Source organism: Rudanella lutea DSM 19387 (assembly GCF_000383955.1).
GTDB lineage: Bacteria > Bacteroidota > Bacteroidia > Cytophagales > Spirosomataceae > Rudanella > Rudanella lutea.
Genome location: NZ_KB913013.1, coordinates 1370138 through 1485480, shown reverse-complemented (window position 1 = coordinate 1485480; position 115343 = coordinate 1370138). Strand labels below are relative to the sequence as shown.

General features: G+C 55.2%; 80 protein-coding genes (2 of these 80 running past the window's edge). 45 read left to right on the top strand and 35 right to left on the bottom strand.

Annotated features, from left to right (window positions below; genetic code table 11):
* From RUDLU_RS0106270 to RUDLU_RS27020, 13 genes are all read right to left on the bottom strand, one after another.
* Positions 1 to 741, bottom strand: partial view of a ThuA domain-containing protein gene (locus RUDLU_RS0106270; RefSeq protein ID WP_019987502.1) — the 5' portion only. 135 nt of this gene lie to the left of the window's left edge; 741 of the gene's 876 nt are visible here — the first part of the coding sequence; its start codon is at positions 739 to 741; its stop codon lies beyond the left edge, outside the window.
* A gap of 37 nt (positions 742 to 778) precedes the next feature.
* Positions 779 to 1726, bottom strand: coding sequence for a sugar ABC transporter substrate-binding protein (locus RUDLU_RS0106265; protein WP_019987501.1), 948 nt, complete (start codon positions 1724 to 1726; stop codon positions 779 to 781).
* An 8-nt stretch (positions 1727 to 1734) separates the two neighbouring features.
* A complete protein-coding gene (locus tag RUDLU_RS0106260; RefSeq protein ID WP_019987500.1) occupies positions 1735 to 2721 on the bottom strand; it encodes an ABC transporter permease in 987 nt (328 codons plus the stop codon).
* A 9-nt stretch (positions 2722 to 2730) separates the two neighbouring features.
* Positions 2731 to 4227 (bottom strand): sugar ABC transporter ATP-binding protein, encoded by a 1497-nt coding sequence (locus RUDLU_RS0106255; protein ID WP_019987499.1) that lies wholly within the window; start codon positions 4225 to 4227, stop codon positions 2731 to 2733.
* 417 nt (positions 4228 to 4644) lie between these two features.
* Positions 4645 to 5808, bottom strand: coding sequence for a Gfo/Idh/MocA family protein (locus RUDLU_RS0106250; protein WP_019987498.1), 1164 nt, complete (start codon positions 5806 to 5808; stop codon positions 4645 to 4647).
* Positions 5809 to 5957: 149 nt separating this feature from the next.
* A complete protein-coding gene (locus RUDLU_RS0106245; RefSeq protein ID WP_019987497.1) occupies positions 5958 to 6983 on the bottom strand; it encodes a sugar phosphate isomerase/epimerase family protein in 1026 nt (341 codons plus the stop codon).
* A gap of 116 nt (positions 6984 to 7099) precedes the next feature.
* The gene (locus RUDLU_RS0106240; RefSeq protein WP_019987496.1) at positions 7100 to 8323 is read right to left on the bottom strand and encodes a class I mannose-6-phosphate isomerase; all 1224 of its coding nucleotides are present in this window, start codon (positions 8321 to 8323) and stop codon (positions 7100 to 7102) included.
* A 55-nt stretch (positions 8324 to 8378) separates the two neighbouring features.
* On the bottom strand, positions 8379 to 9440 hold the full coding sequence (locus tag RUDLU_RS0106235) for an aldose 1-epimerase family protein (protein WP_019987495.1): 1062 nt from the start codon (positions 9438 to 9440) through the stop codon (positions 8379 to 8381).
* Entirely contained in the window at positions 9437 to 10210 is a 774-nt protein-coding gene (locus RUDLU_RS0106230; RefSeq protein ID WP_019987494.1) for a 3-keto-disaccharide hydrolase, read from the bottom strand. The genes RUDLU_RS0106235 and RUDLU_RS0106230 overlap by 4 nt, the downstream gene beginning before the upstream one ends.
* Before the next feature lie 85 nt (positions 10211 to 10295).
* The gene (locus tag RUDLU_RS0106225) at positions 10296 to 13007 is read right to left on the bottom strand and encodes a c-type cytochrome (RefSeq protein ID WP_019987493.1); all 2712 of its coding nucleotides are present in this window, start codon (positions 13005 to 13007) and stop codon (positions 10296 to 10298) included.
* Positions 13008 to 13242: 235 nt separating this feature from the next.
* Complete coding sequence (locus RUDLU_RS0106220; RefSeq protein ID WP_019987492.1) at positions 13243 to 14760, bottom strand: RagB/SusD family nutrient uptake outer membrane protein; 1518 nt, start codon at positions 14758 to 14760, stop codon at positions 13243 to 13245.
* A 14-nt stretch (positions 14761 to 14774) separates the two neighbouring features.
* Positions 14775 to 17963, bottom strand: a complete 3189-nt coding sequence (locus RUDLU_RS0106215; RefSeq protein ID WP_027302817.1) for a SusC/RagA family TonB-linked outer membrane protein — start codon at positions 17961 to 17963, stop codon at positions 14775 to 14777.
* A 229-nt stretch (positions 17964 to 18192) separates the two neighbouring features.
* Positions 18193 to 18579, bottom strand: a complete 387-nt coding sequence (locus RUDLU_RS27020) for a hypothetical protein (protein WP_019987490.1) — start codon at positions 18577 to 18579, stop codon at positions 18193 to 18195.
* Positions 18580 to 18865: 286 nt separating this feature from the next.
* Here RUDLU_RS27020 and RUDLU_RS0106205 point away from each other — a divergent pair, with 286 nt between their 5' ends.
* The 3 genes from RUDLU_RS0106205 to hemN all read left to right on the top strand — a co-directional run bounded on the left by RUDLU_RS0106205 (position 18866) and on the right by hemN (position 21300).
* Positions 18866 to 19285, top strand: coding sequence for a hypothetical protein (locus RUDLU_RS0106205; RefSeq protein ID WP_044129366.1), 420 nt, complete (start codon positions 18866 to 18868; stop codon positions 19283 to 19285).
* Positions 19286 to 19364: 79 nt separating this feature from the next.
* The gene (locus RUDLU_RS0106200) at positions 19365 to 19772 is read left to right on the top strand and encodes a group III truncated hemoglobin (RefSeq protein WP_019987488.1); all 408 of its coding nucleotides are present in this window, start codon (positions 19365 to 19367) and stop codon (positions 19770 to 19772) included.
* 151 nt (positions 19773 to 19923) lie between these two features.
* A complete protein-coding gene (hemN, locus tag RUDLU_RS0106195; protein WP_019987487.1) occupies positions 19924 to 21300 on the top strand; it encodes an oxygen-independent coproporphyrinogen III oxidase in 1377 nt (458 codons plus the stop codon).
* Between the two features lie 14 nt (positions 21301 to 21314).
* On the opposite strand, the gene RUDLU_RS29190 is transcribed toward hemN, so the two are convergent.
* The gene (locus RUDLU_RS29190; RefSeq protein WP_044129365.1) at positions 21315 to 21689 is read right to left on the bottom strand and encodes a sugar 3,4-ketoisomerase; all 375 of its coding nucleotides are present in this window, start codon (positions 21687 to 21689) and stop codon (positions 21315 to 21317) included.
* A 389-nt stretch (positions 21690 to 22078) separates the two neighbouring features.
* Here RUDLU_RS29190 and RUDLU_RS0106185 point away from each other — a divergent pair, with 389 nt between their 5' ends.
* The gene (locus tag RUDLU_RS0106185; protein WP_019987485.1) at positions 22079 to 23275 is read left to right on the top strand and encodes a cysteine desulfurase family protein; all 1197 of its coding nucleotides are present in this window, start codon (positions 22079 to 22081) and stop codon (positions 23273 to 23275) included.
* 82 nt (positions 23276 to 23357) lie between these two features.
* On the opposite strand, the gene RUDLU_RS0106180 is transcribed toward RUDLU_RS0106185, so the two are convergent.
* A complete protein-coding gene (locus tag RUDLU_RS0106180) occupies positions 23358 to 23957 on the bottom strand; it encodes an NADPH-dependent FMN reductase (protein ID WP_027302816.1) in 600 nt (199 codons plus the stop codon).
* Positions 23958 to 24111: 154 nt separating this feature from the next.
* Between RUDLU_RS0106180 and RUDLU_RS0106175 the strand changes: the two genes are divergently transcribed.
* A complete protein-coding gene (locus RUDLU_RS0106175) occupies positions 24112 to 24414 on the top strand; it encodes a hypothetical protein (RefSeq protein ID WP_019987483.1) in 303 nt (100 codons plus the stop codon).
* Positions 24415 to 24499: 85 nt separating this feature from the next.
* Here the strand turns inward: RUDLU_RS0106175 and RUDLU_RS0106170 are convergent, their stop codons facing one another.
* On the bottom strand, positions 24500 to 25627 hold the full coding sequence (locus RUDLU_RS0106170) for a trans-sulfuration enzyme family protein (protein WP_019987482.1): 1128 nt from the start codon (positions 25625 to 25627) through the stop codon (positions 24500 to 24502).
* Positions 25628 to 25896: 269 nt separating this feature from the next.
* Here RUDLU_RS0106170 and RUDLU_RS0106165 point away from each other — a divergent pair, with 269 nt between their 5' ends.
* The 4 genes from RUDLU_RS0106165 to RUDLU_RS29185 all read left to right on the top strand — a co-directional run bounded on the left by RUDLU_RS0106165 (position 25897) and on the right by RUDLU_RS29185 (position 29523).
* Positions 25897 to 26736, top strand: coding sequence for a crotonase/enoyl-CoA hydratase family protein (locus RUDLU_RS0106165; protein WP_027302815.1), 840 nt, complete (start codon positions 25897 to 25899; stop codon positions 26734 to 26736).
* A gap of 46 nt (positions 26737 to 26782) precedes the next feature.
* Positions 26783 to 27775, top strand: a complete 993-nt coding sequence (locus tag RUDLU_RS27010; RefSeq protein ID WP_019987480.1) for a S41 family peptidase — start codon at positions 26783 to 26785, stop codon at positions 27773 to 27775.
* 55 nt (positions 27776 to 27830) lie between these two features.
* Complete coding sequence (locus RUDLU_RS0106155; RefSeq protein ID WP_169578026.1) at positions 27831 to 28721, top strand: SDR family oxidoreductase; 891 nt, start codon at positions 27831 to 27833, stop codon at positions 28719 to 28721.
* Positions 28722 to 28771: 50 nt separating this feature from the next.
* A protein-coding gene (locus RUDLU_RS29185) for an IS5 family transposase (RefSeq protein ID WP_152127412.1) occupies positions 28772 to 29523 on the top strand; the annotation gives its coding sequence in 2 pieces (ribosomal slippage) (positions 28772 to 29108 and positions 29108 to 29523; 753 coding nt in all).
* A 112-nt stretch (positions 29524 to 29635) separates the two neighbouring features.
* On the opposite strand, the gene RUDLU_RS0106140 is transcribed toward RUDLU_RS29185, so the two are convergent.
* Complete coding sequence (locus tag RUDLU_RS0106140) at positions 29636 to 30220, bottom strand: DUF4126 domain-containing protein (RefSeq protein WP_027302813.1); 585 nt, start codon at positions 30218 to 30220, stop codon at positions 29636 to 29638.
* A gap of 182 nt (positions 30221 to 30402) precedes the next feature.
* Between RUDLU_RS0106140 and RUDLU_RS0106135 the strand changes: the two genes are divergently transcribed.
* The 9 genes from RUDLU_RS0106135 (at position 30403) to RUDLU_RS0106095 (ending at position 54130) form a co-directional block, all read left to right on the top strand.
* Positions 30403 to 30978, top strand: coding sequence for a GNAT family N-acetyltransferase (locus tag RUDLU_RS0106135; RefSeq protein WP_019987477.1), 576 nt, complete (start codon positions 30403 to 30405; stop codon positions 30976 to 30978).
* Positions 30979 to 31093: 115 nt separating this feature from the next.
* Positions 31094 to 31840, top strand: coding sequence for a (d)CMP kinase (gene cmk, locus RUDLU_RS0106130; protein ID WP_044129993.1), 747 nt, complete (start codon positions 31094 to 31096; stop codon positions 31838 to 31840).
* On the top strand, positions 31837 to 32904 hold the full coding sequence (locus RUDLU_RS0106125) for an NAD(P)/FAD-dependent oxidoreductase (RefSeq protein ID WP_019987475.1): 1068 nt from the start codon (positions 31837 to 31839) through the stop codon (positions 32902 to 32904). Before cmk ends, RUDLU_RS0106125 begins: the two co-directional genes overlap by 4 nt.
* Positions 32905 to 33031: 127 nt before the next feature.
* Entirely contained in the window at positions 33032 to 36295 is a 3264-nt protein-coding gene (locus tag RUDLU_RS0106120; protein WP_019987474.1) for a hypothetical protein, read from the top strand.
* Between the two features lie 597 nt (positions 36296 to 36892).
* The gene (locus RUDLU_RS0106115; RefSeq protein ID WP_425414106.1) at positions 36893 to 48265 is read left to right on the top strand and encodes an SdrD B-like domain-containing protein; all 11373 of its coding nucleotides are present in this window, start codon (positions 36893 to 36895) and stop codon (positions 48263 to 48265) included.
* Between the two features lie 5 nt (positions 48266 to 48270).
* Positions 48271 to 49248, top strand: coding sequence for a PorP/SprF family type IX secretion system membrane protein (locus tag RUDLU_RS0106110; protein WP_019987471.1), 978 nt, complete (start codon positions 48271 to 48273; stop codon positions 49246 to 49248).
* A gap of 194 nt (positions 49249 to 49442) precedes the next feature.
* A complete protein-coding gene (locus RUDLU_RS0106105; protein ID WP_019987470.1) occupies positions 49443 to 51872 on the top strand; it encodes a carboxypeptidase regulatory-like domain-containing protein in 2430 nt (809 codons plus the stop codon).
* A 174-nt stretch (positions 51873 to 52046) separates the two neighbouring features.
* Positions 52047 to 52970 carry a PorP/SprF family type IX secretion system membrane protein gene (locus tag RUDLU_RS0106100; protein WP_019987469.1) on the top strand — a complete coding sequence of 308 codons (924 nt, stop codon included), beginning with the start codon at positions 52047 to 52049 and terminating at the stop codon, positions 52968 to 52970.
* Between the two features lie 95 nt (positions 52971 to 53065).
* Positions 53066 to 54130: an AAA family ATPase gene (locus tag RUDLU_RS0106095; RefSeq protein ID WP_019987468.1), complete on the top strand. Its 1065-nt coding sequence runs from the start codon at positions 53066 to 53068 to the stop codon at positions 54128 to 54130.
* Between the two features lie 113 nt (positions 54131 to 54243).
* Here RUDLU_RS0106095 and RUDLU_RS0106090 read toward each other — a convergent pair whose 3' ends face one another.
* From RUDLU_RS0106090 to RUDLU_RS0106065, 6 genes are all read right to left on the bottom strand, one after another.
* Positions 54244 to 55695, bottom strand: a complete 1452-nt coding sequence (locus RUDLU_RS0106090) for an MFS transporter (protein ID WP_019987467.1) — start codon at positions 55693 to 55695, stop codon at positions 54244 to 54246.
* Between the two features lie 88 nt (positions 55696 to 55783).
* Positions 55784 to 56572 carry a hypothetical protein gene (locus tag RUDLU_RS0106085; RefSeq protein WP_019987466.1) on the bottom strand — a complete coding sequence of 263 codons (789 nt, stop codon included), beginning with the start codon at positions 56570 to 56572 and terminating at the stop codon, positions 55784 to 55786.
* Between the two features lie 161 nt (positions 56573 to 56733).
* Positions 56734 to 57804 (bottom strand): M42 family metallopeptidase, encoded by a 1071-nt coding sequence (locus RUDLU_RS0106080; protein WP_019987465.1) that lies wholly within the window; start codon positions 57802 to 57804, stop codon positions 56734 to 56736.
* Positions 57805 to 57931: 127 nt separating this feature from the next.
* Complete coding sequence (locus tag RUDLU_RS0106075; RefSeq protein WP_019987464.1) at positions 57932 to 59035, bottom strand: aldose epimerase family protein; 1104 nt, start codon at positions 59033 to 59035, stop codon at positions 57932 to 57934.
* A gap of 251 nt (positions 59036 to 59286) precedes the next feature.
* A complete protein-coding gene (locus RUDLU_RS0106070; protein ID WP_019987463.1) occupies positions 59287 to 60105 on the bottom strand; it encodes a universal stress protein in 819 nt (272 codons plus the stop codon).
* Between the two features lie 172 nt (positions 60106 to 60277).
* Positions 60278 to 60610 (bottom strand): hypothetical protein, encoded by a 333-nt coding sequence (locus RUDLU_RS0106065; RefSeq protein ID WP_027302808.1) that lies wholly within the window; start codon positions 60608 to 60610, stop codon positions 60278 to 60280.
* A gap of 217 nt (positions 60611 to 60827) precedes the next feature.
* Between RUDLU_RS0106065 and RUDLU_RS0106060 the strand changes: the two genes are divergently transcribed.
* The 6 genes from RUDLU_RS0106060 to RUDLU_RS0106035 all read left to right on the top strand — a co-directional run bounded on the left by RUDLU_RS0106060 (position 60828) and on the right by RUDLU_RS0106035 (position 68209).
* Positions 60828 to 62225, top strand: coding sequence for a glycoside hydrolase family 140 protein (locus tag RUDLU_RS0106060; RefSeq protein ID WP_027302807.1), 1398 nt, complete (start codon positions 60828 to 60830; stop codon positions 62223 to 62225).
* A 197-nt stretch (positions 62226 to 62422) separates the two neighbouring features.
* Complete coding sequence (locus tag RUDLU_RS0106055; RefSeq protein ID WP_019987460.1) at positions 62423 to 63130, top strand: orotidine 5'-phosphate decarboxylase / HUMPS family protein; 708 nt, start codon at positions 62423 to 62425, stop codon at positions 63128 to 63130.
* Between the two features lie 12 nt (positions 63131 to 63142).
* Positions 63143 to 64168: a zinc-binding dehydrogenase gene (locus RUDLU_RS0106050; RefSeq protein ID WP_019987459.1), complete on the top strand. Its 1026-nt coding sequence runs from the start codon at positions 63143 to 63145 to the stop codon at positions 64166 to 64168.
* A gap of 198 nt (positions 64169 to 64366) precedes the next feature.
* Positions 64367 to 65143 (top strand): SDR family NAD(P)-dependent oxidoreductase, encoded by a 777-nt coding sequence (locus RUDLU_RS0106045; protein ID WP_019987458.1) that lies wholly within the window; start codon positions 64367 to 64369, stop codon positions 65141 to 65143.
* Between the two features lie 98 nt (positions 65144 to 65241).
* Positions 65242 to 66129, top strand: coding sequence for a sugar phosphate isomerase/epimerase family protein (locus tag RUDLU_RS0106040; protein ID WP_027302806.1), 888 nt, complete (start codon positions 65242 to 65244; stop codon positions 66127 to 66129).
* A gap of 49 nt (positions 66130 to 66178) precedes the next feature.
* Positions 66179 to 68209 carry a beta-L-arabinofuranosidase domain-containing protein gene (locus RUDLU_RS0106035; RefSeq protein WP_019987456.1) on the top strand — a complete coding sequence of 677 codons (2031 nt, stop codon included), beginning with the start codon at positions 66179 to 66181 and terminating at the stop codon, positions 68207 to 68209.
* 3 nt (positions 68210 to 68212) lie between these two features.
* On the opposite strand, the gene RUDLU_RS0106030 is transcribed toward RUDLU_RS0106035, so the two are convergent.
* From RUDLU_RS0106030 to RUDLU_RS27005, 3 genes are all read right to left on the bottom strand, one after another.
* Positions 68213 to 70114 carry an STN and carboxypeptidase regulatory-like domain-containing protein gene (locus RUDLU_RS0106030; protein ID WP_019987455.1) on the bottom strand — a complete coding sequence of 634 codons (1902 nt, stop codon included), beginning with the start codon at positions 70112 to 70114 and terminating at the stop codon, positions 68213 to 68215.
* Positions 70115 to 70185: 71 nt separating this feature from the next.
* Positions 70186 to 71220 (bottom strand): FecR domain-containing protein, encoded by a 1035-nt coding sequence (locus tag RUDLU_RS0106025; protein WP_019987454.1) that lies wholly within the window; start codon positions 71218 to 71220, stop codon positions 70186 to 70188.
* A gap of 12 nt (positions 71221 to 71232) precedes the next feature.
* A complete protein-coding gene (locus RUDLU_RS27005) occupies positions 71233 to 71853 on the bottom strand; it encodes an RNA polymerase sigma-70 factor (RefSeq protein WP_019987453.1) in 621 nt (206 codons plus the stop codon).
* Positions 71854 to 72044: 191 nt separating this feature from the next.
* Here RUDLU_RS27005 and RUDLU_RS0106015 point away from each other — a divergent pair, with 191 nt between their 5' ends.
* The 8 genes from RUDLU_RS0106015 to RUDLU_RS0105970 all read left to right on the top strand — a co-directional run bounded on the left by RUDLU_RS0106015 (position 72045) and on the right by RUDLU_RS0105970 (position 86563).
* Positions 72045 to 73904 carry an outer membrane protein assembly factor BamB family protein gene (locus RUDLU_RS0106015; RefSeq protein ID WP_019987452.1) on the top strand — a complete coding sequence of 620 codons (1860 nt, stop codon included), beginning with the start codon at positions 72045 to 72047 and terminating at the stop codon, positions 73902 to 73904.
* Between the two features lie 149 nt (positions 73905 to 74053).
* The gene (locus RUDLU_RS0106010; protein WP_245581630.1) at positions 74054 to 77023 is read left to right on the top strand and encodes a M16 family metallopeptidase; all 2970 of its coding nucleotides are present in this window, start codon (positions 74054 to 74056) and stop codon (positions 77021 to 77023) included.
* A 737-nt stretch (positions 77024 to 77760) separates the two neighbouring features.
* A complete protein-coding gene (locus RUDLU_RS0106005) occupies positions 77761 to 80130 on the top strand; it encodes a hypothetical protein (protein ID WP_157580102.1) in 2370 nt (789 codons plus the stop codon).
* Positions 80127 to 80759 (top strand): hypothetical protein, encoded by a 633-nt coding sequence (locus RUDLU_RS0106000; RefSeq protein WP_019987449.1) that lies wholly within the window; start codon positions 80127 to 80129, stop codon positions 80757 to 80759. The genes RUDLU_RS0106005 and RUDLU_RS0106000 overlap by 4 nt, the downstream gene beginning before the upstream one ends.
* A 1024-nt stretch (positions 80760 to 81783) precedes the next feature.
* Positions 81784 to 82143 (top strand): endonuclease domain-containing protein, encoded by a 360-nt coding sequence (locus tag RUDLU_RS0105985; RefSeq protein WP_019987446.1) that lies wholly within the window; start codon positions 81784 to 81786, stop codon positions 82141 to 82143.
* A 383-nt stretch (positions 82144 to 82526) separates the two neighbouring features.
* On the top strand, positions 82527 to 83552 hold the full coding sequence (locus RUDLU_RS0105980) for a glycoside hydrolase family 43 protein (RefSeq protein ID WP_019987445.1): 1026 nt from the start codon (positions 82527 to 82529) through the stop codon (positions 83550 to 83552).
* 99 nt (positions 83553 to 83651) lie between these two features.
* Complete coding sequence (locus tag RUDLU_RS0105975) at positions 83652 to 85250, top strand: serine hydrolase domain-containing protein (protein WP_019987444.1); 1599 nt, start codon at positions 83652 to 83654, stop codon at positions 85248 to 85250.
* A gap of 203 nt (positions 85251 to 85453) precedes the next feature.
* The gene (locus tag RUDLU_RS0105970; protein WP_245581629.1) at positions 85454 to 86563 is read left to right on the top strand and encodes an aldose epimerase family protein; all 1110 of its coding nucleotides are present in this window, start codon (positions 85454 to 85456) and stop codon (positions 86561 to 86563) included.
* A 283-nt stretch (positions 86564 to 86846) separates the two neighbouring features.
* Here the strand turns inward: RUDLU_RS0105970 and mgtE are convergent, their stop codons facing one another.
* From mgtE to RUDLU_RS0105955, 3 genes are all read right to left on the bottom strand, one after another.
* Positions 86847 to 88199, bottom strand: coding sequence for a magnesium transporter (gene mgtE / locus RUDLU_RS0105965; protein WP_019987442.1), 1353 nt, complete (start codon positions 88197 to 88199; stop codon positions 86847 to 86849).
* Between the two features lie 71 nt (positions 88200 to 88270).
* A complete protein-coding gene (rsmA, locus tag RUDLU_RS0105960) occupies positions 88271 to 89083 on the bottom strand; it encodes a 16S rRNA (adenine(1518)-N(6)/adenine(1519)-N(6))-dimethyltransferase RsmA (RefSeq protein WP_019987441.1) in 813 nt (270 codons plus the stop codon).
* A gap of 87 nt (positions 89084 to 89170) precedes the next feature.
* Positions 89171 to 89659, bottom strand: coding sequence for a hypothetical protein (locus RUDLU_RS0105955; protein WP_019987440.1), 489 nt, complete (start codon positions 89657 to 89659; stop codon positions 89171 to 89173).
* Between the two features lie 273 nt (positions 89660 to 89932).
* Between RUDLU_RS0105955 and RUDLU_RS0105950 the strand changes: the two genes are divergently transcribed.
* A complete protein-coding gene (locus RUDLU_RS0105950) occupies positions 89933 to 92440 on the top strand; it encodes a DUF11 domain-containing protein (RefSeq protein ID WP_169578025.1) in 2508 nt (835 codons plus the stop codon).
* A 17-nt stretch (positions 92441 to 92457) separates the two neighbouring features.
* On the opposite strand, the gene RUDLU_RS0105945 is transcribed toward RUDLU_RS0105950, so the two are convergent.
* The 3 genes from RUDLU_RS0105945 to RUDLU_RS0105935 form a co-directional block, all read right to left on the bottom strand.
* Positions 92458 to 92838, bottom strand: a complete 381-nt coding sequence (locus RUDLU_RS0105945) for a hypothetical protein (RefSeq protein ID WP_044129363.1) — start codon at positions 92836 to 92838, stop codon at positions 92458 to 92460.
* Between the two features lie 83 nt (positions 92839 to 92921).
* Complete coding sequence (locus RUDLU_RS0105940) at positions 92922 to 95138, bottom strand: putative Ig domain-containing protein (protein WP_019987437.1); 2217 nt, start codon at positions 95136 to 95138, stop codon at positions 92922 to 92924.
* 472 nt (positions 95139 to 95610) lie between these two features.
* Positions 95611 to 96549 carry a hypothetical protein gene (locus RUDLU_RS0105935; RefSeq protein ID WP_157580101.1) on the bottom strand — a complete coding sequence of 313 codons (939 nt, stop codon included), beginning with the start codon at positions 96547 to 96549 and terminating at the stop codon, positions 95611 to 95613.
* A 4019-nt stretch (positions 96550 to 100568) separates the two neighbouring features.
* On the opposite strand from RUDLU_RS0105935, the gene RUDLU_RS0105925 reads away from it, so the two are divergent.
* The 7 genes from RUDLU_RS0105925 (at position 100569) to glmM (ending at position 109599) form a co-directional block, all read left to right on the top strand.
* Complete coding sequence (locus tag RUDLU_RS0105925; RefSeq protein ID WP_083940525.1) at positions 100569 to 102560, top strand: sensor histidine kinase; 1992 nt, start codon at positions 100569 to 100571, stop codon at positions 102558 to 102560.
* 59 nt (positions 102561 to 102619) lie between these two features.
* A complete protein-coding gene (locus RUDLU_RS0105920; RefSeq protein ID WP_157580100.1) occupies positions 102620 to 103390 on the top strand; it encodes a LytR/AlgR family response regulator transcription factor in 771 nt (256 codons plus the stop codon).
* Positions 103391 to 103667: 277 nt separating this feature from the next.
* Positions 103668 to 104411, top strand: a complete 744-nt coding sequence (locus tag RUDLU_RS0105915; protein WP_044129987.1) for a proteasome-type protease — start codon at positions 103668 to 103670, stop codon at positions 104409 to 104411.
* A 51-nt stretch (positions 104412 to 104462) separates the two neighbouring features.
* Positions 104463 to 105332 carry a transglutaminase family protein gene (locus tag RUDLU_RS0105910; RefSeq protein ID WP_044129986.1) on the top strand — a complete coding sequence of 290 codons (870 nt, stop codon included), beginning with the start codon at positions 104463 to 104465 and terminating at the stop codon, positions 105330 to 105332.
* Between the two features lie 234 nt (positions 105333 to 105566).
* On the top strand, positions 105567 to 107261 hold the full coding sequence (locus tag RUDLU_RS0105905; RefSeq protein WP_083940524.1) for a sensor histidine kinase: 1695 nt from the start codon (positions 105567 to 105569) through the stop codon (positions 107259 to 107261).
* A 19-nt stretch (positions 107262 to 107280) separates the two neighbouring features.
* Positions 107281 to 108057 carry a response regulator transcription factor gene (locus RUDLU_RS0105900; protein WP_083940523.1) on the top strand — a complete coding sequence of 259 codons (777 nt, stop codon included), beginning with the start codon at positions 107281 to 107283 and terminating at the stop codon, positions 108055 to 108057.
* Between the two features lie 117 nt (positions 108058 to 108174).
* Positions 108175 to 109599: a phosphoglucosamine mutase gene (glmM, locus tag RUDLU_RS0105895; RefSeq protein ID WP_027302801.1), complete on the top strand. Its 1425-nt coding sequence runs from the start codon at positions 108175 to 108177 to the stop codon at positions 109597 to 109599.
* 52 nt (positions 109600 to 109651) lie between these two features.
* On the opposite strand, the gene RUDLU_RS0105890 is transcribed toward glmM, so the two are convergent.
* The 3 genes from RUDLU_RS0105890 to RUDLU_RS0105875 all read right to left on the bottom strand — a co-directional run bounded on the left by RUDLU_RS0105890 (position 109652) and on the right by RUDLU_RS0105875 (position 112137).
* Entirely contained in the window at positions 109652 to 110140 is a 489-nt protein-coding gene (locus RUDLU_RS0105890; protein WP_083940522.1) for a DUF1648 domain-containing protein, read from the bottom strand.
* Between the two features lies 1 nt (position 110141).
* Positions 110142 to 110447 (bottom strand): DUF3784 domain-containing protein, encoded by a 306-nt coding sequence (locus tag RUDLU_RS0105885; protein WP_019987427.1) that lies wholly within the window; start codon positions 110445 to 110447, stop codon positions 110142 to 110144.
* A 121-nt stretch (positions 110448 to 110568) separates the two neighbouring features.
* Positions 110569 to 112137: an acyl-CoA carboxylase subunit beta gene (locus tag RUDLU_RS0105875; protein ID WP_019987425.1), complete on the bottom strand. Its 1569-nt coding sequence runs from the start codon at positions 112135 to 112137 to the stop codon at positions 110569 to 110571.
* A 157-nt stretch (positions 112138 to 112294) separates the two neighbouring features.
* Between RUDLU_RS0105875 and RUDLU_RS0105870 the strand changes: the two genes are divergently transcribed.
* The 5 genes from RUDLU_RS0105870 to RUDLU_RS0105850 form a co-directional block, all read left to right on the top strand.
* The gene (locus RUDLU_RS0105870) at positions 112295 to 112843 is read left to right on the top strand and encodes an LVIVD repeat-containing protein (RefSeq protein WP_027302800.1); all 549 of its coding nucleotides are present in this window, start codon (positions 112295 to 112297) and stop codon (positions 112841 to 112843) included.
* A 16-nt stretch (positions 112844 to 112859) separates the two neighbouring features.
* The gene (locus tag RUDLU_RS0105865; RefSeq protein WP_027302799.1) at positions 112860 to 113633 is read left to right on the top strand and encodes an LVIVD repeat-containing protein; all 774 of its coding nucleotides are present in this window, start codon (positions 112860 to 112862) and stop codon (positions 113631 to 113633) included.
* Complete coding sequence (locus RUDLU_RS0105860; protein WP_019987424.1) at positions 113630 to 114424, top strand: hypothetical protein; 795 nt, start codon at positions 113630 to 113632, stop codon at positions 114422 to 114424. Before RUDLU_RS0105865 ends, RUDLU_RS0105860 begins: the two co-directional genes overlap by 4 nt.
* Before the next feature lie 13 nt (positions 114425 to 114437).
* Positions 114438 to 115079, top strand: coding sequence for a hypothetical protein (locus RUDLU_RS0105855; protein WP_019987423.1), 642 nt, complete (start codon positions 114438 to 114440; stop codon positions 115077 to 115079).
* A gap of 93 nt (positions 115080 to 115172) precedes the next feature.
* A protein-coding gene (locus RUDLU_RS0105850; RefSeq protein WP_019987422.1) for a CAP domain-containing protein crosses the window boundary here: on the top strand, positions 115173 to 115343 show its start. 438 nt of this gene lie beyond the right edge of the window; the window shows 171 of its 609 coding nt (coding positions 1–171); it begins with the start codon at positions 115173 to 115175; its stop codon lies beyond the right edge, outside the window.

Sequence of the window (115343 nt, the reverse complement as noted above, 5' to 3'; positions counted from 1 at the left end):
GGGATGCCCTAAGGTGGTCAGAAATGCCCGGCCGCCCCATTGGTTTTTCCAGGTCCAAGCCACGGGGTTGTCAATGGCTTCTTTGTCGGGGTTCACGGCTTTGCCCATCAGCAGCAGGGTCGCGTCTTTGGGCGGGAAATCGGGCCGAACCCGGTACAGCCACGAGGCCGCGTGGAAAGCTGGTGCTACACCCGTCAGAATCGGGTTTTTGGCCGCTTCTGGTATCACCGATACATCGGTTGTGCTTTTGTGGCCGTAGTGCGTGTGTTTGGCCGCACCGCCCCAGCCCGGAGGGCTTCCAAACGCAAACTCACCGAAGGCGTTCCAGGGTCGGCGGTCGTCGCCTTCGGGGTAGTTGAACGCGTGCGTGGTAGTACGAAAACCGATCACCGGCTTACCCGACTTCAGATACTTGTCGATATGGGCCAGCTGCTCTTTGGGAAGTAGCCGCCAGCGCAGGTAAAACACGGCCACATCGGCATCGGCCAGGGCTTCGAGCCCCGGAATATCCTTCTCGGCGTTGTAGTCGGGGTAGGCGGTGAGTACCTTGGTTCGCATACCGTACTTCTTCTCCAGTTCGGCCGCAATGATTGGCAGCGTCAGTTCACTGCTGTATTCATGGTCGCCGGTAACGAAAACGATGTATGGCTTGGCCGCCGAAGCCTCAGGCCTGGCCCCGGCTTCGAGTGAACTCAGACCCAGCGCTCCCGCCAAAGTCTGTAAGAAGGTGTTACGATTCATTGTGGAAAAGGGGGGAGAAGCAGTTAGAGGTGTCTGGTTATTTTTTAACGAACTGGGCCATGTTTGCTTTCGTGACCAGCTGAAACGGAATCAGGGTCTCTTTGTCAAACGGTTGCTTTTTGGCGGCTTTGATGGCCGTTTCAACGGCTTTTGCCCCCTGTTGCTCGGCGTTTTGGAACACTGTCGCGTCGAGGTTTCCTTTCTGCATGGCTTGCAGAGCGTCGGGAATGGCGTCGATGCTAACTACCAGGATTTTGTCTTTCAAACCGGCATCTACCAGGGCTTTCACGGCTCCCAGGCCCATTTCGTCGTTATGGGCAAATACCGCGTTGATCTGATTTCCGTAGGCCTGAATCCAGTTTTCCATCAGGGCCATACCCTTGGCGCGGTCCCATTCGGCCGTCTGGTTGGCGAGCATCTTCATGTTCGGGTATTTTTTGAGGACTTCCATAGCCCCCTGCGCCCGCTTCAGTTGTCCGGCCTGCCCCATGTAGCCTTCAAGCATCACAACATTGCCCTTACCGCCGAGTTTATCGGCCAGAAACTGCATGGCAATGCGGCCAGCTTCTACATCGTCGGAACCCACAAAAGCGGTAGGCTTTACACCGGTTTCGGAGTTAACGTTGATAATGGGAATATTGGCGGCCAACGCTTTGGTAACGGCGGGCGAACAGGCCTCGACTTCGGCCGGGTTCAGAATAATGGCATCGACATTCTGCGCGATAAAGCTCTCAATCTGCTCCACCTGCTTGATGGCCGACCGCTCGGCATCGACCGAAATGAGCTCGATACCGGTTTCCTCGGCCTTCTTGGTCATCTCGTCGTGTACATTGACCACAAACTCATGCTGCATACTGAGCATACTGGCCCCGATAACGAGTTTCTTGCCGTCGGCACTGTCGGTTTTGCTATCCGACGCTGATTGGCTGCAACCAACGGCCAGTAAAGTAAGGGCTACGAGTAGGGGTTTAAACGCGTGTTTCATAATGGGGGTTAGTTCGTTTTCTGGTTCATGCTGTCGAGAATAACAGCACCAATGATAATGACGCCCATCACTACCTGCTGGTAGTACGACGAGACGTTGAGCAGGTCGAGCCCATTGCTGATAACGCCAATGAGCAGAGCCCCAATAAGTGTGCCCGTCATGGTGCCGGTACCGCCCGATGTACTTGTGCCGCCAATGATGGCCGCAGCAATGGCGTCGAGCTCGAAGCCGGCCCCGGCATTGGGTTGGCCCGTTGAGATGCGTGAGGTGAGGAGTACGCCCGCCAGAGCCGCCAGGCCCCCGCTAAGGATGTAAACCTGCATTTTTACCTGACCCACCCGGATACCCGATGCCCGTGCGGCCTGTTCGTTGCCGCCTACGGCATACATGTACCGGCCCGAAACGGTCTTGCGCAACACAATGGTGCAGATGATAAAGGCAATGATCAGAACGATAATCAGGTTGGGTACGCCCAGAATCTTGCCCCCGCCCAGAAAACTAAACGTATCGGACAGGTTGGAGATGGGCCGGCCTTTGCTCAGAATCAGGGCCAGGCCACGCAGGATGGTCATGGTGCCGAGCGTGACAATAAACGGCGGTACCTTGCTGCGGGTGATTACAAACCCGTTGAGTGCCCCAAACGCGACGCCCGTTGCCAGCGCGAGGGCCAACGGTACAATAACCGGGTACGTATCAGGATGGGCAAACGAGGCTGCAACCACACCCGCTACGGCCACAATAGAGCCAATAGAGAGGTCGATGCCGCCGGTGATAATGACAAACGTGACCCCAAAGGCCAGCAGGGCGTTGATTGACACCTGCATGACAATGATCATCAGGTTCTGCACCGTCAGAAACTTGGGACTGATAACTGACAAGCCAAGGCATATCAGGACAAAAGCCACTAAAATGCCGTATTGCCCGAGTTTGCGAATCTGCGTTTGGTAGGTGGTTTGACCGACCGGTTTGGTAGGGGTGTCGATGACGTTGTTCATGAAAAACCGTTACAATTGGCTAAGGGGCGACTCGGTCTGCATGGCGTAATGCATGATGGTTTCCTGAGTAGCTTCTTCCCCTAAAAGCACGGCAGTCTGTTTTCCTTTAGCTAATACCACAATTCGATTACTTAAACCTAAAAGTTCGGGGAGTTCGGAAGAGATAAGCAGGATGGCTATACCTCTGGCGGTCAGTTCATTGATGAGCTTGTAAATTTCGGCTTTGGCGCCCACATCAATTCCGCGCGTAGGCTCGTCCAGAATGATCAGACTCGGGGCCGATTGCAACACTTTACCGATTACAACCTTCTGCTGATTACCCCCGCTGAGGTAAACAACCCGTTGGTTCAGGCCCGCCGTTTTGATGTTCAGGTCTTTGACCAACTGGGTGGCCGCTGCGGTTTCGGCCCCTTCGGCCACGAGGCCCCGGCGGGCAAACTGCTGGAGGCTGGCGAGGGTCAGGTTGTGCTTCACCGACATGCCCGGTACAAAGCCCGACGCTTTACGGTCTTCGCCCACGAAGCCCATACCGAGCGCGATAGCCTCCTGCGGAGAGCGTATCGTTACGGGTTGGCCGTTGAACGAAACCGTACCCCGCGCGTACGGGTCAAGGCCAAAAATGGCCCGCGCCACTTCGGTACGACCGGCCCCCATGAGGCCCGCCAAACCGAGCACTTCGCCCGCCCGCACACTAAACGTAATGTCCGAAAATTTACCCGGTTGGGTGAGTCCTTCTACCCGGAGCACCTCCTGGCCCAGTTGGGCGTGCGAAGGGGGGAACAAATCGCCCAGTTCGCGGCCCACCATCATCGCAATCAGGCTTTGACCCGTAAACTCCGACGCGGGGCGGGTAGCAATAAACTGCCCGTCGCGCAGCACCGTAATGGTATCAGCCAGGGTAAAGATCTCCTCCATCTTGTGCGAGATGTAGATGATTGCGACGCCCTGCTGCTGCAAATCCCGGATAATGGTAAACAGGGTGGCTACCTCTTTGTCGGACAGGGCCGAGGTGGGCTCGTCCATGATAATGACCCGCGCCTTGTTGGAGAGCGCCTTGGCAATGTCGACGAGTTGGCGTTCGGCAACGCTCAGGTACTTCATGCACACATCGGGGCGGAGGTCAACGCCCAATTGCGCAAGTAACTGCGAGGCCTGTTCGTTCAGCTTCCGCTCGTCGATAAGCCCCCACCGGCGGGGTTCACGGCCCAGAAAAATGTTTTGGGCCACCGTCAGTTCGGGTACGGTGAGCAGTTCCTGATGAATCATCGAAATACCCCGTTCGAGCATTTCGTTGACGTTGCTGTGGTGCAGCGGTTTTCCATCGAAAATAATCTCGCCGGCATCGGGCTGTAACAGGCCAATCAGGATTTTCATGAACGTCGACTTACCGGCACCGTTTTCGCCCATGAGGGCATGTACCTCGCCTGCCTGCACGGCAAGTTGTACGTTATTCAGAGCCTTGACGCCCGCAAATGATTTGGAAAGATTAGTGACGGAAAGAATCATACAAAAAAGAATACGAATTCTACAAATAGAAGCACGAATCGGACGAATGCAACGGATTGGTCTGGATTTCTTTCAAAAATTTAGCCAACCGGGCTGTTCCGGCCCCTCAAATAGCTGTAGGACAGGCTTGTAGAGATGGTGTCTCCTGCAAACCTGTCCTACGCTGTTTAAACTGTGTTTTCGCTCAGATTAAATGAATGAATAATGTGCAATGGACAATGGATAATTGGGCTACCTGCTGACAGTCAGCTCTTTCATTGTACATTTTACCTTGTTCATTTTACATTTAATTCTGCTTCCTCAGTACTGGACATTAGATGTTGGACATTAGACGTTAGACCTCCATATCTAAAGGTAGTAAGTCTAATGTCCAGTGTCTGAAGTCCGAATGTCCAGTGCTGAATTCTGCTTCATTACTTACATCGTAAACGTCTGAACGCCGGTGTCTTTCCAGCTCCGTGTGTTGGCCGAGTCGATCACGGCTTCACAGACCTTCTGGGTCTCCAGTGCGTCGCGGAAATTGGGTGAGCAAGGCTCGCCCGTTTCGAGGCTCTTGAGGAAATCGGCCACCTGATGGATAAAGCTGTGTTCGTAGCCAATGCCGAGGCCGGGCACCCACCACTTGTCCATGTAGGGTTGGTCACCGTCGGTCACGTGAATCGAACGCCAGCCCCGCACAATCGACTCATCGGAGTGGTCGAAGTACTCCAGGCGGTTCAGGTCGTGCAAATCCCAGCGGATCGACGCGTGTTCGCCGTTGATTTCAAAGGTGTATAAGGCTTTGTGGCCCCGGGCGTAGCGCGTCGACTCGAACAAACCGAGCGAGCCATTGGCAAAGTGGCAGTGGAAAATACAAGCATCGTCGATACCAACGGGCTGCACCTTGCCGGTGAGCTGATGCATCCGCTCTTTCACGAAGGTTTCGGTCACGGCCGACACGTCGCTGATGGCCCCGTTGAGCCACATAGCCGTGTCGATGCAGTGCGCCAGCAAGTCGCCCGTTACACCCGAACCGGCCGCATCGACGTCCATACGCCAGGTGCCGGTACCGCCCTGTGGTACATCGGCACTGATGGTCCAGTCTTGCAGGAAGTTGGCCCGGTAATGGAAGATTTTGCCCAACTTACCCGAATCCACAATTTGTTTGGCGAGCATTACGGCCGGAATCCGGCGGTAGTTGTACCAAACGGTAGTTTGAACCCCGGCTTTCTCGGCGGCATCTACCATTTGCTGAGCCTCGGCTACGTTGCGGGCGAGGGGTTTTTCGCACAGAATCATTTTGCCCGCTTCGGCTGCGGCAATGGCGATCTCAGCGTGCGAATCGTTGGGCGTACAAATGTCGACGGCATCGATATCATCGCGGGCGATGAGGGCGCGCCAGTCGGTCTCCACTGACTCGTACCCCCACTGATCGGCAAAGGCTTGTACTTTCTCGCGGTTGCGCGAACAAACGGCTTTCAGTACCGGATTGTAGGCGAGCTGCGGGAAGAAATTGGGTACTCGGCGGTAACCGTTTGAGTGGGTACGACCCATAAATCCGGTACCAATCAATCCAATTCGAAGGTCTTTTTTGGCAGACATTGATGGTTTATGTGTTTGTAGAGACGCAACGTGGGTGGCGTCTCAGGGCTGGCATTTTACATGTTTTGACGTGGTCTCAGGACCCGCACGCTGTTGCTTGCGTTCGGGAGACGCGGGCTTGTGCTCAGGAGCCGCAAGGTGTTGCGGCTCTACTCTTGCCAGCCGTGTTTTTCACGGACTTTGATCATGGTGGCCAGAATATCGTTCCAGGTCTGCTGGTTGTTCATTACGTCGTTGGGGAACATACAGCCGTCCCAGCAGATATGCCGCATTTTCTTGGTCAGGTTTCCGTTTTCGTCGCGCAGCCAGAACCCGGCATCATTGGCTACATCGAGTTTGCCGTTGGGGTCGAGGGCCTGGCAGTGACGCCCGGTTTTGTCGTGTGAGCCCGACCCGAATACGGTACCGTCGTTCTGGGCCACGTGGAAGTCGATGGTCCAGGGGCGGAGGGCGTCGGTCAGGGTCTTGAGCGCATCGGTCAGCACCTGCCGATCCTGCCAGTCGTAGCCTTCGGGCAGAATCCGGTCCTGCTCCCGGTTGTAGCCCATCGTGTACAGCAAGGTGTGCGACATGTCGGCCTGGAAACCCATATTGGGCCGATCGACCTGCTGAAGCGTGTCGAGCATGGCACGCCAGCTGTGCATACCTGCCCAGCAAATTTCGCCCTCGGCGGCAATCTGCTCACCGTATTCGGCGGCAATGTCGCAGGCGGCCCGGAAGGTCTCGGCAATCAGTTTGGTGTTGCCCACCGGGTCGGCATCCCACTGCTGGGGCGAACTGGCCGAGTCGACCCGGATTACTCCGCTGGGGCGCATGCCCATACCGCGCAGCACTTTACCGAAGTGGCAGGCTTTGCGTACCATGTCGAGGAAGTGAGCGCGGTCGGCATCGCTACCCAGCACGGGGCCACCCCAGATAGGGGCTACCAGCGAGCCAACAACCAGATTGTGGGAGGCAATTTTATCGCCCAGCCGCTTGATATCGTCGTCGGAGCTTTCGATGTCGACATGCGGCCCGATCAGGCCCAGATCAACCCCGTCGAATTTAACCCCGTCGACCTCAGCGGCTGCGGTCATCTGGAGCATGGTATCGAATGGAATGATGGGCTCAGAATCGGGGCCTTTACCGACGAGTCCGGGCCAGGTGGCGTTGTGAAGTTTGGGGTAGTTATTCATGGTTTTGATTTAGAGTTTACAGTTTACGGTTTTCAGTTTACAGTTGATGCCGACTGGCTCTCGCGCGTTATGCTGACTAGCCTGAGCACTGAAAACTGTAAACAGAAAGCTGGAAACTACAAGGTTAAGTCTGGGTTTTCGGGTCCGAAGTGCTTGAGCATCACGAGCGGATCGGTCGATGAGTAGTTGGTGATCGTGACGCCTTCCTGAGCAGCTTGTTCGCTCACAAAAAACTCGTCATTGGTCAACTGACCGTACCGGATCAGGGCGGGTGTCTCCACATTCCAGACACCCATTTTGCCGTGTCCCTGCATCATAATCAGACCATAGGCGGCACTATCGCGGATGGTTACGGTTTGGCCGGGGAGCACAGTCAGTTCTTTGGCGCTAAACGCGTCTGATTTGTAGCAAACCCACACCTCGCGGTATCCTTCGGCAGCCATCTCGGCTTCGTCGCGCACGGGCACCGGCACCATGTAGCGGTTTGCCATCATATTGGGGTCGGTGTTCAGCTCCCAGTCGATTGCATCCATCAGCAGATCGTAATCGCCGATGCGGTCCTGAGGGGTACCATTCCAGAGCAATTCTTCCGGCACAATAGCCTCGTTGACCAGCGACTGGTACATGGCGAAAATGTCCGATGCTTTCTGGGGCTCGTAGGTACACATGCTACCGGGGGCGTGGAGCAAACCCGGCGGCACATCCCAGCCGGTGCCCGGCTCAAGCCGGTAGGCCATCGAGTAATTGGTGATCTTGTTGTCGCCCTTGGTAAAATTCATCAGGCACTCTTTGATCTGCTCTTTGCTGGTGCCGGGCGCAATGCCGATGAACGTGTACGGAAAGTCGCCCCCGTGGTTGTTTAGCTGGGGCGGGAAATAGTAGGCCTCGGGCTTCCCCAACTGGCCCGTAAGTGCCGCCTGCTCATCGTTGTGGTGCACATGGTGGGGCAGGGGACCCATATTGTCGAAAAACTTCGAGTACATCGGCCACGACTGGTATCCGTTCCAGAGCCGGTCGCCAATGAGGGCGCCCTTAAGTTCATCAACGGCGTCTTTCAGCAGAAACTGCACCTCCTGAGTGCCATCGTTGAAAACGACCTTGCTCAGGCCTTCGTGTTCGCCGGTGAGGGGGCCATTTTTGGCTGGTGTGGTGGATGATAACCACCGTTCGTCGATACCGCCCCGGTTGCCACCGAGTACGTAATAATCGTCGGGGTGAAGTTTGATGCGTCGGCCGGGCACGCAAAATGACCGGGGTACCCAGGTGGGGGCCAGGCGTAAAATGCCTTTGCCTTGTTCGAGGGCTTTTTCGGCCAGGCTGTGCGCTGTTGCAGTTTGCATAAAGGTTGTATGGTTAGTCAATCAAAAAAACAGGTTTTTGGGGTAAGACGGACGTTTACCCGTTCAAAGCGAGCCAGGGCTCAATTGCTACTTGATCGGTCAGGATTTCGATTTTTAAACGGTAGTTTTTTTGCGCGCCGGGCTCCAAAAAGATGAGTGTACCCTCCTCGCGGGCCTGCGCCTGTCCAATGGGCGGGTGGGTGCCGGGTTCGAGGCCCGTTACGTATTCTCCTTTGCCCCAGTGTTGCCAGTTGGTGAGCCAGGGCAGTTGTTCCTTCTCAAACTGAACGGCTACCGCCAGCCCCAGCCGGGGGTTATACAGCCCCGTTGTACACTGCCCTTCGGCGTTGGGCGTGGGGTTGATAAAGGCGGCTCCTTCGCCCGTACCGCTATGGGTGTCGAGCGGAGGGGGGCAGGTTTGATAGTCGTTGTCGGGATTGAAAAGGGCGCGGCTCATATCGTCGGGGCGCGCCTGCCAGTTGCCTTTGGCCAGAATCCGGGTGCCTTCGTCGACGAGCGGCCAGCCGAAATTAAGGTGGTACAACAGCATGTGCGGGGCGGGTGTATTGCCCCGGTTAATGACCGTATCCTCCAGATAAATTACGGCCTTGCCCAACTCGCCCGACACGGTGCGCTTCAGTTCGAGAGTAGGCCCAAATACCTGCGACTCGCGCATGCGTCCGCTTATGCTCCAGCCCATATGACCCAGCACAGGGTCGGGTTGTACAACGGATTCGAGTTCGGCGGGGAGGTTGCTGATTCGGCCGTGCAGGCCCCGTTGGCCGTGGGCGTCTTCGTTCGGGCCACCCACGTTGGATAACCCGCAGGTGGTCAGTAGCCCGCCAGGGAAGGTACGGAGCCAGTCGATGCCGTGGTTGATGGCCGGTTCGGGGGTGGTAATACCCCCATGACTCAGCCAGGCCAGGCTATGCTCGTTGTAGAACGCTTCCACGATGTCCATCGACCGGTCGAGCACCATTTTAAAACGGAGGCCCGTGCCCGTATTGATCCAGGCAATGCGCGAGCCCCGGCCGGGGCCATTATCGAGAATGGAGGTTTCGATGCCCCCCAGCTGGGCGGGGTGCGAGATCTTGTCGGTCCAGAGAGGGCGGGTCACAGTTTTTTCAGCATCAGGTTACGGTACTGTACTTTCATCGGTGGGCCCACGTGCACCTGTATGCCCAGCAGCCCTTTGGCTTTGCCATTGACGGTATCTTCGTCGACAACCTCACTCATCAGAATGTCGTTGACGTAGTGCCGCAGCGTATTACCCTTAGCCACAATTCGGATGGTGTTCCACTCGCCCGGTTTGACAAAGTTTTTGAGCGAGTCCGACGTACCAAACGAGCCGGTTACGGTGCGGCCGGTCCAGGCATTGCGGGCCACCTTACTGCGAATAGCCTCGGGCGATGCATCGCCGGCAAACGAGTTGATCGTCGCTTTTTCGCCCCGGTAGGCCAGGGTGGTGCGTCGACGTTCTTCGTAATTCTGGCCGGTCCACATCCGGCGGCCGTCGATGTCGGCCTGATAGCCACGTAGCGCAAACGGTACGTCTGTCAGGCGCTCGCTACGGTAGTTGATACCGGAGTTGCCCGACTCGGTGATGTTGAATTCGCCTTTAAACTCAAAATCGCCCGGCTCACCCCCTTTCCAGATAATGAAGTTGTTGGTTTTGAGGAGTTTGTCGGGTGTTATTTCGCCCACCAGAATGCCGTCTTCTACCCGCCAGTAGTTGGGGTCGGCATCCCAGCCGTCGAGGTTTTTGCCGTTGAAGATGGAGGTAAAGCCTTTTTCTTTTTTTGCCTTCTGAGCCAGGCTGGGCAGAGCCAGCGGGCCCGAAAGGCACAGGGCCAACAGCAGGCAGGGTAAGGTGTTGCGTCGGAGCATGATCAGGATGATGCAGGTTGTTAGGGATTTAAAAAGGCGTACCGATCAAGGGGTTAGCTTAATCGGTACGCTGTAAATGAAGAAATTATTTGCCGCCGTTGCCGGGGCTGGCCGCTTTAAACAACGCGTGGTCCGACTTGCCGCCCGCTTTTAGGTAAGCCATCAGGTCGCGTAGTTCGTCGGGGTTGAGGCTGTTGATCAGGCCGGGCAACATGATTGACTCCGTCGAATACTTCTTGTTGACTACGTCTTTCTTCGGAATTTTTCGCAGTTGGTCGGCGGCAAACGGGTTCTGCGAAACCGAGTAGTTGGCCTTGTCTTCACTCACCAACCGACCCACGACCGACTGCCCGTTTTTGAGCGTAAAAATGGTGGCCGCGTACTGGTCCGAAATGGCCTTGTTGGGCATCATGATGGCTTCGAGCATGTCTTTGTTCGAGAACCGGGTGCCGAGCTGAGTCAGGTCGGGGCCAATATCACCGCCTTCGCCCTGCATACTGTGGCAACGGGCGCACAACACGGCCGCGTAGATTTTCTTGCCCCGGTCAAAATCGCGGTTGGTCATGGCCGTGTCGATAGCGGCCAGGGCGGCATCCAGTTCCCACCGGCGGCCGGGCCCTTTGGGGGTGTAGCTCAGGGCCAGGTCATTGCCTGAGCTGGTGAGCAGGTCGGCACCCGACATTTTGTTGTATTTCTCAAACTGCTCTTTGGGCACGTGGGCGAGGGCCAGCTTGCGGGCTTTGTCGATAAAGCCGACGTAGCTGCGACCGCCCTGGAAATTAAACGCATTTTTGAACCACTGGAAGTACGTATCGCGCAGGGCGGGTGTCCAGCCAGTTTTGGCGCTGCTGAGCATGGTTGCGTAGTAGGTTTGCTGGGCGGGCGGGAATTTCTCCAGCATCCGGGCAATGTCGAGACCGTATTGCGGGTTGCGCATGATCAGGTCGCTGGAAGCCGTCACGGTTTCGCCACCCACAGCATTTTTACCGCCCTCGTCTTTCAGGGCCATCAGCTTCATGGTTTTTTCAACCACGCCCGGTGCTTCGAGCGATACGAGCAAGCGAGAATACGAGCGGTTGAGATCGACAGTTTTGGCCGGGTAAAGCGGGTTGAGCAGGGCAATTACGCGGTCGCGGTCGGGGCCTTCGGGCAAGCCAAACCGAGTGCTGACCAGTTCGAGCGCGCGTAGCACGTTTAGCTGACCTTCTTCGTTCAGGCTTCCCAACTTTACGCCCGTCAGAGCCTTGATCATCTGGCTTTTGAGCGACTTGTCGCCGTGGTGCGACAACGCAAACATAGCCTGGCTCAACCGCAGCGGGTCGGTTTCGGCCAGAGCACGGGCCTGCCACTGCGCTACGGGCTGATGCTCAACGGCGATCCGGGCGGCATGACGCACAAACCGGTCGGGATGGTTCAGGTGCGGCCATGCGGCATCTACTGCTGCGGGGTTCGGGCCGGTATGGTACTGCTCCAGTTGGGTGCGCAGTTTGTGCTCTGGGGTAACGGTTGCTACCGTCGAATTGGGTGCCGTCGATTCGCTACCCGTGTACGTAACGCGGTACAGATCCGACTCTAGCCGCCGGCCACCCGTCAGGAAGTACAAAGCGCCGTCGGGGCCAATCATTCCATCGGTAAGGGGCAAGGGTGAGCCCGATATGAACTCTTCGGCGGTTGCGCTGTACGAAGCGCCTTTGGGTTGCATATGCACGGCGTACATAATGCCGAAGCTCCAGTCGAAGGCATACATCGCTTTCTGGTATTTCTGCGGGAACCGAGCGCCCCGGCCGGCAAATACGCCCGTGGGCGAGCCCTGACCCATGTTGAGCGTAGCGGGCAGGCAGTCCATGTACGCGGGCGACCAGTTGGATGCAGCCGTACGCCAGCCAAACTCGGCACCGCTCGTTACATGGCAAATACGGGTAGGCTTGTACCAGGGCAAACCAAAGTCCCACTCCATGTCGGAGTCGTACCCGAAAATGTCGCCCGCATCGTTAAACGCAAAGTCGAAGGTGTTACGGAAGCCAGCGCCCATCAACTCCCAACGTCCGCCGTCGGGGCTCACTTTGGCGAGCCAGCCGCCCGGTGCCATACGGTCGGCCGCGTGGCCGCGTGGGTCTTTGATGGCCGGGAAGAGGTTGTCTTCCTGCCAAACGCGCGGCAACCGGTAGGCGTCGAGCTCAGGTACGTCGGTGAAGTTACCGCACATCACGTAGATCGACTGCTTGTCGGGGGCCAGCACAATGCTGTGGGGGCCGTGTTCGCCCTCACCTTTGAGCTGCTTGAGCAGCGTTACCTTATCGAATTTATCGTCGTTGTTAGTGTCCTGTAGCCGGTACAGGCCACTCGTTTTTTCAAATTCTTTGTTGCCCCGGTGGTTCACCATCACGTAGAGGCTGTTGAACGCGTACAGCAGGCCCTGGGCGTATCCCATACCTACCTTGTTTTTGGTGGTATCGCCGGGCTGAATGGTTACCGGAACGTCGAGTTTTTCGACTTTAGGTGTACCGCCCGCGCCGATGGGCGGCATTTCGAGCCGATACAAAAAGCCGTACTGATCGGAGGTGATCATGCGGCCCTTGTCGTCAAATGTCATCGAAACCCACGACCCCTGCTTGTTGTCGGATGGGCTATACAGGTGCTCGGCCTTGAAGCCGGGCAAGAGTTTCAGTTTATCGGTCTTCGACGGGTCCTGAGGTTTACCCGTATTGGCCTGTTGCATCGTGATCCAGGAGACCCCGGTAAACGCGATGGCTGCCAAAGCAAAGCCGAGTTTGGCCACGTTGATGGTTGAAAACATAATATTGTCCGTAGGGATGTTTACGAGATAGTCTGAATAGAATCCAATTGTATTGCCTGTATAATGCTAAGAGGCACACGGGCGGCTGGTTCTACTGTCTGCTAAAAGGGCCGGGAAGAGTAGCCAGCGCCCCAGGCACTGACCACCAACCCGTTTATCGATCGCATAGTGGGTAAAAAGAGACGAAAAGGTTCCGGCTGACCTCGCCCTTGAAGTCAGCCGGAGCAGGATAGGACTAAAAATGCGGGGTCAGGTCAGACTCTACAGCCGGTAGCGGGTAGTAGACATCGAGGTTCGTGAAAGCGTTGGGTGGTGGCACAGCCCCGGCCGGGAAGTAATACGCCTGTGGGTTGGCTTTGATCCGGTTGCCGTACGGTACAATGATCTCATTGACCCGGCCCGTCCGGACTATATCGAACCAACGTTTGTTTTCAAAGGCCAATTCGACGCGCCGTTCGCGGAAGATGGCTTCGCGCAGGGCCGTTTGGGTGGTTGCCGTGGTAGCGGCCAGCCCTGCCCGCGTCCGAATCTGGTTCAACAGCGGCACAGCCTCGCCGGTTTTACCTTGCTCGTTAAGGGCTTCGGCCAGGAGCAGCAGCACCTCCGCATAGCGGTACACCGGCCAGTTTTGGCCTGTGTTGTTGTGCTGGGCATGAGGCCGGGCGTACTTTTTGATGTACGGATACCGCTTGTTGTCGCGCAGACTCTGGCTGAGGGTCACGTAGCCAATTGACACATCAAGCCGCTTGTCGCCGGGTTCGTAAGCAGCAATCATGTCGGGCGTCGGAATGTTGTTGTTCTCGCCCGATAGCGGCTGTGGGTTCGAGGTTCCGGTGATAGGTGCGAGTTCGGCGGCCGTAATGGGTGTGGGTACAAACCGGTAGATATGGTTGCCGTTGAAACCGGCGGCCCCTTCCAGGTACTGCACCTCAAACACCGATTCTGCGTTGTTTTTATTCGCACTCGTAAACGAGAACGCATCGTTGTAGTCGGGCATGAGCCGGTACGTATCGTTGGTTACCACATCGCGCAGTTGCGCTTCGGCCTCGGCCCATTTCTTCTGAATCATGTACACATCGGCCAGCAGGGTTTTGGCGGCACCCGAGGTGGCGCGTCCGGCTTCCTGAGCGGCTTTCTTGGGCAACAGTTTGGCGGCTTCGGTGGCATCCTTAATAACCTGTGCGTACCCCTCATCAATCGAGACCAGCGGAGATGCAGCGTCTTCGCGGCCGGTTACTGGGGTTAGGTGCATAGGCACCTTTCCAAAGTGGCGTACCAGCTGGAAGTAGGCAAACGCCCGCAGAAAGTGCGCCTGCCCTTTTACGTTATTTTTTACATCGGCGTTGGCAAAGGTTACATTATCGATCCGTGTCAGGATTTCGTTGGTTCGGGCAATAATCTGAAAATTTAACCGATAAAGCTGGAGGACCGGGTTATTGGGCGTAACGCCATTGGACTTGGGTATGGCAAAGTCAGCCACGTTCTGGGTGTTATCCACGGCACCAAACAAGACGTTTCGAGCGTAGTAGGTATTGTCGGAGTGCATCTCACCCAGAATCCACGCCCACTCATTATACATGGGACGTAGCGGTACGTAGGCTCCATTGACGGCCTGCTGAAAGTCGGCGTCTTTGGTAAAGAACGTAGCCGAGCTGAGGGCTGTTTCGGGCACAACCGTCAGGAAGTCTTTTTCGCAACCGGTGAGCGCGAGTGTCAGCGACAGTAAGCCGGTGGTTATATACTTGATTTTCATGGAGAGGTCAGTGTTTAGAAGTTCAGGTTTACGCCGAGGGTGTAGGTGCGCGGAACGGGGTAGTTGGAGAGGTCAACACCGGGGCTCAGGTTGCCACCATCGCCCTGCCCATCGCCCTGAGCACTGGTCTCGGGGTTTGGCCCGCCCCGGTATTTCGTAAACACATACGCCTGTTGTACAGAGGCATACACCCGTGCCGACTTGAAGAATTTCCGAACGGCCCCGATGTCGTAACCAAGCGTGATGTTGCGGATGGTGAAGTACGAGGCATCGGCCACGAAATGGCTGCTCGGCCAGTCGCGCTCAATCCCGGTGAAGTTACCCCCGCCGTTGGTCACGCCAAACATACCCGCACCGGGCGTAATCACGCGGCCGTCGGGGCCTACCCGGAACCGGTCTTTCACGCCTTCAACCATGTTGAAAACACCGTCGAGGTTGGCCGTGCTATACAGGTGGCGTACCCACAACTGATTGCCGTACGAACCCGACCCAACAATGGACAGATCCCAGTTACCGTAGTTCAGGTTATTGGTGATACCGTAGATAAATTTGGGGAATGGGTTGCCAATAATGGCCCGGTCGTCGCGGTCGCCACCAAACGTAATCACACCATCGCCGTTTACATCCTTGAGCTTAATGGTTCCTACTGCCGAGCGGCCCGGAATTGTGGGCAAGTTTTTCACCTCGTCGGCATTCATATAAAAGCCCTGCTTCACTAAGCCGTAGAACTGCCCAAATGGCTGCCCTACCTGTGTGATGTGGAACGAGCCGTACACGCGGTCGATGCCCGGTGCCAGTGCCACTACTTTGTTGCGGTTAAAGGAGATGTTGGCATTCGTGCTCCAGCGTAACTTGCCAGTGGTGTTGCGGCTGTTTACGGCAAACTCATGGCCCCAGAACTTAATCTCACCGATGTTGTCGTTGAAGTTACTGAAACCGGCCTCCTGCGGAATCTGCACGGCATAAAGCAGGTTGGTAGTCCGCTTATTAAAGTAGTCGTACGTGAACTGAATCCGGTCGTTGAGTAGACCCAAGTCCAGCCCTACATCGAGCTGATTGGTAGTCTCCCAGCCCAGATTGGGGTTGGCCAGCGAGGTTACCACGGCACCCGTGGCTACGGTGCTGCCAAATACCGCGTTCACGGTATTGTTGACCAGTGCGTACTGCGTGTAGTTACCAATGTTGTTGTTACCAATGACGCCGTAGCTGGCCCGCAGTTTGGCAAACGAAATGGTAGGCAGCTTCTGCATGAACTCCTCGTCAGATACAACCCAGCCTGCCGACACCGACGGGAAGGTACCCCAGCGGTTGTTGGCTCCGAACCGGCTCGATCCATCAGTACGAATGGCGGCTGTAAACAGGTATTTGCCTTTGTAGTTGTAGGTCAGTCGAGAGAGGTACGAGGTCAGTGCCCACTCGTTTACCCCGTTTTGCGTACCACCCCGGTTAATGTTGAGGGCTGCCTGGATAGTCGGGAGCCGGTCGTCGGCATAGGTGTCGGCCTGAATCCGCGAGAATTCCTGCCGGAAATGCTGGTTTGTGAAACCGGCCAGAATCTCAAAATTGTGGTTGCCAAACGAGCGTACGTACGTGGCCAGATTTTCGTTCAGCCACGATATATCCTCGCGGGCCTGCCGGATCGACACGGCCAGCGTGGGTATAGGTACGTTGATGGCGCTCGTAGCGGTCGACGGGTTGAAGAAGAAGAACTTCGAGTTCAGGTATTCAACGTTGATGGTCGACTTGAGTGTCAGGCCTTTTATGGGCTGATACTGAATGTAGGCGTTGGAGAGCAGGTTGGTGTTACGCGTCTCGTTGGTCAGTTCTTCGGCGGCACGCACCCAGTTGGGGTAGTTAAAAATGTTGCCGGTGCTGCCGGGGAAGTTGTTGAACAGGGTCAGGTTACCATTCTGATCGCGGATAGGCATCACCGGCCAGGTATGCAGGGCGTTGAAGAGGATACCCGTACCCCGGTCGCCATCGGTGCGGGGGGTGTTGTCGAATACATACGAAGGCGCTACGTTGAAACCAACTCCTACCTTGTCGGAGATGTTGTAGTTGGAGTTCAGGCGCAGCGAAAACCGCTTGTACTCGTTGTTGAGCACCACACCCTGCTGGTTGAAATAGCCGGCCACAACCGAGGTGTTCGACTTGTCGCGGTTCGAGTTGATGCTCAGATTGTAGCTCTGTACCGGAGCCGTGCGGAGTACCGCACCGTACCAGTCGTTGTTTTTGTTGGCCCAATCGGCTGGATTGGCAAACTCTGCGGGTACAGCCTGGCCCTGGTCCTGATAGTATTCTTTCTTGAACTGGGCAAACTGCTGGGCATCGAGCATCTTGACGCGGCCGCGCTCAGGCACCTGCTGGATACCGGCAAACGTGTTGAAGCTTACGTTGGTTTGGCCGCTTTTGCCCCGCTTGGTCGTAATCAGGACCACACCGTTGGCTGCCCGCGATCCGTAGAGTGAGGTCGACGCGGCATCTTTCAACACCGAGATGTCCTCAATCTCATCAGGGTTGAGCTGGGCAATGTTCCCCGTAATCGGGAATCCATCGACTACATACAGCGGGTCGCTACCGGCCGATACCGAAAGCTGCCCCCTGATTCGGATGTTGATACCCGCGCCCGGCCGCCCGGTGGTTTGGTTGATCTGTACACCGGCCAGTCGACCTTGCAGTTTTTGCCCGATCTGCGACACGGGCAGGTCTTTGATCTCGGCTGCGCTGAGCGTTTGTACAGCTCCGGTTACCTCTTTCTTCAGCTGGCTACCGTAACCCACTACCACCACTTCATTGAGGGTTTCGTCGGTTGGTACCAATTTCACGGTGAGGTTAGTCTGACTACCAACTGTCACCTCCTGACGGGCATAACCCACGAAACTGAAAACCAACGTGGCATTTGCATTGGGTACAGAGAGCCGGAAGCTACCGTTGCCGTCGGTGTTGGTACCCTGGGTAGAGCCTTTTACCACGACACTCACGCCGGGTAAACCATTGCCTTGCTCATCGGTCACCTTGCCCGAAACCACCACATCGGCTACCTGTAGGCGGGGGCTTTTGTCGGGTTTTGTGGTGCGGAAGGCCAGAACTGGACCGCTTGCAGAAGAACTCTGCTTGGATCGGGAGACGGGGGCCTCCTGAGCAAAACTGCTGATGCATCCGGCCGTCAGGCAGAATGCAAGCATACGATAACGCTGTTTCATAAATTGCAGGGTAAGAATTTGGTATCGGATAAAGTTGGCCCGGTTAAAGACAACTCCTTACCCAAATATTACTATCACGGCTCCGCTCACTTTCCCCTACCTACCTAACCGACTTTCATCTACTTACCTATCGCTACATGGCATTGCTCTGGCTATCAGCTTGCTACTGATACGAAAAAAGCCACTCCGTCGGGCAGGGTGGCTTTTAAGATCAATTTAATCCTACTTGTTATTGAATGGCGATCGTTCGGGTGGTGTGTGGAGTGCCAATCTCAATTTGCCGGATCAACCGGCCGTCGTTACCGTTAAATTCCAGCGTATAGGTGCCGTTGGGCAGCTCGCTAAGGTCCAATTGCCAGGCGGCTTTCAGGGACTTCTTACGGGTCGATGTGTTGTACAAAACACGCCGATCTTCGTCGAGCAACCGAAGCGATACAATGCCCGGTTCGTTTTTTTGGAGCGAGACCCGAACAAGGCTCCGACGGTTAACATAAGCGCTGGCGTCAAACGACAATGATTGGTTGGTTTTGATGGGCTCAGTAGCCGGGGCAGGTGTGTGGCTGATGGCGGCTCCGAGCAGCTGGGTTATCGTGGCGAGTTGAAGGAAGGTGAACATGGTTGTGTGTTGTTAAAAAAGTTGTTTACTGTTCATCTCTCTTTTTACAATTGGTATGCCAATCTGGATAATTCGCTGACTATCAGGGATAAGTTCGCTGGGGAGCGGCTTTGGGACGTACGCAAACGGACAGCGGATTGTTCGATAACGAACAGTGTGTGCGGATGAGGGCACCGAGCGGACAGCAAATACCTGACGAAGATCAGCTTACGGACTGACGTTGGTCAGGTACGTGCCAACAAGGAGGATGCAATTTGCGTGTTACAAACTCTATTTTCTGCTACGTATGACTACCAACCGACTGATGACCTTTTCTGATAGTACCCATCCTGTGCTGACCTGCCGCAGCCAGCATCAGCAGTGGGCCAGCTCGTTGCACCAGAGCGAGGAGGAAATTGACCAGCTGTTGTCGTTGCTGACTGATCTGCCCGCCCAGATTAGTTTTCTCGATTTGCAGCAACAAACGGTACAGTATGCCGCGGCTCTGAGTCGGCTTAAGAATCACATTCACCAGTTGCAGGTCGACGTGGTGTGTGCCGGGGCGGGGTGCAGTGCGCAAACAACAGATGCCAAATGCCCCGATGTCCGGTTTACCCCGCAGCCTGCCGAGGTGCCTTTGTTTCCGAGCCTTTCGGCCGAGGTGAACCGTATGAAAGAGCGGTGCCAGGCATTTCTCGGAAAACTGGTTGGCCTGAACCTGATATAGGGTTATAAACGTTTATTTTCTGTACAACGGCGTCTGTTCCGATAAGTGACCGGGCGTCAGTTGGTTCATCTCTTACACAATGCTTTCTTCACCGTTACGCGATATCGCCACCGAAGCCGACGTTACCTATTTCTTGGAGCGATTTTATGAGCGCGTTCGGAAGAACCCCGATCTGGGGCATATTTTCGACGGGGTGGCTCAGGTCAACTGGCCTGAGCACATGCCCCGGATTACCGCTTTCTGGACAAGCATTCTGCTTGGTACCGACAATTATCGGGGCAACCCCATGCGGCCCCATTTTGAGCTGGCGCTTAAAACACCGTTTACCCCGGCCCACTTCGATCAGTGGCTGGCTCTTTTTGGTCAAACTATGCACGAGTGTTTTGCCGGCGAATGTGCCGATCAGGCCATGATTCGGGCGCAGTCGATTGCGCTGGTCATGCAGAGCCGACTCTACAGCATGGGGCTGTTAAAGACAGAGGATTGATCCGAAAAACTGAATAGTTTTTAGTTCATTGTTCATTGTTCATTGTTCATTGTTCATTGTTCATTGTTATTCCTTCCCTGACCAAAGTCAGCAACGCGACTAACCCAACTCAGCGGCTCTGTAGCCAAATAGGGGCAGTTTTGCGTTTACTATGACACCCGTCTCTCTCATTCAGAAATACAACGTAGCTGGTCCTCGGTACACGAGTTATCCGGCCGTGCCCCACTGGAATACCGACGCTTTCACCCGCGACGCCTTTGCTCAACGGCTGCTCACGGCCTTTACCGAAACCAACGCGTCGGCTGGCATTAGTTTGTATATTCACCTGCCGTACTGCGAAAGCCTGTGCACGTTTTGCGGGTGTCATAAGCGCATCACCAAAAACCACGGCGTAGAGCAACCGTACATCAACGCCGTGTTGGCCGAGTGGAATCTGTATTGCAATTTGCTCGAGCAAACAGGCCAACGGCCCCGCATTGCCGAACTGCACCTGGGAGGGGGCACGCCAAGCTTTTTTGCTCCTTCTGAACTGAACCGCCTGATGGAAGGCCTGTTTCGTCGGGCCGACTCTACCCAATCGCCCGACTACGGCTGGGAGGGGCACCCCAACAACACCACTGCGGAGCACCTGCAAACATTGTATGACTGGGGTTTTCGGCGCGTCAGCTTTGGAGTACAGGACTACGACCCGGTAGTGCAACAGGCTATTCACCGGCATCAGCCCTTTGCGCACGTAGAACAGGTCACGCGTTGGGCCCGCACCATTGGCTACACGTCAATTAGTCATGATCTGGTGTTTGGCCTGCCGTTTCAGCAAATCAGCTCGATAGAGAACACCATCCGCCAAACCCTCTCGTTACAGCCCGACCGGCTTTCGTTTTACTCGTATGCGCATGTGCCCTGGGTAAAAGGAACCGGGCAGCGTGGGTTCCGCGACGAAGACCTGCCCTCGGCCGATCAGAAGCGTAAGCTCTACGAAACAGGCCGCGATTTGCTGGGGGCCGCGGGCTACTCTGAAATTGGTATCGACCATTTTGCCCGGCCGCACGATGGCCTGTTTCGGGCCATGGATAATGGCACCCTGCACCGCAACTTTATGGGCTACACCACGCAGCAAACCCGGGTGTTGCTAGGATTGGGAGCTTCGGCTATCAGCGACGTAGGCATGGCGTTTGGGCAGAACGAAAAAAACGTAGATGCGTACCTGGGCCTGATGGCTGCGGGTGAGCTACCGGTGGTGAAAGGGCATGTACTGTCGCGGCAGGATGGGCGCGTGCGGGGGCATATTCTGAACCTGATGTGTCGGTTTCAAACAAGCTGGATGGCCGATGAGTGGGCTCCGGATGAGTGGGAAGCGATGCGGCCCCGGCTGCAAGAAATGGCCGAGGATGGGCTCATTGAGTTTACCGAAACGTCGGTTCGGATTTGTGAGGAGGGACGCCCGTTTATTCGGAATGTATGTATGGTATTGGACCGGTATCTGCCAACAACACCTACGTCGGTCCGGGTTTTTTCATCGACCGTGTAAACACGGTTGGCTTACTAGGGGTTAGGCTGCGCCAAAACCGGCTCCCGGTAGGGGGCTTCAATGTAATCTTCTTCCAGATACGGGTAATCGCACGTTACAACCAGAATGGCATCGGGGGTAAAGTCGTACATCAGTCGCCAGTCATCGGGCGAGAGGAGCAGGTATTTGGTTGAATCGTCGAGGGTAAAATACTGATCATGGCTCGGCGTCTGGACGTACACCCGGACCGAGCCGCGCACACAATTCATCAGCATCATACTGTGCCGATGCCGATGTTGCCCACGTTGTTTATCCGGTTGAGAGCCATAAATAAAAAAGCAGCGTTTAGGGGGAGCGTTCAGTAAGGAAATAGGTTCTTCATCAGTCAAAGAGTGTATTAACTGGGCCATAAAGTGGGACACACATCCTGCTGTCGGTTTGTGTGCAGCAGGTGGAGATTAATTATAAAAAAGTACGTCGCAAGTTTTACGATAAGTCAAGCGATGGCAAGATATTACTCTTTTCGTCATCCTACAACCCCAAACACGGTAGCTCGATGACTTGCGTACCAACCGGGCACGCAGGTTGAGGGGTAACTATTGCCGTTTTGGCTGTCCAAGCCGCTGATTAACAGGGAGAGCCGGGGCGGTGTGGCCTCTGGTTTAGTGTACGTATTTAAATTTGTAACTGGTTATTACTCTAACCAAACGGTAAATAAATCAGTTCGTCAATACTTCCCTTTTGCGAACAGGATAGCTACCACTCCCGTTTACGGCAGAAAAGCCGTATTTTTGTCGGCATGATCCCGTCAACAAGCGATTCTGTTTACTTAGATAATGCCGCCACCACCCGGCTCGATCCTGAAGTGCTGGAGGCTATGTTACCTCTGATGACCGAGCAATTCGGGAATCCATCGTCTATCCATAGTCATGGTCGTAAGGTGCGTTCGGCTATCGAAAAGGCCCGCAAAACGGTAGCCTCGTTGCTCAATACCTCCCCGGCGGAGATTTTCTTCACCTCAGGCGGTACCGAGGCCGACAATACGGCTATCATGGGTAGCCTCGAAACGTACGGGATCACCCACGCCATCACCTCGCCTTTAGAACATCACGCGGTGCTACACACCCTCGAGCACGCAGCTAAGGAGGGCCTGATTACTCTTGATCTGGTACAAGTAGGCCCCGACGGCACGCTGGACCTGAACCACCTCGAAGTGTTGTTGAGTAAGGGGCGTGCCGAGTTTCCGAATGGCTCGCTGGTATCGCTCATGCACGGCAATAACGAAATTGCCAATCTGCTGCCGCTTGAGCAGGTGGGGGCTATGTGCCGGGAATATGGCGCTGTATTTCACTCGGATACGGTACAGACCATGGGCCATTATCGGCACGATCTGCAAACGTTACCCGTTGATTTTATCGTGGGGGCGGCTCATAAATTCCACGGACCTAAGGGGGTAGGATTTTTGTACGCCAACGGCGAAACCCGGGCCAACCGGGGGCCTATTCATCCCTTCATTCACGGGGGGGCTCAGGAACGGAATCAGCGGGGCGGTACCGAAAACGTGTATGGCATTATCGGGTTGGCGAAGGCACTTGAAATTGCCTACCGCGACATGGACGCCCATCGGCAGCATATTCAGGGGCTGAAAAAGCGAATGATTGAACGGCTGCGCGAGCGTTTCGACGATGTGCGGTTCAACGGGGCTTCGGCCGATTGTGAGAATAGCCTGTACACCGTGCTCAACGTGAGCCTGCCGCAGTCCGACATGAGCGATATGCTTTTGTTCAACCTGGATATTGCCAAAATATCGGCTTCGGGGGGCTCGGCCTGTTCGAGTGGTTCCAACATCGGATCGCACGTATTGGCAGCTCTGCCCGGCCTTGACCCCAATCGGGGTTATGTTCGGTTTTCGTTTGGCAAATACAACACCACCGAAGAGATCGATTATGCAGTGGATACCCTGGTGGGGCTCTACAACAAAGAGCTTTCCCTATAAGGTATTCGACTCTTGTAAAAGGCCTATAAAAAGCCCCGGAACGCCAATTCCGGGGCTTTTCTTGTATTGGGCGTGGACTTGACTACTTAGCCTCTACCAGGTTGGCAGCAGCCCAGCGTTGTGCCACGCTTACCGAATAGTCGACAAAGGCACGGGTCGTTTTTTCGTAGACCTCATGGCCTTTGAAATGGCCCCCCTCGTCGAGGTTGAGGGCTGTCTCGTGCGACTCATAAATCTTGGGTGATACCACCGAAAAGCTGTTGGTGAAGCTAATAATCTTGTTCAGTACCATACCGGCGTTGAGAGCCGGCTGACGACCACCCCGCCCCGACGAAACCCCCGCTACGGCAAACACTTTATTGTTGAACAAATGCTTGAAAGCCGGGCCTCCCAACTGGTGAATAGCATTGTCGAACTGGGGGGTAGTTGTCCAGTTGTACTCAGGAATGGCGAAAAAAACCAGATCGGCTGCTTCCCAGGCAGTAATCAGCTCGTGCTGAAAAGAAGTTAGCCCATTGGGTTGTAACGAACCGGTGCCGACAAATGGAATGTCGTACTGGGCAAAATCAACAAGACGAATATCGTCGTGACCTGATTCGGTCAGGATATTTTTCAGGTACTGCGCGAACCGCAGAGAGTTGCTGCCCTCACGCGGAGAACTGGCAACAATGGCTATTGTCATAGAGTACATTACGAAGCGATACAGCCCTAAAACGGTCTGTAGCATCATTTGGTTTCTGATTTTATTTGCGGAGTTTGTGCAATCGAATACCCGTGCGCATCTATTTGGACACAGTCTTTCCGGGCCGTCGTATTGCTAACTTACTCCCTGTACAATGCAAACACGCTACGTTCAAATTGGCTTTTGCCTGTTAGTAGGCTTTTCGGTCGGGGCTCAGGTACCTAATGATCGGGTAAGTCGGCGCGACTCGGTATCCGCCCAGTCCCGCATACCCACCCGAAAGCCGCAAAATGAGTTTTATCGGCGTCCGGGCGATCCGGCCAATATTGCCCGGGCCACGCTCGACAATATGCCTGTACGCGGGTACGACAAGTCGGCCGTGCCGATGCCCACTCATGACGGAGACCCGTATCTTTCGGAGGAACTGATAGTGCCCCGTCGGAAGAAAAAAGAATAAACCTTACAAACGGAGGCACTTAAGTGAATAAACAATGAGCCATGCATAATGAGCCATTATGCATGGCTCATACGCAACCGGCTTCTTATATCTTTTTGAGGGCCTGATCCAGATCGGCAATCAAATCCTCTACATGTTCGAGCCCTACCGACACGCGCAGCAGGTTATCGGGTGCGTTGGTATGAATACCCTCCACTGTAGCCCGGTGCTCAATCAGGCTCTCCGTACCACCCAGGCTGGTGGCCCGGATAAACAGCTTTACATGGCTACAAACGCGCAGGGCCTCGGCCGTACCGCCTTTTACACCGAAGGAGAGCATAGCGCCGGGTCCGTTCATTTGCTGCTTCACCAGGGCCCGCTGCGGATGACTGTCGAGGCCCGGATAGTACACCTTTTCTACGGAGGGATGCCCGTCCAGGAATTCGGCCAACGCCTGTGCTGAGGCTTGTTGGGCCCGCACACGCACGCCGAGGGTTTTGATTCCCCGCAGCAGTAGCCAGCAATCAAACGGCGACGGAACAGCCCCGCCTAACTGTTGGATCTGACGCACCCGCAGGGCCAGTTCGTGGTTGGGGTCTTTAAAAACGAGCGCACCTCCCAGCACATCCGAATGCCCGCCGAGGTACTTGGTTGTTGAGTGCATCACCACATCGCAGTTGAGATCGAGGGGGCGCTGAAGCACCGGCGTGGCCCAGGTGTTGTCGCATACCACAATAGCCCCGGCTTCATGCGCCATCTGCGAAATCAACAGCAGATCGGTCATAGTCAGCAGGGGGTTCGAGGGGGTTTCGGTCCAGATCACCCGCGTATTTTCGTGAATAGCGGCCTGCACAGCGTCCAGATCGCTCATTTCAACGCGGGTGTAGGTGAGGCCCCAGGGGTGAAACACCTGTTCGAGCAGCAGCGGGGTACTGAAATAGGCCTGGCGGGGTACAATGACGTGGTCGCCGGGGCGTAATGCCTGAAAGAGTGTCATAGTAGCCGCCTGCCCCGACCCAAAGGCCATGCCCACGGCTCCGCCTTCGAGCTGCGCCAAGGCTTTCTCAAACGCATCGCGGTTGGGGTTGCTGGCCCGCGAGTACATATGCCCCCCTACGGGTTCGTACGTCTCGGCATTGCGCTCAAACTTGGTCGATAAATGAATGGGCGGAATAATAGCCCCAGTGGGGTCCGACTGATGGGCGGCCTGAATGGCGAGCGTATCGAAATGCATAGGATTAATGCGGGTTGTCTGGTTAGTAAACCCGCAGCCGGACCCGGTAGTTTCCGGGTTGCAGTTTTCCACGTATGCGGAGTGTACCGGCATTGGCGGGCTCCGTAAGCGACACGGTATGCCCTACCTGAATTTCGACAAGGTCACAGGCAAGAGGAATTTGGCCCTGGCTCCCCCAGCTTAAATCAAATTTTTATCTGAAATATACAACCGCAAGCCCTTCTGATTAGCTTTACGGAAGTTTGTATGCACGCATACTATCTACTGCTATGAACACAACCTATCAATCTCTTTCGCTCAGCTTGTCGGATGGCGTGATGACCATTACGCTGCTCGGTCCGGGAAAAGGCAACGCTATGGGCCCCGAATTTTGGGATGAACTGCCCAAAGCCATGGATGAAATTACGGCCATGTCGGGGGTCCGCTGCCTGGTTTTTCGGGGTTCCGGTGAGCACTTTAGCTATGGCCTCGATGTCGCGCGTATGCTACCACGCATTGGTGCAATGGCGAGTGGAAATCCGCTGGCAGCCGAACGCCGTCGGCTGATGGCTCAAATTCGGTTTATGCAGTCGGGTTTTGTCAAAATGCACCAGTCGCCTATTCCGGTGATTGCGGCTATTCATGGCTGGTGTATTGGCGGTGGGGTCAATATGATTGCTGCAGCCGACATTCGCCTGTGTTCGGCCGATGCTAAATTCAGCCTTCGTGAGGCCCGGTTGGCTATTACGCCCGACATTGGTGGCTTACAATTCCTACCGCACATTATCGGGCAAGGCTACACCCGCGAACTGGCCCTGACCGCCCGAGATTTCGACGCCCCGTTTGCCGAGAAAATTGGCCTTGTCAACCACGTGTACGATGACCCCGGCGCCCTTTTCAACGCGGCTGATCAGATGGCGCGTCAGATTGCCGACCTGCCTGCTTCGGCGGTTCAGGGTGCTAAAGAAGTGCTAAACTACGGCATTGGCAAAGACCTGGAAGCGGGTATGCAGTACGTAGCGGTCTGGAATTCAAGCCAAATGCAGTCGGCAGACTTTAGCGAAGCCATGCAGGCAACGGTCGAAAAGCGAAAAGCAGCGTTCAACAAAAAATCGGAACGGGGATATTAAATGAGCGAACGAGCGAATAACTGGCCTGTTTAAGAACCATTGGCTTATGAGCTTAACCGCATACCGGCGGTTGTTTTCGACCGCTTTTCTGTCTCTATTATTGGTAGCCTTCTGTTCGACCTGCGCAACGAAAGAGATTGTGCCAGAGCCAGCTGAACCAGTTAAAGCGTTCTTTGCAGAGCTGATTCAGATTGTAGAACAAAACTCAATAAACCGCCGGACTATAGACTGGGCCGATTACAAAGCGAAGGTCTGGGCTAAGGTGGGAAATGCTAAAACGGTGCCTGAGACAGAGCCCGCTATGGTATTAGCTATGGCTTTGCTGAAGGACAATCATAGCTCAATTATCGTCGACAATAAGCGAGGACTTTATGGGGGGGTAGGCTGTGGTAGCTTGCCAGCAGCTACCCCTTTTACCTTTGCAGAGCCCAACATTGGTTACGTTAAGGTTGACGGCTTCAGTGGATCAAGTCAGGAAGGCATCAGTTTTGCGCAAGCTATTCAAAATGAAATTGCCCGGCAGGATGATAAAAACCTGAAAGGATGGATTGTTGACTTACGACGTAATACAGGCGGTAACATGTATCCTATGATTGCCGGTTTAGGGCCACTCCTGGGTGAGGGAGTTTGCGGTGGTTTTTTTGATATTGACGACAAGCTAACCGGTAGTTTTTCATACCGGCAAGGAGGAGCTCTGTTGAATCAGACGGTACTTGCTCAGGTTGAGCGGCCCTATCAGCTTTCCAAGAGCAATCCAAAGGTAGCCGTGCTGATTAGTGGTGCTACGGCAAGTTCAGGAGAAGCGGCAGCGATCGCTTTTTCGGGTCGACCTAACACCCGTTTTTTGGGGTCTGCAACGTGTGGAATCTCTACCGGAAATCAGATGTATACTTTGCCTTTTTACGGCTATACACTCAACTTATTTACCGTCCGAATTGGCGACCGAACAGGGAAGGTATACGGCAAAGAGCTTATACCGGATGAGCTGGTGTCGACGGAACAGACAATCGCTCGGGCTGTGAAGTGGCTCAATGAGTGACATCAATAACAAACTATAAACCGTAGCGGGAAACCGTACATTTTAAACTAGAGTCATGACAACAGGAATGCTGCGCGACGACGCGCTTAAGGGCAAAACGATTATTGTAACCGGTGGTGGTACCGGGCTGGGCCGGTCTATGAGCCGGTATTTTCTCCAACTGGGAGCTAATGTCACCATCTGTAGCCGTCGGCAGGCCGTTATCGACCAAACCGCTCAAGAGCTGATGGCCGAAACCAACGGGCAGGTACTGGCCGTACAGTGCGATGTGCGCAACCCGGCCGAGATTGAAAACGTGATTGCCCAAACCGTCGAGCGTTTCGGGCGGGTAGACGGCCTGCTCAACAACTCGGCTGGTAACTTTATTAGCCCCACCGAGCGTCTTTCGTACAAAGCCTTTGACACCGTGGTCGATATTGTGCTGCGGGGCACGTATTACTTTACGCTGGCCGTGGGCAAGTACTGGATCGAGAACAATATAAAAGGGACTGTGCTGAATATTTCGACTACCTACGCCACTACGGGGTCGGGGTATGTGGTGCCGAGTGCCGTAGCCAAGGGCGGTGCTTTGATCATGACCAAGTCGCTGGCGGCTGAGTGGGGCAAATACGGTATCCGGCTCAACGCCATCGCCCCCGGCCCGTTCCCGACAAAAGGAGCCTGGGACCGGTTGTTTCCGGAGCCATTGGCCAGCATGATGGACCCTACCAGCCGGATTCCGCTCAAGCGGGTGGGTGAGCATCAGGAACTGGCCAATCTGGCTGCTTATTTACTGTCCGATTTCTCGGGGTATATCACCGGTGAATGCATTACAATTGACGGGGGCGAGGTGCTCAATGCGGGCGAGTTTAGCCACCTCGAAGTGGTTACCAACGAGCAGTGGGATATGATCGGGGAGGTGATTAAGCAAGCGAACCGAGCCAGTAAAAAAGAAGGACAGAGCTAGAGTGTGTGGACAATTAGGATAAACTTACCCAATCCTACGATCTTTGTGGCATGAGACGCTATGAGATCACCGAGCAGGAATGGACTAAAATCACCCCTCTTCTACCAGGACAGGCAGGCTCAGCAGGCCGAAAAGCACTCGATAACCGCTTGTTTATCAACGCCGTGCTCTGGATTGCCCGCTCGGGTGCGCCTTGGCGCGACTTGCCTGAACGCTTCGGCAATTGGAACAGCAACTACCGACGATTTCGGCGCTGGGCTCAGGCTGGGGTGTGGAAACAGGTCTTTGATGCCCTGCAAGAGCCCGACCTGGATTGGGTAATGATTGACTCGACAACGGTGCGAGCTCATCAACAGGCTGCTGGGCAAAAAAAAGTAGTCTCCAGCAACAAGCATTAGGCCGCTCACGGGGCGGCTTGACCACAAAAATTCATGCTCTGGTGGATGCCTTAGGCAATCCTATCCGCATTGAGTTAAGTCCTGGNCATGCGGGTGATGCGCCTTGCGCAGCCACCTTACTGGCTGACTGTGAGGCTTTTGCTGTGATTGCCGATAAGGCTTATGATGCCGATTGGTTGCTGGAAGGGTTGGCCCACAACGGTTGTGACGCGATCATTCCCTCCAAAGTGAATCGGGTGGAGCAGCGGGTAATCGATGAGAATTTGTACGCTGATCGCAACAAGATTGAACGCTATTTTAACCGCTTGAAACAGTATCGCCGGGTAGCAACTCGCTACGAAAAAACAGCCAGCAGCTTCTTGGCGATGGTTCATCTGGCTTCAAGTATGATTTTGTTGCTCTGATTGTCCACACACTCTAGTTGTTCGGCCAATTAGCCAATCGGCGCGGCTTACCAAACCTCAGTTTCGGTAGCCGCGCCGATTCCATTTTTTACCTGAATGAAAGGTTGCCGGTCTATGGTTTGGCGGGTTTGGTAAAGGTCACGCGTCGTCGGTTGAGGAGTCGGCTGGCAATGTAAATCAGGATACCAATCAAGATGACCATTGTCAGCAAAGGCAGCAGAATAGCCAGAATAGAGAAGCCGAATGAAGCCGCATTTTCGGTTGTTGATACGATGGGGTTGGCCAAACCGCCCGTTGTGGCCGTTGAGCCCAGCCGTAGCAGGCTGGTGCCCGCCTGAATGAGCCCGGCTGATCCGCCCCCGAGCATGAGCCCCAGCCCCCAGTCGAGTACCGGGCTGTCGATCTGCAAGTACGACGTACTAAGCAGCGTACCGGCCACAATGGCGGCCGGGCTGGCGATGGTGTCGAGCGCATTATCGAGCCACGGAATATAATAGGCTCCTAGTTCGACTACCGTGGCTACGCCGAGCAGAAACAGGGCGGGCCAACTACTGATCCACTCGAAACCACCCATCGTGCCTATCAGACCGAGCTTAGTGGCTACCCCTGCAATAAGCATAGGCACAAAAACGCGAAAGCCGCAACAGGCCGCCAGCCCAACGCCCAGACAGGCACTCATTATCCAATCCCAATTCATACGTGCGGGGTTTATGTAAAATGAAAAATTGATGGCTTTTTGATTAACTACCGGGGTAGGGGAGAGGTTTACGACAAATATCGGTGGGGTATTGATGCAGGCAACAGCATTTTGGTAACATTTGGGCAGAAGCCTTGTTAAGCACGGGAGAAAGGTGTAGTTTTCTCCTAAACCATTCAGAATTGATTACCTATACTTTAAATACGTGCCATCTGCGACCCTGGCGCGAAGGAGACGAAGAATCGCTGGCTCGGCAGGCCAGTAACCGACGGATCTGGAACAATGTTCGGGACTTTTTTCCGTACCCGTACACGATCCGGGACGCCAACGCCTGGGTGCGCTCCAACAAATCGTACAGCCAACCAAATAACTTCGCCATTGAAGTGGGCGGAGAGGCTGTGGGGAACGTGGGCTTCACGGTGAAAGATGATATTTATCGGTACAACGCCGAAATTGGTTACTGGCTGGGTGAGCCCTACTGGGGGCGGGGCATAATCTCGGAAGTGCTGCCCGTGATGATTGGGTATATTTTTGAGCGGTTTCAGGTTAATCGGTTGTTTGCCTGTGTGTTGGAGGGGAATATGCCTTCGATGCGGGTTCTCGAAAAAGCTCATTTTCGGGCCGAAGCCGTTCACCGGAAAGCCGCGGTAAAAAATAATCAGTACCTCGACGAGCATATTTTTGCCTTGTTACGGGAAGAGTACATGGCGTTCAAAACAGACCCGGCCAACGGTCAGCTCACCTCGGCTTCGGAGTAGAAGTAGTTAAATTATTAGCCCGTTTGTCCGGTTCCATACAGATCGTTCTGGAATAATCCTACGTTGATTTTGCCGTCTTTTTGGGCTTACTTTGCGCAACTTTTCACTGGGGCCCATGCCTAAAATCATTATCGCCATTGATGGCTATTCGAGTTGCGGAAAGAGTACAACAGCTAAAGCAGTAGCGGCTCGAATGGGCTATGGCTACATTGACACCGGCGCTATGTACCGGGCTGTTAGTCTGTTTTTTATCCAGCAACATGTGGCACTCACTAACCCCAAAGAAGTAGCTGCCGCGCTCGATCAAATTCATATTACCTTCAATTTCAACCCCCGAATCGGCCGGAACGAAACCTGCCTGAACGGGTTGAATGTGGAAGAAGAAATCCGGAAAATGTATATCTCCAACTACGTGAGCGAGGTAAGCGCTATTCCGGAGGTTCGCTGGGCTATGGTGGCTCAACAGCAGAAGATGGCGCGCCGTCGGGGCGTAGTAATGGATGGCCGCGACATCGGTACCAAAGTTTTTCCCGATGCAGAGGTAAAAGTGTTCATGTCGGCCGATACGGCCGTGCGGGCCTTCCGGCGGCAACGCGAGCTGCTGGAAAAAGGTGAGTTGGTTCCCATCGAAGATATTACGGCCAACATTGAGAAGCGCGACCGGATTGACACGAGCCGCGCCGAGAGCCCGCTTATTCAGGCACCCGATGCGGTACCACTGGATACCACGCACATGACAATCGAAGAGCAAATCGATTGGGTGGTGGCTTTGGCCGACCGGCGGATTGCCGAGTTGCACCGGGAGGGTCACTTCGCACAGAGACGCTCGGCTGAGGCTGATTCCAATACACCTAACTCATGACAGAAGGTGACTATCTGATTGTTGGGCAGGGTGTTGCTGGTTCGGTACTTGCCTGGACTCTCGATCAGATGGGTTGCCGGGTTTGGCTGGCCGATGCGCCCGAACAGCCCTCGGCCTCGCGGGTAGCTGCTGGTATTGTGAATCCGCTGACGGGCCGCAAACTTGTTCGTACCTGGCGAGCCGATGACCTGTTTCCGTTTCTTCATCGTTTCTACACCCAGGTGGAAGCAAAGCTATCGGGCTCGTTCTTTCATCCGCGCTCTGTGTACCGACCGTACCGATCACTGGCCGAAAAAAACGATTACGAAACCTACACAGCCGACCCTGAGGTAGCTCGGTATGTTAACCAATCGCCTGATAACCAATTTTTTGCTCCATACATCACGAATGCCTTTGGTGGCCTCGAAGTAAAGCAGGCGGGTTGGCTGGATTTAAATCGATTCGTTGACTTAATTCGTACGTATTTCTCGAAAAAAGAACAATTTATTTTGGCTAATATTGAGTATAATAAACTAATAATCAATGAATCGTCAGTTTTATTTGATGGTCGTAGGTTTGAAAAAGTTATATTTTGTGATGGGGTGATGGCCCGCGAGAATCCATTATTTGCGTGGTTGCCGTACAATCCTGCAAAAGGGCAAGTTCTGACGGCCCGTGTTTCGAATTATCCTATCAAACATATAGTCAATCAGGGCGCTTTTATTTTGCCTGTCGACGACACTACGATAAAAATAGGGGCAACCTATAGCTGGCACGACCTCGATTGGCAAACAACTACCGACGGTCGTGCGTTTTTAGAAGCAAAGATTCGTGACTTATTGCGGGTGCCTTACGAGGTGATAGGTCAGTCGGCGGGTATCCGGCCTGCAACTAAAGATCGCCGACCGTTTTTAGGACTACACCCGGCTTATCCGTCAGTGGGTATCTTCGGCGGCTTAGGTAGTAAAGGGGTTTCGTTGGCTCCTTATCTGGCTCGGCAGTTTGCTCAGTTTCTATTGACAGGTGAAGAATTAGACCCTGAAGTTAATATTCAACGCTGCCTTTCGTTATATTACCGTACATAGCGAAGTTGTTCAGTTTGTGGGTAATGGCTTGTTAAACCGGTCCTGATACATGGATTGATTTTCGGCCTTTCTATAGATGTTGTACGACTCGCAAGTGCTTCTTTTTTCGCGGTTCAGCCAGTAGTTTATGCGTAAGCAATACATCATTTTGTTGTTCCTCTGGGCCGGAATAATAGCCGGTGCTACCGCCCAGAACTACCCGTCTCTCGAACAGTTCGGGAAAAACAGAATTCAGTACCGGAACTTCAACTGGAAGATTATCCGGACGGCCAACTTCGAGATCTACTTCTATCAGGACGGTAACCAACTGGCCAACCTGACAGCGCAGTATGCTGAGTCGGAGTTCGACCGCATTACCGAACTGTTGGGTTACACGCCGTACAACCGCATTAAGATTTTCCTGTATAATTCGCCCCAGGAATTGGCGCAGAGCAACATCGGGATCAATCTGGTGGGCGAGCTGGACAGCCGGGAGCTCGACCTGGCCAAGTCGCGGGTCGAAATCGCCTTCACTGGCGATCAGGTAAGCTTTCGGAAGCGACTTATTCACGATGTTTCAATGCTCTTTGTGTACGACATGCTCTATGGCGGCAGCCTGAAAGATGCCTTACAAAGCTCGCTGTTGCTTACGTTGCCCGACTGGTTTATGCCGGGTATTGCTGCGTATATCGCTGAGGGATACAGCATTGACCTCGATGATTACATGCGTGATGTGTCGCTGAACCGCACTATTCGTAAGCCAAGTTTATTACAGGGCCGTGATGCCGAACGAATTGGACAGTCGATCTGGAACTACATTGCTCAGAAATACGGTCGCGATAATATTTCGAATATCCTGAACCTGACTCGAATCATTCGAAACGAGCAGAGCAGTATTCAGAGTACACTTGGTGTGCCTTATAGCCGGTTCATTCGCGAATGGCGCGAATACTACCACAACATGGCTAAAGCCGTACCAGCCGACGGTGCCGGGAATAATGACGTGACACTGCGCCTGAAAGGAACCGGCCGGGAGCAAAACCTGAATGATCTTAAGCTAAGCCCTGATAAACAGATGCTTGCGTTTGCGTCTGTCGATGATGGGAAGTTCAGTGTTGAAGTGTATAACGTAGCGTCGAAGAAACGATTCTCGGTACTGCAAGGGGGATACCGGCTCGACGGACATGCTACATTTACCAGCACCCCGTTGTTGGCCTGGCAGCGAAACAACGATTTGGTGGCAATTACGGATGAGAACGGCCGCTCGTATTTGTACGTGTACACGAATCTCGACAAGCGGCCGAAGCTTCGGTTCCGACGGGTTATCAATGGCCTTACCCAAATTGTAGGTGTTGATGCTTCGGATGATGGTGGAAGCCTGGTGCTTAGTGCCGACCGTCGGGGGCAGAACGATCTCTTTGTGTACAACATCAGCCGGGGTTCGTATGCCCAGTTAACCAATGACCTGTACGATGACCTGAACCCGGTTTTTGTGGGTCGCGGTACCAGCCGGATTGTGTTTGCTTCTAATCGAAGCCTCGATACGCTGGGGGCTGACAAAGGATCGTACCGTACCATTAAAGATCGGTTTTCGCTGTTTTATCACGAGGGTGGATCACGCGCTACATCGGTTCGGCGACTGACCGATACGCTCTCAAATGCTGTGCGCCCGATCGCCGTTAGTGAGAATACTATTTACTATCTGGGCTCGGCCAATGGTATTCAAAACCTGTACCGGCTCTCGGTAGGGGATAGTACCACAGCCTCTACTGTGGTGCCCATCACGGCTTTCCCGAATAGCATTCGGCAGTATGATCTGGTTCCGGCCAACGGTGGATTTGTATACAGTTTTCTGCGCAATAGCGAGGTAAATATTGGTTTCCGGTCACAGTTGCCGCTCAATACGGCTCAGCGTCTGACACCCACACAACGTAATGTGGCCCTGGGTTTGATGCCTACCGTAGCCCCCAAAACACCTGAACCTACACCGGCTACCCCCGGTGACACGACGGCAAAAGCAACGGCACCGGCTGTGTCGACTACGGCGGTGGCCGGAAGCCTGGCGCTTGAGCCGGGTGAGGTCGACACCGACAATTATCAGTTTGATCCAGAGGTGTTGAAGGCCGCCGAATACCGTCAGCGTCGGAGTGCAGGACTGGCCACAAGCACGTCGGCACCCATGCCCCGGAGCCGTCGGCGCGAGAATATTACCATCCGTGGACCATTCGATTATCGGGGGCTTTTCATTGCCAGCGACGCCACGTCGGCCTGGCGCATCGACCCGATTCGCGGCTTCGGGTTCTCGCAAAACGTCACCATGAACGACCTTCTGGAGAACCATATCATCAAGGCTGGCCTGTTCATTACAACGAATCTGCGGAACAGCGACCTGTTTGCTGAGTACCAAAACCTGACTAATCGCATTGATTATGGGGTACGGGTTGATCGGCAAACGTTGTTCTTCGACAATGGTTTACTTAGTCAGAAATACCGCTTCAACCGGGTTGCCTTCTCGGCATCATACCCCATTTCGGTAACGAGCCGATTTACACTTTCGCCCTTCTACACACTAACCCGCCGGATTGAGTTGCTAAATATTGCCGAGGCTGATCGGACATCGGACTATGCCGGTTTGCGTGCCGAGTTTGTGTATGATGACAGCAAGGTTAACGGCATGAATATGATTGAAGGGACGCGGGCGAAGCTGCGTTTTGAGAACTACGCCGGTATCCGGTCGGCGTCGGAAAGCTTCCGGCGGATCACACTCGATTTTCGGCGTTATCAGAAACTACACCGTGATTTAATGCTTGCGTTACGCCTTTCGGTGAGTCAGTCGGGCGGGCCTGCGCCCAAGCAGAGTACGTTGGGTGGTATGGAAAACTGGATCGGTGGGCAACAGGAGCAGATTGCAACAAACCCCTTGTTGGTTCCTAATCAGTACAGCCAAAATCGCGACGATTACCGCGATGTATTCTTCCTCGACTTTGCCACTAACCTACGAGGCTTTCGTCAGGGCAAGCTTACTGGTAACAGTCATATGCTGCTGAATGCCGAGTTGCGGATACCCCTCGTAAAGTATATCTATCGGGGTAATATTACGTCGAACTTTCTGCGTAATCTGCAACTGGTAGCTTTCTCAGACATAGGTACCGCCTGGTCGGGTAGGGGACCATTCAACCGTCAAAACAATCTTAATACCGAGTTGATCGGCTTCAACCCACAGCCAAATGGTACGTTACCGCCGTTTGGGGCCGTTGTCACAAACTTCAAAAATCCGTTTCTCATCGGCTATGGGGCGGGCGTTCGGACAATGCTGTTCGGGTATTATGTGAAGTTCGATTATGGCTGGGGACTGGAAAATAACGTAGTGAATAAGCCTGTTGCTTACCTCACCTTAGGCTACGATTTTTAGGTATAAATAGTCGGTTTATGGCTAGCCCCCTGACAGTATATTGGCTGTCAGGGGGCTTCATTTTGTGCTGAAAATGGCACTTTTATGGTATTTTGTAACGCGTGGTTTCTATCTTTGTTCACTTGTTAAAAATACGGTAAAGTATTGAACAGGTAACTTACTTGCCTTCGGCATATTCTCTCTCCCTATTCCTGTTACTTCGCTCATGGGTCTCCCGTCCAACAGGAGATTTGGTATACTCAATTGCCTTAACCTATACTTAAGCGATCGTATATGAGCCTCCTTTGGCACAGTTTTAGCTAAACGGAGGCCTGTGCAGGTGAATACTAAGTACGGATTTTTAGGTTAGGTACGGTTGGAAACCCAGAATAATTCATGTTGTCTACAGAGGGTTAATTACTTGTAATTCAAGTGTTTGTAATTAACCGACTGATTTTGGAATTAAGGGTATGTGTTTTGGCATAGTTTTAGATACTTCTGAGGTAGTAAAAAGGGCTTATTGGCTAGTAATGAGTATTCATGGAATGATGAAGAAATTGGTGCATTCATACTATTGCTCAAACACTAACCACTATTCCTACCCAAATTAAGTTGCAGATGAACGTCAACTCTACCCAAACGTTTCCGGATCGTAAGCGCAACCAGCGTACACGGCAGCGAGCCATCCAGCAAATGGGGCAGCTCAGCCGGTGGATTCTCATGGTTGCTCAACTCATCGAAAAGATACCCTTCGTTGGGCGAGCCTGGCTTGAAAAAGCCTCTCCTCACCCCGGTAAACAGGGTGAACCCTCGCTCGGGTATTCAGGGTTTCGCCGAACTTCATCTGCGTTCAGCCGGTATGCCTTCGGGATGCGGGTTGACCCCCCCGACTCAAAATCTCACCCACCTGATAGTCAATTGCGTATCCAACTTTATTTACAGAGTTTTCTAATGAATGGGCAACCTTTACTAAGAAACATGGTCAACCTTATCCAAAGCTGCTGGCTGGTTTGTTGCCAGGGCTTGGGCATGAGTGCTGATCGGCGAGCTGTCCGGTGGTGGAGCCATCGGACTGGGCAGGTGCCCTTGCCAGCGAAGATTGTTCAGCTACGAAAGCAGACTACAACACAATGGGCTTTTTTGAGCGCATTGATGTTGTCGTTTGGGCTTTTATCCTCGCTGGGCGCTTCCGCACAAGCACCGTCCGGGAATGTTGATCTCTCGGTCTCTGCCTCCATCAGTAATGCTGCTCCTCAGGTGGGCAGCCCGCTGACGTATACCATCGCTGTGGCCAATAGTTCGACTGTGACGGCATCTAATGTGCGCGTCAAAGTCACTATTCCCGCCGGGTATATCACGGTCAACTCATTCACCGCTTCAACGGGGGCTTCCAGCTTCAGTGCTGCAACCGGTGACTGGACTATCGCATCGTTGCCCGGCAACACCACGGCTACCGTCCTCATTTCGGCGACTTCGCTGGAGCGGGGTGTAGCCTTTACGACGGCCGAGGTAATTGGTGCGGATCAGTCGGATGTAGACTCCGTTCCGAATAATGGAAGCTATCTGGAAGACGACATCGATAATGTCTGCTTCTCGATTCCGCTTCTTTTCTATGCAGGTGATGAGTACGAAGTTTCGGCCCCGGCGAGTTTCTCGGGCGTTCGTTTCTTCCGGAATGGTGCCGAAGTTGGCACTGCTGCTGTTTCAAGTGATTTGGCTTCGGTTGATGCCAGCGGAAACCTGATCATTAAGAGCACAGGTGTTTATTCGTTAGTAGCATCGCTCAGCGGTTGCCAGGCTGGTAACTGCTGTGATATTATTGTGGAGCCCGGCCCGCTTGCGAGTCTGGGTAATTATGTTTGGCTCGACAACAACCGCGACGGTCAGCAGGGACCCACGAATCTGGAACCCCCCGTTGCCGGTGTAACGGTTCAGTTGTTCCAGCCGGGTAGCACCAGCGCGGTATCTACTACAGTTACCGATGCCAATGGTTCGTACTTGTTTGCTAATCTGGTTCCGGGTGAGTACTACGTAGTATTTACTCCCCCCACGAACTTCACCTTTACGACGGCTAACTCAACCTCTCCGATTAGTGGAACTGGGGCCGATGCTGTCGATAGCGACGCTGATGTATTAATAGGAAGAACACAAACATACACCCTCGTAGGTGGAGAGAGTAATTTGACGGTTGATGCCGGCTTATTGCCACTTCCCGCTTCGTTGGGTGATTTTGTGTGGAGTGATACGAATGGCAACGGCCAGCAGGATGCCGGTGAGCCGGGCGTACAGGGTGTTGTAGTGACACTCTACCAGCCAGGTAACCCCACCCCAGTAGGCAGCGCCACCACGACGGCCACGGGTGCATACAGCTTCACGGGCCTGACGCCGGGCGACTACTACGTGGTCTTCACGGCCCCCCAGGGCACGACCTTCACCACCTCGAACACAGGCTCGGATCTGACCGATAGCGATATCGCCAGCACGACAGGGCTGCTGGGCTCGACGGGTGTGATCAGTTTGACGGCGGGTGAGAACAATCCGACGGTCGATGCGGGTCTGGTACCGCTGCTGGCTTCGCTGGGCGACTACGTCTGGATCGACAGCAACGGCAACGGCCAGCAGGATGCGGGTGAGACAGGTGTCCCTAATGTAACGGTACAGCTCTTCACCGCAGCTGGCACGCCGGTGGCCAGCACGACCACTAACACGTCTGGTTTCTACAGCTTCACGGGCCTGACGGCGGGTAGCTACTACGTAGTCTTCACGGCTCCGCAGGGCACCACCTTCACGACGGCCAACACGGGCTCGGATCTTACCGACAGCGATGTGGCCAGCACGACGGGTCTGCTGGGCTCAACGGGTATCGTTAGCCTGACGGCGGGTGAGAACAACCCGACTATCGACGCGGGTCTGATTCCGCTGAAGGCTTCGCTGGGCAACTACGTCTGGTTTGACGCCAACAAGAACGGTCAGCAGGACCCCACCGAGACGGGTGTCTCGAACGTAACGGTGACGCTCTACAGCAGCCTGAGCGCGGCTCCGTTGGCCACGCAGGTGACTTCGGCCTCGGGTACGTATCTGTTCACGAACCTGGATGCGGGTGACTACTACGTGGTCTTCACGGCTCCGGGTGGGTTCACCTTCACGACGGCGAACGTAGGTTCGGACGTAACGGACAGTGATGCGCAGAGCTTCACGGGTCAGAGCGGCTCGACGGGTGTGTACAGTCTGAGCGCGGGTGAGCAGAACCTGACGGTGGACGCGGGTATCATACCGCTGCCAGCCTCATTGGGTGACTTTGTATGGAGTGATACGAATGGCAACGGTCAGCAGGATCCGGGTGAACCGGGTGTGCCAGGTGTTGTGGTAACGCTCTATCAGCCAGGTAACCCCACGCCGATTCGGAGTGTGACTACCACGGCCACGGGTGCATACAGCTTCACAGGTCTGGCGCCGGGCGACTACTACGTGGTCTTCACGGCTCCGCAAGGATTAACATTTGCAACCCCGAATACGGGTTCGGATGCAACGGATAGTGACGTAGCCAGCACGACGGGTCTGCTGGGCTCAACGGGTGTGATTAGCTTGACTGCCGGTCAGGTGAACAACACGGTTGACGCCGGTCTGACTCCGCTGCCAGCTTCGTTGGGTGACTTTGTGTGGAGTGACACGAATGGCAATGGCCAGCAGGATCCGGGCGAGCCGGGTGTGCCGAACGTTGTTGTGACGCTCTATCAACCAGGTAACCCCAACCCTGTAGCAACGACCTCAACCAATGTTTCGGGTCTCTATAGCTTTACGGGTCTGATGCCGGGTAACTACTATGTGGTCTTCACGGCTCCGGTTGGTTCAACGTTCACGGCTCCATTGGCCGGTACGAACACTGCCACAGATTCGAACGTGAGCAGCCTGACAGGTCAAATGGGCTCAACGGGTGTGATTAGCTTGACCGCCGGTCAGGTGAACAACACGGTTGACGCCGGTCTGATCCCAGCCTGCCCAAGTACGCCAATCGCACCAGTAGTGGTAGCAAGCAGCACCACCATCTGCGAAGGCGGTGTAGTTACGCTGACTGCTTCGTCGCCAGGTGCTGCGGGTATCAACTGGTACCTGACGCCGAACGGCTCAAATGGCCTCCTCGGCACAGTAGCCAACGGCGCATCGTTTACGGTGAGCCCGACGACAACGACTGTGTACTATGCTGAAATCGTAAGCACGACCAACACGGCCTGCCCAACAGCACGCACACCGTTTGCCATCGAGGTAACGCGTAAACCACCGACCCCGACCTGCCCAGAGCGGCTTACGGTATGTACCAGCGGTGGTACGGTGAACCTGACGAAGGTATACTCTAGCACCACAACGGGTACGAATGTATTCGAATGGCGCACGGGTATTGATCCGATGACCTCGACACTGGTAACGAACCTGACCGCCGTAGGCCCAGGTAAGTACTACCTCTTCGAGCGGTCACTGAACGGATGCTACAGCAACCCATCAATCCTGACGGTTGAAGGCGTATCGTGCGAATGCCCGAACCCGCCGACCATCGCTCTCGGACCGGGTCGCTCGATCTGTGAAGGTGAGAAAGTAATGCTCATCGCAACGATCGGTGGCGGTGCCAGCAGCGTAAGCTGGACAACCACTGGATCTGGTACGCTGGTAACGGCTGGTCTGAGCGCCACCTACACCCCGTCGGCTATGGATGCTGACAACGGTCTGGTGACTATCTCAGCCCGGACGAATGATCCTGACGGAAATGGTGTATGTCTGCCGGCTTCAACCAACATCGTAATCGACATCAACGAGCGGCCGGATGCACCGGTTGGCGTTGCCTGCGACGATACGCTGGTTTGCCAGGGACAAAGCACGAAGCTGATCGGCTTCTCGGCTGAAGGTGCTCGTATCAACTGGTACGACGCGAAGAACAACTTCCTGGGTCAGACGGCCAGCGCGGGTAAACTGACAATTACGCCAACGGCAACGTCGGTATACTACGCTGAAGCAGTTACCGAAGAAGGTTGCGTAAGCGGAACTCGTACCGCCCTGACCGTAGTAGTAGGTCAGTGCAAGGCTGATCTGGCTGTGTCGGCGACGCTGACGCCAGGTGGTTCATACAGCGTGGGTCAGACGGTAACGTACGTCGTGACAGCTTGCAACAACGGACCGGTAACGGGTCAGAACGCAGTGGTGAACTTCCCGCTGCCGACCTCAGTATCGTACGTAAGTGCCAGCCCATCGGTAGGTACCTACAACCCGGCAACGGGCTCATGGTCGATTGGAAACATGGCTGTTGGCGAATGCCGCAACCTGTTCGTCGAAGTAGTAATCACGGGTTCGGGTACCATCTCGGCTACGGCGGTTATCACGGGTACGAACGACGATCAGACCAAACTGCAAAACAATACGGCCACGGTAACCATCCCGGTTGTCCAGTGCAACGTACAGCCACCGCACATTGTCTGCGCTCTGACGCAAATCTGTGCGGGTGAGACTACCACCCTGATCGCAAACCAGTGCAGCGGCAACGTGATCTGGTCAAATGGTCAGACAGGAGCCTCAATCACGGTACGTCCGACCACAACGACGACCTACACCGCAACCTGCGTAGTAGGTAGCTGCCGCAGCTCAGCTTCGAATTCGATCACAGTGACGGTAAACAACCCAACTGCTCCGACGATTCTGGCCAGCGCAGGCACCGTATGTGCCGGTGGTACAGTTAGCCTGACGGCCGTAGGCTGCGAAGGTGGTACCGTACTGTGGAGCACGGGTGCAACAGGCTCGGTGATTTCAACGATCATCAACGAGCGGACAACGATCACGGCCAACTGCCGCATCGCTAACTGCCTCAGCCCAGAAGCACAGAAAGTAATCGAACTGGGTGGCGACCTGCCGAAGCCAACGGTTATCTGCAGCACATCGGTGGTTTGCCCAGGCGAATCGCTCGAGCTGACGGCACAAAACTGCCTCGGTACGCCAATGTGGAGCACGGGTCAGACCGGTGCGTCGATCACGGTACAGCCAACGGTAGGTAACAACACCTACTTCGTAACCTGCACCAACGGCGCATGCCGCAGTCCGAAATCGGATAACTACACGATCCAGATTGTAGCGCCAGCCGTACCAACGGTAACGGTATCGAGCGCGTCAGTCTGCTCGGGTGGCAGCGTAACGCTGACCGCATCAGGTTGTGCCAACGGAACTATCCAGTGGAGCAACCAGCGCACGGGCAACAGCATCGTGGTTAACCCGACAACGAACATCAGCTACTTCGCTGTCTGCAAAGTACGCGAGTGTCTGAGCGAGCCTTCGGCACCAGCCACGATCCAGATCGTGAACCCAACGGCTCCGATCGTTCGTCGCCCAAGCAAGCCAATCATCTGCTCAGGTGAGAGTGTAACGCTCGTAGCCGACGGATGTGCCGCTGGTACGATTGTCTGGAGCAATGGTGCAACGGGTTCAAGCATCGTTGTGATGCCAACCACTACCACGACCTACTCGGCATCTTGCCAGATCGGTACGTGCCGCAGCGCCAGCTCGAACGGTGAAATGGTAACGGTGAACACCAACAATGGTACTCCGCCAACCATTGCCGCTTCGAAGACGACTACTTGTGGTAATGAGCCTATCTCTCTGACGGCTACAGGCTGCACCAGCGGTACGGTAGTTTGGTCAACGGGTCAGATCGGCAATATCATCACGGTGACGCCAACGGCTCAAATGAATGAGTTCTATGCAGTGTGCCGCGAAGGTTCGGCTTGTGGTACGCCACGTTCGAACACCATCCGTGTCACGATTACGCCGATGCCAACCCCGACGGTGGTGTGCAGCGAGTCAGTAATCTGCCCAGGTGAGTCGGTAGTACTGGAGGTAGTTAATTGCACAGGCACACCACGCTGGAGCACGGGTCAAACCACGGCCAGCATCACAGTGAGCCCAACGGTAACCACGGGTTACTCAGTGACTTGCCAGAACGGAGCCTGCGTAAGTGCCAGCTCGCCAGTGTACTCGATCACGGTAGTGAAACCGACGGCACCGACGATTACGGCATCAGCTACGGCGGTTCAGCCCGGCACGAGCGTAACGCTGACGGCTTCTTGCCCAGCAGGCTCAGTACTGTGGTCGAACAACGCAACGACAACGTCGATCGTCGTATCAGCATCGGGTACGCAGAGCTACCAGGCCTTCTGTAAGTACCGTCAGTGCCTGAGCGATCCATCGAACACGATTACGATCGTAACGAACCTGACTTGCACGGCATCGGCAGGTACACTCACCGCTCAGTCGGGTACGGTATGTGCCGGAACGGCTAACTCGGTTGTGGTGGCTGCTACACCGAACGGTAATCAGGTTGTACCGGCTGGTTACTCAACCCTGTATGTTCTGACGAAAGGCACGGATCTGGTTATCCAGGCTACGAGCCCAACGCCAAGCTTCACAGTGGCCTCTGAGAACGCCAACTACCGCGTACATACGCTGGTGTACAACGCTACCTCAGGTACGCCTAACTTCCTCGACCTGTCGATTGTACGGCCGGGTATAACGAAGGCAGCCGAAGTGCTGAGCCTGATTGCCCAGAACCGTATCTGCGCATCGCTCGATGCAGCAGGTGCTCCGGTGGCTGTACAGGTAGTGGCTCCGCCGGTAATCAACGGTTCGTCGACAACGGTATGTGCGGGTGCTTCGGTAACCTTCACCGCCAGCGGTTGCGAAAATGGTACGGTAACCTGGTCGAACGGTATGACGGGTCACACCATCGTAATTGCACCGGTTGTTCAGAACGTATGGCTCATGGCTACCTGCACCGTAAATGGTTGCACCAGCAAGGAGTCGCACAGCTTCGATACGGAAGTGGTTGTACCACAGCCACCCGTTGTAACCTGCAATAAGCCGGTGATCTGCGCCGGTGAGCAAACAACGCTCGAAGCAACGGGCTGCGCCGGTGGTCAGTACGAGTGGTCGAATGGTATGAAGGGTGCCTCAATCGTGGTAACGCCGACGGCAACCGACCATGTGTACCGCGTGAAGTGTATCCGGGGTGCTTGCGTAAGCGACTGGTCTCCGTCATGCACCATCACGGTAGGTGGACCAAACGCACCGACGATCAGCATCCAGACTTCGGGTACGACAACGGTAACGAGCGCATCAATTTGCTTCGGCTCACCGATCACACTGGTAGCAACGGGTTGCCCGGCTGGTGCCTACGCGATCTGGTCAAACGAGCAGGTTGGCAACTCGATCACGGTAACACCGGCTCGCAACGTGGTTTACACGGCTCAGTGCTGCACCTCGAACAACTGTAAGAGCGCAGCTTCGAACCCCGTGACGATCTCAGTAGGTGGCAAAGTAGTACCGCCAACCACGAAGGATCTGACCAACGCGTGTCCGTTCACTTCGGTGAATCTGGCTCAGGGTGTTGTTTCGACTGCATCAACTCAGGGTGGTGTGTTCGAATTCTACACCAGCGCAACACCGAGCGCGGCTACTCGCGTAGCCAACCCAGGTGCGGTGAGCACGTCAGGTGTCTACTACGCATTTGAGAAAACGACTGCAGGTTGCTACAGCCTCGGCTCAGTAATCAACGTGGGTATCATCGCTTGCGAAGGCCAGCAGATCCCATGCGCTGAGAACCCGCTGACAGCCGACGCTGGTCGTGACGATAAGATTTGTGCGGCTAAGACGTACAAACTGAATGGTAAAGCAACCGGAAACGGCATCGCTATCCAGTGGACCAGCAATGGTACCGGTAAGTTTAGCGATCCGTTCTCCGCAGCCCCCACGTACACGCCGTCACTGGCCGATGTACAGGCGGGTAAGGTAACGCTGACGATGACGGTGCGCACAGGTAACTCTACCTGTGTGCCCGCCACCGACGCCATGGTGCTGACGATTGAAGGGGTGAAAGAGGTTCCGACCATCGCGGTGCTGGGCTCTACGAACCTCTGCTACGGTGACTCGGTAGTGCTGCAGGCTTCGGCCGGCAGCAGCTACCTCTGGAGCAACAAGGCCACGACCAACCGCATCGTTGTAAAACAAAGCGGTGTGTACAGCGTGCAGGTGTTCGACGCGGCTGGCTGTAGCTCGCTGATGTCGGAGTCGGTATCCGTAACGGTAGGTACGCAATTGGCGGCTCCGCTGGTTACCAACAAGCGTAACACCTGCCCGGCTACGACGGTCGACCTGACCACGGCATTGAGCGAAACGGCAACCGCGGGCGTAAGCTACGCCTTCCGGACCGGCCCGCTCGTAACCTCAGGTCTGGTTATGCGCCCCGATGCAGTTACCGATGGTACATACTACGCATTCAAGACGAACGCAGCGGGTTGCGTAAGCGCCCCGGCCGCTATCGAAGTGAAGACGTTCAACTGTGCTGCTGATACCAACCGGGCTGACCTCGCGATCACGAAAGTGGCTAGCAAGTCGGCACTGAACCGGGGTGAAGTAGTAACGTACACGATCACGGTAGAAAACAAAGGACCTAAAGCGGCAACCAACGTTACGGTACGTGACGTGATTCCGACGGGTCTGGAGCTGCTGCCGGGCGACTATAATGTAAGCAATGGTGCCGTAACGAAGTGGTATGGTGTGCTGGCGGCCAACGCTACGCAGACCCTCACAATCCAGGCACGGGCTACCCAGAAAGGCGCTATCGTGAACACGGCTGAGATCACCTACGCGGATCAGACCGATCCGAACCTGGCCAACAACAAGTCGAGCGCAACGGTAGCCGATACCTCAGCGGTTCGTCCGGGTATGATTGGTCTGGCAAAATCGCTGGTGAGCCAGAAAATGCTGACCGACAGCACCTTCGAAGTGGAGTACGCGTTCCGCCTGCGCAACTACGGCGATTCGGACCTGACCAACGTGCAGGTAACGGATGATCTGAAAGCGGTCTTCGGAACGCACACGATCCAGGATGTATCTGTAGCGACTACGGATGCCAGCAACTTCAACCTGACGTTCAACCCGGCCTTCCGGACGGGTGACTCGAAAGTGTTCGACGGCAAAGGCACTCTGAAAGCATCGGCTACGACGTACTTCTTCGTGAGTGCCACGGTGAAGCTTGATCCGAACAACTCGAATCGTACATTCTCGAACACGGCAATGGCTTCGGCAATGGCCAACGGAATGACGACTGAAGATGCTTCGGTAAACGGTGCGGACGCTGATCCAGACGGAGACGGCAACCCGAACAACAACGCCAGTGCGACGGTGTTTACGTTGCAGAACCTGCCAGCCACGCCTGTTACGCCGATCGGTGTAGCCCTGGCCGCGGTATCGACAGTGAAGCAGCCCGACAACTCGTACAACGTGACGTACAAGGTAACGGTGAAGAACTTCGGCGAGAAAGAACTCGTGAACGTTTCGCTCACCGACAGCCTGGCTAAGTCATTTGCACCGGCAACGTTCTCGGTTGTGAGTGGCCCAACCACCCGCTCAGGCAGCAACCTGCTCGCCAACACGGGCTTCAACGGCAGCACCAACGTGAATCTGATTCTCCCCGACAGCAAGCTGGCGGTAGGCGAAATGGATTCGGTGATGATCACGATCAACGTCACGCCGAATGGCAACAACGGTCCGTTCTACTCACAGGTAATCGGCTCGGCTACGGTAGCCAGCACGACCCTGACGGTAACTGACCTCTCAAACAACGGTGTGAACCCAGCTCCGGCTGGCGAACTCAAGACGCCGGTACGCTTCGATCTGCCCGACGCCCTCCTGGGTGTGGCTAAGTCGGTAGGTACGCCGGTGATGGTTGAAGAAGGCGTATTCGATGTACCGTACACCATCAAGCTGTCGAACCTCGGTACGGCAGACCTGACCAAAGTACAGGTAGTCGATAACCTCGCGAACACGTTCAACCGGGGCGCTCTGATCCTGAGCAACCGGATTCGGCCAACGGCCGACGCTGGCCTCACGGTAGACTCGCTCTACACGGGTCAGGGTCTGATGACGAAGATGCTGGTTGATACCCTGAGCACACTGCCCAAGGGTGCCAGCCGCAGCCTGAACTTTGTAGTCCGTGTGAACGTGAAGAATGCTGACTCGCTGACGTTCTATAACTCAGCGGTGGCTACGGCCCGTACGCTGGGTGGTGAGATGGTAGCCGATACATCGACGGCCGGTGCAAACCCCGATCCGATGAATACGCTCGATCCGCGCACCAGCAACAAGCCGACGCCGGTTATTCTGAACAGCGTACCGAACCGCTCGTTTATCGGTATCGCCCTCGCTGTGAAGGATACCCTGCTGAAGGAAGATGGTAGCTACGATGTGGTGTACGAAGCCGTTGTGAAGAACTTCGGTACCGTAACGCTGACGAACGTGACGATCACCGATACGCTCTCTAAAGTATTTAATGAGCAGACCGGCGCTTCGTTCAAAGTAATTGGCACGCCAATTGTATCAGCAACAAGTGGACTCAAGCCGAACCCAGCGTTCAACGGTGATTCGGATGTGCGCCTGGTAATTCCAGAAAGCAGCACCCTCGGTGCCGGACGGACGGATACCCTGCGGTTTGTCGTGAATGTTCGGTCGAATGGTTTGACCAACACGTTCCTCAATACGGCATACGCCAGCGCACTTTCGAACACGATGACGGTAACGGATATCTCGACGAATGGCCTCAACCCTGACGTCAACGGTAACCGGAACCCAACCGACTCGATGGAAGGCGAGGCTACTCCGCTCTCACTCCGTGTAACCGACTCGGCGATCTTTATCCCAGAAGGCTTCTCGCCGAACGGTGATAACATCAACGACGTGTTCGTGATCCGGGGTGCGCAGAACCAGACGGTATCACTCGAAGTGTTCAACCGCTGGGGCCACGTAGTCTACAAGAGTGACGACTACAAAAACGATTGGGATGGTACGTCGAACACAGGAATTCGTACGGGTGGAACCACCGGCTTGCCAGATGGCACGTACTTCTACCGTGTGAAACTCGAGAACGGCCGGACTTACGTACGTTACATGACGATTAACCGCTAATACCGATGTCTAACAAGTTTTCAACTAAACTTTGGGCAGTCGTGCTGCTGCTGGCCTCCTGGGCCGGCGGCAGCCGGGCCTGGGCGCAGCAGGACAAGCAGTTCTCCCAGTACATGTTTAACATGCTGGCGCTGAACCCAGCGTATGCGGGGAGCCGCGACGTCCTGAGCGCTACGGCACTGTACCGTAGCCAGTGGGTTGGTCTGGAAGGGGCACCGCAAACCGGAACCTTCACGATCGATATGCCCCTGAACCGCGAACGGGTTGGCGTTGGTTTGCAGGTGTACAACGACCGGATCGGTCTCTTCAACGAAACGGGGGCGATGGCTTCATACGCCTTCCGGATCAAGATGGGAAACCGGACCACGCTGGCCCTGGGCCTGCAAGGGGGTGTTACCAACCTGACCGCCCGGCTCACCGAGGTGCAGCTGGTGCCAGCGGGGGTGTCGGCCGACCCGGCGTTTGCGCAGAACATCAACAAGATGTTGCCTAACTTCGGAACGGGTATCTACCTCAGCAACGACCGCTCGTACCTGAGCGTTTCGGTGCCCCGGCTGATCAAAAACCGCCTTAGCGATTACGATTCGGGTGTCAACCGGGCCGTTGTTCGTCGGCACGCCTACGCAGCGGCTGGTTTTGTGGTGGGTCTGAGCCAGGTGCTCAAGCTGAAGCCATCAATGCTGGTGAAGTACGCTGAAGGCGCTCCGCTGGGTTTCGATGGTAACGTAAACCTCTGGATCAACGACCGTGTAGCCCTGGGTGTATCACTCCGTAAGAATCAGTTCTACTCGTTTACAGAGTACACCAACGATGCCGTAGTCGGTATGGTTGAACTGCAAATGAGCGATCAGTTTCGGTTGGGTTATGCCTACGATCGCACGGTGAGCCGCCTGGGGCAGGTAGCCCCCAGCTCGCACGAATTGATGCTCCGCTACGAATTCGGTTTCGGGAAGAGCAAGATTCTGACTCCGCGCTACTTCTAAGAGTTCTTAATTCGATTGGGGCTTCTGGTAACGGAAGTCCCAATCGTTTAATAAGAAACACACAACGGTCGATTTTGGCGTTGTTTTTGCTTAATCAGAGGTATATTCTTTATGGATGCCCAACGGCACTGTCGAGAATATACCTTTTTTGTTGCCCGACGGTTCGGTATACCGACTCCCAACACCTACAGTGTATGTTACGTACCTCTAAACACGCCCTCTGGCTGTGGCTGGGACTGCTGGCTACCCCGGCCCTGTCGCAGTCGATTGTCAAACAAGCTGACCGCCAGTTCGATATGCTGGCGTATTCTAAAGCGGCTGATCTGTATGAGCAGGCCCTGCAAACCAACACAGTCGTATCGAAAGCCGATGTGCGGGCGGCCCGTGCCAAACTGGCCTACAGCTATCGGCAGGTACGCGATACCCAATCGGCTGAGCGCGTTTATCGGGAGTTGATCGCCGATGGTGATCTGCCCACCGAGTATGCGCAGTGCTATTTGTACTATGCGCAGGCGCTGGCCAGCAACGGCAAGTACCGCGAGGCCCAGGAAGCCTACGAGAAATACAATGCCGTGCAGAAAGACGACTCGCGTGGCCCTACTTTTTCAAAGCTGTACCGCGATGTCAGTGTGCTGTCGCGCAATGCAGGTAGCTACAAAGTTGACTTCCTCAACGTCAATACCAACAAAGCTGAATTTAGCCCGATGCTGTACAAAGACGGTTTTGTTTTTGTATCGACACAGGGCAATGACAATAAGCTATTGAAGCGGGTTTTCAACTGGAACGAAACCCCGTTTCTGGATTTGTACTACATGCCCGAGCGTAAAAGTGTGAAGGCGGTAAAAACGGCCAGTGTAGGCGGTACCAAAGCAACGGCTCAAACCACACGCACAAACCAGGGAACGCGGGCGCTGGGTCGCGACGAGTACACGCCCCCCACGTCCAACGATTCACGAACGGTGGGACACTTTGGCGGTATCAATGTCAACGAGGGACTGGGATACGAAGATAAGCCCATCACCGAATCGGCCCGGTTTAGCCAATCGCTCAACACCAAGTACCACGAGGGGCCAGCCACGTTCAGTAAAGATGGTACACGCGTTATTTTTACCCGGAATAACTATACGGATGGTAAATACCGCGAGTCGTCGGATGGAGTCAATAAGCTCAAACTCTACGCAGCCGAGCAGAAAAACGGTGTGTGGGCCGAGGCCAAAGAATTAGTTTTTAACAGCAATGAATACTCAACGGGTCACCCCTCGCTGGGTCCTGGCGCCAACGGTGAACCCGATCAGATGCTCTACTTTGCGTCGGATATGCCCGGCGGGTTCGGTGGAACGGATATTTACGTGGCACGTTGGGAGAAAGACCGCTGGGGAACGCCCGTTAATCTGGGGCCTGAGGTGAACACCAAAGGGAATGAACTATTCCCGTTTGTAGACGAGAAAGGCAGTTTGTACTTCTCGTCAGACGGTCATGCCGGTCTGGGCGATCTGGATATCTTCTTCGCACCCATGTCGAATGATGGTCTGAAAGCCAAAACGGTGATCAATATGGGTGAGCCCATCAATTCAAACAAGGATGACTTTGGCATTGTGACAGACGGCGAACGGAAGCTGGGGTACTTCAGCAGCAACCGCCGAAATGGAGGTGCCGACGATGATATTTACCGCTTCCGGCGCGAGGGCTCGGCCTTCCCCTGTCGCGAGCTGGTGGTTGTGGTGGTCGATGCGCAGTCAAAAGCCCCTTTGGCAAATGCCTCGCTGGCGGTTGAAGACACCGACAATGCAAGCGACAAACGCGAGCTGAAAACAGATGCCGAAGGAAACGTACGTATTTGTCTCGACCCCGACAATGAGTTCCGGTTCCTGGCCAGCAGCGAAGGGTATCAGGACAATAAAATTGGTTTCTCCAGCCACTCGTTGCAGGATGACCAGCCTACTCGGCTCGAAATTCCCCTTGCCAAGCCTGTCCCCATCGAACCGGTGGTGGCTAAAAACACGCTACGGGGCCGCGTAACCACCCAACTGGACAAGAAACCCATTGCGGGTGTGAAAGTGGTGCTGCGCAACGAATGCGACGGTACAACGCAGGAGGTAATCACGGGCGAAGATGGCTCGTACAGCTTCGAAACCAAAGCAGGCTGCGACTACACCCTGGAGGCCATGAAAGACAACATGGGTACTATGGGCAGTAAGATTAACAAAGAGGGCGTTGGCACAACCGATCTGGTGATGTTTAAGAAGGGCGATGTCATCAAGGTAGAAAACATCTACTACGACCTCAACAAGTTTAACATCCGTACCGATGCGGCTGCGGAACTGGATAAGCTGGTTGAGTTAATGAAAAAGTATCCTTCCATGACCATCGAAATGCGGTCGCATACGGATAGCCGGTCAAGTGCACAATACAACAAAACATTGTCGAGCAACCGGGCCAAAGCGGCCGTGGCGTATCTGAAGTCGAAAGGTATTAAGCCAACCCGGCTTGTGGCCAAAGGATACGGCGAGAGCCTGCTCGTAAACAAGTGTAAAGACGGTGTAAACTGCCCCGAAGAGGAGCACCAGCAGAACCGACGGACCGAAATCAAGATTTTGTCGTTGGCTGAGGGAGCGAAGAAGTAAACCGTTTGCGTGCGTATCGATTTGCCGTTGGTTTCGAATCTGTAGCCCGTTTGGGCGCGGTATTTCGGGCCGGTAGCCAGTCGGTACGCACGTTGTTTTTGTGAAGAATCTGCCGGTAGGAATAGGAAAGTTGGCTGGTATAGGCGAATTTTCAGGACGTTTCATCCCTCAACTATGGCTTCCGTTTACCAACGTATTGCGTTTCTGCTTGTGCTTGGGTGTGCTTTGGTCGTGCCCGCAAAAGCCCAGAAAGAAGTTCTGTATTATCAGTATCAGTTCAATCCGATGGCGATAAACCCGGCCTATGCCGGCAACCGCGAGACCATGCACCTGACGGCCATGTTTCGCCGGAAGATGTTTAATCTGGCACAGGGGCAAGGCTTTCGGGGTGGTGGCGCATCGCCCGTGACACAGAGTCTGGCCATCGACGGGGCCGTGGCCGATGCCAAAATTGGCCTTGGCCTGCAAGCCCTCAACGACCGGATGAGCACGTTCAGTACCACCGGAATCTACGCCAGCGCGGCTTACTGGATGAACCTGCCCAACGACGCCAGCCTGTCCGTTGGGGCTACCGGTGGGGTTAGTTTTTTGCCCGTAGGCGACTTGCTCACCGTTGTCAACAAGGCTTTTCCGAGCGTGGGGTTTGGGGTGTATTACCAGTCTGACACGTTTTTCGGTGGGGTATCCATGCCGGAGTTTATCGCCAAAGAATACCAATTAGCGGGCCGTACCTTGTTCCGGTCGGCACGCCCTTTATTCGTACAACTGGGTACGAAGCTCCAGCCGGTCGAAGATTTGTTGCTGTACCCGTCGGTGCTGGTCACGCAGGCGCAGGGCCGCCCACTTGGCACCGACTTCAACGCCAAAGCGTGGTATCGGGAAAAAGTGGGCGTGGGGTTGTCGTACCGGCGCAACAGCCTCGGCTTTACACCACTTAGCTATCTGCAAATTTCGGGTGAGTACCAGCTTACCAACCCCATCCGGCTCGGTATTACGTACAACACCCAGACGCCCGAAGCCCCGGTCAATACGTTTCAGCGGGGTGTGGTTGAGCTACTGTTTCGGTACACGCCAAATCTGGAAGGATTTACGTTTTAACTTTGTAAGCCGCCGTGAATCCGCAAGGGTCATGACGGCTGTCTAATGGCCCCTACGCCTGTCAACCGTTGAAAGCGCAACACTCTCTTCACTGGATGAACGATAGCTCACCCGTGCCCGCTACGATTCATAATTTGTATATCCCGAACGACTTAGAACGCGAGTTTCCTATTGCGCCGTACTTTGTGCAGACGTTTGGGGGCTACCCGAATTACATCTATTTCAGTGATGATTTCCGGCCTGCCCTGCGCGAGTGGCTCGTGGAGCGGCAGTTTACCCCGATCAATGCGTCGATGCGGCTGAACGAACAAGGTTGGCACGTTGCTGAGCAGATTTACCAGCACGAGAAGGGGGTGGTGCTGAAGCTGGAGTTCTTGGGGGATCGTTTCTGCCGAATGCAGGGACTGTACCGCGATGAAGAAACCATGCGAGCCTTGCTCGATGGGGCATACAGCTTCAAGTACGAGCACGAGGAAAATCAGACCCACATTTACCTTATTCAGAGTGGATTGGGCGGGCTACACACCGAACGGGTCGATATTGTGCCGCCCGATATTGACGTGAACCTGCACTATAACGACGATTTTGCCCCCGTCCACGACAGGCTGCTCAATCTGTTGCAACTGCCCAAATCGAAAGGGCTGGTGCTGCTGCATGGCGAGCCGGGTACGGGCAAAACAACGTACATTAAGCTGCTCAGTTCGCTGGTCAAGAAGGATATGCTCATTCTGCCGCCCTACATGACCAATTTCCTCACATCGCCCGAGTTTATTCCCTTTTTGCTGGATCACCGCGAATCGGTACTCATTATTGAAGATGCCGAGCGGATTCTGCAATCGCGCGAGGCAGGGGGCGATACCAACAGCGTATCGAATATTCTAAACCTGACGGATGGCCTGTTGGCCGATTGCATGCACATTCAGGTAATTGCGACGTTCAATGCCAGCAAAAGCCTGCTCGACAAAGCCTTGCTGCGGAAAGGTCGTTTGATGGTCGATTATGCCTTCGGTAAGCTCTCCGAAGATAAAGCCAACCGTTTGCTGGCTCATTTGGGTCATGCCCACCGCACCGACGAGCCCATGACGCTGGCCGATATTTTCAACCTCGAAACCCAGACTGTGTCGGGCGAGCGCACCGACCGGGGGAAAGTGGGATTTTAACGTCCTTGGCAACTTCGGGCTACTCCTAAACCATAAGCCCAAAACGATAAACGGGGCTGGCGTCGGTTTATATTCCGATGCCAGCCCCGTTTATTTTTTGTCGAAAGCAAGTCTTAGTGACCGCCTTTAGCCGGTTTCACGGCCTGATCGAAGTCGATGCCTTGTTTACGGAGCACCTGCGATACGCGGAACCCGAAGAAGAACAGATAGCCAAAGCAAAGCAGTGCCACGGCATACGAGTTGTGAATCCCGATGGTGTCGGCCACTTTCCCTTGAACAACCGGAATAATAGCCCCACCCAGAATCATCATGATGAGGTAAGCTGAACCCTGATTGGTGTATTTGCCCAGACCCGCCGTGCCCAGCGAGAAAATACTGGGCCACAGCACCGAGCAGAAAAGACCCCCGCTGATGAAGGCATAGAGGGCCACGTCGCCCGTGGTGAGCAAGCCAATGAGCATCGCTAAACCACCCAAACCGGTAAAGATCAGCAGGGTACGAACGGGCTTTTCGTCGCTGGCAAAAAACGCCCCGATTACTACCAGTACACAGATCGCGTAGGGGTACATAACACTGATGTCGGAGCCGCTGATGGCGGTTACGCCGAGTACAATACCGAAGGCCACAAACGGTACCACAAACATCAGAATCCGTTTGGTGGTCAGGCTCAGGTCGAAGTTAGGAATCGAAGCCGTCCAGCGGCCAATCATCATACTACCCCAGAAAAGCGATACAAACGGCGAAATCTGCGACGAGGTCAGGTTGCGGGTTTCGGCCAGGTACTCACCGAGGTTACTGCCGATGGTCACTTCTACGCCTACGTACACAAAAATGGCAATCATACCCAGAATCAGCTGCGGGTATTTGAGTACACCGGTGCCTACCTCTACTTCCTCGTCGTTGGTGATGCGGGGCAGTTTAGAGACCCGGAAGAAAAGAGCCAAAGCTAAAAACAGGGCCCCTACAATGAGGTAGGGCACCTTAACCGATTCAACACTGGCGTTGGCTGCGGCATCGGCGGCAATAGAGCCAAAAATGGCGAGCGAAACGATAGTCGGGCCGATTGTACCCCCTAAGTTATTGACGGCCCCGCCGAGGTTGATACGTTGTGCTCCGGTGGCCGGGTCGCCGAGGGCAATCATGAAGGGCTGCGTGGCCGTTTGCTGGAGCGAGAAACCCAGCCCTACAATAAACAGGCCCGACAGCAGCAGCGCGTACGATTTCAGTTCGGCGGCCGGGTAAAACATAAGCGTACCCACGGCCGAAATAAGCAGACCGTAGATAATGCCATTTTTGTAGCCGATTCGGTTCAGAATATCGGTTTTGAGTGTGGCCGATACCAGCAGGTAAATCACCGAACCCACAAAATAAGCTGCATAAAACGCAAAGTCGATGTACTGTGCCTGGGTCTGCGAGAGCCCAAACTTGGCTTTAAACAGGGGAATCAGAATGCCGTTGGAGGCCGCCACGAAACTCCAGAAAAACCAGACGGTCATCAGCGTGTACAGGGCGGAGCGGTTGTCGGCCGTTGCGGGCGGCCGTTGCGTTTCGGTAATTGCGTTCATGCTTGCGTGAAAAGGATGTAAAACGACAAAAAAAAGGGGTATGTCGGCTAATATCAACTTAACCGGGAAGTTTATTCGGCGGGGGTAGTTATTTCGAGACCGACGGCCGAAGGGTAAACTCCTCAAACCGGAATACCTCCTGCCGCACAACCTCAAAGGTACGGTTGAGCTGACGGCTGTTTTCGAGCTGTTTAGCGTCGGCCACGCGGGCCAGAATCCCAAGCGACGTGGCCGCCCGGACCTGCGCAAAATTGTATCCTTTTTCGGCCGCGTTCGGAACCACCAGCGCCGACAAACCCCAGCCCGCCAGTTGTTTTTGCCCGGTCAGGTCGGTGCCGGTCCGGGTCAGGGCTGTTACCGAAGGCCGCCAGTCGGTTTGGGCGTCGCGTAGTTTCAGGAAATCGACCACCACGTTGAGTTGCTTATCCGGCCGGAAACCCGCTCCAAACAGGGGCGACAGGTTTTCCCAAACTTCGATCTTCACAACGGGGGCGGTTTGGCGGTCGCGCTTTTGCAGGCTGGCCATGCGCGTTTGCACACTATCGCCGTAGATTTTGGCCATAGCCGCGGGCGAGGCCCCTTTTATGCCCATTTCGGGCGACACAATGCAGGTCACATAATCGTACTCCGTCGGGTTGGGGTTCGACGACATCTGCTTGACCATCATGTGCCAGCCGATGAGTTTACCCTCGTCGACGGCGGCCTGATTGATGGCCCGCCATTCGCGTTCGACCGGTAGGGCGTCCTGAATGGTCATGCCCGGTGCAAGCTTGTGGTAAATCAGGTAGGTGTACGTTTGCGGGGCTTGCGGAGTCTGGGCCAGAACGGGCGAAACGAACAGGGTTACGAAGAGGAGAAAGAGCGTAGAGCGTATCACGGTTGGGGAGTTGGTATCGTGTTAAAACCCCATAGCCACCTGCTTTCTACTGGTTGCGCCGTTTGGTTGCCCAAGGTGGGCGCTGGTGATGGGTTGCGTAGCGATGTCATCTCGTTTGGAGAGATGACATCGCTACACGCCCTAATTAGCTCTAAACCTATTTACTTGATATACCGGAAATCCTCGTTGCCTTTGAGGCTAAGCAACACTTCGTACATCAGCTTGATTACATTGTCTACATCGTCTTTATGCACGGTTTCGACGGTGGTGTGCATGTATTTGAGCGGCAGCGAAATGAGCGCGGAGGCCACGCCCTCGGCCGCATACGCAAAGGCGTCGGTGTCCGTACCCGTCGACCGGCTGACGGCCTGCCGCTGGAACTTGATCTCCTTCTGCTGGGCTACATCGATCATAAAATCGAGTACGTTGTTTTGTACGGCTGGTCCGTAGCATAGCACCGGGCCGTCGCCACATTTCAGGTCGCCCTGCTCTTTTTTGTCGTACTTCGGCGACTGCGTGTCGTGCGTAACATCGGTGCAGATAGCGAGGTCGGGCTTAAGCCGACGGGCAATCATTTCGGCCCCGCGCAGGCCAATTTCTTCCTGCACCGCGTTGACAATGTACAGCGTGAAGGGCAGTTCCACGTTGTTTTCTTTGAGCAACCGAGCCACCTCGGCAATCATGAAGCCGCCCATGCGGTTGTCTAAGGCGCGGCCCACGTAGTAGCGGTTGTTCATTTCGGTCAGCCCATCCACAAACGTGCAGACGGTACCCACGTGAATGCCCATTTCTTCTACTTCAGCCTTGGTCGCAGCCCCCACGTCGATGAAGAGTTCCTTCACCTGCGGAGCGGTATCTTTCGCCAGATCGCGCACGTGGATGGCCGGCCAGCCAAATACGCCTTGCACGGTTCCTTTTTTGGTGTGCAGGTTTACGCGCATCGAGGGGGCAATGAGGGCATCGGAGCCGCCATTCCGCCGAACGTAGAGGTAGCCGTCGTCGGAGATGTAATTCACAAACCACGAAATCTCGTCGGAGTGGGCTTCAATTACGACTTTGTAGTCTTTACCCGGCCCGACGATGCCCACGGCGGTGCCGTAGGTATCCACCAGATACTCGTCGATATAGGGTTTGAGGTAGTTCAGCCAAATCTGCTGCCCCGACGATTCGAAGCCGGTTGGTGAGGCATTGTTGAGGTACTCGTACAGGAATGCTTTGCTTTGTTCGGTCATTGTGGGGTACTGAAATATGGGTCTAAAAATGCATTGAGCGCTTTTCCATAGCGGTAAACAAAATTGGCAACGAGCCCGCCCTCAGTAGGTCGCCCGTTGCCAAAAGAACGAAAAAAACGGCAAATCGTTACCGGGTACCGAACTTATAGACCGTGGTCGAGCGGTACGTCTCGCCCGGATTCAGGGTCGTTGTCGGGAAGTTGGGTTGGTTGGGTGAGTCCGGAAAATGCTGAGTTTCGAGGCAGAGCCCAAACCGGCGCGTGTACGGAACCCCCTCTTTACCCTGCAACTTGCCGTTGAGGTGGTTGGCCGTGTAGAGCTGCACGCCCGGTTCTGTAGTGTACATCTCCATCACCCGGCCGCTTTGGGGTTCGTACACCACCGCACCGAGCCGGAGCTTGTTGGCAGTGTTGGTAAACACCCAGCAGTGGTCGTAGCCGAACCCGTTGCGAATCTGCACATCGGTGGTGTCGTTGATACGGGCGCCGATGGGGGTCGACTTTCGGAAATCGAACGGAGTACCGGCCACTGACCGCAACTCACCCGTCGGAATCTGCGCCTTGTCGGTGGGCAAAAACTTGTCGGCGTTAATCATCACTTCATGGCCCAGCACATCGCGTTTCATACCGCTCAGGTTAAAGTATGCGTGGTTGGTCAGGTTTACCACGGTCGGTTTATCGGTAGTGGCCCGGTAGTCGATTCGGAGCGCGTTGTCTTTTTGCAGCGTGTACGTCACCTCCACCGCCAGCGTGCCGGGGTAGTTTTCTTCCCCGTCGGGCGAGGTGTATTGTAGTTTCAGGGCGGGCTCGGTACCGTCGACGGGTGTAGCGGCCCACAGTTTTTTGTCGAAACCAACCCGGCCGCCGTGAATATGATTACCTCCGCTATTTACGGCCAATTGGTATTCCTGCCCGTTGAGCGTGAATTTCCCTTTGGCAATCCGGTTCCCGAAACGACCAATGATAGGCCCAAAACTGGGGGTTCCTTTCACGTAATCGGCCAAGGTAGGCACCCCGAGGGTTACGGGGTCGTATTGGCCGGTTCGGTCGGCTGTCATCACCGATACAATGTACCCGCCGTAATTCGTAATCTGCACCTCCATACCTGTGCGATTGCGGAGGGTAAACAAATAGACATCGCGGCCGTCGGGTAGCTGGCCGAACACGGTTTTCTGGATACCGGCTTTGGGCGGGGTAGCCTCGGCCGGGGGAGTAGGAGGGAGTAGGCTCATCGCAGCAAGTGACACACACAATAGGGCTTTCATAACAAACAGGTAAGGGCACACAGGGCCGAATCGGCTCGGCAACGTCGGGACCACTGTACAATGAAGCCCTGCGAGCGCTATTTCTAACCAGTTTGGTGTCGGGGGAAATGGTTGGGTATCGCCCGGAGCGGGTTAAACACAAAAAAGCCGGTTAGAACCGGGGAATTACCCTCCTGCCTAACCGGACCCTACTCCTACAAGATATGTTAATGAGGCTGTTAGACCACGGCAAGCAACGGAATGTCGGTCAAACGGGCCACGCGCTGCGTCTCACCAGCGCCCAATAGGCGGGCAAACCAGCTGTGTTCCTGCGGTAACATCATGATCAGATCGGCTTTTTGAGCCCGCGCAAACGACAGGATAGCCTCGTACACGTTTTCGGCCGATTCAATCGTGAGCGTATGCGGTTGCCCGGCGGTCAGGCGTCGGATGTGCTCGGCCCGTTTCCGGGTTTCCTCGTCATCGGGCTTATCGTTGACACACAAAATGTTAACCACCGCCCCGAAGGTCCGGGCAAAGCGTAGCGCGGCATCCAGCGCAATAGCGTTGGTGGTACCCGCCAGGTCGATGGCCAACGCGACATTATCAATGCCACCGTACCGGGCCGAAGGTGGAATGAGCAGCAGAGGTACGTCGGTTTGGCCCGCCATGTCGGTGGCTACACTGCCCATGACCTGCGCCGATTGTGGAGCTGTACCCACGGTCGAAAGCACCAGCAGATCGGCTTTTTCGTCGTGCGCGACGGCCAGAATAGCCTCGCGGGTGCCCCCTTCTTTCGCAATCGCCCGAATGTGGATGTGGGCGTTTTCGGGGGTACGGAGCTTCTCGCCCAGTTTTTTCAGGGCGCGGAGGCTTTCCTCGCGTGCTTCCGTGATACTGAGCGGAAAATCGCCCACTTTGATGGGGTTTTCGGGGAACAGCTGGTAGGCATTTACCAATACCAGCTGAGCGTTATGGGCTTGTGCCATCTGGAGGGCATACTGGGCCGCCCGTTCGGCATTGTCGGAAAAGTCGGTGGCTAGAACAATGGTCTTCATCTAATTTGCTTAGAAGCTATTTGAGTTATCGATTTGAGACGAAAAGTAGTGGATTTTGTGCTTCGGCCAGGCACTTTTTGAGAGCGTAGCTGAAGCTACGGACGAAAAAAGTAACGCAGGCGAAGTGCAAAAGACGCACTTTGCGGCCAAAGACATTAACTCAAATAGCTTCTTAGAGTATGTTGACCAAAATTAAAGCAAGATGAATGAGCAGGCTAACCCCGAACGACGGAAAGATATACTTCACGTGCATAGCGCCCAGAATGGGAACCAGCACGAGCAGAAAGCTCAGATTACCCACCAGCAGTTGCCAGTCGCTGCCATTGAAGAAAAACATGGTGATCAACAGCGCTGGGGTCAGAATACAACCCTGAAACATAAGGGCCGAAGCTGCCCAGCCAATGCGGTTGAACTCCGCTTTTTCAACAAAGGCGTTGTAGGCCGCCAACAGGCCATTTGAGGTGGTTGATGGTGAAGTCGAAACGGAGTGTGATAACGTTGCCATGTCTGTATTGCGTTGTGATTGCGTCTGATTGACACTACAAAACAAGCATCTGGCGGGTCGGCGCTACATGACCGTTATCAGCTCAAAACCTGATTTATCACCAGAACGGAGCGGCTGGGCAATAGGGTGGTAGTGCGTAATAATTGTGGGAGGCAAAAGGGTAGTTTAGGGCGTCTGGCGCTTTGTACCTGTGACTGCTCAAATCTCCAAATCTGATATGAAACGTTGGCTCACTCTGATGGCTCTGTTGGCCCATAGTTACGTCTATGCACAGGGTACCCTGTCGCATGGCCCCCTCCGGGTGTCCGACAATAGCCGGTATCTGGTTCACCGTGATGGGACGCCCTTTTTCTGGCTTGGCGATACCGCCTGGGAACTGTTTCACCGGCTTAACCGCGACGAGGCCGAACGCTATTTCAAACGCCGGGCCGAACAGGGCTTTACCGTGATTCAGGCTGTGGCACTGGCTGAAATCGATGGGCTGAACGACCCCAACGCCTTGGGCGACAAACCTCTGATCGACAACGATCCCGCCAAACCCAACGAAGCCTATTTTAAACACGTTGACTACCTCATTGAGCGGGCTGCCGCCAATGGGCTTGTAATCGGGCTGTTGCCAACCTGGGGTGATAAACTGTTTAAGGCGGGGTGGGGCGTGGGCCCCGAGATATTCAATGTCCAAAATGCCCGTGTTTACGGTCGCTGGATTGGTAATCGCTACAAAGACCGGCCCAACATCGTCTGGATTCTTGGGGGCGACCGTACCCCCCGCGACAACTCCGATGATGTGGCCGTTTGGCGGGCCATGGCCGACGGCCTGATCGAGGGCGTGGGTGGGCACGACAAGGCGTTGGTGAGTTTTCACCCGCAGCCGAATGCCCTCGAAATGGGTGGCTCGTCGCACTGGTTTCATGCCGATCGATGGCTCGATTTCAACATGCTCCAAAACGGACATTGCCGCGATACGCCGACCTACGACAAAATCGCGTTCGTCTATAGCCGCACGCCCACAAAACCCGTGATCGATGCCGAACCGATTTACGAAGACCACCCCGTTTGCTTCAATGTCAATGATCTGGGCTTGTCCAATGCCTACGATGTGCGTAAGTACGCGTACCTTGATCTGTTTGCGGGCGCACACGGCCATACGTACGGTTGCCACGACGTATGGCAGATGTACGCGCCGAACCGGAAAGCGATCAACGGTGCCCGGATTCCGTGGAACGAGGCCCTAAACCTGCCCGCAGCCAATCAGATGCGGTTTGTGCGGCAACTGATGACCTCGCGCCCCGTGCTCGACCGGGTGCCCGATCAATCGCTGGTTCAGGAAGCGAACTACGGCCCCGCCGACCGGATTCAGGCCACACGCGGCAACGACTACGCCTTTGTGTACACCGCAGCCGGTCGGCCGTTTACGGTGCAGGCGGGTAAGCTGTCGGGCGGTGAGTGGGTAGCCAACTGGTACGACCCGCGCAAGGGCGAAACCAAACCGGCCGGTACGTTTGCCAACAAAGGGCCGCAGAAATTTACCCCTCCCAGTAGTGGCTACGGGCAGGACTGGGTGCTGATTCTCGACGAGGCCTCCCGAAAGTACCCCATGCCCCGCCCCCAATAGCCCGTATCCGTCCAGCGTCAGTACTACTAACTCTGGCGTCATTCAATCACTCATTGACGTAAGGGAATAAAAAATGTAAAATGCACAATAGATAATTGTGTTTCCTGCTGATAATCAGCTATTTCGTTGTGCATTTTGTGCTGTTCATTATACATTGTACACGGTTCATTATACATTTAATTCTGCTTCACCACCTAATGAAACCCATTGTTCAAATCTCACTGGACTTAACCAACATCGACGAGGCTCTCGAAACGGCCGCATTGGCTATGCGGGCCGGGGTCGACTGGCTCGAAGCAGGTACCCCGCTTATTCTGGCCGAGGGCCTGCACGGCGTTCGCAAACTCCGCGAAGCCTTTCCGGGCGTGCCTATCGTGGCTGATCTTAAAACGATGGATGGCGGCTATCTCGAAGCCGAAATGATGGCCAAAGCCGGGGCTACCCACGTGGTTGTGATGGCCCGCGCCCATGCCGAAACCATTAAGTGCGTGGTGCAGGCCGGGCGTGATTTCGGCGTGAAGGTCATGGGCGACAATATGGTGTGCCCCGACATGGTGGAGGGGGCCAAATGGCTCGAAGACCTCGGCTGTGATTACGTGATTCACCACATCGGCTACGACGAACGGCGCGGTATTGCGGCCGCCGGTCATCGAATGCCCAGCCCGCTCGACCAACTCCGCGAGGTGGTACAGGCCGTACGGGTGCCGGTGCAGGCTGTGGGTGGGCTCACCCTCGAACAGGCCATCCGCTGCCCGGAGTTCGGGGCCCCGCTCGTGGTGCTGGGTGCTCCGCTTACCATCGACGCCGACGCCTTCAAAACGGCCGATGGTGATCTGGAGAGCTCGCTCCGGCTCATTTGCGAAAAAATACACGCCTACGGCGATGTAGCGGTTGGTCAGGCTTAACTTACTCCATCCATGAAATCAGCAGCAGTAGTTAATTACGCGCCCGAACGCGGTTCGGTCGAAATCCGCGAACTTGATTGCCCCACCATTGGCGATGACGATGTATTGCTCGAAGTAGCCGCTGTGGGCGTTTGCGGCAGCGACCTCCATCAGTGGACGGCCGACCATAGCTGGCCGGTCAATTACCCCGTGGTGCTGGGGCACGAGTTCGGCGGTCATATCGTCGAGCTGGGCAAGCGGGTGGTGGGCTGGCAGGAAGGCGACCGGGTGGTGAGCGAAACAGCCGCCATCATCGACCCCAACAACCCCATGTCGCGGCAGGGACTGTATAACCTCGACCCAACCCGCAAAGGGTTTGGCTACGGAGTCAACGGGGCCATGACCCGGTATGTACGTGTGCCTGCCCGGTGTCTGCACCGCGTACCCGATTCGCTCCCGTTTGAGCAGGCCTGCCTCACCGAACCTTGCTGTGTGGCCTTCAATGCCGTGGTCGAAAACACCCGGCTCAAACCCGGCGACCGGGTGCTGGTGCTGGGACCCGGCACCATCGGGATTCTGTGCGCGGCTATGGCTCGCCTGTGCGGGGCCGAGGTGGCCGTGGTGGGTCTCGAAGCCGACCGGCACCGACTTAATATTGCCCGGCAGTACGGCTGCGAAGCCATCGTGGGCGACGCCACGGCCTGGACCCGGCAGCGCGACGGCCTCGGGGCCGATGTGGTGATCGACGCAGCCGGGGTGAGTGCTACCCTGCAAGCCGCCCTGCAACTGGTTCGGCCCAATGGCCACATTACCAAAGTAGGGTGGGGGCCACAACCACTCGGTTTTTCGCTCGATCCGCTGGTGCAGAAAAACGTAACCCTGCAAGGTAGTTTCAGCCATAATTGGCCGATCTGGGAGCGGGTCATTGCTCTACTTGCGGGCCGGCAGCTCGACGTGCGGCCCATAATCGGTGGGGTTTGGTCGGTGACCGACTGGCACGAAGCCTTTGAGCAAATGCATACCGGTGCTGTAGTGAAAAGTGTATTGAAGCCTGTTTGAACGGCTTTTTGGGTTGGGTGTTAAGTGAATGAATAATGTAAAATGTATAATGAACAATTGTATTACCTGCTGACAATCAGCTATCTTATTATACATTTTACACTATTCATTTTACATTTAATTCTGTCTGACTACTTAGATAGCGAATCTGACACCAACCCAAAAACTAGGAACCCAAAACCATAAACGTACTCCCGTATGCGGTTAGCCGGTAAAGTAATCTTAGTAACGGGCAGTTGCACCGGTATCGGCAAAGCCATTGCCCAGCGGTGCGTGGCCGAGGGCGCACGCGTGCTGATTCATGGGTTGGAACCCGATTGGGGAGAGGCCTTAGTGCAGGAGCTTGGTTCCGAAAAAGCCGTGTTTGCCCATGCCGACCTGGCCGAGGCCGAAACGCCCGCTAAACTCGTTGAGCTGACCCTGCAAACGTTTGGGCGGCTCGATGCCGTGGTTAATAATGCGGCTATGGTGGTGTCGTCCAACATCGAAACCACCGATCTGACCTTTTTCCGGCGGGTGCTCGATGTGAATACATTAGCCCCTTTCGCACTCATGCAGGCGGCCTTGCCCCACCTGACCAAAACCAGCGGCTGTGTGCTTAACATCGGTTCGGTCAATGCCTGGAGTGGTGAGCCGAATCTGTTGGCCTACAGTGTGTCGAAGGGCGCGCTGATGACTCTCACCCGCAACCTCGGTGATACCCTGTTTCGGGAGTTTGGTGTGCGGGTCAATCAGATCAATCCGGGTTGGGTGCTGACCGAAAAAGAGGCCCAACGCAAGCAGGAGCAGGGGCAACCCGCCAATTGGTACGAAACCATCGCGCCGGTATTTGCGCCCTCGGGCCGGATTTTGTGGCCCGCCGAAATCGCAGCGGCCGCCGTGTACTGGCTCTCCGACGAGAGTGGCCCCATCAGCGGTCAGGTTGTCGATCTGGAGCAGTACCCATTGCTTGGCCGCAATCCACCGAAACACTGAATGGTAGGAGATTGAGTGGTTGGGTGACGGGCCGATGCAACGGCGGATCACGACACACTCTTTCACTCATTCACAAATTCACTCATTATCTTTTCCTTATGCCTCAATTAGCTGCTTTCCCGAAAGCTTTCATGCAGCAACTTTGTAAAGACGGCACCATGCGCCTGTCGGAGTGGATTGACCTGGCCTGTCGGCTCGATATTGACGGGTTGGAGTGGTACGCCGGTTTTCTGGAAATGGCCGACGAAGCAGCCTGGCCCGGTTTTCGTCGACAGGTGGAAGACTACGGCAAAGTGATTCCGATGATGTGTTGCTCGCCCGATTTTACGCACCCCGACGCCGGGTTTCGGCAGTGTGAAATAGAGAAACAAAAACGCTGGATCGATATGACGGCGGCCCTTGGTGGCTCATACTGCCGGGTACTGTCGGGGCAGCGCCGACCCGAACTGACCCTCGACGAGGGGGTGAAGTTGGCCGCCGACTGCATCGAAGCCTGCTTACCCTACGCCCGCGAGCGCGGCATCACGCTCATCATCGAAAATCATTACAAAGACGATTTCTGGGAGTATCCTGAGTTTGCCCAGAAAATGGATGTGTTCTGCCAGCTCGTCGACCGGATTCAGGCCCCCGGCTTCGGGGTTAATTACGACCCCAGCAACACCTATCTGGCGGGCGAAGACCCGCTCGAACTGCTCTACCGGGTGTCGGGCCGGGTGGTGACTATGCACGCCAGCGACCGCTATCTCATCGAAGGGACCATTGACGATTTGCGCCGGGAAGAAGGCGGCTCGGCGGGGTACGCCCGGCGGTTGCGGCACGGCGAAATTGGTAAGGGGCTCAATGATTACGATGCCATTTTTACCGAACTCAAACGCGTGGGTTTCGACGGCTGGATCAGCATTGAAGACGGCGTAGAAGGCATGGCCCAGCTCGAACGAAGTGTGGCGTTTCTGCGCCGGAAAATGGCCGAGTACTGGCCCAAGTAGCAAGTGTTTTGCCGAGTTTATCCAAAGCCACCAAACCCCATCACCTTGTATGCAACTCCGCCTGTTTCAAACCTTTTCGCTGAGTGTTCTGGTTAGCATGGCCGCGTTGGCCCAAACCACGCCTGTTGCCAACCGGGCTCCGCTGGCCCCAACCCCGTACACCGAACTACCCCTGGGCTCTATCCGGCCGATGGGCTGGCTCCGTACCCAGCTCGAAACCATGAATCAGGGCAGCACGGGGCATCTGGACGAGTATTATCCCAAAATAAAGAATGACAATGGCTGGCTCGGCGGCAAAGGCGATGGCTGGGAAGAGACCCCCTACTGGCTCGATGGGGCTGTGCCACTGGCGTACCTGCTCGATGACCCCACGCTGAAGGCTAAGGTGCTGAAGTACATCAACTGGACCCTCGACAACCAGCGGCCGAGTGGCTATTTCGGCCCCACCACCAAGTACGAACTCGAAACGGGCAAGCCCGTGGTGTCGGGGGAACAGGGCGACGATTGGTGGCCCAAAATGATTATGCTCAAGGTGTTGCAGCAATACTACAGCGCCACCGCCGACCCCCGCGTGATTCCGTTTATGACCCGGTATTTCCGCTACCAGCACGAGCATCTGGCCAAGAATCCGCTGGTGAAGTGGACCGAATGGGCACAGGCCCGTGGGGGCGACAACCTGATGCTGGTGTACTGGCTCTACAACCGAACCGGCGACAAGTTTCTTCTCGATTTGGGTGAGCAGCTCCGCACCCAGACAACCCCCTGGACCCGTTACTTTGGCGAGCGCAACTGGGTGATGCAGGCCGCAGCGCAGCAGAATGGCCAGCAATGGATGGACCGCCATGCCGTAAACGTGGGTATGGGCCTCAAACTACCCGTGATTGAGTACCACGGCAAGCGCGACGCTAAACAGTTGGAAGCCTTCAAAACGGGCTGGTCGGACTTGATGTTGCTGCACGGATTACCCCACGGCATGTTTTCGGGTGATGAAGACCTGCACGGTAATGACCCGGTGCAGGGTGTGGAACTCTGCGCGATTGTCGAGGCTATGTTTTCGCTCGAACAGGCTATTGCCATTGCGGGCGACGTGACCTACATGGATGCCCTCGAACGCATGACCTACAACGCGCTGCCTACCCAAACCACCGACGACTACAACAGCCGGCAGTATTACCAGACCGCCAATCAGGTAGAGGTTGCCCGGGGTGTTTATAATTTCTCGTTGCCTTTTACGCGGGGCATGAACCACGTGTTTGGGCCGTATGCGGGCTACACTTGCTGTACGGCCAACATGCATCAGGGCTGGACCAAGTTTGCCGCGCACCTCTGGTACGGTACCAACGGTGGTTTGGCCGCTGTTGAGTACGCGCCGTCGGTGCTGAAAACGGCCGTGGCCGGTGCGCCCGTGACCATCACGCAGGAGACCGCCTATCCGTTCGGCGAAACGGTCGCGTTTACGATTGACATGGCGAAACAGGCGGCTTTTCCGCTCGAATTCAGGGTGCCGGGCTGGTGCACGGAGGGTACGCTGACGCTCAATGGGCAACCACTGAGCAGGGGCAAAGGCGGCACCATGCTTAGGGTACAACGTAGCTGGAAACCCGGCGACCGGCTCATGCTCACCCTGCCCATGCGCGTGACCACCTCAAACTGGGCCAAAAACTCGCGGGCTGTTGAACGGGGACCACTGGTGTACGCCCTCAAAATTCCGGCCGACTGGACCCAGAAGGAACTCAAAGAAGAAGGCACCTACTACGAAATTAAACCGAAAGCAGACGCCCGCTGGAACGTGGGGCTGTCGCTCAATGTGGTCAAAGATCCGGTGGCTAATACCACCGTTACCGTCCGTAATGCAGCTCCCACGGGGTTTGTCTGGAACGAAGCCAACGCACCCATCGAAATCCGGGCCAAAGGGCGCGAGATTCCCGGCTGGAAACTCGTCAACGGGGTAGCTCACCAGCCCATTTCGACCCGCGAGGGCTTTTACCGGGGCGAGGTAAACCCGCAGGAAGAAGAAATTACGCTTATTCCGTACGGGTGTACCAAGCTGCGGGTAGTGGCGTTTCCGGTGGTTCGGTAAGGGTTAGTTTGTCCAGCGGAGGCCTGCCTGCCAGCCAATCCAGCTGGTCCAGTTCCGGTTGCTGAATGTCAGCTGGTCAACGGCGGGGTTGTCCGAAATGAGCAGCCGGGTGTTTTGCAGCGGATTGGTGGCATTACTGAGGTGGTAAAACACCACCGACGGCCCGGCCGCGAGTGCCAGTCGGCCGAAGCGTTTTTCGAGGGTAGGGGTGCCGCGCAATAGTAGGGCGGGTTTCCAGTTGTCGAAAAGGGCTTCGGTGCGGCTATTCCAGACCGCATGACTACTAACATCGACACTAACCAGCCAGGTGCGGCCCAGCCCGAAGGCCGTGCCTATGCCGTAGCCAGCCTGCCAAACCGGTGAGCCGGTCAGGTCGGCTGGTTTGGCCCCAACGGTGAGCAGGTTATAAAACCGCCGAACGCCCGTTCGGTAGCTGAGGTTGACCGGAAACGTTTCGTTGGCGCTTACCTCAAACCGCCGGAAGCCGTTTTGGCGCACAAAACTCAGCAACCCAATCGGAACACTGCCCGATGAGTCGGCTACGTTGATGGGGGCAATCTGAACCCCGCGCCTGACCACACGGGCGTGATTGATAAACCCGGCCACCTGAAGGCCATTGCGGAGGTCGCGGGTGCGGTTCGAGAATCCGGCCAGCTGAATCACTCGGTTGGCATCGCCCTCGGTTTTGTTGGCCCACCCGGCGGCTTGCAGGCTGTGCGTAGCCTTACCCCGCACACGGTTCAGAAAACCCGCCAGTTGCAGGCCGCTTACGTTACCCCGCACCCCGTTCATAAACCCGGCCGCCTGCCCGCCTTCTACGTCGCCCTGGGTCTGGTTCAGAAAGCCCGCGCTCTGGAATCCGTACACATTGTGGCCCACAAAATTGGCAAAACCGGCCAGTTGCATGCCCTGTACGTTGCCTCGGATGTGGTTCATAAAGCCACCTATTTCGATACCCGTAACGCCCAGTGATGTACCCGAAAACAGGTTGACCGACAGATGGTTGATGACGTGATTGCTCAGCCGGTGGTTGGTGCCGATGTAAGGCAGGAGCGAAATTTGAAACGGCCGGTAAAGGGTATCAGCATCAAGGTTTTGGCGGTGAATAATTTGCCGGGCCACTTCATACACCCGTTCGAGCGAGAGCAGCGTTTGGTCCCAGCCCGTTCGGCGGGTTGGGTTGCTGGTCGAGTCGGCGGAGGGCGGGGGCAGGGCCGGAGCCCGATTGGCGAGGTCGGTGGGGGTGGTATCGGCAACCACTGGCGGCTGCCGGGTGGCTATCGGGGCCGGGTTGGTAGCTGCTACAGTAGCCGAAGCCGGTGGGGTGGGCAGAGGGCGCAACCGCACATCGACCGTGCGCGACTGCCGCGCTCCCAACGTGACGGACTCACCGACATACAACCGTTTGCGAACTTCTACGCGGGCGTTGGTAGGCAGGTCGCGAGCCAGTTTCAGCCGGTAATAGCCGTACGGATTACTCACCGTCGAAGCCAGGGAAGTGCGTTCGTACACACTCGCAGCCCCAATGCGGTTGCCTGTTTGCTCGTCGATGATGTATCCATCCAGAAAAAAATGCGACGGCTCTTTCCGCGTTTCGCCCTCGCCCAGCAGCAATACGTGGTTGCCCCGTGCCTTCCAGCTGACGGTCTGCCCCTCGAACAGCCGAACCAATACCACCCGCACCGGTTGCTTGCTCAGCCGGAGGGTAACGGTTCGGGTGTCGTTGACCACGGCTGGGTTGTACGAGAAACCAAAATTGGCCTGTTGCGAAATTTGTCGAAGCACATCGCCGAGCCGTTCGTTGCGGGCATCAACCGACACCAGCCGGTCGAGGGGCGAGGCCGGTTGCGCCCCGGCGGGGTAGATGATACAGACCAGAAAAAAGAAGAGAAGAATGCGTACCATACGACAAAGGGCAGTGAGGCCACCCCGGCGGGTGAGGCCGGGAGGGCGATGGATAAAGCAATAAAAGAGGGTTACTGGGCCGATGGGCCACAGCCCGTGCCGCTGAGCACATACCCGTTGCCGGTGGGCTTTACGGTAAGTTGCAGCGTTTCGGCCACGATGCCCAGCACCGTCTCGACCGACTCGTTTTCGAACTCGGCGGTCAGTCGGCAGTCGCGTAGTTGCGTGGCTGAAAGTTGAATATCGGTCCCGTAATAGCGGCTGAGCGTCCCGATTACCCCCGACAGCGGCTGGTTCGTAAACTGGAGCCGCCGGGTGCTGTACGCCAGCGTGTTGGCGTCGAAAGCCGGGAGCCGCCGGAGCGTGTCGGCCGTCGAGTCGACCTGTACCTGCTGACCGGGCGTTACGGCTACCTCCTGGCGTTGTTTCCTGACCACTACCCGGCCTGTTTTCACCGATACCTCCACGTTGCGGTTGTAGGCCCGTACGCCAAACGACGTACCTACCACCCGCACATCGGTATCCTGGGCGTGGATGATAAACGGCTGATTCGCGTTTGGTTTCACGTCGAAAAAAGCCTCACCGGTCAGAGTTACCTCGCGGGTTTCGCCATCAAACGCATCGGGGTATCGCAGCGAGCTTTGGCGGTTGAGCAGCACCGTTGAGCCATCGGGCAGGGTAAGCCGCCGGGTACTGTTGGTGGTCGATTGGGTCAGTAAGGTAGTAGTTGTCGGGTCGATAGGGTTGGGGTTTTGGTAGGATTGATACGTCAGAAACGCAACGGTGCCGATGAGCAGGGCCACCGCTGCCACGCGGGTTACCCGCCACCAACCGGGTAGCCCCCGGCGGGCGGGTACCTGTACCGTCGGTTCTGCCGATACGGCCGGGCGGTGCATCTGCCCATGTAGCCGTTGCCAGGCCCGGTCGGTATCAAAAGCCGGGGCTTGGGTCGGCCCCGACCGCTTGCCCGCTGCCACCCAGATGCGTTCGAGCCGGGCCAGCTCGGCGGGGTGGTCGGGGCTTTCCGAAAGCCACCGGCGCACAGCAGCCTGCTCGTCGGCGGTGGCCTCTCCGGCTATGTATTTGCCCAGCAGTTCGTCTGACATGAATGCAGTTATTTAAACCTGTAAGGTCTCGAAGACCTTGCAGGTTTGATACAGAAGGAGCCACAAAACCAGAAAATCGGCCAGCTCAAGCCGCAACATCCGTAGGGCTTTTCCAATTTGATTTTCAACCGTTTTAATCGAAATACCCAGTCGTTCGGCAATTTCGCCATAGCGTAACTCCTCAAACCGGCTCAGGTAAAACACCCGTCGGCATTGTTCGGGAAGTTGTTTCATGGCTTCGTCGATGCGTTCGCTCAACTCCTGCCCCGCCAGGGCATCCATGGGCGACAGGCTTGGTGATTCGCCAGCATGGGTCACGTGTTGCCGGTGTTCTTCGCGGATAGACAGGTGCTTGATGCGGTTGAGACATCGGTTGTGTACCGACCGAAACAGGTAGGCTTTGAGTGAGGTGCTGATGAGCAGGTTCTCGCGCCGTTCCCAAAACGTCAGAAACAGGGCCTGCACCTCTTCTTCGGCATCGTCGCGGTCGCGCAGCAGTGTGTAAGCATACTGGCAAAGGGCCCCGTAGTGTTCGCGAAACAAGGTTTCGAACACCCGCTCGTTGCCCTCCCGAATGGCGTCGAGAGTATGCTGATCCGTCAACTGCACCGATGGTAGAATGGTCTCCTGCAAAACTACACCGTTTCCGGCCTTTGTGGTTGTAGCCGAAAGACCACTGAGTAAGCGGTTACCCCCACGGCTTCGCTAAAATTTTTTCACAAAATGCCCAAAAACCCTTTCGGCAGGTCGGATAGGGGTATTTTTGCCCCTGATGCGGTGCCGATGTAGGCCAGCCGCCATCAACCACTCAACCTCTCTTTCGTATGCGCTTTCGCGTTTTGCTTCTCCTCACTTGCTTTTGTTGGCTTTGCACAGTGGCTGTGGCTCAGCCCATTCGGTTCGCGTTTGTGACCGACACCCACGTGGGTGCGCCCGAAACAGCCGCCGAAGACCTCCGCCGGACCGTGGCCGACATCAACGCCCTGCCCGACATCGACTTTGTGGTGTTTACGGGCGACGTGACTGATTTTGGCACCGAAGAGGAGTTGACTACGGCCAAACAAATTATGGACGGGCTCACCCGGAAATGGTACATCTTTCCCGGTAACCATGACACGAAGTGGTCGGAGAACGGCTGTAACCGGTTTCGCGAAGTGTTCGGGGCCGAACGGTTTGCCTTCGACTTTGGGAAATACCGGTTTATTGGGTGCGGGAGCGGCCCCAACATGCGGATGTCGCCGGGGCTGGTCGCCCGCGAGGATGTGCTTTGGCTGCGGGCCGAGGTCGAGAAGCTCCGGGGCACCGACCGCCCGGTTATATTTATGAATCACTACCCGCTCGACGACGCCCTCGCTAACTGGTACCTGCTCACCGACGAACTGAAAAAAACGAATGTACAGGCTGCTTTGTGCGGACATGGACATGCCAACAAGGCGATGAACTACGAGGGGATTCCGGCCACTATGGGCCGCTCGAACCTGCGGGCCAAAGACGCCGTGGGTGGTTATAATCTGGTCACGATCCGAAACGACACCATGACGTTTGCCGTCAGGACTCCCACGGTGGGCGCACAGTCCGGGCAAACCGCCTTACCCTGGCGCACTATTGTGCTGGAGAATCACCGGTTCGGGCAGGCATCGAAACCGTACCCACGCCCCTCGTATGCCGTGAATGAGCAATACCCGCAGGTGCAGGCCGTCTGGGAAAAACAAGACAGCAGCGATGTAGGCGCCGGGATTGTGTCGGACGGGAAATACGCGTTTTACCCCAATACCAACGGTAATCTGGTGGCGCTTTCGTTGGCCGATGGGTCGGTGAAATGGCGGTTTCAGACCGGCGGCAAGGTGTACTCGACACCCGCCCTGTACAAAAATCGACTGGTGTTTGCCTCTACCGACGGCACCATTTACTGCCTCGATTCCCGCACGGGCCGCCAACGCTGGGCCCGCAAAACCGGCAAGGCGATTGTGGCCAGCCCGCTCATCGACCGGAAAACGGTGTACATCGGCAGTTCGGAAGGGAAATTTCGGGCGTTGGCCCTTAAAAACGGAGCCGAGCAATGGACGTTTGACAAGGTGAACGGGTTTATTGAGTCGATACCCGTAGCCGACAAAGACCGGGTGTATGTAGGGTCGTGGGGGTCGACGTTGTACGCCCTCAACCGCCAAACGGGCGCCCTCGACTGGAGCTGGACCAACGGTAAAAGCCGTAATTTCTCGCCCGCGGCCGGCACCCCTCAGATAGTGGGCGGGCGGATTTTCCTGCAAACGCCCGACCGTACCGTGACCGCACTCGATGCCCAAACGGGCCGCGAAATCTGGAAATCGAACAAGCACAAGGGCTTTGAGTCGAGTGGACTTTCGGAAGATGGCTCGCTCGTGTACGTCAAGTGTATGAACGACACGCTCTGGGCCCTGTCGACGCGGTCGGCGCAGCTACAGCCTGAGTGGTTTGTCAACTGCCGGTACGGCTACGAAATAAGCCCCTCGCCTGTGACGGAGCGGGGTGGGTACATTTTTATCCCCACCGACGACGGGTCCGTGTACGCCGTTGACCGGCAAACCCGGCAGGTGGCCTGGGCGCATAAACTCTCCAATGCGATGGTCAACCGGATTTGGCCCCTCAACGGCCGCGAGGTGTTGGTCACAACGATGGACGGGAAAGTGGCCCGGCTGAGGTTCTGAAGTTTGGTTTATGGTTTATCGTTTGTGGTTTATGGTTGCGGCTGTACGGTATGGCCGTAGCTTAACCTTTTTTAACAACCGGTCATCATGTTCTGGGTTTTGGGGTGCTGACCGGTATGTATCTTTGAAAAAACTCCTCCAACCAGTTTATGCTATCCATAAAACAACGATTCAGAATGGGATGGGTTGCGGGCCTTTTGTTGGTCTGTAGCCTGATGGTCCATGCACAAACGCCTAAAACAGCCGCCTGGAAAACGGGCACCTCGCCGGGGGGCTACACCTACAAGTACCTCGCCAACGACCCCATGCAGGCCCGGTTCTACACGCTCAAAAACGGCCTCACGGTCATGTTGAGCGTGAATCGGAAAGAGCCGCGCATCTTTACGTTTATCCCGACGCGGGCAGGTTCCAACACCGACCCCCGCACCAACACGGGTCTGGCGCACTACCTCGAACACATGCTTTTCAAAGGTACCGACCGGTTCGGGACGCTCGACTGGGCGAAAGAAAAGCCGTTGCTCGATAAAATTGACGCCCTGTATGAGCAGTACAACAAAACGACGGATGAGAGTAAGCGTAAAGAGATTTACAAGCAGATTGATGCCGCATCGGGCGAAGCGGCCAAATATGCCATTGCCAACGAGTACGACAAGCTGATGGCGTCGATGGGGGCGCAGGGCTCCAACGCCTTCACCTCGTACGAACAAACGGTGTATCTGGAAGACATCCCGGCCAACGCCCTCGACCGTTTTCTGGCGGTGCAGGCCGAGCGGTTCCGTAAGCCGGTGCTACGGATTTTCCATACCGAACTCGAAGCGGTGTATGAAGAAAAAAACCGCTCGCTCGACAACGACGGCCGCAAAGTACAGGAGGCCACCATGGCGGCTCTGTTCCCGACCCATAACTACGGGCAGCAGACTACCATTGGTACCGTGGAGCACCTCAAAAACCCGTCGCTGGTTGAGATTCGTAACTATTTCGACAAGTATTACGTACCCAACAACATGGCCGTGATTATGGCGGGTGATTTTAACCCCGATCAGGTCATTGCCAAAATCGACAAGGCGTTTGCCTACATGCAGCGTAAGCCGGTGACCCTGTACAACCCCGTGCCGGAGGCCCCGCTTACGGCCGTGCAGACCCGCGAAGTGTTCGGCCCCACGCCCGAATCGGTCCGAATCAGTTACCGGTTTCCGGGTGGAATTGCGCAGAATCAGGCAGTAGCCATCATGGTCGATGAACTGATGTCGAACTCGGCAGCCGGTCTGATTGACCTGAACCTGAACAAAGCGCAGAAAATTCTGGGCGGTGGCTCGTCGCCCCAGTTCATGAAAGACTACGGCGTGTGGAGCTTGTTTGGTCGGCCGAAACAGGGCCAATCGCTCGATGAGGTAAAGGCCTTGCTGCTGGGCGAAGTGGCCAAGCTGAAAAGTGGCGACTTCGACCAGAAGGTAATGACCTCGATTGTGAACAACTACAAAAAGCGGCAGATCGAAACGCTGGAAAACAATTATGGCCGGGCCGATAAGCTGCTCGAAGCCTTTATTCTGTCGGGTGGCAGTTCGTACCCGGATATGATTAGCCTGAACGACCAACTCGCGCGGGTGACGAAGCAGCAGATCATGGATTTTGCCAACGAGTACCTGCGCGACAACTACGTGGTGGTGTACAAGCGCAAGGGCGAAGATAAGAGCATTGTGAAGGTGGATAAACCCGCCATTACCCCCGTCGAGGTGAACCGCGAAGCACAGTCGCCGTTTTTGCAGCAGGTAAACAACATGCCCATGGGCGAGGTGAAACCCGTGTGGCTCGATTACAAGAAAGATATTCAGCGCGGAAAAATCGGCAAATCGGGCTCGGTAGAGGTGTTGTACGTCAACAACCCCGACAACGACCTGTTTCGGTTGGCATACCGGATTCCGATGGGCACCAACCACAGCAAACTGCTGCCCATTGCAACGCAGTACCTGGCGTTTCTGAGCACGAGCAAGTACTCATCGGAGGCTTTGAGCAAGGAGTTTTTCAACCTCGCCAGCGATTACAACCTGTATTCGTCGGGCGATTACACTACCGTTCGGTTGTCGGGCTTGCAGGAGAACTTCGCGAAAAGTGTAGCCTTGCTCGACCATCTGTTGCGGAATTGCCAGGCCAACGAAGCGGCTTTGGCCGACCTGAAAGAGCGGATTCTAAAATCGCGGGCCGACAACAAGCTGAACAAAGGCTCTATTTTGCAGGGCTTGCTCAGTTACGCGCAGTACGGCCCCAAAAATCCGTACAATAATCAGCTCACCAACGACGAACTGAAGGCCCTCACGTCGGCTCAGTTGCTGGAGGTGCTGCACACCTTGTTCGATTACCCGCATCAGGTTATTTATTACGGTCCGCAGCCGTTGGCCGCCCTCGGTACGGGCCTGACGCAGGCGCATCAGATGCCGACCGAGTTTAAGCAGGTACCTGCCCGGCAGAACTTCAAACAACTGACGCAGCAGAAGCCCGAAGTACTGTTTGCTGATTACGACATGGTACAGTCGGAGATTTTCTGGGTGCGTAATACCGGCGATTTCGACCCGGCTCAGTTGCCTACGGTTAACCTGTTCAACAATTACTTCGGTGGTAATATGGCCTCGGTGGTGTTTCAGACCCTGCGCGAGTCGAAAGCGCTGGCGTACTCGACCTATGCCAACTACGACATCCCGGATCGTAAAGACGAGCAGTTTTCGGTGAGTGCGTACATTGGTAGTCAGGCCGATAAATTCCATGAAGCGGTGGCGGGTATGAACGAGTTGCTCAATGCCTTGCCGCAGTCGGATAAGTTACTCGAAACGGCGAAGGTGGGTATGAAAAAGAACCTGCAAACGGAGCGAATCCGGCAGGACGCCATTATCTACAACTACCTCGATGCGGTGGAAAAAGGCATCGACTACGACGCCCGCCAGAAGACATATGAGTCCATTGACAAAATGGGGTACGCCGACCTGAAGCAGTTTGCTGATACGCAACTGGCCAACAAGCCGTACACGCTTTGCGTGGTGGCGTCGGAGAAGCGCGTCACCCCGAACGATCTGGGCAAATATGGCGCAGTGAAAAAGCTAACGCTGGAAGAGATTTTCGGGTATTAATTGTTTACCACCCCCTGACCCCCTCCTGAAAAACAGGAGGGGGATGTGCGCGAGGGAGGTTGAGAGTAGAAATGCACCCACTAAGTTAGCATCTGGTGATGCTGGAAGAGTCGAGGTTTTTGGGAGGTGATTTCTTTCGTTAAAAAATTGTCAGGCAAAGGCTTAACAACGGCTCTGGTGTTGTCTAACGGTTAATCTGACGGGGGAAATTTATGCTGTTTCACCCGGCTATTCGGCTCGACCCTATCTAACCAGGACCCATGCCTGGGTGTGTAAACAAACTCCAGTTGGTCCTTAAAAGCTGCATTGTGCACTACTCTGATAGGGGATAACAGCTTAGTGGCTATCCAGCTGCCTATACAAGCATCTCAACCGGGGGCGTACTGGCCAATGCAGGTAATGTGCTGTCGCTTACAGCCGTGCGGACCATCAATGGTACTGTTCCTGCTGGTGTGCAATATCGGTGGGAAGCCCCTTCAGGGGTAAATGCAAGCACAACTGGCGCCATACTCCAGGGCGGTACGACGCTCTCGACAAACCTTTCGGGCTTGTATTCCGTAACTGCTAGCGTGGCCGGGCAGTCGTGTAGTGCGGTCGCATCGCTGTCGATTACGGTGCAGGGTAGTTTGGACCTGAGCATTACGACTAACCCGCCCGCTAATCCAGCGGTCTGTGCGGGCAACAGCCGGGAAGTACCCTTTACCACGCAGGGAACCGTGCCTACCGGGACGCGCTTTGTGGCGCAGCTTTCCGATGCCTCGGGCAGCTTTGCAACCCCAACTGTGCTGGGTGAAGCTACCCCTGGTAACACGACCCTGAGCCGTGTGCCCGCCACCATACCGGCCAATGCGCCCCCTGGCAACTATCAGGTACGGATCGTAACAACTAATACGAGCCCAATTGTGATTGGTAGCTCGACTCCGCTGACCATCAGTGCCGCACCAGCCCTGAGCATTGTCATTGGGTATCCTAACAACAACACGGTAGTGGCCGATGGGGATTTGGTGACGCTCACCCCCCAACTCACCCCCAGCAGCCCGGTAGCCTCTTACAACTGGCTCAAACCCGACGGCACCACCGCTACTACCGCAACGCTGACGGTTCCTTTTGCCGCCACGGCCGCCACAGCGCGCTACTCGCCCACCCTGACAACGGGCAGCGGCTGTGTGCTGACGGGTAGTTCTTCACTGACGCCCACCGAACCTACCTGCGACATCCGTATCGTCAGCAAAGATGGCACTGGGGCCGAGACCGACCGTATCCCCCGAGTAGGGGGTTTGCTGGGCAGCCTGACTTTATCGGTTGAGAGTCTGGATGGCATGGCACTGACTGGTTACACTTACGTATGGGAACGTCGGACGGGCGCTCCGGCAACGGGTGTGAGCAGTAGTACGGGTGCTAATACCCATAGCGTCACTGTCGTAGCGGTAGGAACTACGCCGATCATCTCAGCCACGGCCATTGGGGAATATAGCGTGGTGATAACCGATGGGGCTGGCAATACCTGTGTGGCCTACACCACCCTCTCAGCCAAGCCCTGCACCGAGCGCACAGCCGCCTACACGGGCTGCAAGGACGTGACCGTCCAAAACCCCGACGCCACCAACGCCATTGCCAACCTGGCCCCCGGCGATGAATTCTACGCAGGCGACTACAAAGTGACGGTGACGAGCATTACAGGCGGAGGCCCTGGCGGCTGGACGGGTGAAGGAATTGTAGATGTGACCCTGCTGAAAGGGGTGAACCTACCTGCCCAGGTGACGTTTAGCAACGCCAAGCTGAACGAGTGTTATGAGTTGACGGCTGGAAAGCTGATTACGAAGTACGATCCGAGTTGGTTTTCAACATTGAACAGTTCGAGTACTAACACGGGCAGTTATCTTTTTGATTTAGAGGAGCTAACAAACGAAGTGGCGGATTTGTATAGCACTAGTCTAGCCTCCTTGACTACAGATGATGAAAAAGCTCTTCTCCAAATTGAGGAAATAAAAGATAAAATAACTAGTGACCCGACTCTACCAGAAACTATCAAGCAAGAGCTTCTGACTAGGATAAATGGATTCTTAACTTGTTCAGCATCCGCTTCTGCTAACACAAACCAAGCTTTAAAGAATTCACTGGCTCGGATAGCTGCTTTGGAGCCATGTAACTTAGCGAATTCAGCTCAACAAATAAAAGAGTACCTGAATAGTCAAGAGACTTTAACTACAATTATGAGTAGTAAGGTTCCCTTTGACGATCCACCAACCAGCGTAAAAATTATCAAAAAGGTTGGAACAGGGACTCCTCAACTTTCAAAAATTTACGCAGTAAATGCAGAAGGAGAACTAGTATATTTAGGGCGTGAAGCAGCAAAAAATACCCCAAAAGCTGTCTTACTTGGAAATGTTATTTCTAAGGCCGCAAGCGTAATTGTACTGGTATTTACCCCCACTAGCTTGGGAACAGAGGACGTTGGACCGCTTGCCAATCCAAGAGCTTATGTGGATCAGACATATATTGCGCCAGACCTTAATGCTTCTAAAGAACAAACAGACACCGAAGTTGAACCCAAAAAAGCCCCCAATACGGAACCAGATATAGATGAGGACGATGGGAAGAGATACTTAGTCTACATTGCCAAACGAAACCATAAGAAATGCCTTGAAAAGAAAGTAGATCTTTGCCTTAAATACGTAGGTATTTCTACTGCAAGCGAGGAAGAGTTTATTGGGTTTAGATATCGAGCTGGTGAGATACAGGTAACCGACTTTGTAATCTTCTTTACTAATTTAAAAAAAGGAGAAGCGCGAGGAGTAGAGCAACAGATCATCGAATTGAATAACGGAGGTCAGCCTTATACAGAGCGATTTCCGCAAGGAATGAATAAAATCATTGACAACATTAAAAACTCAACAAGCCCAACACGTACTACTCTTCGAGACCCTGCTTATACAACACGTAACTTAGCAGGTATACGGGTACTCAATCAGAAGTATCCTAACTTCAGGTGGCAACAAGCTTATGTCCCAAATGCTTTTCCAGCTTTCTCACAGGGAGGGTTTCGCTTTACCGGCCTTGAGTACCAAGGCGATCCCAATTGTGACTGTAACAATAAATCGCGATGAAACTAACAAATGGTTATTCTGGGCTCGTGTTGGAAGTGACACTTGGTCCTAAAATAGGCTACGGCTATGTCCGGCTTACTCAAATTGATTCCCAGTTTGGGTTTTACACCAGCATTTTAGATTGTAGAAGGGGCGAGCCAATCAAGAGATTTGATTTTGAGGAATTTGTGAAACTCGATGATTTAGTTGCTCCCTTTCTAACTGTTGGGCGTCCCCCCCGGAAGGGTAAATTTAAATGGAGGCCTTTAGGGTATTTACCTATGGAAGGAAAAGATTATGTTATTCAAGATTTCAAGGGTGGGTATCCGGGAAATCAAGCTCCAGAGTTAACTAAATGGAGTGTTGTTCGAGGGACTGCTGCAAGTGAAGTTGTTAGGGATGACGCCGGTGAAGTGATGATGTTTAGTTATGAACAAGTAAAGCACCTTGGTTATTATGGTCACATGAGCTTAAGCGAGGCTACCTCAAGAATTATACTTGAATGGATGAAAATACTTAAAATGGACTACATAGGGTATGAGGATGAAGAATTTCCAAAGGATTTGTTGGCAAAGCAGAAAATACAAGTTTCTGTTTCAATACCATATTCAGAGGTGCCAAAAGAAATCCGTGGCAAAGTAATCATTTAAGTTTTCAAGTTACCCATTTTTTTATCTTTCTCTAAGGTACTGTTTCAAAGCCTCTGGAAAGGCTCGCGGTTGTTCTAAGTGAAACTTTTGATGAACGTAGGTGATCTCCAAATTGACCTAATTCAAAACCACCAAACCCATGCAAGGAATACTACCACCCATTCTCCTGCTGACGCTAGCCTTCACCACGCAGGCCCAGCAGCTCACACCGACCCCTGTCACCCTCTCGGCGGACTCGATAACCTTATTCACCCTCGAGGAGAATATCTTTAAGCAGGCTTCGAACTTCATCGGTAACAGAGCATTATTATTCTGCATCTGTTTAGTTCATGATTGTTAAGGATAATGTGTTAACATGGCTTCTCCATCGATTGTAACAACAAGGTTACTTTGCTTCCCAATTCGCCATCACGTATTTGATAAAACAACGAGAGTTTAATTCTGCAACTATATACCACCTTAACTATGCACCGAACTGTACCATTTACACTCCTGCTTTTGGGGCTTACCCCCTGCACTAAGGCCCAGCAGCCCAAAGCACCACCGGTAAGGTGTACAGTCAGCTGGGGCTGGCTCAGAATCTTAGAAGCTGTTTGAGTTAGCGATTTGAGTATTTAAGGAGTGGATTTTGGTTGGTAGCAAACCATTTTTTGCAGGTCGTAGCCATAGCTACGGCCCAAAAAAATGGTGCAGCTATCAGCCAAAAGACGCCCTTGAAGGCCAAAGCGATTAACTCAAACAGCTTCTTAACCTGCCCGAAGGCATGGTTCTGCTCAAACGGTCTGAGGTGACAGCTGCCGTGCGGGACATGAGTCGCCACGGCTACGCTCAATCGAACCAGCAAGCACCCCTCCGACTTTGTTGATTCTCCCTCCCGAAAATAGGAGGGTGTTCCGCGTTCCGGCGTTCCGGCGCTCCGGCGCTCCGGGTTAGGGGGTAAAAAATACACACAAAAAAACTTCACTAATTATATTTGTGTCCTGATAATTAGCTATTTAATTCAGTTTTTGGCAAAGCTACACGAATGGCCCAAGTCCATAATCTGAGCATTTTAAAGGAAATTCGGCAGTCGCTCCGAAATGAAGCTACCGAGGCTGAAGAGGCTTTGTGGGCCTGTCTGCGCCGAAGCCAGTTAGCAGGTCGAAAGTTTCGACGTCAGCACAGCGTTGGCTATTTTGTGCTTGATTTTTACTGTCCCTCCGAACGTCTGGCAATTGAACTTGACGGTAGCGTGCACGACGAGATAGCTGTGCAGGCATACGACGAAGAACGTCAGCAGGCGATAGAAAGCCTCAACATTCGTGTCTTACGATTTCGGAACGACGAAGTGCTGCACCATGTCGATTCGGTGTTGATGAGAATTCGTCAGGCATTTGTAAGGTAGCTTTTGTTTACCACCTCCTATTTTACCACCCCCTAACCCCCTCCTGAAAAACAGGAGGGGGAATCGACAACGTCGAAGGGGTTCTTGTTTATACAGTTGAGAAAGACGGTCGATGCCTTTGAAATCTGTGTAAATATAGATTCTCAACATCCCTTTCGCACCACCCCCTCCTGTTTTTCAGGAGGGGGAATCGACAACGTCGAAGGGGTTCTTTTTTATGCGGTTGAGAAAGACGGTCGATGCCTTTGAAATCTGTGTAAATATAGATTCTCAACATCCCTTTCGCACCACCCCCTCCTGTTTTTCAGGAGGGGGGCAGGGGGGTGGTAAAATGGGGTGGTAAAAACCACACCTCCGTTCCTTTCTGTCTGAAATAGCAGATCATGAAAGTCCTTCTCTGCTGGCTGGTGTTGCTCGTCAGCCTGCCCACGTTCGCCCAGCGTACGTTTACCAACCCCATCAAAGCATCGGGACCCGATCCGTGGGTTTACAGGCACGACGGTTGCTACTACTACATGAATACCACCGGCCGTAACCTCACCCTCTGGCGTACCCGCAACGTGGCCGATCTGGCTACGGCGGAGCAAAAAGTGGTGTTTACCCCACCTCCCAATACGGCGTATTCGCGGGATTTGTGGGCCCCCGAAATTCATCGCATTGGGGGCAAATGGTACATCTATTTCGCGGCCGACAGCGTCAATAACCAGACCCACCGAATCTGGGTCGTCGAAAATGCCTCGGCCGATCCGTTTGCGGGCGAGTGGGTGCTCAAAGGCAAACTGGCTGATCCTGGCGACCATTGGGCTATCGACCTCACCGTGCTCGAACACCGGGGGAAGCTGTATGCCGCCTGGTCGGGCTGGGCGGGTGCCAAAAATGGGCAGCAGGATATTTACATCGCCCAACTGAAAAACCCCTGGACCATGCAGGGCGATCGCGTTCGGATCTCGCAGCCGGAGTTGCCCTGGGAGCGACATGGGCATACCTCCGACGGCGCACAGATGAACGGCGAGCCCCCCGTGGTGCTGGTCAACGAAGGGCCGGAGTTTCTGCAAAACGGCAACAAAACCTTCATCGTTTACTCGGCCAATGCCTGCTGGCTCGACTACTGCATGGGCCTGCTCGAACACACGGGCGGGAGCCTGCTCGACCCTAAAAACTGGCGCAAGCACCCGCAGCCCGTATTTACCCAGAACCCCGAAAACAGCGTGTGGGCACCCGGTCACGGCGGATTTTTTACGGCCTCAGATGGCCGTACGCCCTGGATGATTTACCACGCCAACCCCACCGAAACCGACGGATGCGGCAACCGCCGGGCTCCGCACATTCAGCCGTTTAGCTGGAACCCCGATGGCTCCCCCAACTTTGGTAAACCCGTGCCGAAAACGGCCATGGCTGTTCCCGAATAGGGTAGGTGGGCGAGGCCGCTGGCTGGCAAGTATGATCTGGGCCGCCGGAATATCTCGCCATTTCCGCATCTTTGCTCCCAAACTTTTGAGCAGATTGGCATGAATCAGACTCGGCGCGAATTTTTAGAATGGTTTGGAATCGGACTGGCGGGTGTAGGCTTTATCTCGGCCATACCGGGCCGGGTAACCACCAAAGAAACCTACCTGCCGCGCAGCACGCCCGAAGCGCAGGGCGTGTCGCCCGCCGGTATCGTCAACTTCCTGCAAGTGACCGAACGGCGGAATTTTAAGCTGCACAGCCTCATGGTGGTGCGCAACGGGCACGTGGTGGCCGAGGGCTGGTGGGCACCGTACCGGGCCGACCGGAAACACACCCTCTACTCACTCAGCAAAAGCATTACGGCTACGGCGGTGGGGTTGGCCGTGGGCGAGCGACGCCTGACCGTTGAGGATACCGTGGTGTCGTTTTTTCCGGATGATGTGCCCGCCAATGCCGACCCCAAACTGGCGCGGATGAAGGTGAAACACTTGCTGACCATGTCGACCGGGCACGATCTGACCGATGCCGACCTGTTTCCGCGCCTGTTTGATACGCCCAACGACAACTGGGTGCGCACTTTTCTGGCCTTACCCATCGGGCAGGAGCCCGGCAGCCGGTTTCGGTACAACACCCTGGCTACGTATATGCTCGGGCGTATTGTCCAGAAACTGACTGGTCAAACGCTGATCGAGTACCTGACCCCCCGCTTGTTCGAACCACTGGGTATCGAAGGAGCCGATTGGGAAATTGACACCCAGCGGTTTAACGTAGGGGGCTGGGGGCTACGCCTGAAAACCGAAGACATCGCCAAATTCGGGCAGCTCTACCTCCAATACGGGGTCTGGAACGAGAAACAGGTGGTGCCTTCAGTTTGGATTGATGAGGCTACACAGCAGCAAATTGTACAACCTCGCCAACCCAATGCCCCGCGTCCGCCCGAAACCGACGATTGGATGCAGGGCTACGGCTATCAGCTTTGGGGATGCCGAAACGGTGCCTACCGGGCCGATGGAGCTTTCGGGCAGTTTTGTATCGTTATACCCGACCAGAATGCGGTGGTGGTTATCACGGCCGAACAAGCCGATATGCAGGCCGTGCTCGATGAGGTCTGGAACCACCTGTTGCCCGCTTTTCAGCGCACCAACCAGATCACCGAAACTACCCGTAAGGCATTCGAACGGGCCTTTGCCGATCTGGCTATCAGTCCGCCGGCCGGGAGTCTCAGCTCGCCAACCGTAAACCGGATCAACCGCCGAACTTACGCCATTGGCGACAATCCGCAGGGCGTCAGTCTGGTCAGCCTGGACTTTGGCACCCGTGACTGGGTGCTCGATATGCAGGATCGACAGGGGAAGCATCAGCTCCGGGGCGGGTTGTTCGACTGGCGCGAAGGGGTCACGACACTATCGCCCCTGCCGCTCAAGCTCATTCCGACCCCGGTGCCCGGCGAAGTGCGGCATCCGGTGGCGGTGAGCGGGGCCTGGCGTGACCCCAACACGTTTCAGATTACCTGCCGCTACGTCGAAACAGCGCACTACGACACCCTGACGTTCCGGTTTGAGGGTGATACGGTACAGATTACCCCCCGCAACAGCCTCACCGAACTTACCGGCCGACCCGACAAGCGCGCCGTGCTCGAAGGAATTTCCCGGCGGTAAATGGGCTTGGTGTTTGTTGTTTTGGGACCGTGCGCTTGCCCAATGCAGGGGTAAAAGCCCCCGGCGGGTTACTTTACCAGGTTGCGAGGTTATATAAACCCTACTCTGGCTTTTCTATGCAAAAAATTATTCTTCCACTGGCCGTTGCAGCCTTGTTGTTCACGGCGGGCTGCGGGTCAAAAAATGGTCAATCTGACTCAACCATGACTGATTCAACCGCCAATGCTTCGGCGACATCGTCCGACACCGCGTCGGCAATTGTGTATCAAGTGAACAACCCGGCCGCCTACGAGGGCGAGGTAAATGGGCAGGCCGTGAAGCTGTTTGTGCTCAAAGATGGCGACATGACGGCCACCCTGTCAAACTTCGGGGCGCGTATTGTGCACCTGATTGTGCCCGACCAAAACGGCACACCCACCGACGTATCGTTGGGTTTCCAGAGCCTTGCCGATTACCGGAAAGCCAAAGAAAGCTTTTTCGGGCCGGTAGTGGGGCGGTTTGGCAACCGGATTGCCAAAGGGCAGTTTACCCTCGATGGCAAAACCTACCAACTCGAACTGAACAATAACGGCAACACCCTGCACGGCGGGCCGTCGGGCTTCCATAACCAGGTTTGGACCGCGAAGCAAACAGGCGACAAATCGGTCGAGATGACGTATGTGTCGAAAGACGGCGAAGGCGGCTTTCCGGGTACGGTGACGACCAAAGTGACGTTCACACTCGAAAACAAGGGCCTTAAAATTGACTACGTAGCCACCACCGATAAGGCTACGCCGTACAACCCCACGAGCCACGGGTTTTTTAACCTCAACGGCGAAGGCAGCGGAACGGTCAACAACCACCTGATGCAGATCAACGCCGACCGGTACTCGGTGATCGATGCCGGACTCATTCCGCAGGGCGAACCGGCATCGGTTGAAGGAACGCCGTTTGATTTCCGCAAACCGACGACGATCGGGGCCCGTGTCGACGAGAAAAATGAGCAGCTAACCTTTGCCAAAGGCTACGACCATAACTTTGTGCTGAACCGGAAAAGCGCTGATGAGCTGACCGAAGCGTGTGTGGTTACGGGCGATAAGTCTGGGATTACCATGAAGGTGCTCACCACCGAACCGGCCATGCAGTTTTACGGCGGTAACTTCTTCGCCGGGCAGGATACGGGCAAATACGGCCGGGCCATCAATTTCCGCGAAGGCCTGGCCCTCGAAGCGCAGCATTACCCCGATTCGCCCAATCACCCCACGTACCCGAGCACCATTCTGAAGCCCGGCCAAACCTACCGGCAAACTACCGTGTATCAGTTTGGGAAGTAAAAAGGATTAGGGCTAAAACATGAGTCATCCCGAATTTTAGGGTAGTCTAGGCCTCGACCCAACCCAACGCCCCGTTAGGGGCCTAATGTTGGTAGAAAAGGCGTCTCCCACGAGAACCCGAGCCCCGAAGGGGCGTAACTCGAATCAAGTTACGCCCCTTCGGGGCTCGGGTATTTGGATCATTTTCCCCGTTAGCTATGGACATTAGGCTCCTAACGGGGCATCCTGGGGAACTTGGGCCTGAACCATCAAGATGTTGAAAATTCGGGATGACTCATGTTTTTTACAGCTCGGCCAGTAGTAAATCAGCGATGAGAAAATACACCCCGATGCCAATGAGGTCGTTGGCGGTGGTGATGAAGGGCCCCGAGGCCACCGCCGGATTAATACCGATTCGGTTGAGCAACAGCGGGGTTACAGTACCCATAAACGAAGCCAGCAGCACCACAGCCAGCAGGGCGGTGGCAACCACCGGAAACAGGCGCGGTTGCCCGATCAGGAAGGTGTACAGACCGGCAATGAGGCCCACCACCAGCCCGTTGATGACGGCCACGAGTAGCGTTCGCAACAACCGCCGGCCGGGGGGGGTACTCAGCCCAGAGGTATCGGCCAGACTTTGCAGAATAAGCGACGAGGTCTGAATCCCGACGTTGCCCCCCGTTGACCCAATGATGGGAATAAAAGCCGCCAGGGCCGCAATTTTGCCCAGCTCGCTCTGGAAACCATTGATTACGGTAGCCGCCAGCAAACTGCCAACCGCGCCCGCAATGAGCCACGGTAACTGCACTTTGGAACGGGCCCACACGGTATCGTCTTCTTCAACCTCGCCCGACAGACCCGAAATGACCTGAATGTCTTCTTCGGCCTGCTCGGTAATCACGTCGACCACGTCGTCGATGGTGATGCGCCCCAGCAGCCGCCCCTGCACGTTGACCACCGGAATGGCGTCGAGGTCATACCGTTGCATTACCTCGGCCACCTCGTCGACCGGGCGGTAGGTTTCCACGAAAATGATGTCTTTGTCGTAAATGTCGGCGATTTTAGCGGTCCGGCGGGCCAGCACAATCTTCTTCAACGAGACCAGCCCGAGCAGTTTACCCACATCGTCGACCACGTACACTGAGTACACCTTTTCTACATTTTCGGCTTGCTCACGAATCTCCTCAATACAGGCATTGACCGTCAGGTTGACGTTGATCTTGATCAGCTCCTTCTGCATCAGGCCCCCGGCCACGTCTTCATCGTAGTGGAGCAGATCGAGGATAAAGCGGGCCTGTTCGCGGTCTTCGAGCAGGCCAATTATCTCCTCCCGAATCCGGATGGGTTGCTCGTTGAGCAAATCCACAGCATCGTCGGAGTCCATGACGTTGACCAGCGGGGCCAGTTCGGCCGAGTCGAACGTAGCTAGCAGATCAAGCCGAACGGCTGGGTCCAGATTCGCCAGAATTTCGGCCCCCACCTCATTGTCGAGGAGGGTAAGCAGGTAACGGGCCTGCTCGGTATCCAACTCATACAGAATACCCGAAATATCGGCCGGGTACAGGTCGTCCATCTCGGCCCGCAGCGTAGTGGCATCGTGCAGGTCAATGGCGTCCTGAATCCGGCTCAGGTATTCTTTGGTGAGTTCGAACGTCATACGTGAAGGAGGAGGGAGGAAAGAGTGAAAGAGTGAAAGAGCGTTCTTGCACCGGCCTGTGGCCCGCTTTTTCACTCTTTCACTCTTTCACTCATTAAATTGGTCAGCGTCACAAAATCGGCTACGCTCAGTTGTTCGGCGCGCTTGTCCATGTACGCACTTTGGGCGGCTTCTTCGGTAATGCCGAGGGGTTTGAGTGCGTTCCGAAGCGTTTTTCGGCGCTGATTGAACCCGTGTTTGACGACCTGAATAAACTTCCGTTCGTTGCAGCCCAGGTCTGTAACCCCATTACGCCGGACACTGATCACGCCCGAATGCACCTTGGGGGGCGGGTTAAACACTTCGGGCGGCACCGTAAATTCATACTTTACATCGTACCAGGCTTGCAGAAACACGCTCAGGATGCCGTAGTCTTTTTTGCCGGGGGGCGAGGCCAACCGCATGGCTACTTCTCGCTGCAGCATACAAACCACCTCGGGAATCCGGTCGCGGTAGTCGAGTACTTTAAAGAAAATCTGCGACGAAATATTGTAAGGAAAGTTGCCTGCAATGGCAAACGGAGCCGTTTCGGGGAGGTTGGGCAGGTAATCGGCGGGGGTAAGTTCCAGAAAATCGCCCTCAACCAGTCGGGGAGTCAGCGACGGAAACTCTTTTTTCAGATAAACCACCGACTCACTATCGATCTCAATGGCGTGGGTTTCAAAGCGGCTATCGGCCAGCAGAAACTGCGTAAGTACACCCGTACCGGGGCCGATTTCCAGTACGTGCGCGTACGGTTGGCCGTCCGGACCGCGATGACCGCTCAGGAGATCTGCAATCTGATGAGCAATGGAGTGGTCGGTCAGAAAGTGCTGGCCGAGATTTTTTTTGGGTTTTACGTACACAAGTAATGGGTGAATTAGTGAATGAGCGAATGAGTGAACTGTAAATTCAGCGTCAGGTATTCGCTATTCACTCATTCACGCATTGGCTCATTGAAAAAGCCCCCAGTCGTCGGGGATATCATTTGATTTGTCGAAGCTATTGACCCATTCCACAAAAAGCACCCGGAAGTTTTCGATCTCGTCGCGCAGCAACTGGATGTAAACGGGTTTGGAGAGTTTTTCGGCCCGGAGGTAATTGGTTTGGGTAAGGAGTTCGCGGGCGTGGGTTTTAATAATCACCGCGTTTTCCATCCGTAAAGTGTACAGGTCGGCTCCTTCGGCCCCCACAATTTTGGTTGGGAGCATCATGGCGTTGGCCATCATCTGCTCGCTCATCATCAGTACATCGTCTTCGTCGTCAATTGTACCGACAATCGCCTGCGTAATTTCCAGAATTTCATTAGCTTTCCGAAGAATAGGCAGTTGTTCAATCCGGCGATTCTCAGCCTCCATCTCACGCTGAGCTTCTTCGGGATCGTAATTCCGTTCAAATTCTTCCCAATCGAAAGCGTCGTCATCCTCGTCGTCAAAGTGCATCGCGGAGAGATTTTAGAGGTATCGTTTCTACAAAGCAACGCAAATAAGGGGCATCAGACAAGCCCCCGGCCTTTTACTTGCACGCTGGATAAGTAAAATTTAACATCAATGAAGACAATTTCATTTTAATTTGCTCTCGGGTGACCAAATCGGTAGAGGGTCGTACATCGTATTATTGTTGTGTGCGTAAAGAAAAGGATGATGAGGGTTTGGCAAACTAAACAGGCGATTTGTGTTGGTACACTGTTTTTTTATTGCTTACTGGCCTGGCAGGTGCAGGCTCAAATAGATGTTACATACCCGCTGAGCCGGATGGTTTTTCAGCGCAACAGTGCTAATCAGGCAACGTTTCAGGTAGCGGGCAGTTTCTCGGCCCCCATCGACCGGGTCGAGGTGCAAATTGTGGACCGGATCAATGCTAACTCAAACGTTGGCTGGACTCAGTTGCAGGCCAACCCGACCAACGGGCAGTTTGTGGGTACGGTGACGGTATCGGGCGGGTGGTATCAAATCAATGTGCGGGGTAGGTTGGGTAGTAGTGTAGTTGGTACCGACGCCGTTGAGCGGGTAGGAGTGGGGGAGGTGTTTGCCATTCTGGGGCATTCCAACGCGCAGGGGACAAGTTGCGGCAACGGAACCTGGGGCTACACAGGTCCCGACTTGTGCCCGACCATTGATGGGGCTCTCGACGACCGTGTCAGCTGCGCCCGGCTCAACCTCAACAACTCGGCTAATTTTAACAACCCTGCCTTTGACCTCTATGAACAAACCGGCGACAACCGCTACTTGCCGGGCCTTACCGCTTTTGAAAAATACAATACCTACGTAGGCTCCTCACCGTTTTCACGATTTGCCTGGTTTTGGGGCAAAATGGGCGATTTGCTGGTGCAGCAACTGGGCGTCCCGGTTTTGTTGTACAATGCCGGCTTTGGTGGTTCGCGGATGCAGGATGTGTATAATTCGGCGTATGATATTCCGTTTCAGCACGGATTTATTCGCTATGATATTCGGATGCCCTACGTCAACATTCGCAACATCATGAATCTGTATGTGCCCTCAACGGGTCTACGGGCGGTATTGGTTCAGCACGGAGTCAACGACCGGGATAATTCGACCGAAACAATTAAAACGCACTATCTGGGCGTAATTGATAAGGTGCGGGCAGAGTTTAACCTGCCTTCGCTGGCATGGATTGTATCGAAAGATTCGTATATCGGGGCTCCTTTCGAGAATGTGCGGATGGCTCAGGATGCCGTCATTAACCGGGCCGAAGGCGATCAGATTTACCCCGGCCCCGACCTCGATCAGGTGGTGATGTTCAACCCGGCTTACAGTTTTGAAGAAAACAACAATAACCCCGCCCTGCGTTGGCGACCCGACGGCCTGCACTACTCACCCGCTGGGCAGCAGGAAGTAGCGGTTCGCTGGTCCAACGTGCTGGGGCAGCAAAGTTTATTGAACGCGATCACGCCCGTGCCGCCCCTTATGCAACCCCTGGCGAGTATCGCCTGCCCCACGAGCAGTACCGGCCTTACCGTCACGTTTCCTGCTGGCTATGAGGAGTACAATTGGGGCGATGGTACCAGCAACCAGAGCCGCGACCTGTCCGCCGGGAGTTATACCGTTCGGTTACGATTGACCAACAACCGGATTGCCTTCCCGCCCGCAGTGACTGTACCCAACTACGCAGCGCCGGTGGCCCCGGCCATCGCGATTGCCGGTAATCAGCCGAGTTTTTGCACCACCAGCACCCTCTCGCTGACCAGCACGGCTGGTACGCCGGTCCGTTGGAACGGGACAGGGGCAACGGCCACGTCGTTCAGTATTACCACCCCCGGTAGTTACTCGGCCCAGACTGTCGATGCCGTGTATGGGTGCATATCGGCCCCCACAGTGCTTACCGTAGGGCTGGGTGCCGCCGATCTGAGCCTCGATATGTCGGTGAACAAGCGAGTGCTGAAAGTAGGCGATGAGGTGACGTACACGATCTCCATGACCAACAACGGCCCTTGCAATACGGGGACGTTTAGCTGGCGCGACCGCCTTCCGGCCAATGTGCAGTTTATGGGCTCGCCTGATAATCTGACGGCCGTCAATGGCGAAGTCGTTGGTACGGTAGCGGCCGGATTGAGCCCCAATACGTCGATCACGCAGCGGTTTACCGTCCGGGTTCAGCAGCCCGGTTTGTATCTGAACGCGGCCGAAATCAGCGCCATGGCCACAACTGACCCCAACAGCGTACCCAACTCGGGTACAGGTGATGGGCAAAACGATGCCGCCCAGACGGATCTGCGCACCGTTGAAAGTACCACCGTGGTGTATGCATCGCCCAACCCGAACCAAACGCCATTACCTACCGTCATTCCAAACCAACCGGCCCCCGAGCCGGGTAAAGCTGATTTAAGCTTACAGCTCCAGTCGAGCCGCCGGGTAGGCCGTGTGGGTGAGCCGGTCACGTTTTCGCTTACGGTGAGCAACCGGGGGGGCGCTACCGCTACGACGGCCACGGTTGGCATATCCTTACCCGCTGGGCTTACGTTTGTGTCGTCGGCGAGCGGGTTGGTGGTCAACTCGGGTACCTTGCAGGGGACTGTTACAAATCTGGCGGTTGGCGGGTCGGTTACGTTGACGTTTGTAGCGAGTGCTACGACCGCGGGTAATCTGATCGTTACGGCCCAGGTGCTAACGGCTTCACCCACCGACTCGGATTCGGAACCGGGTAACGGATACACCAACGGAGAAGACGATACCGCGCAGGTAGATATTCGGGTCACCCAATGAGGCCTGGTCGGATGGTTCTACAAAACGTCAGTAATCTGCTGTAGCTCCCAAACTTTCCAGTTGTTGCAGTTCGCGTGTCGAACCAGAAGTTTACGCCGGGTGAGCTGGGCTCGTTGGTACACTTCCCTTTGCTTCGAATCGGGCAATAGCTGAAGTAGCATAGTCAGTTGCCGGATGGGTTTCAACGTGTTTGTTTCGTGCCCTAAGGCCGTAGCGAGCAGGCTTACTTCATCTACAGTCCAGAGGTCTGGATTCTGCCGACGTAGCTGATAACTGTTTGGATTGATTTGGGTAATACGGAGGACGTCGGCGGCCGTCACATCGCCATATGCGATAGCGCGCAGGATGCTTCCCCGCAATGAAAGATAGGAACGGACTTGTTGTTTCAATAACGACATGGTTCAGGGCAATTTAGACCGACGGGGTTCTGGTATGATTGTTTATCACACCAGAACCCCGTCGGGTACTATGGGTTAGGCTCTTATCGAATCTTACGAATAACTACCGGTACACAAACATTGGTCGGGCAGGCACAGGTCTCCACCACGGCCACCGTCAGATCCCGCGGACAGGCCGGCTGTCCGTTGATCAGCAGCCATACCCGCACCGTGTAGTTGCCCGGCAACAGACCCGTAGACACCACGCCGTTGGCCGGGATTGCAGCTACTGCACTTGCCCCAGCCGAGTCAAAACTGGTACCAGGCGAGACTTGATAATAGTAGCGGCCCGCCGTGCCCAGATTCACCAGCGTGATCTGACCGTCGGCCTGCGGAGTACTGCCCACACAGCTGCTGTTTTTCACCAGCGCTGAGTACGACGGTACGGCTATCTCCTCAATCACTACCGGGCAGCATCCCTGACTGGGGCAGACATTGGCCAACCCGCTATCAATGAGTACGCTGTAGCTACCTGGCAGGGTCGCCGTGAAGCTGCTGAGCGTACCATCGGCCACCAGCACGCTGCTCGTTGAGCCGGGTGCGGTGAGGTACCACTGGTAACGGCTGTACCCGGTAGGCGCATCCAGCTTGATCGCAAACGGAGCACCCTGACATACCTTGATGGGCGCACTGAGGCAAACCGTTACGTCGGGGGTAGGCGTATCGGGGGTGCTGACGGTATTGAAGACGAGTCCCTCGCCGGTGATGCTGGCTGAGTAGGTCAGCGTGGCCGTAGCGCCCGCGGGTAGGCTGGCAATGGCCCACTGCCCACCATTGAGACCCGGCGTGAAGCTACCTGCCGAGACGGACACTGAGCCGGGCAGAATGCTCATTCCCGCCGTGTGGGTATCGCTCACCACTACGCCCGTGGCCGAAGCCAGTCCCGTGTTGGCCAGTAGTACTGTGAAGCTCACTACTTCGCCTACCTGCGCCTGCCGCTTGCTCACCAGCTTGTTCAATTCGAGCTTGGGTAAGCCTGTCGCGGTGGTGCTGTAGGGTTGTACGGCCGTGCAGCCGTTGGCATCGGTGAGGCTCACCGTGAAACTCGCCGGCGCGTTGTCTGTGGGTGTTCCGGCCAGTACCCCGTTGGTTGAGATGCTCAGGCCCTGGGGCAGGCTACCCGCTACCACCGCAAAGGTGTAGGGACTTTGACCGCCGTTGCCCGTCAGGGTTTGGCTGTAGGCTACACCCACGGTGGGCGCTGGCAAGGTTGCCGGGCTGATGGTCGGTTGGCCAAAGAGGGTCAGTGTTCCGACCGCCGTGGCCGAGCAACCCGCAGCGGATGTGCCCGTCACCGAGTAGGTCCCGGCCACACTCACACTGATGGACTGGGTCGTTGCCCCCGTATTCCAGCGGTAGGTATCCGCCCCCGACGCGGTGAGGGTGGCCATGCCGCCCGCACAGATCGAGGCCGAGCTAACTGTTACCACCGGCAAGGGGTTGATGGTTAGTACGCGGCTGATCTGGTCGGCCACGCAGGTACCCACCCCGTCGGGATCGGCGGAGGTGAGCGTCAGGGTCACGCTGCCCGCTGCGGCATCCGTCGCTGAAGGCAGATAGCTCACCGTGGTGATGCCGTTGATGAGCGACTGGCTAAATGTGCCGGTGCCTGAGCTGGAGAGCGAGGCCGAAGTGGCTCCGGCTACACCGGCCGTAAAGCTGACGGGTGATCCCGCGCAGGTTTGCAGGGCTGTGGGCACAAAGGTGAGGCTGACAGGCGTCTGGCAGGCACAATTGACCACCACTGACTCGGTTGCTGTACAGCTGCTGCCCTGGGTACGGACCACAATCACGGCCGTGGTGCTGGTAGGCGCGTTGAGGGTGAAGCTGTTGGCCGTTTGGAAGGCCCCGCCGTTGAGGCTGTATTCGAGCGCCCCCGCGCCGGTGTTGGTCGCGTTAACGGTGAGGCTGGCGAGGTTGCCCACGCAGGCCGTGCTTTGGTTAATGCTGTTGATCTGGGGCTGCCCGTTGACGGTGACGGTACCCGTAGCGGTGGCCGAGCAGCCGGCTGAGCTGGTGCCCGTCACCGAGTAGGTCGTGGTGGCCGTTGGTGACACCACAATGCTTGGGGTTGTGGCCCCTGTGCTCCAGAGGTAGCTGTTGGCACCCGACGCGGTCAGGGTCGCTGACGAACCCGCGCAAATGGTGGCCGAGGTAGCTATGACGGTTGGCGTGGGGTTCTGCACGACCGTTACGGTGGCTGTGCCTGAGCAACCAGCCGCTGAAGTAGCGGTGACCGAATAGGTACCGGCTGCACTCACGGAGATGGCGGCTGTGGTGGCTCCGGTGCTCCAGCGGTAGGTGGCCCCCCCCCGAGGCTGTAAGGGTGGTGGTTTGACCCACGCAAATGCTCAGACTGCCCGCACTGATGGTAGCGGTCACGGCTGGGTTGACCGTGACGGTACCCACTGCGAAGGTGGTCGAGGTGGTCGTCGTACAGGTGGCGGTGTAGTTGGTGGTCTGGGTGAGCGTTGGTGTCACCAGGGTGTTGCCCGATGTGCCGTTACTCCACGTGACAGAACCCGCCCGCAACCGGCCGCTGTCAGGGTAGCTGACGAACCCGCGCAGATGGTGGCCGAGGGTGACCACCAGATTGGCGGGGGCTTCCGGTGTTCACGACAATCGAAGCGGTGGTGAAACAAGCCGGGCCGGTCGTACAGGTAGCCGAGTAAGTCTGAGTGCGCGCTGCGTAGGCGTCACCACGATGCTGCCCCCTTGAACCGTTGCTCCAGTTCACCGTCCCCGCACAACCCGGAGGCTGTCAGGGGTCACGTTGTTGCCTACGGTCACCAGCGTAGAGCTGGCCGAGAGGTTAAGCACGGGCTGGGGCAACACCGTGAGGGTACCCGTGGCCGTGGCCGAGCAACCAGCCGAGCTGGTGCCGGTGACTGAGTAGGTCGTGGTGGCCGTTGGTGACACCACAATCGAGGCTGTCGAGGCACCGTTGCTCCAGAGGTAACTGTTAGCACCCGACGCGGTGAGGGTCGCTGACGAACCCGCGCAAATGGTGGCCGAGGTAGCTATGACGGTTGGCGTGGGGTTCTGCACGACCGTTACGGTGGCTGTGCCTGAGCAACCAGCCGCTGAAGTGGCGGTGACCGAATAGGTACCGGCTGCACTCACGGAGATGGCGGCTGTGGTGGCTCCGGTGCTCCAGCGGTAGGTGGCCCCACCCGAGGCTGTAAGGGTGGTGGTTTGACCCACGCAAATGCTCAGATTGCCCGCACTGATGGTAGCCGTTACGGCTGGGTTGACCGTGACGGTACCCACCGCGAAGGTGGTCGAGGTGGTCGTCGTACAGGTGGCGGTGTAATTAGTCGTTTGGGTGAGCGTTGGCGTCACCAGGGTATTGCCTGATGTACCGTTGCTCCAGCTCACTGTCCCCGCACAACCAGCGGCCGTTAAGGTAGCCGATGAACCCGCGCAGATGGTGGCCGAGGTGACCACCAGATTGGGGGGCTTCCCGTGTTCACAACAATCGAAGCGGTGGTGAAACAGGCCGGGCCTGTCGTACAGGTAGCCGAGTAAGTCTGAGTGGCCTGCGTTGGGGTGACAACGATGCTGGCCCCGGTGCTTCCGTTGCTCCAGTTGACTGTACCCGCGCAACCAGCGGCTGTCAGGGTTACGTTGTTGCCTACGGTCACCAGCGTGGAGCTGGCCGAGGTTAAGCACGAGGCTGTGGCAGGCGCGTGGCACAGCGGTGGGACAGGCCTGTCGTACAGTACGAGAGTCTGAGTGGCCTGCGTTGGGTGACAACGATGCTGGCCCGGTGCTTCCGTTGCTCATTGACTGTACACGCGCAACCAGCGGCTGTCAGGGTTACGTTGTTGCTACGGTCACCAGCGTGGAGCTGGCCGAGAGGTTAAGCACGGGCGGCAGCACCGTGAGGGTACCGTGGCCGTGGCCGAGCAGCCAGCCGAGCTGGTGCCGGTGACTGAGTAGGTCGTGGTGGCCGTTGGTGACACCACAATCGAGGCTGTCGAGGCACCGTTGCTCCAGAGGTAACTGTTAGCACCCGACGCGGTGAGGGTCGCTGACGAACCCGCGCAAATGGTGGCCGAGGTAGCTATGACGGTTGGCGTGGGGTTCTGCACGACCGTTACGGTGGCTGTGCCTGAGCAACCAGCCCCTGAAGTAGCGGTGACCGAATAGGTACCGGCTGCACTCACGGAGATAGCGGCTGTGGTGGCTCCGGTGTTCCAGCGGTAGGTGGCCCCACCCGAGGCTGTAAGGGTGGTGGTTTGACCCACGCAAATGCTCAGATTGCCCGCACTGATGGTAGCCGTTACGGCTGGGTTGACCGTGACGGTACCCACTGCGAAGGTGGTCGAGGTGGTCGTCGTACAGGTGGCGGTGTAGTTGGTGGTCTGGGTGAGTGTTGGCGTCACCAGGGTATTGCCCGATGTGCCGTTACTCCACGTGACAGAACCCGCGCAACCGGCCGCTGTCAGGGTAGCTGACGAACCCGCGCAGATGGTGGCCGAGGTGACCACCAGATTGGCGGGGGCTTCGGTGTTCACGACAATCGAAGCGGTGGTGAAACAAGCCGGGCCGGTCGTACAGGTAGCCGAGTAAGTCTGAGTCGGCTGCGTAGGCGTCACCACGATGCTGGCCCCCGTTGAACCGTTGCTCCAGTTCACCGTCCCCGCACAACCCGAGGCTGTCAGGGTCACGTTGTTGCCTACGGTCACCAGCGTAGAGCTGGCCGAGAGGTTAAGCACGGGCTGGGGCAACACCGTGAGGGTACCCGTGGCCGTGGCCGAGCAACCAGCCGAGCTGGTGCCGGTGACTGAGTAGGTCGTGGTGGCCGTTGGTGACACCACAATCGAGGCTGTCGAGGCACCGTTGCTCCAGAGGTAACTGTTAGCACCCGACGCGGTGAGGGTCGCTGACGAACCCGCGCAAATGGTGGCCGAGGTAGCTATGACGGTTGGCGTGGGGTTCTGCACGACCGTTACGGTGGCTGTGCCTGAGCAACCAGCCNCTGAAGTNGCGGTGACCGAATAGGTACCGGCTGCACTCACGGAGATAGCGGCTGTGGTGGCTCCGGTGTTCCAGCGGTAGGTGGCCCCACCCGAGGCTGTAAGGGTGGTGGTTTGACCCACGCAAATGCTCAGATTGCCCGCACTGATGGTAGCCGTTACGGCTGGGTTGACCGTGACGGTACCCACTGCGAAGGTGGTCGAGGTGGTCGTCGTACAGGTGGCGGTGTAGTTGGTGGTCTGGGTGAGCGTTGGTGTCACCAGGGTGTTGCCTGATGTGCCGTTGCTCCAGGTCACCGTCCCCGCACAACCAGCGGCCGTTAAGGTAGCTGACGAACCCGCGCAGATGGTAGCCGACGATACATTGATGGTGGCTGCTACTGTACAGCTCGCTGGAGCCGAGTAGGTCGCCGTTGCCGTCCCGCAACCGGGTAGGCTCACCACAACCGTGTGCGAGCCAGTGCCCGATGTTAGACCCGTCAGTGTGTAGGGAACCGATGTGGCTCCCGATGCTACACTCACTGTGGTTGATCTGGCTCCGTCAGTGATGGTGGCTGTACCGCCTGTGGTGTTAGTCAGACTAATGGTGCCACTCACGGAATATTGATTGGTTGCGGAGTTACAGGTACCTGGCGTAGCGGTGGCCGCAATGGCGCACACTGCCTGCGTTGTAGTTAAACACACTGCGTCGATCTTGGACCAGAACTCGATGTCGGGTACTGTTGAGCCAGCGGGCTTAGTGGCACTCACGGCACATACTCGAACTGCTGTAGTACCAACCGGTGCAGCTGCCAACGAAAGCGAATAAGGACCGCCAAACTGTTGGGTGTTATCCAGGATATGAGTAACCGTCAAAATAGAAGGAGTACCAATTACCGTATTGCTGCTGTTCAGATAGGCCAACTGCACGGTTTGTCCATTGGCTGCGTGAACACCTGCATAGAATGTCAAATTAGCAGTTGAGCCTACTGAACCCGATACACTCTGACATAGAGACGCATTGGTATTCGAGTAGCCGAACGCGTAACCATCCGGTACGCTGAAATTAGCGCCTGTATTATTATCAGCGGTGCCTCCTGTCCAGCCGGGCGGTGGAGTCACTGTGCTGCCCGGTGCAGTTGGGGGTGACGGTAAACCCTGCTCGAAACTGGGGTTTACCAGTCGATTACCCGTGCAGTTGAGCAAACAGCCAGCGGGGGCCATGTACGTATATGTTTGGGTGCCGCAACTGCCAGAGGTAATGGTAACTGTGTGGATACCTGAGCCACTCTTGATACCATTGAGGCTGAATGATACGGAAGTTTGCCCGGCCGATACATTAACAACCTGCGTGACGGGTGTCGTCATGCTGGCGCTGTTGTCGGTAATGGTCAGGCTCTGAGCGGGTGAAGTTGTCAGCGAGATGGTACCAGTTAGGGTGTACTGGTTTGTGGTTGAGTTACAGGTTCCAGGTGTGAGCGTAGCCGAAAAGCCACAATTACAGCTCGCTGGCTTTACACTAATGTTATCCAGAAAATAAGCCCATATCTCCCCCTGAGTGTCGGCAAAGGTTGTGAATTGGAGTGTGGCACTAGAAGCTGTTGCCGTGAAGGTAAACGTTTTTTGTTCCCACCGTACTGGATTTCCTGTTGAACAAGGGTTGGTGGGGTTGGGGAGTTTATCGGCCAGATTTACAGCAAAATCATTCGAATAGGTGCCACCGCTAACAATGGCAGCATTCCAGCCACCCCCATTCGGGATATCAACACAGGTACCTGAGGGAGCCCTCCACTTGGCACCGGGAGCGATGTAGAAACAAACCGTATACTGTTTTCCGCTGGTCAGGCCAGTTAAGGTCTGCGATATTCTGGTTTGTCCATTGTTCTGCGTTACGTAGCCCACCAAAAATTTGCTTCCGTTCTGTGGCATGTAGCAAGTGGTAGAACCGCCCGAAAAAAATAAACTGGGCCAATAACCATCGCCCACGGGTTGATTAGATGTCCATGAGTCTAGGTCGGGTATATCAAAGTGCGCATCCGGAAGATCGGGCGTGACGTAGAAAGGCGTATAATTAGTTGATTCAAAGCTATTATTGCTCACCACGTTGGGTTCTGATGGGCACCCGCACGACTGCCCCCTGGCGTCAGAAGCCAATAGGCTAAGTAAGGCCAATCCGCAAACGTTAACGAGCATACACCACCCTGAAAAAGTGAGCCCGTTTGTTCGGTGCATCCGACTGGTTTTCGTTCTAAATAGCCCAGTCCAGACCTTGTCGAAAGGACGTAAAATCCTAACGATTGTAAGAAGGGAGCCGATAAGCAGTTTTAGCCAGCGTGAATAGCTCCGAAAAGCGGAAATGTGTGTCATACCCGGAAGTCGATCAAGTATTTTTACCATGAAAAGGCAAGGGTCAGGCAATGAATTGTCCTTCCGGGACTGAATCAATTTCTATGCGAAGCGGAGAGAGAAATTAATAAAGGGTGTTTATCCAAACTTATTTGTACATGAATCCAACGGGCAGAGGGAAATTGGTGGAGTAGAAGAGATCAATAGGACCCCAGTAAAAATAGGACCAGAAAACGTCGAGATGGCAAGAGTCGATCATTGCAGAAATAAGAGACAGATCTGCTTACACCGAATTGGTACATTTATAACTAAATTGTCAAAACTTACCTATACGTTAAAATAGTTGATTACTCATTTACTTGTACTTAACCATTTGCCCAAAATATGTGTACTGACCTTTCTCGAATAGGGATTGTGTTGCTGCTTTTTGGTAACCTGCTATGGCCCGCGCACAGGAGTAGGGCCCAATCATTTGCTGATACGTACCCCAAAAACAACCCCGACAGCCTCGAACAATGGGTGCGCGCCAATCCCAAAGCCAACCCACAGACACGGCTCAAAGCACTCATTACGCTCGAACGAACGTACACCTGGAATTATCACGATAGGGTTGGGACACATCTACCCGAAATCAACCGGCTGGCTACCGTGCAGAAGCGGGAAAACGCTATGGCGTGGGCACAGTATCTTGAAGCGTATCAAGTATTCAATCAGAACCGGCTGGTCGATGTTGTTCCCCTGGCTAATAAGGCGCTTAAGCGTTTTGGGTCCCAAAATGATCGTTCGGGGCAACTCCACGCCTACGGGTTGCTGGTGTTGACCAACTCGACCTTGTATGGCAACCGGATTACGTCGAGCCGGGCACTAAGTGAGCAGTATCTGAAGAAAATGGAGGCACTGTTGCACGAAAACAGCAACGTACATGATTACCTGACAACTCAGCTGGTTTACACCCGGTTTCAGTATGGCGAAATGGACAACGGAGCCCGCTCTATGCGGCAGACGTTGGATAATGCCGAACGGGTAATTGAACAATACCCTGATTGTGCCTACGCACGGTACCGGTTCGGACGTATCGAAGCCATTTATTACGGCCTCATTGGCGAACATGAGAAGGCTTACAGCCGTAACAAACAGGTGTTGCAGCTATTGAGGCCGGAACAGGACTGGGAAATGGCCACTCTGACCTATAACCTCGCTACGGACTGTTATAAGCTGAACCGGATCGACGAAGGCATTGCTCTTTGTCGGCAGAGTATTGCCATGCTTAGCCGCGCTAAGCCGGTTAATTACGCCATTCTGGCGGGGCCCTACACTAAGTACCGGGAGCTGGTGCAGAAGAAAGGCGATTACGTGGCCGCTAACCGTCTGGCCGACAGCGTGCAGAAATACAATGGGCTGGTGTTTCTGGCCGAGAACAATAAAAAGATGCTGGAGCTACAGGTTCGGTATGAGACAGAGCGAAAGCAGACACAAATTGCCGAGCTCACCCAAAAACAGCAGGCAGCTGCGTTCCAGTACCGGGTTATTACGGCCGGGCTGATTCTGGTTACCATCGTTGCGACGGCGATTGGGCTTTTGTTTTGGCGACTCCGCCGAATTAACAGGCAACGCGCTCTGGCCCTTGCCGAAGTGCAGCAGTTGTACAAGGCCCGGGAGCAGTTTATCGGGATTATTGCCCACGACATGCGTAAGCCCCTCGTCTCGTTTCGTGGCCTGGCCGACCTGATCAGCGACCGGTTGAAACAACGGGCCTATGCCGACATCGGGCAGATATCGCAGGCCATCGATTCGGCCGGCGTACAGATCGAAACCATGCTCGATAACCTCCTTCGTTGGGCGCTGGCGCAACGCGAAGCGATCCCGTACCACCCCGACAACATCCGGCTCAACGACTTGCTGCACCGGGTGACCGACCTGTACCGAAATCTGGTGCAATTTCATGATATCAATATTGCCGTCAACTGTGCAGATACGGTGCTGGTTTGGGCCGATGTAGATGGTTTGGAGTTGATTGTGCGTAACCTGATCGACAATGCGCTGAAGGCTATCGGGTCAAGTGGCTGTATTTCCGTTTCGGGTGTCCTCCTGCCAGATCATCAGGTGCGTATTGAAGTCTGGAATTCGGGTAGTGGAGTCACTTCCGACAAGCTGCTGTTTTTACAAGGGGTACTGGTCGGGCGCCGGTCGGTTCAGTTGGGTGAGCAGGGCCTGGGGTTAGGCCTGTTGCTGGTGCGCGATTTTGTGGCCCGTAACAAGGGCAATATAACGGTGGAGCACGGCCGACCCGAGGGAATCTGTTTTGTGGTGACGCTTCCTGTGAGCCGACAACTGGACTCCTTACCCGCAATCTGGCGGGCGTATGAAGGGGCATAAATTGAACAATCTCAATTATCCCCTTTTTTTGTCTGATTACCCTCCCGCCGGCAAAACTCTTGGCAGATATCCTTTTGTTCGTGTTCCGAAGTAGAACTCACCTTACCGTAACTATGACTGATGTGTTGATTATTGAAGACGATCTGCTTGAGCAGGTGCGTCTAAAACAAATAGTCTCTGAGTTGGGATTCACGCAGATCGAAGTGGTTAGCTCAATCAAACAGGCACGTATTGTTCTACAGCAAGCCCCTCCGTCTCTTATACTGGCTGACGTTTTTCTGCAAAACGAAAACATACTTGAAATGCTGGATGACCTTCGGTCGTTGGCAATTCCTACGGTATTTGTGAGCTTCTCAAATAATGAGGAACTCTGTCGACAACTGACGGGCGATACAAAATTTGGGTATCTGGTCCGGCCGTTTGACAAGCTCAGTTTACAGTCGATGATCCGGCTGGTCAACAGCTCGATTCAAGGAGCAAAAGGAGTGAACAGTTTCTTGCTTGTACGCCATCAGCATGGACAGAAAAAACTCCCGTTAGACGAAATCCTCTGGCTGGAAACCTCCGGGAATTACGCCATCATCGTCACCGCTACCGAGCGTATCTGCATGAAAAAGTCGCTGCGGCAGTTAATCAAACAACTCGACGAACGCTTTGTGCGGGTCCACAAACAATTCTGCGTTGATGTCCAGAAAGTTACTCATCTTAAAGCCCACTCAGTCCTGATCGAAGGGCACGAAATTCCGGTTAGCTACCATTGCAAAAAAGAGCTGTTGAAAAAACTCATGCAGTTTAACGGAACCTACACCGAAACCGGGGCGTATTCATGACCTTTTTTTACCGGTTCGTCACCCTTTCTATTATGTAGGTGGCATGACTGTACGGAATTTGATTGCTTTGTAATCAGTATATTTTTTTATAGACCGGTAGTTAGGAAAGCTGTCTTTCGTTGTGAGGACAGCTTTTTTGTTTTAGCACGTTGCGCAAGCCCGACTATGGCCCAAATCCGGGTTCGGTCATGAAAGCAATAAGGAGCAGGTTACGGTAAAAATTTGGCTTTTGCCGCCCTACTTTCGACCTTTGGCCTTCGACTTGTTTTCTATTGTTATGACCTATTGTTTAGGTATCAAAGTGCGTTCGGGCCTGGTGGCCATTGCCGATACCCGCCTGACGTCGGGTACCGAAGTGTCGAGTAACCGGAAAATTACCGTTCATCAGGTAGAACACCACTCGCTATTTGTGATGACCTCGGGGCTGCGGTCGGTGCGCGACAAGGCCATTACCTACTTCCGCGAAGTACTGGCCGAGCAAGACCGTTCGTTTAATAAACTCTACAAGGCCGTGAACGCGTTTGGGGAGCAGGTGAAGCGGGTGGCCCGCGAAGACCGGGAGTCGCTCACCGCCAGCGGCCTCAATTTCAACCTCAATGCCATTGTGGGCGGGCAGCTCGAAGACGACGAAGAACACAAGCTCTTCATGCTGTACCCCGAGGGCAACTGGGTTGAGGTCGATAATGGGTCGTTGTTCAAAATCATCGGTAACTCGGGCTATGGCAAACCGCTGCTGTTCCGAAACCTGACCTACGACACCAGCCTTGCCGACGCCCTCAAAATTGGTTTTCTGGCGTTTGACGCCACCCGCGTGAGTGCCAACGATGTTGATTACCCGCTCGATGTGGTGATCTACCCCAACAACAGCTTCCACATGACCGAGCACCGGCTTGAAAAGGACGATATGGACGAAATATCGCATCAGTGGAGTGCGTTGCTCAATAATTCGGTTCGGAAACTGCCCAATTACTGGATGGACCCTATTTTTGAGAAGCTGGGGTCGGGCAACCGGTATCCGTAAACAACCGCCCGATTTTACCGGTTGAACCTCTATCTACTCTTTGTTGCGCTTATGCACCTCCACGTTCGGCACACGTCTACGTACCAGTACAATGGACCCGTTGCCCTGAATCCGCATACCCTGTACCTGTACCCCCGCATGTACCCGTATCAGCGGTTGCTTGCGTACGAGCTCACCATCGACCCGGTGCCGTCGAAAATCGTGCGGAATATTGATGTGGAGGGTAATGTACAGCAGGTGGTGTACTTTCATGGGCCTACACGGCACTTGAGTGTTACGGCTGATATGACGTTGCAATCTGACGATTTCAACTCGTTTGATTTTGTAATTTTTCCGTTCGAGAGCAAAAAACTGCCCGGCTTCCGGTATCAGGCTGGGGTAGAGGCCCTGCTGCACCCGTATCTGGACCGCACGGGCGTAACGGCCGAGGTGGAGCTGTGGGCGCGTCGGCTGGCTGCCGGGGTGAACTGGGAAACCGTCCCGTTTTTGTCGGTGCTGAACCAGACCATCCGGGGCTTTGCCTACGAGAAGCGCGAACACGGGGCTCCCAACGCCCCCGAAGATACGCTACAGGCCCGGCAGGGCTCCTGCCGCGATTATACCACCTTGTTTATGGCTGCCTGCCGGAGTTTGGGTCTGGCCGCCCGGTTTGTGAGTGGGTATCTGTTTGGTAATCCGCAGCAGGAACACGAACTCCACGCCTGGGCCGAGGTGTACCTGCCCGGCGCAGGCTGGCGGGGATTCGACCCAACCGAAGGGGCAGTAGTCAATAACCGGCATATTTTTCTGACGAGTACGGCCCGCCCTGAGTTGGCGGCTCCCATTACGGGCAGTTACAACGGCTCAGCCACCTCCGTATTTTCCAACGAACTTCTGATCACAAACGATGGCGGAATAGCTGTTCCGAACCCGGCCGTCTGACAGCTATGTGTGGGGTGGTAGTGAAGAAGACAACTGAATAGTCAACGCTAATTCAGTTGTCTCAATGTAGTCAAATGGGTTGGATAAGTCGGAAAACTATTCCAAGTTTATATAACACTCACGTCATTTTAGTGGGAGATCTCCACCAAATCCGGTTTTTTCTCCACTAAGTAAAAACACGGTTGCTATAAGGCGTTTGCCATTGTAAGTTTACCCTAAGGTTGGTGACCTTATATGGATAAACGTTTACTATTCTTGTTCTTTTTGGGATCTGGCGGGGTGTTGGGGCAGTCGTCGCCACAGCAGAAGATTCTGGCTGCTCAGGCCGAATATCGTACAGCTGTAGCGCGTTGCGATACGCCTGCTATGGCCGAGGCTGCCTATTTGCTGGGTAAGCGGTACCGATCGGTGGGTGAGGGGGCCGCAAGCTGGCGTTGGATGCTCCTTTCGCTCCGGCTCCGCGAAAGCCGGGGGCCATCACAAGAACTCAACAAAGTGTATATTCAGTTGGGTAGCTCCAGCGAGACCATCAAAGACTACGCGCAGGCGTATGTCTACGGTCACAAAGCATTGGCTAACAGCCGGAAGCTGAATCATCCGCATAGCCTGATGAGCTCGTACACGTTTCTGAGCGGGTTGCACTGGATCGCTAACCGGGCTTTTCGGTTTACGACCGAACGTCCGTTTGCCTATTCGGCTGATAGTGCTCTGTTTTACATTCAACGGGCCGAGGCCGTGGCTCGTCAGATCAAAAGTCCACTCGAAATAGCGTATGTCTTACGGAGTAAAGGGGGCATTTTGGCTGAAAAAGCGCCCCGGCAGGCCATTGATTGCTTCAACGGAGCCCTTAAGGTACACGAAGCCCGGAACGATTTGGCGCAAATGATAAGCCTGAACCTGGAGCTGGTGCAGGCCTACATCTACCTGAATGATCTGGACAGAGCGCGTACCCATCTATTGGCGGTCGAACAAATGAGCCGCGTCAGGCCCGTCGACTATATGGAGGGTCAAGTTTTGTTGCACCAAACGCTGGCGCGCTACTACCGGGCTACCCAAAACTGGAAAGAAGCCCATCGGGAGGCTATGGTGGTCGACTCACTGGAGAAAATAACTGAGAGCCTCGAACACCGGGCGGCCATTGCCCAGCTCAGTATCGTGTACGACACCGAAAAACAAGCTGCGTTGCTCAAAGCCCGCGACGCCGAACTTGCCCTGCAGCACAACACCCTTCAGACCCAGCGTTACATTAACCGGGGTATGTTTGGCCTGCTGCTGCTGTCGGTTGGTGTTGGTTTTGCCTTTTACCGGCTCAATCGGCAAAACCGGCAGATAAGCCTCCAGAATGCCCACCTGGTGCGCGAGCAGAGCCACCGGATGAAAAATCACCTGCATACGGTATCGGCCTTGTTGAGCCTGCAGTCGAACCGCCTAACCGATGATAGCGCCCGCCGGGCCGTTGAAGAAAGTCAGCTGCGGGTGCACACCATTGCGTTGCTCAACCAGCAGCTGCATCAGGGCGAAGAGCTTGTAACGCTGGGTCTTCCCCAGTTTATTCCAAAGCTGGTTCGGACTATTCTCGATAGTTACGGTTTTGGGCAGATTGAGCCCCTATACCAGTTGCAAAATGTGCCCATTCACATTGATCAGGCTATACCGCTGGCTCTTATTATCAACGAACTGGTAACCAACGCCTGTAAATACGCGTTTAACGCTCATCCAGATCCACAGTTAACCGTTCGGTGCTGGGAGGTAAATGGCAAATTGCATTTGCAGGTTCGGGACAATGGCCCCGGCTGGTTGACAAGCCCCGAAAACAAGACCGGGTTCGGCCAACGCCTGATCGATTTGCAGGTTCGGCAGTTACGCGGAGAACATACGTTTTCGGGGCCGCCCGGCGTTACGTTCGATCTGGTTATTGGAATTAAGTAGTGAGCGAATAACCACACCTATGAGAGAACCCTTACAACTCTTGCTGGTTGAAGATGATTTGTTGATTGCCGATGCTATTGAAAACGAACTGAACCGGGCCGGTTTTCAGGTAGGTGCAGTAGCCCACACCGCCGAGGAGGCTATGGTGTTTCTCGAAAACAACCGGTTCGACCTCGCTTTGATCGACATTAACCTCGACCCGCTCTCAGCGGGCGATGGCGTGGCCGTGGCACAGGCACTACTCCTGACGCAACCCATTCCGTTTATTTACCTGACCGGCGTTACCATCAGCACGGACCCGGCTACCTTTGAACGGGCCAAAATGACCCGGCCAGCGGCTTTTCTGAACAAACCCTTTCGGACCGACGAGCTGATTGGCCAAATCGAACTGGCGGTGTCGAACTATAACCCAGGCGAGTTACCACCGCCCCCCGAACCCGAGGAGCCCGTTTACCTGCCCATTCGGAACGGATTCAGTCGGGTCGGTCAAATGGAGATCTTTTACCTGGAGGCTGCCCGTAATTTTACTACCGTGTACCTGACCCGCGAAGCCGCCGAACGAATTATGACGCCCAATGGTGGGCAGGCTGTGGTCGTGACCGGAAACCTGAGTTATGTGAACCGGTATTTGTCGCCCCGGTTGTTCTATCGGCTCGATAAATCGCTTGTAATCAATCTAAAACACATAGATCGGGTAGAGAAAGAGCAGATTTGGGTAGGCGGCCGCACGGTTGCCATTAAAGAAGGGGCCCGTAAGGAGCTTCTGAAGCGGTTGCCTGTTATCCGAACCCGGTAGCGAACTGGGTTCAGAAAGGGCCCTGTTGGCGGACATTTTTCTGACAAACGGTACGTACCCAACCGCGCAGAGTGGTTATCTTTGCCGATTCACAGACGACTTTTTTAACCGATTCACGTGGCATTAATTAAATCTATCTCCGGGATTCGCGGAACGATTGGGGGGCGCAGCGGAGAAGGTCTGACACCGTTGGACGTTGTAAAATTTACGGCTGCTTTCGGCCAGTGGCTTCGCCAGCGGGCAACGACACTGGGCAACAACACGACCCCAACCGTCGTGATTGGCCGCGATGCCCGATTGTCGGGCGAAATGGTGTCGCGAATTGTGTCGGCTACCTTGCAGGGGTTGGGCATCAACGTCGTTGACCTGGGGCTGTCGACTACCCCAACCGTTGAGCTGGCGGTGCCGGCCGAAAACGCAGCGGGCGGGATCATCCTGACGGCCAGCCACAACCCCATTCAGTGGAATGCCCTCAAGCTCCTGAACGAGAAAGGGGAGTTCATCTCGGGCGATGATGGCGCTGAGGTGCTGGCTATTGCCGAGGCCGAAGCCATCGACTTTGCCGAAGTGCGCAAACTGGGCAGTTATCGCACCGACGATACCTACCTGCAAAAGCACATTGACCAGATTCTGGCCTTGCCGCTCGTTGATCGGGTGGCTATTGCGGCCCGCAACTTCCGCATCGCCGTCGATGCCGTCAACTCAACCGGTGGTATCGCCGTGCCTATGTTGTTGCAGGCGTTGGGTGTCGAAACCATCACAAAACTGCATTGTGAGCCTACGGGCAACTTTGCGCACAACCCGGAGCCGCTGCCCGAAAACCTGACCGATATTATCAACCTGACCCGGAAAGATACTATCGACCTTGGGATCGTGGTTGACCCTGATGTGGACCGACTGGCCCTCATTTGCGAAGATGGGTCGCCGTTTGGTGAAGAATACACCCTGGTAGCTGTAGCCGATTATGTGCTTAAAAATCGCCCGGCCGACGGGCGGTCCGGTAACACCGTTTCGAACCTGTCGAGTACGGTAGCTCTGCGCGACGTAACCCGTAAAGCCGGTGGAGAGCACTTTGCCTCGGCCGTAGGCGAGGTGAACGTGGTGGAAATGATGAAGGCCAACGATGCCGTAATCGGGGGCGAGGGCAACGGTGGGGTCATCTATCCCGACCTGCACTACGGCCGCGATGCACTTGTAGGCATTGCCTTGTTTCTGAGCCATCTGGCTAAGTTTGGGAAATCGGCTTCGATTCTGCGCCGGACGTACCCAAGCTACTACATCTCGAAAAACAAAATTGAACTGACGCCCACTATCGACGTCGATTCGGTGTTGGAGCGCATTAAGGCGAAATACGCACGCAACCCGATCAATACGATTGATGGCGTTAAAATTGAGTTTGACCGGGAGTGGGTACACCTGCGTAAGTCGAACACCGAGCCAATTATTCGGATCTACTCCGAGTCGGACACGCTCTCGACGGCCGAACACCTCGCCAGCAAAATCATCTCCGACATTAAGGAAGTGATCTCTGAAAAGCGATAGGAAAAGAGACGACAATAAAAAAGGCCCCTGTCTGAAAAGTCAGGGGCCTTTTTTATCGATTGCGGACCGATTGCCAGAGGTAATACCCAATTACCGCAAACAACCCGCCCATGAACAGCCCGGTTGGCAGAAACGAGGGGGTTTGGGTGTCGCCCAATGCCAGTTGGCAAATATCGAACTGCATACCGGCCATGAGTAAGGCTAATACAAAACTAACAGCAGCCATCATTTGATAGGCGATGTGGTATTGCCGGTCGCGGTTTTCGGGAGTAACCTTCACTGGCATGTTAAATGATTCGGCCGGGGCTACTTCCCGAATCAACAACAAAAAGGCAATGGTGCCTGTAATAAGGCCCGGCCCCAGGAAAATGGTCCGTTTACTTCCCCAGCCATTGGGCGTTCCGACCAGGTCGAAATGAATGGCAATACGGTCAGGTAGGTTGGGGTACACATACACCGTAGCGGCCCAGGTGAGCACCACCACCAGCCCGGTCAGGCCGTACAATACCTGTTCGAATCTTGAGACGGACTCTGTTTTCATGCTATCGGGTGTATTTACGTAATCCGTACATATAGCCGACGATAGCCAGCTGAGAGCCAAGGACAAACAGAATCATCACCCCGATTTGGCCGTTCTGGGTAGTGGTTTGCTGCGCCAGATACCCGCACAAGACGGCATAAACACCCAGCCCTATGAGGAAAATACCGGCAAAGCGGGCTAGTCCGTCATGGTCTTTCACATCGAGATTATTCACGTTAGAAAGCCACGACGTGAGTTTAAAGCGCCAGATGGCGAGGCCCAGCAAGGCAAGAATGCTGCCAATCAGGGAATACATCAGTAACAGCATAGGCTACTCAGCTAAATACCGTGGAGAGCCAGCCAACCAGCAGGGCGAATCCGAGAATAATCAGAAAGCCAATCAGAAATGTTTGGGCAACACTGCCTTTGGGGCGGGAAGATGGCATAAGTTACAGCGGTATGTTTCCGTGTTTTTTGCGGGGTAAGGTGGCTACTTTGTTTTCGAGCATTTTAAAGGCCCGGATGAGTTTATGGCGGGTTTCGCGCGGGTAAATTACCTCGTCGATATAGCCGCGGTGTGCAGCCCGGTAGGGGTTAGCAAACTTTTCGGTGTACTCCTGTACCTTCTCCTGGAGCTTGGCCTGCGGGTCGTCGGCTTCGGCAATTTCACGTTTGAAGATAATCTCGGCGGCCCCACTGGCCCCCATCACGGCGATTTCGGCCGAGGGCCAGGCGTAGTTGAGATCGGCCCCGATGTGCTTGGAGTTCATCACGTCGTAAGCCCCGCCGTAGGCTTTGCGCGTAATTACCGTCACGCGGGGCACCGTTGCCTCGCAAAACGCGTAGAGCAGCTTGGCACCGTTGGTGATAATGGCGTTCCACTCCTGATCGGTGCCGGGCAAAAAGCCGGGAACGTCTTCGAGCACCAGCAGCGGAATATTAAACGAATCGCAGAACCGCACAAACCGGGCGGCTTTGGTGCTGGCGTTGATGTCGAGCACACCCGCCAGTACGGCCGGTTGGTTACCTACTACGCCGATACTCCGGCCTGCCATCCGGGCAAAGCCCACCACAATATTCTCGGCGAAGTTTTTGTGTACTTCCAGAAAACTACCGGGGTCCACCAGTTCGTCGATCACCTCACGCATGTCGTACGGCTGATTGGGGTTGTCGGGAATAATCGTGTCCAGCGTCGGGCGCATCTCGCCATCGGCCGACCCACTTGCTTCGTAAGGCAGCATGGGGGGCTCATCTTCGCAGTTTTGCGGCATGTAGCTCAGCAGCTGCTTAATGTGCTCAATACAGGCCACTTCGTTGGCGCAGGCAAAATGCGTAACGCCCGATTTGGTGCTGTGGGTGCTGGCCCCGCCCAGTTCTTCCGACGTTACCTCTTCGTGGGTTACCGTTTTTACCACGTTGGGGCCCGTCACAAACATATAGCTGGTGTTTTCGACCATCAGGATAAAATCGGTGATGGCGGGCGAATACACGGCTCCACCCGCGCAGGGGCCCATAATGGCCGATATTTGCGGGATCACCCCCGACGCCAGTGTGTTGCGGTAGAAAATATCAGCGTACCCGGCCAGCGACAAAACCCCCTCCTGAATGCGGGCCCCGCCGGAGTCGTTGAGGCCGATAACAGGGGCTCCGTTTTTCATGGCGAGGTCCATGATTTTGCAAATCTTTTCGGCATGGGTTTCCGACAGTGCCCCGCCAAACACCGTAAAATCCTGCGCAAACACGTACACCAGCCGCCCATCGACCGTACCGTAGCCGGTCACTACCCCGTCGCCGAGGTAGTATTCTTTATCGAGCCCGAAATCTTTGGTCCGGTGCATCACAAACTTACCCGTTTCTTCAAACGACCCTTCGTCGAGGAGTAGGGCGATGCGTTCGCGGGCAGTGAGCTTCCCTTTTTTATGCTGGGCGTCAATGCGTTTTTGGCCGCCACCCAGGAGGGCTTCGGCGTTTTTTCGGTCGAGCGTTTCGGTTGCAGTGGGTTTGCTTATGGTGTCCATGCAGAGCGTGTTTCGAAGTTTGTGCAAGCGTAATTCGGTCGGGGTGCGAGTTGGTTTGCTCACCGACTATCGTCGAAGCAAAGTTAAATTTTCTGAGTCGATTACAACCCTTTGGCCCGCTTTTGTATCTTCATTACAACCTTTTTTATCGATAGCTATGCCCTTACTACCGTACAAAACGATGCGTTGGCTCCTGCTGGGGATTCCCCTGCTCGATGCCTGCACCAATAGCCAGGTGTCTCCGCCGGGGCAAACTACCGACAACCGCCCCATTTACCGCCCTATTTACGGCTCGTATGAGTCGGTGCGTAACGTTCGGACCATGGCTGTGCAGCCTATCCGGCAGGCAGGCAAAATTTACCTAAAAGACGGCTTCCTGTTTGTGAACGAGGTCGGGGCGGGGGTTCATATTGTAGACAACCGGAACCCCCAGAAACCGGTGCCTATTTCGTTTGTGAGTATTCCGGGGGCCCGCGAACTGGCTGTTAAAGACAGTATTCTGTACGCCGACAATACCGTTGATCTGGTGGCCCTCAACATTGCCAACCCGTTGAATGTGCGCCTGGTAAAACGCATCGAAAATGCGTATCCGGTCACGGCCTATCCGCCCATGCGCAATGTACGGTTTGAGTGCCCGGATCCGGGTAAAGGGCTGGTGGTGGGCTGGCAGCGTAGCGAAAATGAATCGGCCAAATGCTGGCGATAACCAAACACCCTGAGCCATGAGAACACTTTTTATCTGCGTACTATCACTTATTCTTTGCGGGGCGGGCTGCTCGGGCGATCTGGGCCTGAGCAAAAGCGAAAGCGCGGCCTCGCCCGGAGCCGGAATTGGCGGGTCGACGGCCCGGTTTACCATTCTTGACAATACCCTCTACATAGTCAACAGCACGACGTTGCGGGCCTACGACGTCAGTAACAGCATGAATCCCATACCCGGTCGGCAGACCAAGTTGGGGTTCGGAATCGAGACAATTTTTCCATATTCTGGAAATCTGTTCATGGGTACTCAGACCGGAATGCTTATTTATGACGCTTCCCGGCCGGGTGATCCGCGGTATCTGTCGACGTACACGCACGTACTGAGTTGCGACCCTGTGGTGGTGCAGGGCACTCTGGCCTACGTGACGTTACGTAGTGGTGCCGACTGCCGAAACAACGCGGTGGCGGCCAATTTGCTGGAGGTGATCGACGTGAGCAACCTGCAGGCTCCGCGCATAATCCGGTCGATTCCGATGATTAACCCGCGCGGCCTCGGTGTAGATGGCGATGTGCTGTTTGTGTGCGAGGGCGACTGGGGCCTGAAACTGTTTGACCTCACGAACCCAACGGCACCCAAGCTGATGCAACATCTGGAGGGTGTACGCTCGTATGATGTAATACCGAACCGCGATGTGCTTATCGTAACGGGTAAGGACGGCATTTATCAGTACAGTTATGCCGATCGTAAGCAGTTGAAGCTGCTCAGCAAACTGGCTATCGAACCGCTGGCATGAGAGCATTCATTTTTTGGTGGTTTGGGAGTCTGTTGCTCCTGACCCGCCCCGTATGGGCTCAGTTTCCGGTTACTGATAGTTTCGACCGGCCCACGGAGCCGATCGACACCGTGCGGGTTGAGGGCGTACGGAAAGCACCCGGTTGGGTGGTTAAATTTAACCCACTGGCCATGATCGACATTGATAGCCGTTACCAGATCGACGTGGAGCGAATCGTGAGCAGCCGGTATAGCATTCAGGGCGGGTTGGGGTACGGCAATGAACGAAACCGGCTGTTGACCCAACCCAATAATCGATTCCCGGGTCGGGAGGTTTGGCGGGTGCAGCTGGAGGGGCGCCTGTACACCGACCGCGACCTGGCCGTAAACCGCTGGCGCCGGGTGCGCACGGTTACGCAGGTGCCATTGGGTAATTATCTGGCCATCAATACATTCTACAAACAGGTAAACGCGCCTTTCGAGGGTACCTTAGCGCGAGGGTGCGAAGATGGTGGCTGTCAGTTTTTTGAACGCTACACCGCCCGGGCAGTTCGCTACGTGATGGGGGCGCACCTGAAGATGGGTCATCAGGGATCCATTCGACTGTCGCCCACCAACGACCGGCTTCTGCTGGATGTGTATGCCGGTATTGGTATTCGTTGGCGGTGGTTCAGGCAGTATGGCGTCCCTGATTACGAAGATGCCCGTCCGGAGTTTATCAATACTGACCAGGACTTAACGTCGGATTGGAGTTTACAGAAAGGTCGGTTTCCGAGTTTAATGCTTGGTTTTCAATTAGGTTATACGTTGTGAGTTTGGCTGTGCTATGAAAACGTTTATTTGCCTCTTACTGCTGCTGCCGGCTTTGGCCTGGGGGCAGGACACCCTCCCGGCACGGATTGGACCGGGACCGGTACTAAAATTGGCCCCGCTGAGTCTGCTTAGTCCTGACCCTACGGTGCAGGCGGCAGTCGAGCTCCCGTTGACGTCGCGGTTGAGTGTACAGCCCGGAATCGGGGTAGGGGGAACACAGGTTGGGCCGGGCGTTCGGGCCGGTTCGCCGTCGGAGTCGGTGCAGGCGCGTACCGAAATTCGGTATTACATCAGCCCGGCGCTGGGCGGCAAACTCAAATCGGGTCGTTCACCCGGTGGGTTTTACGTGGCGGGCGAGGGTGCGTTAAACCGGCAAAAGCTCAAAATACCCCGTGAGGGGGCTTTATCGGCTACCGAAATGGCGCAGGTAAACCGGCATATCTACGGCCTGAATGCCAAGGTCGGTTATCAGCAGGCCCCAATCGCTAAGCTTCCGCGGTTTATTGTCGATGTGTACGTGGGCGTGGGGTATCGGATTGTGAGCGTTCGTCAGGTAGGCAGTACCGATAGCAGCACACTGCGTAAACCGGGTGTTACGGCCGGGGTATCTATCGGCTGGATGATCAACTCAGGAAAAAAGGTACCCCGGAAATAGCGGTAATAAAAACAGATCATAAAACTACTTAAGGAGTAATACTACAGATGCAAACTGGTCGTTCATAAAAATGAACAAGTATTCAATTGTTTTATGAAAACAAACCATTTTGCTTACGTAGCATCACTATTGTGCCTGGCAACGGCCTGCCAGCCTCAGCAGGAACAGATTCTTACACAAACACCCCAGCCGGTAGCTTCTTCGATCTGGAAAGAGAGTAACGACGCGCCCGGTGTGCAAACCCCTCAGGCTGGCGGAAGCGGC

What these genes read in the sequence shown, in the direction of transcription:
- RUDLU_RS0106265 (WP_019987501.1), bottom strand. Translation starts at nt 1,726, where the DNA reads ATGAAACACGCGTTTAAACCCCTACTCGTAGCCCTTACTTTACTGGCC.
- RUDLU_RS0106260 (WP_019987500.1), bottom strand. Translation starts at nt 2,721, where the DNA reads ATGAACAACGTCATCGACACCCCTACCAAACCGGTCGGTCAAACCACC.
- RUDLU_RS0106255 (WP_019987499.1), bottom strand. Translation starts at nt 4,227, where the DNA reads ATGATTCTTTCCGTCACTAATCTTTCCAAATCATTTGCGGGCGTCAAG.
- RUDLU_RS0106250 (WP_019987498.1), bottom strand. Translation starts at nt 5,808, where the DNA reads ATGTCTGCCAAAAAAGACCTTCGAATTGGATTGATTGGTACCGGATTT.
- RUDLU_RS0106245 (WP_019987497.1), bottom strand. Translation starts at nt 6,983, where the DNA reads ATGAATAACTACCCCAAACTTCACAACGCCACCTGGCCCGGACTCGTC.
- RUDLU_RS0106240 (WP_019987496.1), bottom strand. Translation starts at nt 8,323, where the DNA reads ATGCAAACTGCAACAGCGCACAGCCTGGCCGAAAAAGCCCTCGAACAA.
- RUDLU_RS0106230 (WP_019987494.1), bottom strand. Translation starts at nt 10,210, where the DNA reads ATGCTCCGACGCAACACCTTACCCTGCCTGCTGTTGGCCCTGTGCCTT.
- RUDLU_RS0106225 (WP_019987493.1), bottom strand. Translation starts at nt 13,007, where the DNA reads ATGTTTTCAACCATCAACGTGGCCAAACTCGGCTTTGCTTTGGCAGCC.
- RUDLU_RS0106220 (WP_019987492.1), bottom strand. Translation starts at nt 14,760, where the DNA reads ATGAAAATCAAGTATATAACCACCGGCTTACTGTCGCTGACACTCGCG.
- RUDLU_RS0106215 (WP_027302817.1), bottom strand. Translation starts at nt 17,963, where the DNA reads ATGAAACAGCGTTATCGTATGCTTGCATTCTGCCTGACGGCCGGATGC.
- RUDLU_RS27020 (WP_019987490.1), bottom strand. Translation starts at nt 18,579, where the DNA reads ATGTTCACCTTCCTTCAACTCGCCACGATAACCCAGCTGCTCGGAGCC.
- RUDLU_RS0106205 (WP_044129366.1), top strand. Translation starts at nt 18,866, where the DNA reads ATGACTACCAACCGACTGATGACCTTTTCTGATAGTACCCATCCTGTG.
- RUDLU_RS0106200 (WP_019987488.1), top strand. Translation starts at nt 19,365, where the DNA reads ATGCTTTCTTCACCGTTACGCGATATCGCCACCGAAGCCGACGTTACC.
- hemN (WP_019987487.1), top strand. Translation starts at nt 19,924, where the DNA reads ATGACACCCGTCTCTCTCATTCAGAAATACAACGTAGCTGGTCCTCGG.
- RUDLU_RS29190 (WP_044129365.1), bottom strand. Translation starts at nt 21,689, where the DNA reads ATGGCCCAGTTAATACACTCTTTGACTGATGAAGAACCTATTTCCTTA.
- RUDLU_RS0106185 (WP_019987485.1), top strand. Translation starts at nt 22,079, where the DNA reads ATGATCCCGTCAACAAGCGATTCTGTTTACTTAGATAATGCCGCCACC.
- RUDLU_RS0106180 (WP_027302816.1), bottom strand. Translation starts at nt 23,957, where the DNA reads ATGACAATAGCCATTGTTGCCAGTTCTCCGCGTGAGGGCAGCAACTCT.
- RUDLU_RS0106175 (WP_019987483.1), top strand. Translation starts at nt 24,112, where the DNA reads ATGCAAACACGCTACGTTCAAATTGGCTTTTGCCTGTTAGTAGGCTTT.
- RUDLU_RS0106170 (WP_019987482.1), bottom strand. Translation starts at nt 25,627, where the DNA reads ATGCATTTCGATACGCTCGCCATTCAGGCCGCCCATCAGTCGGACCCC.
- RUDLU_RS0106165 (WP_027302815.1), top strand. Translation starts at nt 25,897, where the DNA reads ATGAACACAACCTATCAATCTCTTTCGCTCAGCTTGTCGGATGGCGTG.
- RUDLU_RS27010 (WP_019987480.1), top strand. Translation starts at nt 26,783, where the DNA reads ATGAGCTTAACCGCATACCGGCGGTTGTTTTCGACCGCTTTTCTGTCT.
- RUDLU_RS0106155 (WP_169578026.1), top strand. Translation starts at nt 27,831, where the DNA reads ATGACAACAGGAATGCTGCGCGACGACGCGCTTAAGGGCAAAACGATT.
- RUDLU_RS0106140 (WP_027302813.1), bottom strand. Translation starts at nt 30,220, where the DNA reads ATGAATTGGGATTGGATAATGAGTGCCTGTCTGGGCGTTGGGCTGGCG.
- cmk (WP_044129993.1), top strand. Translation starts at nt 31,094, where the DNA reads ATGCCTAAAATCATTATCGCCATTGATGGCTATTCGAGTTGCGGAAAG.
- RUDLU_RS0106125 (WP_019987475.1), top strand. Translation starts at nt 31,837, where the DNA reads ATGACAGAAGGTGACTATCTGATTGTTGGGCAGGGTGTTGCTGGTTCG.
- RUDLU_RS0106120 (WP_019987474.1), top strand. Translation starts at nt 33,032, where the DNA reads ATGCGTAAGCAATACATCATTTTGTTGTTCCTCTGGGCCGGAATAATA.
- RUDLU_RS0106115 (WP_425414106.1), top strand. Translation starts at nt 36,893, where the DNA reads ATGAACGTCAACTCTACCCAAACGTTTCCGGATCGTAAGCGCAACCAG.
- RUDLU_RS0106110 (WP_019987471.1), top strand. Translation starts at nt 48,271, where the DNA reads ATGTCTAACAAGTTTTCAACTAAACTTTGGGCAGTCGTGCTGCTGCTG.
- RUDLU_RS0106105 (WP_019987470.1), top strand. Translation starts at nt 49,443, where the DNA reads ATGTTACGTACCTCTAAACACGCCCTCTGGCTGTGGCTGGGACTGCTG.
- RUDLU_RS0106100 (WP_019987469.1), top strand. Translation starts at nt 52,047, where the DNA reads ATGGCTTCCGTTTACCAACGTATTGCGTTTCTGCTTGTGCTTGGGTGT.
- RUDLU_RS0106095 (WP_019987468.1), top strand. Translation starts at nt 53,066, where the DNA reads ATGAACGATAGCTCACCCGTGCCCGCTACGATTCATAATTTGTATATC.
- RUDLU_RS0106090 (WP_019987467.1), bottom strand. Translation starts at nt 55,695, where the DNA reads ATGAACGCAATTACCGAAACGCAACGGCCGCCCGCAACGGCCGACAAC.
- RUDLU_RS0106080 (WP_019987465.1), bottom strand. Translation starts at nt 57,804, where the DNA reads ATGACCGAACAAAGCAAAGCATTCCTGTACGAGTACCTCAACAATGCC.
- RUDLU_RS0106075 (WP_019987464.1), bottom strand. Translation starts at nt 59,035, where the DNA reads ATGAGCCTACTCCCTCCTACTCCCCCGGCCGAGGCTACCCCGCCCAAA.
- RUDLU_RS0106070 (WP_019987463.1), bottom strand. Translation starts at nt 60,105, where the DNA reads ATGAAGACCATTGTTCTAGCCACCGACTTTTCCGACAATGCCGAACGG.
- RUDLU_RS0106065 (WP_027302808.1), bottom strand. Translation starts at nt 60,610, where the DNA reads ATGGCAACGTTATCACACTCCGTTTCGACTTCACCATCAACCACCTCA.
- RUDLU_RS0106060 (WP_027302807.1), top strand. Translation starts at nt 60,828, where the DNA reads ATGAAACGTTGGCTCACTCTGATGGCTCTGTTGGCCCATAGTTACGTC.
- RUDLU_RS0106055 (WP_019987460.1), top strand. Translation starts at nt 62,423, where the DNA reads ATGAAACCCATTGTTCAAATCTCACTGGACTTAACCAACATCGACGAG.
- RUDLU_RS0106050 (WP_019987459.1), top strand. Translation starts at nt 63,143, where the DNA reads ATGAAATCAGCAGCAGTAGTTAATTACGCGCCCGAACGCGGTTCGGTC.
- RUDLU_RS0106045 (WP_019987458.1), top strand. Translation starts at nt 64,367, where the DNA reads ATGCGGTTAGCCGGTAAAGTAATCTTAGTAACGGGCAGTTGCACCGGT.
- RUDLU_RS0106040 (WP_027302806.1), top strand. Translation starts at nt 65,242, where the DNA reads ATGCCTCAATTAGCTGCTTTCCCGAAAGCTTTCATGCAGCAACTTTGT.
- RUDLU_RS0106035 (WP_019987456.1), top strand. Translation starts at nt 66,179, where the DNA reads ATGCAACTCCGCCTGTTTCAAACCTTTTCGCTGAGTGTTCTGGTTAGC.
- RUDLU_RS0106030 (WP_019987455.1), bottom strand. Translation starts at nt 70,114, where the DNA reads ATGGTACGCATTCTTCTCTTCTTTTTTCTGGTCTGTATCATCTACCCC.
- RUDLU_RS0106025 (WP_019987454.1), bottom strand. Translation starts at nt 71,220, where the DNA reads ATGTCAGACGAACTGCTGGGCAAATACATAGCCGGAGAGGCCACCGCC.
- RUDLU_RS0106015 (WP_019987452.1), top strand. Translation starts at nt 72,045, where the DNA reads ATGCGCTTTCGCGTTTTGCTTCTCCTCACTTGCTTTTGTTGGCTTTGC.
- RUDLU_RS0106010 (WP_245581630.1), top strand. Translation starts at nt 74,054, where the DNA reads ATGCTATCCATAAAACAACGATTCAGAATGGGATGGGTTGCGGGCCTT.
- RUDLU_RS0106000 (WP_019987449.1), top strand. Translation starts at nt 80,127, where the DNA reads ATGAAACTAACAAATGGTTATTCTGGGCTCGTGTTGGAAGTGACACTT.
- RUDLU_RS0105985 (WP_019987446.1), top strand. Translation starts at nt 81,784, where the DNA reads ATGGCCCAAGTCCATAATCTGAGCATTTTAAAGGAAATTCGGCAGTCG.
- RUDLU_RS0105980 (WP_019987445.1), top strand. Translation starts at nt 82,527, where the DNA reads ATGAAAGTCCTTCTCTGCTGGCTGGTGTTGCTCGTCAGCCTGCCCACG.
- RUDLU_RS0105975 (WP_019987444.1), top strand. Translation starts at nt 83,652, where the DNA reads ATGAATCAGACTCGGCGCGAATTTTTAGAATGGTTTGGAATCGGACTG.
- RUDLU_RS0105970 (WP_245581629.1), top strand. Translation starts at nt 85,454, where the DNA reads ATGACTGATTCAACCGCCAATGCTTCGGCGACATCGTCCGACACCGCG.
- mgtE (WP_019987442.1), bottom strand. Translation starts at nt 88,199, where the DNA reads ATGACGTTCGAACTCACCAAAGAATACCTGAGCCGGATTCAGGACGCC.
- RUDLU_RS0105955 (WP_019987440.1), bottom strand. Translation starts at nt 89,659, where the DNA reads ATGCACTTTGACGACGAGGATGACGACGCTTTCGATTGGGAAGAATTT.
- RUDLU_RS0105945 (WP_044129363.1), bottom strand. Translation starts at nt 92,838, where the DNA reads ATGTCGTTATTGAAACAACAAGTCCGTTCCTATCTTTCATTGCGGGGA.
- RUDLU_RS0105925 (WP_083940525.1), top strand. Translation starts at nt 100,569, where the DNA reads ATGTGTACTGACCTTTCTCGAATAGGGATTGTGTTGCTGCTTTTTGGT.
- RUDLU_RS0105915 (WP_044129987.1), top strand. Translation starts at nt 103,668, where the DNA reads ATGACCTATTGTTTAGGTATCAAAGTGCGTTCGGGCCTGGTGGCCATT.
- RUDLU_RS0105910 (WP_044129986.1), top strand. Translation starts at nt 104,463, where the DNA reads ATGCACCTCCACGTTCGGCACACGTCTACGTACCAGTACAATGGACCC.
- RUDLU_RS0105905 (WP_083940524.1), top strand. Translation starts at nt 105,567, where the DNA reads ATGGATAAACGTTTACTATTCTTGTTCTTTTTGGGATCTGGCGGGGTG.
- RUDLU_RS0105900 (WP_083940523.1), top strand. Translation starts at nt 107,281, where the DNA reads ATGAGAGAACCCTTACAACTCTTGCTGGTTGAAGATGATTTGTTGATT.
- RUDLU_RS0105890 (WP_083940522.1), bottom strand. Translation starts at nt 110,140, where the DNA reads ATGAAAACAGAGTCCGTCTCAAGATTCGAACAGGTATTGTACGGCCTG.
- RUDLU_RS0105885 (WP_019987427.1), bottom strand. Translation starts at nt 110,447, where the DNA reads ATGCTGTTACTGATGTATTCCCTGATTGGCAGCATTCTTGCCTTGCTG.
- RUDLU_RS0105875 (WP_019987425.1), bottom strand. Translation starts at nt 112,137, where the DNA reads ATGGACACCATAAGCAAACCCACTGCAACCGAAACGCTCGACCGAAAA.
- RUDLU_RS0105870 (WP_027302800.1), top strand. Translation starts at nt 112,295, where the DNA reads ATGCCCTTACTACCGTACAAAACGATGCGTTGGCTCCTGCTGGGGATT.
- RUDLU_RS0105865 (WP_027302799.1), top strand. Translation starts at nt 112,860, where the DNA reads ATGAGAACACTTTTTATCTGCGTACTATCACTTATTCTTTGCGGGGCG.
- RUDLU_RS0105860 (WP_019987424.1), top strand. Translation starts at nt 113,630, where the DNA reads ATGAGAGCATTCATTTTTTGGTGGTTTGGGAGTCTGTTGCTCCTGACC.
- RUDLU_RS0105855 (WP_019987423.1), top strand. Translation starts at nt 114,438, where the DNA reads ATGAAAACGTTTATTTGCCTCTTACTGCTGCTGCCGGCTTTGGCCTGG.